Annotated in this window: 93 protein-coding genes, 3 pseudogenes and 2 riboswitches (1 of these 98 only partly in view); of the genes and pseudogenes, 79 read left to right on the forward strand and 17 right to left on the reverse strand. The window is 53.3% G+C overall.

All coding sequences use genetic code 11. The features are described from left to right. Positions 1-28, forward strand: a riboswitch (Fluoride riboswitch) (it extends 32 nt beyond the left edge of the window). 67 nt (positions 29-95) lie between these two features. Continuing rightward, positions 96-1,427 (forward strand): voltage-gated chloride channel family protein, encoded by a 1,332-nt coding sequence (locus O9H85_RS11495; protein ID WP_269881493.1) that lies wholly within the window; start codon positions 96-98, stop codon positions 1,425-1,427. A 49-nt stretch (positions 1,428-1,476) separates the two neighbouring features. On the opposite strand, the gene O9H85_RS11500 is transcribed toward O9H85_RS11495, so the two are convergent. Next, positions 1,477-2,097, reverse strand: coding sequence for a DJ-1/PfpI family protein (locus O9H85_RS11500; protein WP_269881494.1), 621 nt, complete (start codon positions 2,095-2,097; stop codon positions 1,477-1,479). Between the two features lie 78 nt (positions 2,098-2,175). Beyond that, positions 2,176-2,255: riboswitch (ZMP/ZTP riboswitch) on the reverse strand. 175 nt (positions 2,256-2,430) lie between these two features. Here O9H85_RS11500 and O9H85_RS11505 point away from each other — a divergent pair. From O9H85_RS11505 to O9H85_RS11530, 6 genes are all read left to right on the forward strand, one after another. After that, the gene (locus tag O9H85_RS11505; protein WP_269881495.1) at positions 2,431-4,143 is read left to right on the forward strand and encodes a methyl-accepting chemotaxis protein; all 1,713 of its coding nucleotides are present in this window, start codon (positions 2,431-2,433) and stop codon (positions 4,141-4,143) included. 42 nt (positions 4,144-4,185) lie between these two features. Further along, complete coding sequence (locus O9H85_RS11510) at positions 4,186-4,719, forward strand: DUF1697 domain-containing protein (protein ID WP_269881607.1); 534 nt, start codon at positions 4,186-4,188, stop codon at positions 4,717-4,719. Positions 4,720-5,083: 364 nt separating this feature from the next. Continuing rightward, entirely contained in the window at positions 5,084-5,563 is a 480-nt protein-coding gene (locus O9H85_RS11515; protein ID WP_269881496.1) for a DUF6530 family protein, read from the forward strand. A gap of 61 nt (positions 5,564-5,624) precedes the next feature. Beyond that, positions 5,625-6,014 (forward strand): GIY-YIG nuclease family protein, encoded by a 390-nt coding sequence (locus O9H85_RS11520; RefSeq protein ID WP_269881497.1) that lies wholly within the window; start codon positions 5,625-5,627, stop codon positions 6,012-6,014. A gap of 160 nt (positions 6,015-6,174) precedes the next feature. Beyond that, positions 6,175-6,693: a ferritin gene (locus O9H85_RS11525; RefSeq protein WP_269881498.1), complete on the forward strand. Its 519-nt coding sequence runs from the start codon at positions 6,175-6,177 to the stop codon at positions 6,691-6,693. Between the two features lie 324 nt (positions 6,694-7,017). Continuing rightward, positions 7,018-7,170 carry a DUF1540 domain-containing protein gene (locus tag O9H85_RS11530; RefSeq protein ID WP_269881499.1) on the forward strand — a complete coding sequence of 51 codons (153 nt, stop codon included), beginning with the start codon at positions 7,018-7,020 and terminating at the stop codon, positions 7,168-7,170. Between the two features lie 35 nt (positions 7,171-7,205). On the opposite strand, the gene O9H85_RS11535 is transcribed toward O9H85_RS11530, so the two are convergent. Continuing rightward, positions 7,206-7,847 (reverse strand): L,D-transpeptidase family protein, encoded by a 642-nt coding sequence (locus tag O9H85_RS11535; protein ID WP_269881608.1) that lies wholly within the window; start codon positions 7,845-7,847, stop codon positions 7,206-7,208. Positions 7,848-8,224: 377 nt separating this feature from the next. Between O9H85_RS11535 and O9H85_RS11540 the strand changes: the two genes are divergently transcribed. From O9H85_RS11540 to O9H85_RS11550, 3 genes are read left to right on the forward strand one after another with little or no spacing between them, the layout of a single operon-like run. Beyond that, complete coding sequence (locus O9H85_RS11540) at positions 8,225-8,620, forward strand: hypothetical protein (RefSeq protein ID WP_269881500.1); 396 nt, start codon at positions 8,225-8,227, stop codon at positions 8,618-8,620. Positions 8,621-8,627: 7 nt separating this feature from the next. Beyond that, entirely contained in the window at positions 8,628-9,224 is a 597-nt protein-coding gene (locus O9H85_RS11545; RefSeq protein WP_269881501.1) for a gluconate 2-dehydrogenase subunit 3 family protein, read from the forward strand. Beyond that, complete coding sequence (locus O9H85_RS11550; protein ID WP_269881502.1) at positions 9,221-10,807, forward strand: GMC family oxidoreductase; 1,587 nt, start codon at positions 9,221-9,223, stop codon at positions 10,805-10,807. Before O9H85_RS11545 ends, O9H85_RS11550 begins: the two co-directional genes overlap by 4 nt. Here O9H85_RS11550 and O9H85_RS11555 read toward each other — a convergent pair. Beyond that, positions 10,804-11,292 carry a hypothetical protein gene (locus O9H85_RS11555; RefSeq protein ID WP_269881503.1) on the reverse strand — a complete coding sequence of 163 codons (489 nt, stop codon included), beginning with the start codon at positions 11,290-11,292 and terminating at the stop codon, positions 10,804-10,806. The genes O9H85_RS11550 and O9H85_RS11555 overlap by 4 nt on opposite strands. Before the next feature lie 163 nt (positions 11,293-11,455). Between O9H85_RS11555 and O9H85_RS11560 the strand changes: the two genes are divergently transcribed. The 16 genes and pseudogenes from O9H85_RS11560 (at position 11,456) to cyoD (ending at position 25,920) form a co-directional block, all read left to right on the forward strand. Continuing rightward, entirely contained in the window at positions 11,456-12,154 is a 699-nt protein-coding gene (locus O9H85_RS11560; protein ID WP_269881504.1) for a LysM peptidoglycan-binding domain-containing protein, read from the forward strand. A 92-nt stretch (positions 12,155-12,246) separates the two neighbouring features. Further along, the gene (locus tag O9H85_RS11565) at positions 12,247-13,053 is read left to right on the forward strand and encodes a DUF2935 domain-containing protein (RefSeq protein ID WP_269881609.1); all 807 of its coding nucleotides are present in this window, start codon (positions 12,247-12,249) and stop codon (positions 13,051-13,053) included. A 201-nt stretch (positions 13,054-13,254) separates the two neighbouring features. Beyond that, on the forward strand, positions 13,255-13,416 hold the full coding sequence (locus tag O9H85_RS11570; protein WP_269881505.1) for a teichoic acid D-Ala incorporation-associated protein DltX: 162 nt from the start codon (positions 13,255-13,257) through the stop codon (positions 13,414-13,416). Between the two features lie 8 nt (positions 13,417-13,424). Continuing rightward, a complete protein-coding gene (gene dltA / locus O9H85_RS11575) occupies positions 13,425-14,978 on the forward strand; it encodes a D-alanine--poly(phosphoribitol) ligase subunit DltA (protein ID WP_409348132.1) in 1,554 nt (517 codons plus the stop codon). Next, positions 14,975-16,117: a D-alanyl-lipoteichoic acid biosynthesis protein DltB gene (gene dltB / locus O9H85_RS11580; RefSeq protein ID WP_269881507.1), complete on the forward strand. Its 1,143-nt coding sequence runs from the start codon at positions 14,975-14,977 to the stop codon at positions 16,115-16,117. Before dltA ends, dltB begins: the two co-directional genes overlap by 4 nt. Positions 16,118-16,133: 16 nt before the next feature. After that, positions 16,134-16,373 (forward strand): D-alanine--poly(phosphoribitol) ligase subunit 2, encoded by a 240-nt coding sequence (dltC, locus tag O9H85_RS11585; RefSeq protein ID WP_269881508.1) that lies wholly within the window; start codon positions 16,134-16,136, stop codon positions 16,371-16,373. Then, positions 16,370-17,563, forward strand: coding sequence for a D-alanyl-lipoteichoic acid biosynthesis protein DltD (gene dltD / locus O9H85_RS11590; protein ID WP_269881509.1), 1,194 nt, complete (start codon positions 16,370-16,372; stop codon positions 17,561-17,563). The genes dltC and dltD overlap by 4 nt, the downstream gene beginning before the upstream one ends. Before the next feature lie 381 nt (positions 17,564-17,944). Continuing rightward, positions 17,945-18,475, forward strand: coding sequence for a DUF1003 domain-containing protein (locus O9H85_RS11595; RefSeq protein ID WP_269881510.1), 531 nt, complete (start codon positions 17,945-17,947; stop codon positions 18,473-18,475). 209 nt (positions 18,476-18,684) lie between these two features. Beyond that, complete coding sequence (locus tag O9H85_RS11600; RefSeq protein WP_269881511.1) at positions 18,685-19,239, forward strand: hypothetical protein; 555 nt, start codon at positions 18,685-18,687, stop codon at positions 19,237-19,239. 240 nt (positions 19,240-19,479) lie between these two features. Next, positions 19,480-19,923 (forward strand): GlcG/HbpS family heme-binding protein, encoded by a 444-nt coding sequence (locus O9H85_RS11605; protein ID WP_269881512.1) that lies wholly within the window; start codon positions 19,480-19,482, stop codon positions 19,921-19,923. Between the two features lie 226 nt (positions 19,924-20,149). Continuing rightward, on the forward strand, positions 20,150-20,506 hold the full coding sequence (locus O9H85_RS11610; protein ID WP_269881513.1) for a beta/alpha barrel domain-containing protein: 357 nt from the start codon (positions 20,150-20,152) through the stop codon (positions 20,504-20,506). Positions 20,507-20,522: 16 nt separating this feature from the next. Then, on the forward strand, positions 20,523-22,037 hold the full coding sequence (locus tag O9H85_RS11615) for an aminotransferase class I/II-fold pyridoxal phosphate-dependent enzyme (protein WP_269881611.1): 1,515 nt from the start codon (positions 20,523-20,525) through the stop codon (positions 22,035-22,037). Between the two features lie 32 nt (positions 22,038-22,069). Continuing rightward, positions 22,070-22,974 (forward strand): annotated as a pseudogene (locus O9H85_RS11620) (COX aromatic rich motif-containing protein). A 26-nt stretch (positions 22,975-23,000) separates the two neighbouring features. After that, a pseudogene (locus tag O9H85_RS11625) lies at positions 23,001-24,984 on the forward strand (cbb3-type cytochrome c oxidase subunit I). Beyond that, a complete protein-coding gene (gene cyoC / locus O9H85_RS11630; protein ID WP_269881515.1) occupies positions 24,981-25,592 on the forward strand; it encodes a cytochrome o ubiquinol oxidase subunit III in 612 nt (203 codons plus the stop codon). Before O9H85_RS11625 ends, cyoC begins: the two are co-directional and overlap by 4 nt. Before the next feature lies 1 nt (position 25,593). Further along, positions 25,594-25,920 (forward strand): cytochrome o ubiquinol oxidase subunit IV, encoded by a 327-nt coding sequence (gene cyoD / locus O9H85_RS11635; protein WP_269881516.1) that lies wholly within the window; start codon positions 25,594-25,596, stop codon positions 25,918-25,920. Positions 25,921-25,987: 67 nt separating this feature from the next. Here cyoD and pdxR read toward each other — a convergent pair whose 3' ends face one another. Beyond that, on the reverse strand, positions 25,988-27,427 hold the full coding sequence (gene pdxR, locus O9H85_RS11640; protein ID WP_269881517.1) for a MocR-like pyridoxine biosynthesis transcription factor PdxR: 1,440 nt from the start codon (positions 27,425-27,427) through the stop codon (positions 25,988-25,990). 336 nt (positions 27,428-27,763) lie between these two features. Between pdxR and O9H85_RS11645 the strand changes: the two genes are divergently transcribed. From O9H85_RS11645 to O9H85_RS11655, 3 genes are all read left to right on the forward strand, one after another. Then, positions 27,764-29,482 carry an NADPH-dependent assimilatory sulfite reductase hemoprotein subunit gene (locus tag O9H85_RS11645; protein ID WP_269881518.1) on the forward strand — a complete coding sequence of 573 codons (1,719 nt, stop codon included), beginning with the start codon at positions 27,764-27,766 and terminating at the stop codon, positions 29,480-29,482. Positions 29,483-29,545: 63 nt separating this feature from the next. Beyond that, the gene (locus tag O9H85_RS11650; RefSeq protein WP_269881519.1) at positions 29,546-30,379 is read left to right on the forward strand and encodes a uroporphyrinogen-III synthase; all 834 of its coding nucleotides are present in this window, start codon (positions 29,546-29,548) and stop codon (positions 30,377-30,379) included. Further along, positions 30,376-31,353, forward strand: a complete 978-nt coding sequence (locus O9H85_RS11655; RefSeq protein WP_269881520.1) for a carbon-nitrogen hydrolase family protein — start codon at positions 30,376-30,378, stop codon at positions 31,351-31,353. Before O9H85_RS11650 ends, O9H85_RS11655 begins: the two co-directional genes overlap by 4 nt. Positions 31,354-31,487: 134 nt before the next feature. On the opposite strand, the gene O9H85_RS11660 is transcribed toward O9H85_RS11655, so the two are convergent. Continuing rightward, positions 31,488-32,243: a VCBS repeat-containing protein gene (locus tag O9H85_RS11660; RefSeq protein ID WP_269881521.1), complete on the reverse strand. Its 756-nt coding sequence runs from the start codon at positions 32,241-32,243 to the stop codon at positions 31,488-31,490. Between the two features lie 922 nt (positions 32,244-33,165). Here O9H85_RS11660 and O9H85_RS11665 point away from each other — a divergent pair. The 5 genes from O9H85_RS11665 to O9H85_RS11685 all read left to right on the forward strand — a co-directional run bounded on the left by O9H85_RS11665 (position 33,166) and on the right by O9H85_RS11685 (position 38,526). After that, a complete protein-coding gene (locus tag O9H85_RS11665) occupies positions 33,166-34,467 on the forward strand; it encodes a VTT domain-containing protein (RefSeq protein WP_269881523.1) in 1,302 nt (433 codons plus the stop codon). Positions 34,468-34,788: 321 nt separating this feature from the next. Continuing rightward, positions 34,789-35,136 (forward strand): YciI family protein, encoded by a 348-nt coding sequence (locus O9H85_RS11670; RefSeq protein ID WP_269881524.1) that lies wholly within the window; start codon positions 34,789-34,791, stop codon positions 35,134-35,136. Then, on the forward strand, positions 35,073-36,125 hold the full coding sequence (locus tag O9H85_RS11675; protein ID WP_269881525.1) for an RNA polymerase sigma factor: 1,053 nt from the start codon (positions 35,073-35,075) through the stop codon (positions 36,123-36,125). The genes O9H85_RS11670 and O9H85_RS11675 overlap by 64 nt, the downstream gene beginning before the upstream one ends. Further along, on the forward strand, positions 36,028-36,318 hold the full coding sequence (locus O9H85_RS11680; RefSeq protein ID WP_269881527.1) for a DUF488 domain-containing protein: 291 nt from the start codon (positions 36,028-36,030) through the stop codon (positions 36,316-36,318). Before O9H85_RS11675 ends, O9H85_RS11680 begins: the two co-directional genes overlap by 98 nt. Before the next feature lie 135 nt (positions 36,319-36,453). Beyond that, positions 36,454-38,526 carry a thioredoxin domain-containing protein gene (locus tag O9H85_RS11685; protein ID WP_269881528.1) on the forward strand — a complete coding sequence of 691 codons (2,073 nt, stop codon included), beginning with the start codon at positions 36,454-36,456 and terminating at the stop codon, positions 38,524-38,526. 63 nt (positions 38,527-38,589) lie between these two features. Here O9H85_RS11685 and O9H85_RS11690 read toward each other — a convergent pair whose 3' ends face one another. The 3 genes from O9H85_RS11690 to O9H85_RS11700 all read right to left on the reverse strand — a co-directional run bounded on the left by O9H85_RS11690 (position 38,590) and on the right by O9H85_RS11700 (position 41,416). After that, positions 38,590-40,527 carry a glycosyl hydrolase family 18 protein gene (locus O9H85_RS11690; protein ID WP_269881529.1) on the reverse strand — a complete coding sequence of 646 codons (1,938 nt, stop codon included), beginning with the start codon at positions 40,525-40,527 and terminating at the stop codon, positions 38,590-38,592. 146 nt (positions 40,528-40,673) lie between these two features. Further along, positions 40,674-40,949 (reverse strand): YxcD family protein, encoded by a 276-nt coding sequence (locus O9H85_RS11695; RefSeq protein ID WP_269881612.1) that lies wholly within the window; start codon positions 40,947-40,949, stop codon positions 40,674-40,676. Between the two features lie 23 nt (positions 40,950-40,972). After that, positions 40,973-41,416: a hypothetical protein gene (locus O9H85_RS11700; RefSeq protein WP_269881531.1), complete on the reverse strand. Its 444-nt coding sequence runs from the start codon at positions 41,414-41,416 to the stop codon at positions 40,973-40,975. A 155-nt stretch (positions 41,417-41,571) separates the two neighbouring features. On the opposite strand from O9H85_RS11700, the gene O9H85_RS11705 reads away from it, so the two are divergent. The 4 genes from O9H85_RS11705 (at position 41,572) to O9H85_RS11720 (ending at position 45,046) form a co-directional block, all read left to right on the forward strand. Next, positions 41,572-42,120: a DUF309 domain-containing protein gene (locus tag O9H85_RS11705; protein WP_269881532.1), complete on the forward strand. Its 549-nt coding sequence runs from the start codon at positions 41,572-41,574 to the stop codon at positions 42,118-42,120. Beyond that, positions 42,117-42,857, forward strand: a complete 741-nt coding sequence (locus tag O9H85_RS11710; RefSeq protein ID WP_269881533.1) for a response regulator transcription factor — start codon at positions 42,117-42,119, stop codon at positions 42,855-42,857. Before O9H85_RS11705 ends, O9H85_RS11710 begins: the two co-directional genes overlap by 4 nt. Further along, positions 42,850-44,322 (forward strand): sensor histidine kinase, encoded by a 1,473-nt coding sequence (locus tag O9H85_RS11715; protein WP_269881534.1) that lies wholly within the window; start codon positions 42,850-42,852, stop codon positions 44,320-44,322. The genes O9H85_RS11710 and O9H85_RS11715 overlap by 8 nt, the downstream gene beginning before the upstream one ends. Positions 44,323-44,434: 112 nt before the next feature. After that, positions 44,435-45,046: a hypothetical protein gene (locus O9H85_RS11720; RefSeq protein ID WP_269881535.1), complete on the forward strand. Its 612-nt coding sequence runs from the start codon at positions 44,435-44,437 to the stop codon at positions 45,044-45,046. A 25-nt stretch (positions 45,047-45,071) separates the two neighbouring features. On the opposite strand, the gene O9H85_RS11725 is transcribed toward O9H85_RS11720, so the two are convergent. Continuing rightward, positions 45,072-45,638, reverse strand: coding sequence for a beta-class carbonic anhydrase (locus O9H85_RS11725; RefSeq protein WP_269881536.1), 567 nt, complete (start codon positions 45,636-45,638; stop codon positions 45,072-45,074). 46 nt (positions 45,639-45,684) lie between these two features. Then, complete coding sequence (locus tag O9H85_RS11730) at positions 45,685-46,035, reverse strand: iron-sulfur cluster biosynthesis family protein (RefSeq protein ID WP_269881537.1); 351 nt, start codon at positions 46,033-46,035, stop codon at positions 45,685-45,687. A gap of 120 nt (positions 46,036-46,155) precedes the next feature. Here O9H85_RS11730 and O9H85_RS11735 point away from each other — a divergent pair, with 120 nt between their 5' ends. After that, a complete protein-coding gene (locus O9H85_RS11735; protein WP_269881538.1) occupies positions 46,156-47,676 on the forward strand; it encodes a carboxypeptidase M32 in 1,521 nt (506 codons plus the stop codon). Positions 47,677-48,010: 334 nt separating this feature from the next. On the opposite strand, the gene O9H85_RS11740 is transcribed toward O9H85_RS11735, so the two are convergent. Next, complete coding sequence (locus O9H85_RS11740) at positions 48,011-49,066, reverse strand: hypothetical protein (protein WP_269881539.1); 1,056 nt, start codon at positions 49,064-49,066, stop codon at positions 48,011-48,013. Positions 49,067-49,221: 155 nt separating this feature from the next. On the opposite strand from O9H85_RS11740, the gene O9H85_RS11745 reads away from it, so the two are divergent. The 17 genes from O9H85_RS11745 to O9H85_RS11825 all read left to right on the forward strand — a co-directional run bounded on the left by O9H85_RS11745 (position 49,222) and on the right by O9H85_RS11825 (position 70,669). Then, the gene (locus O9H85_RS11745; RefSeq protein ID WP_269881540.1) at positions 49,222-50,238 is read left to right on the forward strand and encodes an ABC transporter substrate-binding protein; all 1,017 of its coding nucleotides are present in this window, start codon (positions 49,222-49,224) and stop codon (positions 50,236-50,238) included. A gap of 66 nt (positions 50,239-50,304) precedes the next feature. After that, positions 50,305-51,090 (forward strand): ABC transporter ATP-binding protein, encoded by a 786-nt coding sequence (locus O9H85_RS11750; RefSeq protein ID WP_269881541.1) that lies wholly within the window; start codon positions 50,305-50,307, stop codon positions 51,088-51,090. Next, the gene (locus tag O9H85_RS11755) at positions 51,087-51,935 is read left to right on the forward strand and encodes an ABC transporter permease (RefSeq protein WP_269881542.1); all 849 of its coding nucleotides are present in this window, start codon (positions 51,087-51,089) and stop codon (positions 51,933-51,935) included. The genes O9H85_RS11750 and O9H85_RS11755 overlap by 4 nt, the downstream gene beginning before the upstream one ends. Before the next feature lie 358 nt (positions 51,936-52,293). Then, a complete protein-coding gene (locus O9H85_RS11760) occupies positions 52,294-53,253 on the forward strand; it encodes an aromatic acid exporter family protein (RefSeq protein WP_269881543.1) in 960 nt (319 codons plus the stop codon). Positions 53,254-53,357: 104 nt separating this feature from the next. Next, positions 53,358-53,921, forward strand: a complete 564-nt coding sequence (locus tag O9H85_RS11765) for an outer spore coat protein CotE (RefSeq protein WP_269881544.1) — start codon at positions 53,358-53,360, stop codon at positions 53,919-53,921. Positions 53,922-54,088: 167 nt separating this feature from the next. Then, a complete protein-coding gene (locus O9H85_RS11770; protein ID WP_269881545.1) occupies positions 54,089-55,807 on the forward strand; it encodes a putative amidoligase domain-containing protein in 1,719 nt (572 codons plus the stop codon). 108 nt (positions 55,808-55,915) lie between these two features. Beyond that, positions 55,916-58,600, forward strand: a complete 2,685-nt coding sequence (gene mutS / locus O9H85_RS11775) for a DNA mismatch repair protein MutS (protein WP_269881546.1) — start codon at positions 55,916-55,918, stop codon at positions 58,598-58,600. Between the two features lie 44 nt (positions 58,601-58,644). Then, positions 58,645-60,111 (forward strand): S41 family peptidase, encoded by a 1,467-nt coding sequence (locus O9H85_RS11780; RefSeq protein ID WP_269881547.1) that lies wholly within the window; start codon positions 58,645-58,647, stop codon positions 60,109-60,111. 15 nt (positions 60,112-60,126) lie between these two features. Next, positions 60,127-62,076 carry a DNA mismatch repair endonuclease MutL gene (gene mutL, locus O9H85_RS11785; RefSeq protein WP_269881549.1) on the forward strand — a complete coding sequence of 650 codons (1,950 nt, stop codon included), beginning with the start codon at positions 60,127-60,129 and terminating at the stop codon, positions 62,074-62,076. Between the two features lie 317 nt (positions 62,077-62,393). Continuing rightward, positions 62,394-63,176 carry a class I SAM-dependent methyltransferase gene (locus O9H85_RS11790; RefSeq protein ID WP_269881550.1) on the forward strand — a complete coding sequence of 261 codons (783 nt, stop codon included), beginning with the start codon at positions 62,394-62,396 and terminating at the stop codon, positions 63,174-63,176. Further along, positions 63,170-64,147 carry a tRNA (adenosine(37)-N6)-dimethylallyltransferase MiaA gene (gene miaA / locus O9H85_RS11795; protein WP_269881551.1) on the forward strand — a complete coding sequence of 326 codons (978 nt, stop codon included), beginning with the start codon at positions 63,170-63,172 and terminating at the stop codon, positions 64,145-64,147. The genes O9H85_RS11790 and miaA overlap by 7 nt, the downstream gene beginning before the upstream one ends. A 21-nt stretch (positions 64,148-64,168) precedes the next feature. Continuing rightward, positions 64,169-64,411 carry an RNA chaperone Hfq gene (hfq, locus tag O9H85_RS11800; protein WP_269881552.1) on the forward strand — a complete coding sequence of 81 codons (243 nt, stop codon included), beginning with the start codon at positions 64,169-64,171 and terminating at the stop codon, positions 64,409-64,411. Between the two features lie 273 nt (positions 64,412-64,684). Beyond that, complete coding sequence (locus tag O9H85_RS11805) at positions 64,685-67,486, forward strand: transglycosylase domain-containing protein (protein WP_269881553.1); 2,802 nt, start codon at positions 64,685-64,687, stop codon at positions 67,484-67,486. A 100-nt stretch (positions 67,487-67,586) separates the two neighbouring features. Further along, a complete protein-coding gene (locus O9H85_RS11810) occupies positions 67,587-68,273 on the forward strand; it encodes a peptidylprolyl isomerase (RefSeq protein WP_269881554.1) in 687 nt (228 codons plus the stop codon). 110 nt (positions 68,274-68,383) lie between these two features. Further along, positions 68,384-69,334, forward strand: coding sequence for an ADP-ribosylglycohydrolase family protein (locus O9H85_RS11815; protein WP_269881555.1), 951 nt, complete (start codon positions 68,384-68,386; stop codon positions 69,332-69,334). Further along, a complete protein-coding gene (locus tag O9H85_RS11820; RefSeq protein WP_269881556.1) occupies positions 69,331-69,996 on the forward strand; it encodes an alpha/beta hydrolase in 666 nt (221 codons plus the stop codon). The genes O9H85_RS11815 and O9H85_RS11820 overlap by 4 nt, the downstream gene beginning before the upstream one ends. Before the next feature lie 25 nt (positions 69,997-70,021). Further along, positions 70,022-70,669 carry a YdcF family protein gene (locus O9H85_RS11825; protein ID WP_269881557.1) on the forward strand — a complete coding sequence of 216 codons (648 nt, stop codon included), beginning with the start codon at positions 70,022-70,024 and terminating at the stop codon, positions 70,667-70,669. Between the two features lie 84 nt (positions 70,670-70,753). Here the strand turns inward: O9H85_RS11825 and O9H85_RS11830 are convergent, their stop codons facing one another. After that, positions 70,754-71,623: an SDR family oxidoreductase gene (locus tag O9H85_RS11830; RefSeq protein WP_269881558.1), complete on the reverse strand. Its 870-nt coding sequence runs from the start codon at positions 71,621-71,623 to the stop codon at positions 70,754-70,756. A 100-nt stretch (positions 71,624-71,723) separates the two neighbouring features. Next, the gene (locus O9H85_RS11835) at positions 71,724-72,521 is read right to left on the reverse strand and encodes a GNAT family N-acetyltransferase (RefSeq protein ID WP_269881559.1); all 798 of its coding nucleotides are present in this window, start codon (positions 72,519-72,521) and stop codon (positions 71,724-71,726) included. Positions 72,522-72,938: 417 nt separating this feature from the next. Here O9H85_RS11835 and O9H85_RS11840 point away from each other — a divergent pair, with 417 nt between their 5' ends. From O9H85_RS11840 to O9H85_RS11855, 4 genes and pseudogenes are all read left to right on the forward strand, one after another. Further along, complete coding sequence (locus tag O9H85_RS11840; protein ID WP_269881560.1) at positions 72,939-74,927, forward strand: elongation factor G; 1,989 nt, start codon at positions 72,939-72,941, stop codon at positions 74,925-74,927. 190 nt (positions 74,928-75,117) lie between these two features. After that, positions 75,118-75,798 (forward strand): annotated as a pseudogene (locus tag O9H85_RS37720) (HAD family hydrolase). After that, positions 75,795-76,346, forward strand: coding sequence for a P-loop NTPase family protein (locus O9H85_RS11850; protein ID WP_269881562.1), 552 nt, complete (start codon positions 75,795-75,797; stop codon positions 76,344-76,346). The pseudogene O9H85_RS37720 and the gene O9H85_RS11850 overlap by 4 nt, the downstream one beginning before the upstream one ends. After that, the gene (locus O9H85_RS11855; RefSeq protein ID WP_269881563.1) at positions 76,346-76,903 is read left to right on the forward strand and encodes a histidine phosphatase family protein; all 558 of its coding nucleotides are present in this window, start codon (positions 76,346-76,348) and stop codon (positions 76,901-76,903) included. Before O9H85_RS11850 ends, O9H85_RS11855 begins: the two co-directional genes overlap by 1 nt. On the opposite strand, the gene O9H85_RS11860 is transcribed toward O9H85_RS11855, so the two are convergent. After that, complete coding sequence (locus O9H85_RS11860; RefSeq protein ID WP_269881565.1) at positions 76,900-77,820, reverse strand: LysR family transcriptional regulator; 921 nt, start codon at positions 77,818-77,820, stop codon at positions 76,900-76,902. The genes O9H85_RS11855 and O9H85_RS11860 overlap by 4 nt on opposite strands. Before the next feature lie 92 nt (positions 77,821-77,912). Here O9H85_RS11860 and O9H85_RS11865 point away from each other — a divergent pair, with 92 nt between their 5' ends. The 6 genes from O9H85_RS11865 (at position 77,913) to glnA (ending at position 84,385) form a co-directional block, all read left to right on the forward strand. Then, a complete protein-coding gene (locus tag O9H85_RS11865; RefSeq protein WP_269881566.1) occupies positions 77,913-78,605 on the forward strand; it encodes an HAD family hydrolase in 693 nt (230 codons plus the stop codon). A 184-nt stretch (positions 78,606-78,789) separates the two neighbouring features. Beyond that, complete coding sequence (spoVK, locus tag O9H85_RS11870) at positions 78,790-79,782, forward strand: stage V sporulation protein K (protein ID WP_269881567.1); 993 nt, start codon at positions 78,790-78,792, stop codon at positions 79,780-79,782. Beyond that, positions 79,779-81,113 (forward strand): GTPase HflX, encoded by a 1,335-nt coding sequence (gene hflX / locus O9H85_RS11875; protein WP_269881568.1) that lies wholly within the window; start codon positions 79,779-79,781, stop codon positions 81,111-81,113. The genes spoVK and hflX overlap by 4 nt, the downstream gene beginning before the upstream one ends. Further along, positions 81,106-82,362, forward strand: coding sequence for a methionine gamma-lyase family protein (locus O9H85_RS11880; RefSeq protein ID WP_269881569.1), 1,257 nt, complete (start codon positions 81,106-81,108; stop codon positions 82,360-82,362). The genes hflX and O9H85_RS11880 overlap by 8 nt, the downstream gene beginning before the upstream one ends. 179 nt (positions 82,363-82,541) lie before the next feature. Next, positions 82,542-82,955, forward strand: coding sequence for a MerR family transcriptional regulator (locus O9H85_RS11885; RefSeq protein WP_269881570.1), 414 nt, complete (start codon positions 82,542-82,544; stop codon positions 82,953-82,955). 92 nt (positions 82,956-83,047) lie between these two features. Next, on the forward strand, positions 83,048-84,385 hold the full coding sequence (gene glnA, locus O9H85_RS11890; protein WP_269881571.1) for a type I glutamate--ammonia ligase: 1,338 nt from the start codon (positions 83,048-83,050) through the stop codon (positions 84,383-84,385). Between the two features lie 339 nt (positions 84,386-84,724). On the opposite strand, the gene lexA is transcribed toward glnA, so the two are convergent. Further along, on the reverse strand, positions 84,725-85,345 hold the full coding sequence (lexA, locus tag O9H85_RS11895; protein WP_269881572.1) for a transcriptional repressor LexA: 621 nt from the start codon (positions 85,343-85,345) through the stop codon (positions 84,725-84,727). Between the two features lie 145 nt (positions 85,346-85,490). Between lexA and O9H85_RS11900 the strand changes: the two genes are divergently transcribed. The 4 genes from O9H85_RS11900 to O9H85_RS11915 all read left to right on the forward strand — a co-directional run bounded on the left by O9H85_RS11900 (position 85,491) and on the right by O9H85_RS11915 (position 87,656). After that, positions 85,491-85,880: a LysM peptidoglycan-binding domain-containing protein gene (locus O9H85_RS11900; protein ID WP_269881573.1), complete on the forward strand. Its 390-nt coding sequence runs from the start codon at positions 85,491-85,493 to the stop codon at positions 85,878-85,880. A 179-nt stretch (positions 85,881-86,059) separates the two neighbouring features. Next, the gene (locus O9H85_RS11905) at positions 86,060-86,266 is read left to right on the forward strand and encodes a DUF896 domain-containing protein (protein WP_269881574.1); all 207 of its coding nucleotides are present in this window, start codon (positions 86,060-86,062) and stop codon (positions 86,264-86,266) included. 23 nt (positions 86,267-86,289) lie between these two features. Beyond that, positions 86,290-86,799 (forward strand): hypothetical protein, encoded by a 510-nt coding sequence (locus O9H85_RS11910; protein WP_269881575.1) that lies wholly within the window; start codon positions 86,290-86,292, stop codon positions 86,797-86,799. 59 nt (positions 86,800-86,858) lie between these two features. Continuing rightward, positions 86,859-87,656, forward strand: coding sequence for an HAD family hydrolase (locus O9H85_RS11915; RefSeq protein WP_269881576.1), 798 nt, complete (start codon positions 86,859-86,861; stop codon positions 87,654-87,656). Between the two features lie 83 nt (positions 87,657-87,739). On the opposite strand, the gene O9H85_RS11920 is transcribed toward O9H85_RS11915, so the two are convergent. Further along, positions 87,740-88,282, reverse strand: coding sequence for a 1,2-dihydroxy-3-keto-5-methylthiopentene dioxygenase (locus O9H85_RS11920; RefSeq protein WP_269881578.1), 543 nt, complete (start codon positions 88,280-88,282; stop codon positions 87,740-87,742). A 287-nt stretch (positions 88,283-88,569) separates the two neighbouring features. On the opposite strand from O9H85_RS11920, the gene metH reads away from it, so the two are divergent. Continuing rightward, positions 88,570-92,013: a methionine synthase gene (gene metH, locus O9H85_RS11925; protein ID WP_269881579.1), complete on the forward strand. Its 3,444-nt coding sequence runs from the start codon at positions 88,570-88,572 to the stop codon at positions 92,011-92,013. 82 nt (positions 92,014-92,095) lie between these two features. Beyond that, on the forward strand, positions 92,096-93,037 hold the full coding sequence (rnz, locus tag O9H85_RS11930) for a ribonuclease Z (protein WP_269881580.1): 942 nt from the start codon (positions 92,096-92,098) through the stop codon (positions 93,035-93,037). 88 nt (positions 93,038-93,125) lie between these two features. Here rnz and tlp read toward each other — a convergent pair whose 3' ends face one another. Continuing rightward, on the reverse strand, positions 93,126-93,350 hold the full coding sequence (tlp, locus tag O9H85_RS11935) for a small acid-soluble spore protein Tlp (RefSeq protein WP_269881581.1): 225 nt from the start codon (positions 93,348-93,350) through the stop codon (positions 93,126-93,128). Positions 93,351-93,470: 120 nt separating this feature from the next. Between tlp and O9H85_RS11940 the strand changes: the two genes are divergently transcribed. The 7 genes from O9H85_RS11940 to O9H85_RS11970 all read left to right on the forward strand — a co-directional run bounded on the left by O9H85_RS11940 (position 93,471) and on the right by O9H85_RS11970 (position 98,735). Next, positions 93,471-94,397 (forward strand): DNA-3-methyladenine glycosylase family protein, encoded by a 927-nt coding sequence (locus O9H85_RS11940; protein ID WP_269881582.1) that lies wholly within the window; start codon positions 93,471-93,473, stop codon positions 94,395-94,397. Beyond that, entirely contained in the window at positions 94,398-94,766 is a 369-nt protein-coding gene (locus tag O9H85_RS11945; RefSeq protein WP_269881583.1) for a CidA/LrgA family protein, read from the forward strand. Next, complete coding sequence (locus tag O9H85_RS11950; RefSeq protein ID WP_269881584.1) at positions 94,753-95,448, forward strand: LrgB family protein; 696 nt, start codon at positions 94,753-94,755, stop codon at positions 95,446-95,448. The genes O9H85_RS11945 and O9H85_RS11950 overlap by 14 nt, the downstream gene beginning before the upstream one ends. A gap of 203 nt (positions 95,449-95,651) precedes the next feature. Beyond that, positions 95,652-96,422 carry a GNAT family N-acetyltransferase gene (locus O9H85_RS11955; protein ID WP_269881613.1) on the forward strand — a complete coding sequence of 257 codons (771 nt, stop codon included), beginning with the start codon at positions 95,652-95,654 and terminating at the stop codon, positions 96,420-96,422. A 14-nt stretch (positions 96,423-96,436) separates the two neighbouring features. After that, positions 96,437-97,381, forward strand: coding sequence for a lysophospholipid acyltransferase family protein (locus O9H85_RS11960; RefSeq protein WP_269881585.1), 945 nt, complete (start codon positions 96,437-96,439; stop codon positions 97,379-97,381). 19 nt (positions 97,382-97,400) lie between these two features. Then, complete coding sequence (locus O9H85_RS11965; protein ID WP_269881586.1) at positions 97,401-98,363, forward strand: metal-dependent hydrolase; 963 nt, start codon at positions 97,401-97,403, stop codon at positions 98,361-98,363. Positions 98,364-98,519: 156 nt separating this feature from the next. After that, the gene (locus tag O9H85_RS11970; protein WP_269881587.1) at positions 98,520-98,735 is read left to right on the forward strand and encodes a hypothetical protein; all 216 of its coding nucleotides are present in this window, start codon (positions 98,520-98,522) and stop codon (positions 98,733-98,735) included. Positions 98,736-99,478: the final 743 nt, after the last annotated feature.

Here is a 99,478-nt window from a genome sequence, read left to right on the forward strand (position 1 = left end):
CCTTCGGGCTGATGACTCCTACCAGTGTTTTCTTGACTGGTAGGGGTCTGTTTTTTTGCAATCGCAAACGGGACGATGGGGGCTGGCAACGAAGCATGTGGAAACATCGATCAAATTGGAAAACGGACGACCTCGGCGCACGCCTAGCTTCTTTAACGGGCGGTTTCGCCCGGTGGACCGTTCTCGGCGGAATGGTAGGGCTTCTGGCGGGTACCGCATCCGCCGCATTCCTCCGCTTGCTTGAGGCTGCGACCGAGCTCCGGCTGGTTCATCCGTGGCTGCTGTTCCTACTGCCGCTAAGCGGGGCTGCCGTGAGCTTGATGTATATGAAATATGGAGGCAGCAGCGGGAAGGGAAATAATTTGATCCTGGAGCAAATTCACGGCGGGAACGATTCGATCCCGCTGCGCATGGCTCCCTTCGTCCTGGCCGGGACCGTGCTTACCCACCTGTTCGGCGGCTCCGCCGGCCGGGAAGGAACCGCCGTGCAAATGGGGGGCAGTCTGGCGGAAGCGCTGGGCAGAGCCTTGCGCATCGGCACAGGAGACCGCCGCATTTTGCTGATGTGCGGCATCAGCGGGGGGTTCGGTTCCGTGTTCGGCACGCCGCTCGCCGGCACGGTATTCGGCCTCGAGGTGCTGGCGATCGGCATGATCCGGCACGAAGCGCTCATTCCTTGCTTCGCAGCCAGCTTCGTCGGTCATCTCGTGACGACGGAGCTGTGGGGAGTACAGCATGCCCACTACGGCATGGGAATGATTCCGGCACTCAGCGGCTGGGGCATCGCGAAGGTCGTAGGCGCCTCGGTGCTGTTCGGGCTGATGAGCCGCGTCTTCAGCGAGCTGACCCATGGTCTGAAGAGCGGCTTCGCGCGCTGGATTAAGCACCCTGCGATGCGAAGCGCCGCAGGCGGCTTCGTTCTGATCGGACTGACATATGCTGTTGGGACAAGAGATTATTTGGGGCTGGGACTGCCGCTTCTGGCTCAATCGTTCTCGGAAACTGTGGCGCCCCTTGCCTTTCTGTGGAAAACGGTGTTCACCACGATTACGCTGGGAGCCGGCTTTCAGGGCGGTGAGGTTACGCCGCTGTTCGTCATCGGGGCGACGCTGGGAAACACGCTTTCCGGCTGGCTTATGCTTCCGTCCGCTTTTTTGGCGGGGCTCGGACTGATTGCCGTATTCAGCGGAGCGACGAATACCCCTGTGGCCTGCTTCATGCTCGGGCTTGAGCTATTCGGCTCGGAGGGGGCCGTGTACATGTTTATTGCTTGTATCGTCAGCTATGTGTTCTCCGGGCATAGCGGCATTTATACGGCTCAGCGGATAGGCGTGCCGAAGAGCCGTCTGCTTCAGGGACGGGAAGGAACTGCGCTGGCCGCGTTGAAAGAGCGGAGGGCCGAGGCTGACAAACAGACGAGCAGATGAGGGGCTGGCGAGCTTTATTTTGGGCTCCAAATCCTTCTCCGTGACATTTCTAATCGCCAATCGCATATTGTTCGTTCTCGGTCCACTCGTATTCCATGATGCTCGCCGTGTCATCGGCCCGTTCTTCCCCGAGCAGCTTCCCGACAACGTACAGCGACGCATCGATCCCTGCGGAAACCCCGGCCGACATGATGATTTTGCCATTGTCCGTATAACGTACATCATCCCTGATAACGGACGATTTGGGAGCGACGGCTCTTAATTCATCGATGGCCCGCCGGTTGGTCGTTAGCGTCATTCCTTCAAGCGGCATTGCCCGGACAAGCAGCAGGGCTCCGGTACATACCGTCAATACGAGCTCCGCCTGTTCCGCCGTCTCCCGAATCCATTCGGCCATTCTCTCATTATGCATTTCTTTCCTCGAGCCCCAGCCGCCCGGGAGCACGAGAACATCCGGTGGAGGACAGGTGTCGAACGTGTAGCTCGGGTTCAAGCTCAAATTCCCCAGGGCGGTCACGGGCCCTTCTTTCTCTGCAACAGTGAACACCCGGAAATCTTTGCCGCGATCGCTTCCGACGGTAAATACCTCGAACGGTCCTGCGAAATCAAGTACCTCCACTTGGTCATAAACCACAATCGCTACATTCCTCATCTTCCGTACCGTATCCATGAACATCCTCTCCCTTTTCTACATGAGATCACTTCTTCATTTACGAAAAAAAAGTATCGGATCTTGACTTAGATCCCATACTTTCGCCCAGGCGTACGGCTTTATGACTTATGTGCTCCCTCGTGGTACTCCACGTTACGCCAGTCGCACATACCTGAAATTTACGTACTCCATTTATATCAAAAGATTCAGAAAAATACAATAATTATTTTCGATATTTGCTTCCCCTTTTTTCGTTGCGAAGGATGTCGAATCCGATCGAAAAACGATAGATATATTCAACGCAATAAGGTATAATTTACCTATTAATATAGGAAAAAAGGGGACTTTTCAATGCTATTACGTAATTTAAAAGTCGGTCAAAAATTGCTTTTGCTCGTCGGAATTTCCATACTATTCATTGGTATTGTCGGTTTAACGAGCTTTAACTACATGAATCAAATGAATAAGGATTCGGATTCCATGTATTTCGACAAACTTCAACCCATCAAGACGCTAGGCTCGATTCGATATAATATTAGAGCAATCGATGCCTACATGCTTGAAATATTGGTAACTAAAGAAACGGCAGCGATTTCCGATTTAGAGAAGAAGACGATGGACCGGTTGGAACAAACCAATAAACTTCTTGAGGATTACGGCAAGACGAAGTTGGATTCCACGGAAGTTGAAAAGCTAAACCAATTTAAACAAAGTTATCAAAGTTATCAGAAGGAGCTCGCCAAAGTCATCAGCTTGGCAAAGGGGCAGAAAAAAGACGACGCTTACAACGCGTTTTCCAAGCAGTTGAAGGATGTACGCAGCTCCGTTACCAAGTCGATCCAGGAGCTTAGCGATCAGAATGATGAAAAGGCGGATCAGTTAAACCAAGCGATCGCGTCCAATTTCCATCACGCGATGACCATTATTACTTTGGTTACGCTTATAGCGATTGCCATAAGCGCCTTACTGGGATGGTTTATTAACCGCATCATCATTCGTCCGATACAAGAGTTGCAGCACTCCATGTCCGAGGTGGAGCAGGGGGATTTTACCGTTCAAGGAACATACAAATCGAAGGATGAGCTTGGCCAATTAACCCGTTCATTTAATCGGATGATCGAGAATGTGCGGGGACTAATCAAGCAGGTGGCGGAAACTTCAGAACAAGTAGCCGCTTCTTCCGAAGAACTGACGGCAAGTGCCGAAGAAACTAGTAAAGCGACCGAATTTATCGCTTCGACGGTTCAAGAAGTGGCGGCGGGGACGGATAAACAAGTAAAGAGCATCGAAAGCGCTTCACAAACGATTCATGAAATGTCAGCCGGCATACAACAAATTGCTGCAAACTCCCAGGACGTCAGCATAACAGCTATACAAGCGTCCAATATGGCTGCCGAGGGTACTGAGTCGATCCAGACCGCCGTACAGCAGATGAATTCGATCCATCAAACGGTTATTGAATTGGCGCAAGTGGTTGAAGAATTGGGGAATCGTTCGAATGCCATCGGAGAAATAAATAATGCCATGACCGATATCGCTTCCCGAACGAATCTGCTGGCTCTCAACGCGGCCATTGAAGCGGCAAGAGCAGGAGAAGACGGCCGCGGCTTTGCGGTTGTCGCTAACGAGGTCCGTAAGCTGGCGGAGCAATCGGCGCAATCCGCACAACAGATATCCGAACTCATCGGCGCAATTCAGAGCGAGACCTTAAGCGCAGTCGAGTCCATGCACCATACAAAAAATGAAGTCGAAGAGGGAATCGTCCTCGTTTCGAATGCCGGAAATTCATTTGCAAATATTAAACATACCATCGACGGGGTCTCAGCCCAAGTCCAAGAATTTTCAAGCGCCATCCGGCAAATGTCTCAAGGTACGGAATACATTCTCGAATCGATCAGCCAAATTGTCGAGGTAGCCGAAGTCACCGCTTCCGGAACGCAAGGGGTATCCGCTTCGACCGAAGAACAATTGGCGGCCATGCAGGAGATTTCGGCTTCCGGCTCGTATTTATCGAAGATGGCGGAAAATTTACAAACCCAGTTCGGACAATTTAAAATAGGATAACGACATAGGGGACAAGAGGAGTGGGAGCCGGGATGACGACTTATAGCACTTCTGCGCGGCATTAACGTAGGCGGTAATCAAAAGATAAAAATGGCCGAATTGAAAAAGCTGCTGGAAGCGGCCGGACTTAGCCGTGTTCAAACCTATATCCAGAGCGGCAATGTTTTGTTCCAATCGGAGAAGCCTGCCGAGGCGCTGAAGATATTGATCGCAGAGGAAATTAAACGAAGCTTCGGCTTCTCCATCGCCGTGATGCTTAGAACCTCCTCCGAATGGAGGTCCATCCTGGCGAATTGTCCTTACCCTGCCGATGCGTTAACGGAAGGTCAAAGCATTCAAGTCACTTTCTTTAACGACGCGCCTTCCGTGCAAGAGCTGGATCGGCTGTCTGAGGTGAGGAGCGACATGGACGAGTTCCAGCTCCTTGGCAAGGAATTATATATGTTTTTCAGGCAAAGCATCCTGGATTCTAAGCTTCCCGACCAGCTGCAGAAGCTGAAAATTCCTGTAACGACACGCAACTGGAATACCGTGCTTAAGCTTGCTGCCATGGCGGAAGCCATGGAAGCCGGATGAGCATGAAGCCCATACCCATACGGTATGGGTTTTTCTTTGGTTGATAAGAATTTATAAGTTTTCGTAACTTATAGCTTCGCATCAACCTTGGTAAACGCGCTGGTCCTTGTAAGACAAGGACGGCGTAGCCGTTTATCCTGGCGGTTCATTTTAGTTGAACCAGCTGCCAAGATATAGCTACGGTTCCCAAAGGATTTAAATTCAAGCTTGACTAAGTACTCGATCAGGTTGGAGTGGTTCAGAATAAATATTAAGGGGTTGACTTCCGATTTGCGGTGGGATAATATTGTTGATGCGGTTATTAATTTAGTAAATTAGTAAATGAGTAAATAAAAATCCAGTAAACATGGAGAGGACAAAAACAATGAAAATACCGACTACATTAAAACATAAACCGGTGATCGTTTCTGAAAATTATGAGAATGTTGACGGCAGGTATGCCCATCACTCCGATGCGAAGGGGCTTTCGTTAGGATTGGCCCAATGGAATGACAGGGGGAAGGTCGACATTTCGGCCAAAGTATGGAGATACACGGGAGAAAAATGGTCCAGGCAGTCGGAGGAATTGCCGCTCCATCGCGTGCTTGACCTTGCCATTCTAGTCTGCCGAACGATGGGGCATTTTCGGGAAGCGTATCAATATGAGCAATTGTATGATCCCAATAATCCGGTACTCGACCGGGTCGGATTGCAAGGGGATGCCATGACCGTAGCCGTATGTACGGACAACGATAAGATTAATGAAGATATTAAGCTGTTCAGCCAAGCGCTCAGCGATGACGATGAGCTGATCGGAGAACGCTTGCGCACGCTTTCCAGACTTTTAAAAGATATGGGATATTAATTTGTTTACTAATACGTCTCGCTCATTTCGGTTGTCAAAAAGATAAGATTGGAGAAACAACATGACACTGGATAAACAACGGAAGAAGGAGCTTGCCTCTGCTTACAAACAGTCGTTTCGGCCTATGGGCGTTTATCAAATCCGGAACGTAGAGAACGGTAAAGTATACGTAGACGGCAGTATGGACCTTGACGGCGCCCGAAACCGTCTTGCCTTCATGAAACAGACGAACCTGAATACGATCATGGAATTACAGCAGGATTGGAATAAGTACGGGGGCGACTGCTTCGTATTCGAGGAGCTGGACCAAATCAAGCCGCGTGAAGAAGTTTTGAACGACACGTCCGAATTAAAAAAATATAAGGACGAGGTAGACGCCCTCTTGGAGCTGTGGCTTGAAAAGCTCCAGCCTTACGGGGATAAGGGGTACAACAAAACGAAGCGGAAATAATCAAGGAACCCGGCCGGGAGGCCGGGTTTGTTGCATGGACGGGAGACGCGAAGTAGGTCGTCGAGACCTAACTAGTTATTTATCGCAGCAAAGAATGCCGGAAGGCTGGAATAGTTAAACTAATCGGAGACTATAAGTAAAAGTAAAGGTGAGGGATCCGATGTTATCGAATGAATTGCTTCAAAAGCTGAATGACCAAATGAACTACGAATTTTATTCCTCCCATGTTTACTTAGCGATGGCGGCGTATTGTTCAGCGGTAAGCTTCGATGGGTTCGCCAATTTTTTCATCGTCCAGGCGGAAGAGGAAAAGTTTCATGCGATGAAAATTTACCATTTCATTAACCGTCTCGGCAAGCGAGCGCTTATTGACGGTTTAAAAAGCCCGATCAATGAATATGACTCGCTACTTGATGCATTCGAGCAATCGTACGAGCACGAGAAAACGGTAACGAAGCGCATCTATGATCTTTCGGATGAAGCATTGAATGAAAGGGAGCATGCCACGATCAATTTCCTTAAGTGGTTCATTGATGAACAGGTCGAGGAAGAAGCGACGTTCGACAGCATTATCCAGAAGCTTAGGCGCATCGATAATGACAGCAATGCATTTTATATGCTGGATGCTGAGCTCGCCAAACGGACGTTCACTCCTCCGGCGAATGAAGGTACCCTGTAGAAAAGAAAGGAGCCGGGTATAGCGATGAGTTTGCTTCTGATGATTGGTGGACCGTTAGTTATTGTCAATGCAGCTCTCGTGCTGATGTTCGTAGCCTTCTCAAACCCGAATAAGCAATATTAAGATGATCTGAACCGGCCAAACATCCCTATTCGCGAGCTCTTCTGGCCGCAGTCCCAACGATGGATGCAGAATAAAATAAAAGCAGGTGCGCCCATACGCAAGATGGGAAGGGCATCTGCTTTTTCATTTTAATTTATAGTTTATAGGTATAAAGAAACGTCTATTTCGACCATCCTTAAACAGAAGGGAGGTGAAATAGCCATGGCAAAAGATGTATTGTGCGAAGTGAATTCCTGTAAGTATTGGGGGGCGGGTAATAAGTGCAACGCTTCCTCCATTTATGTTGTAAGCCACAATAAGCACGCGTCAAATTCGGAGGAAACGGATTGTAAGACCTTCGAACCAAAGATTTAAGGTTGAGAGGGGCGGGTTAGCATGACTGCCCCTCTTCACTCCAGCAATCCCAACGCTTCATACACCTTGATTGAAACGACACCGTTTGAAGTCAAACGACTGTCGCGTTGAAATTGTTTTACGGCCGCGGTTGTATCCGAGCGGAATTTGCCGTTACATATCCCTTTGAAGTATCCGGCACTTTTCAAACGAGACTGGATCAATTGTACGTCACCTCCGACGTCGCCTTCCGCCAAGTCCCTCGGTTTATGATTCGGGTCACCTAATATATGCCCATAAATGGTTACTTTTGTGCCGAGTGGAATCATCTCATATAATTCAATGACATCGCGATTGCGCATCCGTATGCATCCATGACTCAGATGCTGTCCAATGGAGTATGGCCTGTTTGTACCGTGAATCCCGTAGCTTCCCCAAGGAACGTTTAAGCCAAGCCAGCGCGGGCCAAAGGAAGGCCCCCAATTTTTCCCTTTATATACAACCTGGTACTCTCCAACTGGAGTAGGGGTGGACGGATTTCCCACGGCAACGGGATATGTTTTGAATTTCTGTCCCTGTACCCGTACAACCAGTTGGTGAGATAGAGGGTAAACTTCGATAGAATAAATTCCTTGGTCGGCCACAATTGGCAGGGAGGGGTCGGCATATGCAGGGTTGTAAGCCATTCCTATAATCATGGTTAAAATCAGTAAAGATATTGCAATGGACCTCACTAAAATCGACAAGGCTGCCCGACGCGGGAAGCGTTCGAAATTCGGCTTCCAGATAAAATCCATCATGTTATTTGTCATCTTGTTAAACTCCATCCTCATCTTATCCGTTCATAACCACTTGGGATGAGCGGTGTCCAGCTTTTCCATTTGTTCAAGCAGATAGAAAGGCCCCATTCCTAGTAGTATGTCAACTACGATTTTCATTTATAACTAAGGCGGGTATGAAATGCATCAGCCCCTGTTTCATCCATAAGAATGAAGACGAATCTAAATTTGGAATAGTTCCTCAGCACAAAGGAAATAATGGAATCAACTATAATGATGTGGAAAGAGGGCGCTGCATGAATTGGTCTATGTGGTCGATTGAACGAGTTCTCATTTTGTTCGTCAGCCTGGCGTTTTTAATGATGAGTATACAAGTGACTATGTTTCATTATCGGCAAAATTTCAACCATAAAGCGATGTGGTCGCCGGTCATCTCCGCACCGATTTTCTTCATAACGGGTATGATTCTGACCTGGTATAACGCCGGTTGGCTGCATACTTTATTTATGGTACTGATGTGGATTGGCGTCGTGTCGGGATTGATCGGCTTTTACTTCCATTTCCGGGGTGTAGGCGTTCGAGTTGGGGGATGGGCATTGCGCAATTTTCTCATCGGACCGCCGATCACGCTTCCATTAATGTATTCCGCCTTAAGCGTGCTTGGATTAATCGCAATCTACTGGAGGGCGTAGTAAGCCGATGACAAACCAAAGTCGTTATCCGTCTTTCAATGTCATGAACGAGAAGGATGAATGGGATGACCACACTCAAACCATCGTAACCTCCCGGTTGAAGCCGAGCAAAAGCTTGCATTTTCTTACCCCGAACGAGGCGGATATGGTAAAACAAATCAGTTCGCTCTTCGTGAACGATCGATCGCCGGAAGTGCTCGATTTCGTACTCGGTCATATCGATCAAACGATGCATCAATCACCCGGGGAAAGTCAAAGAAAAGAAGGCGTTCCCCAGGCTCAGGAGCTCATTAGGGCAGGACTCCAAGCCATCGAGCAAGGGGTGCAATCGCAATACTCTTCTTCTTTTGCGGATCTGGATCGGGCCAAGCAAAAGCAATATCTGCAGCATATTAGCGAATCCGTTGCCAAACCGCAAGAGATATGGAACGGAATTCCGCAAGAAGCGCTGTTTAGGAAGCTATTGAATTTAACGGTTGAATCATACTGCTCTCATCCGAAGGTATGGTCCGAAATCGGTTATGCCGGTCCGGCCTATCCGCGAGGATATGTACGCACGCAGTTGGGACAATTGGATCCATGGGAGGCGCAGCCGGAACAATGATGAATCGAAAACATGCGAACGAAGAAGTAGATGTCGTAATCGTTGGAGCGGGTGCCGCAGGCGGCGTACTGGCTAAAGAATTAAGCGAAGCGGGCATGAGCGTTGTCATTCTGGATGCGGGGCCGTTCCGGGATCCGCAGAAGGATTTTGCGAGCGATGAACTTTCGATGAGAAATCTGGGGTGGCAGGACACCCGGATTGTGGACGGCAGCGACCCGTTAACGATGGGGCATAACAATTCCGGCCGAGGTATCGGCGGAGGGACCGTTCACTTTACGGGAGTATTTTTGCGGTTTCACGATGCAGATTTCAAAGCAAGGACGATGGATGGCGTCGCGGACGATTGGCCGATCAGCTATGAGGATTTGGAGCCTTATTATGCAAGAAATGAAAAGGAAATTGCCGTTTCCGGGCCAAAGTATTTTCCATGGGGAAATTACAATGGTCCTTATCCGTATCCGGAAAGGGAACCTCTCAGCCCGAACGCGTACATGTTCATGAACGGGTGCGAGAAGCTCGGCATCTGCTCGTCCGTTGCTCCACTTGCCATTCTTTCCGCACCGTTCGAAGGCCGTCCTCCTTGCATCAATCGAGGCTTCTGCAATCAAGGGTGCATGCCCGACGCCAAATTCAGCACACTCATCGCACATATTCCGAAAGCGATCAAAGCCGGAGCCGAAGTGCTGGCAGATTGCATGGTAACCGAGGTATTAATGGGAAAGGACGGAAAGGCGAAAGGGGTTACCTTCATTCACGATGGAAAAACGTATGAACAAAAAGCAAAAATCGTGATCGTATCCGCCTACGTGGTGGAGACGCCGAGGCTCCTTCTCAACTCCTCCAATGCCCAGTTTCCTAATGGGCTTGCCAATTCCAGCGGTTGGGTCGGAAAATCCATCATGGTTCACAGCAGTCAAGATGTGTATGCCAAATTCGAAGATGAAATCAGACTGTATAAAGGTACTCCCGTGTTAGCGGCTACCCAAGATTTTTATCGTACCGATCCGAAAAATAACTTTGTTCGTGGGTATACCCTACTTTCACACGGAGCTAGGCCGCTCGAGTTTGCGGGCGGAATTTCGAAAGCAACGGGTGGGCCGGTATGGGGGGAACGATTTAGAGAGGCTTTACTCGACTACAACTATTACGGAAGAATCACTCTGGTCGGCGAGGTTCTGCCGAGTGAGACGAATCGGGTTACATTGGTGGACGAAAAGGATGAGTACGGCTTGCCGCGCGCAAAAGTCACATTCAGTTACGGCGATAACGATCGGAAGCTCATCGACCATGCGGTAGGCAAAATGAGCGCAATACTGGGTGCAGCCGGCGGAAAAGCCGAATTCATCATTCCGGATACCGCCCATATGATGGGGGGCTGCCGCATGGGGAATGATCCGAATTCCTCGGTTGTCAATTCCTATGGACAAACCCATGACATCCCGAACCTGTTTATTTGTGACGCGAGTATATTTGTCACTTCGGGTGCTGGGAACCCCACGAATACGGTCATGTCGTTAGCCCTGAGAACAGCGGACTATATAAAGGAAAAAGCGAAAAAGCTGGAATTGACGAGGTCGGTTTAACCGGCCTTTTCGCATAAGTCCATATATTGTCGATAAGCAAAATCATCCGCACCTTGTTCAACATGAAGAGACCTATAATGCGTCGACGTTTGAGCTGCGTTCTTCAAAGCGGCTTGGTACGCAACAAGGTCTTTTGCTTTCTTATGCCGCAATTGGGTTAAAGCATCCATGAGATGAAAGTATTCATGAAAGAAAATAAAATACGGGAGTGCATTTGTACGGATTCGATAATGGGACATGACGAATTGTTCGTCTGCGGTGGTAAAACGGTCATATGGAATTTGAATACATATTTTGGCTTTTTTGCATTTTCGGTCCATAATAACCGAGCCGCCATAAAAGGGTCCCCAAGAAAGATGAAGCGAGCATGGGATGGCAAGTGGAAAACGGTTTGAAATCATCTCCAATTGATGAAATAGTCTTTTCTCCCAAACACGAATCCGCAGCTTTTTCCAATGATGGGTGAGTAACATTTTACGGAACATCGAACCGCCTCCTTTATTTCACCATACATCAGAGACCGATTCTTATACAATGTTAAAATGAAGGAAGTCCTTCATCGGCAAAGTAGTCAATAGCCCAAACGAATCTCAGTTCCTTCATGTATGCTTTATTAGGTGAATAACTATGTTTGGGGAGGAAGCATACATGTTCTATTTAACGCCATGGACATCAGACCCATGGTTTCAACCTTCTTTACGTCCTATAAATGCTGTCTATCCAGGAACGTATCCATCTCCTTATGCGCGACCGGCTGTGCCATTCTTAAGAAATGAATCTATTCCAATACAACATTCTGTATGTATCAGTAAAGCAGAAGTAGAATTAAACCAAGTTTTTCGATTGCTTTGGGAACAGCACGTAGCTTGGACGAGGATGCTTATCATAAGCATTGCAGCGAATTTGCCGGATGAAGCGTTGGTTACCGAACATCTCCTCCGGAATCCTCCTGATATGGCCGCCGTGTTTAAACGTTATTACGGTGAAGAGATCGCTGCACGCTTCAACAGTTTAATGCGAGATCATCTTGTATTGGCAGCTCAACTTGTTAAAGCGGCCAAGGCCGGCAATAAACAAGCCGCCGCCGAATTTGAGAAAAAATGGTACGCCAATGCGGATGAAATCGCCGCTTTCCTAAACCGTATCAACCCAAACTGGCCCACGTCAGTCTTGATGAACATGCTGCATGAGCATTTGCGAATGACCAAAGATGAAGCAGTATTCAGGCTATCCAAAAAATATAAATCCGACATCGAGGCCTTTGATCAGATTGAGAAGCAGGCTCTGGAAATGGCGGATGCCTTTACAAAAGGGATTGTACAGCAATTTCCGCATGCTTTTAAGTAATCTTCATCATAAAAATAACAATGGACATTTAATAAATAGGGGCATTCGCACATATGGTATGGAATAAAGGTACCATAGAAAGGAGCCTCGGCATGTCCAATGAATTTGTGGCACGTTCTTTGGATGAAGTGAGATTTTGGTCACGTATAATGAAGGAGCACTCACTATTTCTTAGACTCGGATTCCGATGTGAGGATACTCAATTAATTAATGAAGCCAATCAATTCTATTCCATATTTGAAGCGATCGAAAATAGGGCGAATGCCTTTACAATTGGAGAGGATCCGCAGACGATCACAAGGTTTAACGAAGAAGTCCATAATGCCGCTTCTCACATTTGGGTGTTTAAAAGAAAAGTGCTCGGATTAATACTGCGCTGTCAACTTCCGGGAGCAAACAATTTTCCATTATTGGTCGATCATGTAAGCAGGGAAGCGAATTACTTTAGAAACCGGTTGGAGGAACTCAATGCAGGCAGGCTGGAGCCGCTTCCTGACGCTATTATCGACGAAAACGTGTTCTTCCTGAGAATTATGGCTGATCATGCCAAGTTCATCAGTCATTTGCTTGATCCTTCTGAACGGAAGCTGGTAGAACAAGCCAACAATTTTAGTCATGAATTCGACCAATTGTTATTTCAAGCCAGAGATTTGGATTCGATGCGTCCGCAATCGCAAACTGCCCCGCTTCTCGATCAGTTCCTTGACCAGAATAGGGTTTCCGTTAAATCTCTCCGTGACTTTAAGAAAACAGCGAGTGATTTAATCAATGCGTGCCGAATCAAAAGCATCATTCATCCTTTATTGGCGGATCATGTGTTTCGTGAAGCTGAAAGATTTTTGCACATGATTGACATGTTCGAAAGCAGCTTGACTGGAAAACCTATGCCTGCCGAATAAGGTATTGCCTAGGCCGTACAACATTAGAACCTGTAGGGGGAGAAACCCTCTACAGGTTTTATATTTGAAACCAAGAATGACCATTACAGGAACAAATTGATACAACCTTATAACCCCGCGTGTAAAAAAACTGTAATAAGTTTCGATTAGAGTGATTTTGCAAGGAGAATAAAATGAAGGGGTTGCTGGAGGATGGAAACGATGTATTCCAGATTAACTCGATTTTTCCAATACGCGATTACTTTATGGATATGGAAGACCATCTATTACATAGCCATCCTAGTCGGGCTATTATGGATTTACGGTATACACTCGGAGCAGCCCGAACCTTCCGGCGGGACTTTCATTTATAACGGTTTTTAGGTGATATGATGACACGGATTATAGCTGCTTTAGAAGACGTTTACAGAACCTTCTCTGATCGCATAGCCTTTACTAACCAGCAAATGAATCTTACTTATCGGGAGCTGTGGGAGCAATCCGATGCGTTGGCCGCTTGGATGCTTGAACAATCGCCTGCTGAAAATGAACGGCCTGTTGTGCTTTACGGTCATATGGAACCTCTCCTGCCGGTTTGTTTCTTGGCATGTATGAAAGCTGGAAAAGCTTATATTCCTTTGGATTCTTCTTTGCCGGATAAAAGGGTGGAGCGGATCGTGCTCAGCTCCGGTGCCGGCATAGTGCTCTCACCGGCTAGATTTCCTTTCGCTTCTTTACCTTCCGGTGTCCGTTTAGTTGATTCCTCAAGCGGAGGCAGCATGTCATTGGATGATATTATTCACAGCCACGCCGCCAGGAAACCTGATCCGGCTGCAAGGATGAGAGAAGATGGAACTGTTTATATCATTTATACGTCGGGCAGTACGGGGGATCCCAAAGGGGTTCCCATTTCACAAAAGAACCTGCTGAGCTTCGAAGGTTGGATGCGCGATGCATTTCCTTTTTCTCCGGAAGATGTGGTTCTGAATCAGGCACCGTTTTCTTTTGACTTATCGGTGATGGGGGTTTATCCCGCTTTTCTAGCAGGGGCTTCCTTGTGGACCGCGGATCAGGCACTTATCGGAAAGCCGAAGCTTATGTTTGAAGCCATGAGCCGTTCCGGACTTAGCGTATGGATTTCTACCCCGTCGTTCGCAGAAATCTGCTTAATGGAACCGTCTTTTTCCGAGAAGCTGCTGCCTCGGCTTAGGATGTTTCTGTTCTGCGGGGAAATGCTGCCGTCCCGAACGGTTCGCAAGCTGATGGAGCGGTTCCCAGGGACTTCCATAGTCAATACGTACGGTCCGACGGAAGCAACGGTTGCGGTGACTTCTATTATTGTCGACTCTAACCTGCTTGCGGTCAATCCTCAATTGCCGGTAGGGACTTGCAAGCCCGATTGCCGCATTCGTATTTGGGACGAAGAGGAAAGAGAAGTCCGTGAGGGTGAAAAGGGGGAAATCGTAATATGCGGTCCTAGCGTAAGCTATGGTTACTTCGCCAACGACGAGAAGACGTCCGGATCCTTCCGCAGCATCAATGACCGTGATTTGGGTATCACCCGTGCTTATAAAACAGGCGATCTCGGCTATATTCAGGATGGCATGCTGATCTGCTGCGGCCGCATCGATTTTCAAGTGAAGCTGCATGGTTACCGGATCGAATTGGAGGAAATCGAACACCGTCTGCGGGAATTGCCGGGAGTGAAATCGGGGGCTGTAGTTCCGCATTGGAAGGCCGAGGCTTGCGATTATTTAACGGCCTATGTCGTACCCGATGAACCGCCGGTTAGCGAAGTTGATACGGTTTCGGGGTGGAAAACTTTGTTAGCCGAACGCCTGCCGGCCTACATGATTCCCAGAAAATTCGTATTGCGGCCCGCACTTCCGATAAACGGCAACGGCAAGCTGGACCGTAAACGGCTCCAGCAGGAAGAGGCATTATGATTCCATATGCATCCCTTGATTATTTCCTATGGGCGGCTTACATTTTATTGCCCGGGATGCTGCTGCGCTGGCTGTTCCGCAAATATACGTGGCCGCTGCTAATCATCACAGCTGCATTTCTGGCGATGCTGTTCTGGAATCGGCGGGAGGAGCTCTATTTCCTTGCAGGATACACGATATGGCAGGGTCTTCTGATCTGGGGATACACCAAGGTGACGAAGAAGAGGGCTGATTGGTATTACGGATCGGTAGTCCTTTCTTTGCTGCCGCTGGTTTGGGTAAAGCTTGTTCCGGTGCTGCATTTCCATTCGTTTGCGGGTTTTCTCGGCATTTCTTACCTTTCCTTCAAGTGCATTCAAATGATCGTGGAGATTCGCGACGGGCAGCTCAAAACATTTCGACTCGCAGATTATTTGAACTTTCTCTTGTTCTTTCCAACCATTAGCGCCGGACCGATAGATCGCCGCCGCCGATTCGTCAAGGATGCCGTGCAGACACTTAGCGCAAAAGAATACGGCGATTTGATTTACCAGGGAATCGATCGTTTGTTCCGAGGCTTCCTTTACAAATTTATCGCAGCCTATTTGATCCAGACTTATTGGTTAGGCCGGCCTCTGCTGGAATCACATACATTTTCCGGTACGATGAGCTACATGTATGCCTACAGCTTCTATTTATTTTTCGATTTTGCGGGATACAGCGCTTTTGCCGTAGGGTTTAGCTATTTGCTCGGAATTCGGACGCCGGAAAACTTCAATAAGCCTTTCCTGAGCCGAAATATTAAAGATTTCTGGAACCGCTGGCATATGACGCTGTCGTTCTGGTTCCGTGACTATGTCTATATGCGCCTTGTGCTGCTGCTTACCCGAAAGCACGTGTTTCCAAGCAAGCTGCTGACATCCTATATCGGTTACGCCGCGCTGTTCGGCTTGATGGGCCTATGGCATGGTTTGGAGCTTCATTATATCGTCTATGGGATATATCACGCGGTTCTGATGATCGCTTTCGATGTTTTCGATCGCTTTAACAAGCGCCGCGGGGTCTGGAAAGATGGCTATTTGACGCGCTTTATGTCTACACTTGTGACGTTTCATGCGGTATGCTTCGGATTTTTAATTTTTTCGGGAAAACTTTTCTGAGAAAGGGAGAGCAGTTATGGATAAGCTTCAAGAACAGCTCTGTGGATTATTGGCCGATATATGTCATTCGGAGGAAGTAAGACGAAATTCGGATATCCATTTGTTTGATACGGGCCTTCTCGACTCGTTCGGAGTTGTGGAGCTCCTTTTAGCCCTGGAAGATAAGCTTGGCCTGCAGGTTCCTATCAGCGAATTCGACAGGGAAGAGTGGGCAACCCCGCGACAAATCGCGGCAAAGCTGGAGGCATTCCAATGAAAGCTCCGCGGTTCGGACCGATGCTGCTCGCGGCGGCGCTCTTCTGCTGCCTGCTGTTTCTACCCGAACGTTATTGGGCCCGCTTACTTCCTGCGGATCTTCTCGCGAAGGCGGCGCCTTCCGGCGATCTGGGCCGCTTTAAGAATGTACTGCTTCAGGACGGAGCCTATACCCAAGGCAATTACCTGCCTATGTACGGCTCCTCCACGATCGGTATCTTCGGAAACTACCATCCCGTAAACGTGTTTCCCGAGCAGCAAGGGGATCCTGTTCCTTTTCTAGTGGGACAATCGGCCTGCAGCAGTATCATTCATCTGTTGAATTTTTCAGCTGTACAAGGGGCGCTGGATCACAAAAAGCTCGTTTTCATGCTGGATCCTTCCGATTTTATGAACCCGAAAGGGATGTCCGATCAACGTTTCGGCCAGCTGTATAATCCGCTTCAAGGGTATAGCTTTCTGTTCAATTCGGATTTGTCCCCGGAGGATCGGCAAAGAGAAGCGGGGCGGCTGCTGCAGTATTCCGTTATCAAGAAAGATCCGCTGCTCCTAACGGAGCTGAAGGGAATGGCCGATTCGGACTTCGAACACCGTCTCATGGGAATCCTTATGCGACCCGAGGCTTATCTTCGTATGAAGATATTGGAGAAACAGGATTTGCTTCAGGCCTGGCGCTTCGATAAGACGCTGAAGCCCTATCAACGGCCGACTTTGCCCGCCAACCATTCATGGAATGAGCTGTTGACGCAAGCCGAAAAAACGGGAAAGCAGCAGTCGGGCAGCAACACCTACGGATTTCTCGATTCCGTTTATAAGAATAACATCGCGCCTTCGCTTAATAAGGAAAAAAACTCCTGGAAGCCGGGTTCCTACCTCCAATCCGTTGAATACGGAGACATGCAAGCGATTCTGGACATTTTGAAAAAGGAGCAGGCTGAGCCCATCTTCATTTTGCTTCCACGAAAAGGAGCTTGGAGCGACTATATCGGTTTTAACGAGGAATACCGGGAGCAGCTTTATTCTAAAATCAAGGGTTTGGTGACAGCGGAGGGCTTTCCTGTCCTCGATTATTCCGATTATGCCTACGACCCGTATTTTATGAGGGATCCGAATCACTTGGGGTGGACCGGATGGGTGCACGTAGATAAGGATTTACAAAACTATTACGAAAAAGCGGGTCGGGCAGGATGATTATGTGGTTTAACGACGCTCCAATAATTCATGCACTAAGTAATTGCTATAGGTCTGCCGCACGGATTGAAGCCCGCGTTTCTCTATTCAAGGGAAACCGGGCCTTCTTTTTACGGGTACTTTAACCGTTTATTAACCCAAATTTCGTTTTAGTTTTATATAATTTATTAATGTCCCAAAAGCGGTGTTTATGTTCAATACAATTTTATAAGTGAATAAAGGATTGATATCATGGCTACAGTATATTGGAATATTGCAGGTATAGTTCTTGTGATCTTTATATCTAATTTGGTAAGGAACAAAAGAAAAGATAGGTAGCAATCCATCTTGGTTGATGGTATTATATCTCCCAAAAATTCGTAATAACGAACGAGGTGCAAAATGAGTGAACCAGTAACAAAAGAAAAGTTAAGTAAGGATTATGAAAGCAGAATTAATCATTTAGTTGAAAATTTTGAGAATCAAGTACGCAAACATATAAATGAAGAGTATGTGCGATCAACGAAATGGTCAGATAAATTTGCGGATAAAATTGCGCAATTCGGCGGCAGCTGGAAATTTATTAATATCTTTTTTGCTTTCCTAATATTGTGGATCGTGTTGAACAGTTTATCTTTTACCAAAGTAATTCATTTTGATGAACCTCCTTTTATTCTATTAAATTTGGTGCTTTCTTTCATTGCAGGGTTCCAAGCTCCGATTATTATGATGAGTCAAAACCGCCAGGCAGCACGCGATAAACAAGAGGCCATTATTGACTTTGCCATCAACTATAAGGCAGAACAAGAAATCGATGATATGCAGGGCCATTTGCATCGGATTGAAGCTGATTTCGCAAAATTTAGGAGTGAGGTAAGAGGAGAATTATCGGAGATTAAAAAGTTGATATTGGAACAAGGGAATATGAGTTGATTGGATAAATTGGCTCTAAAGGGGATGTACTCATCTTTTTAATAAAAAACTGATATTCATTTAAGGTTAAATTAATATCCTGAATTCATAATAAAGTTAACCCCTTTTAACATATATCAGGCGTAACCCCGAAGTTGTCAAACATCGGGGTTATTCGTCAATATATGCCGGTTTCTAATCTTAATTGTTATTAAGTGAGGTGTATTTATATGAAGAAGAAAATAATAACAGCTGCACTGGCACTGATGCTTTCGTTACATGCATCGATAGGGTTAGCCGCTACTCATTCAAGCAGGAGCAGCAGTATACCCACTACATCGCCAAGAGCTGGAACGTTTTCGACGAATAGTTCTAACTCCAGTTCACATGTAACTACCCATAGCCAATCTTCGTCAGGAGGATTTAGCGGCGGAGCTTCGAATAAATCAACAGTTCCTGGCAATCCAAGTTCAAGCAGCACTGGAACAAAAGGTGGAACGGCTTATAGTTCGGGAAGAAGCTATTATGGCGGCAGCACTTACTCTAATACAGTTCCAAGCGGAACAAAGCCAAGTTCATTTTGGCCTATGGCAGGTGCATTTGCCGCGGGGACATTTTTAGGATCCATGTTACATCCAATGGGCGGTTATTATCCTGCTGGCGGCGGTGGATATGTTCATCAACCCTTCTCTTTTATGCCCCTATTACTTGATATAATCGCAATCCTATTTATAATTTGGTTTGTTTCCTTGCTATTTAGATCACTGAGAGGACGACGAGGATAAACTTCAATTAGGCGAAGAAGACCCAAGGGAGACAAAGAGAGGATTTAACCCCACTATTCCATAACCGGAAGGTGGGTTCTTTTTTTCACAATTTTGCCCTATCTTTAAGCACTATTGTTATAAAATCGCGAATGAATCCTTCCAGGTAAGCCGGTTCATGAGAACAAAGTACAATTTTATTGGTAAAACGGATTCCATTAACGTCAACCTTAGCTATCTCTCCGCGTTTGATGAATTGACTTGCTACTGATCGAAGCCACCGAACAAAAATCCCGTCAAATGGGACTCTCAAGCAATATTGCAATAGTAGACGATGGAGGAAACCTGATCGCATTTCATAGGATAGATAAAGCCCGGATTGCTGGTATTGAGATTTCAAAGAATAAGGCTTGGACGAGTGTCAGTATGCAAATGCCAACAGCAAATTTAGCCCAGACAGCGCTCCCTGGCGGCCCCACTTTTGGAATAAATACAACAAATAACGGCAGAATCGTCATCCTGGGAGGGGGCATACCTTTAGTTAGCGGTGAACATATTGTTGGCGGTGTTGGTGTAAGTGGAGGGAGCAGTACCCAAGACATCGAAATTGCAAATGCGGCCGTTCAAGCATTCGCAGCAATGAGTGGAAAGCCAGGGACTACTAGTGTTCATGCTCGAATTGGTTCTGTCCAGATTCACAGCTAATACGAACAAGCTTGTTCGAAAAAGACCTTCCGGATATTGGAAGGTCTTATTTATTGTCATTCCCTTTGAAAAAGGAGAAAAGTAACCACCCATTTGTCCATGCTTTTGAGCAAACCGCTTTGACCACAAAACGGTTGGTACGGAAAAAATACGAATGGATGGTTACGGGTTAAAGCAAAACCGTTATATTCGGATTGATTTACACCGAGGAAGGGGAGAGCCGTGTATGCATCTACTGGATCATTTAAACAAGGAAAAAATCATGGCTATGATTCGAGGAGTTCAGCCGGATGCTGTGGATCGGACGGTTGAAGCGCTGACGATGGGTGGCGTTCGATTTCTTGAAGTCACAACCAACACCGAGGGAGTCTATTCATTGGTAGAGCGCCTGAGAAAGGCATATGGGCACGATTTATTTATTGGTGTTGGCACGGTGCTGAATGTCGAGATGGCGAGAAATGCGAGGCGGAAATCTCGTCAATCGGCAGTGGATCAATTCGGGTCAGTTTGCCGCATTACAGAAACTAGCCCAGGAGTTTGTTCGTGTCATTGCCGAGCTGCGGGAGGTGATCTGAATGAATGATAGGAAAGATGTTAGCATGGATCATCATAGAACACCGTTGTTCACAGCTCTGCAGCAGCACGCCGCCGGCGATCCGCTGCAATTTCATATACCGGGTCACAAAAAGGGGAGGGGAGCGGATCCGGAATTCCGATCCTTTGTCGGGGATAATGCCTTGTCAATCGACTTGATCAATATCGTTCCGCTTGATGATCTTCACCAACCTGCAGGTGTCATTCGCGAGGCCGAGCAGTTGGCGGCGGATGCCTTTGGAGCGGACTATACGCTGTTTTCCGTACAAGGAACCACTGGAGCCATTATGACGATGTTAATGTCCGTCTGTTCACCAAGAGACAAAATCATTATTCCCCGCAACGCGCATAAATCCATCCTTTCCGCTGTGATCTTTGCGGGAGCGCTCCCCGTATGGGTCGAACCGGAAAAGGATGCGCGGCTTGGCATCGAGCATGGCGTGACTCTAGAGTCGATTCGGCAAGCCATCAGCCGGAATCCGGATACCAAGGCCGTACTACTCATCAACCCGACTTATTATGGTACCTGCATTAATTTGCGTCAGATGGTGGAGTTTATTCACAGCTGCAACATCCCGGTTCTGGTCGATGAAGCGCACGGGACGCTGCTCCATTTTCATGAACGGCTGCCCATGTCCGCGATGCAGGCGGGGGCGGATATGGCGGCAACCAGTGTGCATAAATTGGGAGGGTCCATGACGCAAAGTTCCGTCCTGAATGTTAAGGGCGATCGCGTAAGTATCAAGCGAATTCGTACGTTTATGAGTATGCTGACGACAACTTCAACCTCTTATCTGCTGCTCTCTTCGCTGGATGCCGCTCGAAGACAGCTTGCGCTGCACGGACAAGCCTTGGCAGAGCAAACGATTCGGTTGGCCCGGGATGCCCGCCGCCAAATCAACGAAATTTCCGGGCTCTATTGTTATGGCGATGAAATATGCGAAAAAGAGGGAGTATTTCATTACGACCCGACCAAGCTTTGTATTCACCTGGATCAGCTGGACATTACAGGGTTTGGCGCCGAGGAGTGGCTGCGGAAAACGTACAAGATTGAGGTTGAGCTTAGTGACTTGAAGAATCTTTTGTGTCTGATCACGCTGGGCGATACCGAGCGGGAAGTCAGCCGATTGCTTCAGGCTTTGCGGCATATGTCAGAGTTGTTCAGATGCCGGGAAATACCTTACACTCGCGCTTGTGCCGCTATCGTTCCGGCCGCTTCACGATTCTCATTGCCGCCAAGAGATGCCTTTTATGCGCGTTCGGAGAGTATACGGCTTCAGCAATCCATCGGGCGAGTGATTACTGAATTTGTGTATGTCTATCCTCCGGGAATCCCCATTCTGATGCCCGGGCAGATCATCACACCGGAAGCAGTGGATTATATAAGGCGGCATTTGAAGGCCGGGCTGCCGGTGAAGGGGACGGAGGACCCGGATATTCAAAAGCTCAGAGTCGTCGCTGCCCCCCGGCAAGAAAGCGAAGCACTCGGCAGCCGTTCCGGATATATTATTCCGGATTGACATAAGCAAGCTGATACGAGGAGTTGAGAAATATGAACTTACCCAAAACACTGCGATGGTTCGCATCCCTATTCATGTTGATGGCTTTGCTAGTAGTCTCCACCGGATGTTCCGACGTCATTGTACTCCAACCGAAAGGACCGATTGCGGCACAGCAGCGGGATTTGATGCTAATTTCAACGGCTCTTTGCTCCATTGTCATTGTACCTGTTCTCATTCTTACGGCTGTCATCATTTGGCGTTATCGGGACAGAACAGGCAGAAAAGCGGCGTATTCGCCGAATTGGGCACACAGCACCAAGCTGGAGGTCATCTGGTGGGGCATTCCGATTGTCATTATTATGGCGATCGCGGTCATTACCGTCCGATTCACTTACGCGTTGGAGCCGTCCAAGCTGCTAAAGTCCGACGTCAAACCATTGACTGTACAAGTGACCTCCCTGAACTGGAAGTGGCTGTTTCAGTACCCTGAACAGGGAATTGCCACCGTGAATGAGCTGAAGATTCCTCAAGGTGTGCCGGTTCGTTCGAGATAACGGCCGACTCCCCGATGAACTCCTTCTGGATTCCCCAACTTGGAGGTCAAATCTATGCCATGTCCGGGATGGCAATGACGCTTTATTTGCAAGCCGACGAACAGGGGAAATACTGGGGATCCGGAGCCAATTTTACCGGCACCGACTTTGCGAAGATGTATTTTGACGTGGAATCTGTGACGCCGGAGCAATTTTATCAATGGGTGAATGGGGTCAAAGCGGACTCGCCGGCGCTTACGCTGGATGGCTACAGTCAATTGGCTAAGCCTTCCGCATCGAAGGTACAAACTTATTCCTCTTTTCCCATAGGGGAGTTTGAAATGATCGTCACCAAGTATGCGACGTCCCATCATCATGACATGTCTGTGCATGAGATGAAGGGCATGCAAATGAACAAGTAGTAACAGAGGAAAGGAGACATGGAATCTTGCTGGAGAATGTAAAAAGCTTCGCCTCCCATTTTTTCGTAACCGGCGACCCTTTGATTTATGGGGCGGATGTCAGCATCGGACTGACTCTGCTGGCCATATTATTTGTACTGACTTATTTCAAAAAATGGGGGTTGCTGTGGCGCGAATGGCTAACCACGGTCGATCATAAGAAGATCGGCATTCTGTATATTTTTTCGGCTTTTCTGATGCTGTTTCGCGGCGGAGTAGACGCCCTCCTGATGCGAACGCAGTTGGCTGTGCCGGAGTTCCAATTTATGCAGCCCGATCATTACAACGAGATTTTTACAACGCATGGCGTCATTATGATTTTGTTTATGGCCATGCCGTTTATGTTCGGTCTGTTTAACGTGGTGGTACCGCTCAGATCGGGGCCCGGGACGTAGCTTATCCGTTCCTGAATGCGCTCAGCTTCTGGCTGTTCTTCGCCGGCGCCATGTTATTCTACCTGAGCTTTGTTATCGGCGGTTCGCCGGACGCTGGGTGGCTCGCTTATCCGCCTTATTCCGAACTGATGTACAATCCGGGCGTCGGGCAAGACTTCTATATTTGGGGCATTCAGATTTCCGGGATCGGCAGCTTGATGACCGGCATCAACTTTATCGTTACCATTCTGAAAATGCGCGCGCCGGGGATGAAGCTGATGACCATGCCGATGTTCCCATGGTCGGTGCTCTCAAGCTGCATCGCGATCATATTCTCGTTCCCCATCCTGACGGCGACACTGGCGCTGTTGTTTCTGGATCGATACGCCGGCACACATTTTTTTACGCTGGATGGCTGAGGGAACCCTATGATGTACATCAATCTGATCTGATGTGGGGACATCCCGAGGTCTATATTATCGTACTGCCGGCCTTCGGCATATTTTCCGAAGTGGTGGCGACCTTTTCCAAGAAAAAGCTGTTCGGCTATAAATCGATGGTGTACGCCATGATGATCATCAGTATTTTATCGTTTCTTGTGTGGGCACATCATTTCTTTACGATGGGCTCCGGGGCGGACGTCAATGCCTTCTTCGCTTTGACCACGATGCTGATTGCCATCCCGACCGGAGTAAAGATCTTCAACTGGCTGTTCACCATGTTTCGGGGCAAGATTACGTTCGAGACACCGATGCTGTGGACAGTCGGGTTTATTCCGTGTTTTGTGGTAGGAGGCATGACCGGGGTGCTGCTATCGGTTGCACCGGCAGATTTTCAATACCACAACAGCTACTTTCTGATTGCACATTTCCATCAGGTGATCATTGGCGGTGTCGTGTTCGGCTACTTCGCCGGATTGTATTACTGGTGGCCCAAGTTGTTCGGCTTCAAGCTGAACGAGCGCATCGGCAAGTGGGCGTTCTGGTTCTGGAATATCGGTTTTTACGTATGCTTTATGCCGCAATATGTGCTCGGGTTAATGGGCATGACGCGGCGTGTCGTAACGTACGGCTGGGACAAAGGCTGGTGGGAGTTGAATTTGGTGTCTACCATAGGCGCTGGGCTAATGGGAATCGCTTTTCTGTTCCAGGTCTGGCAATTTGCGAATGGCGTCAAGCATTCTCGGAACCATCTCGATATGACGGGAGATCCGTGGAATGGACGCACTTTGGAATGGTCGATTCCTTCTCCGGCGCCGCATTACAACTTTGCGGTAATTCCGCAAGTGTCGGAGCTGGATGAATGGTGGGAGGAAAAGCAGCGCAGGGAACAGGGAGCATCCGTTCCGGCCGCCGCAAAAAAACTGGAGCCCATTCATATGCCCAAAAATTCCGGCATTCCGATTGTGATGGCAGGTTTCTGGTTTGTGGCCGGTTTTGGATTCGTGTTCCATTGGCTATGGCTCACGATACCGGGTTTGGCGGGCGTTGCAGCATGCATGCTCGCCCATTCCTTCAACTATGACACCGATTATTATATTCCGGTCGAAGAAATCACTCGCACGGAAGCCGCCATAAGGGAGGTGACCAACTCATGAATTCAACCAGCCTGACCGAACAACCTATGACAGGGCATCATGATCATCCGGATGTGGAAGAGATGCGCACGTTCGGCTTCTGGATTTACCTCATGACGGATATCATGATCTTCGGCACGTTTTTTGCCGCTTATATCGTTCTGAAAAACAATACCAATGGAGGTCCGGGGCCCGCCGATTTGTTCGAATTGGGCGGAGTGATTGCAAGCACATTTATTCTGCTCGCGAGCAGCTATACATGCGGATTGGCGGTGCTTGTGATGCACAAAGGAAAGCAACGGGCTCTGATCGGGTGGCTTGGCATAACGGCCTTGCTGGGGGCGGTGTTTATCGGATTGGAGGTCAGAGAGTCTGCGCATTTTGTGAATGAAGGCGTAACGATGAGCGCCAGCGCATTTTTATCGGCTTTTTACACACTGGTGGGTACCCATGGTGTGCATGTGACGATTGGATTGGTATGGATGATTGCGTTGATGATGCAGCTGACCAGAAAGGGAATTACCCCTATAACGAAACGTAAGGTCTATGTGATCAGCCTGTTTTGGCACTTTTTGGACGTGGTCTGGATTTTCGTATTCACAGTTGTCTATTTAATGGGGGTGAACTAAGATGGCTCGTGTGGAATCGGTTCATTCACAAGGAGAAGCGCATGGATCCTTTCAATCGTATACGCTTGGTTTCTTATGCTCCATCGTTCTGACAGTCATTCCGGTGGCCATTGTATTAGGGGGCTGGCTGGAGGGCAAAACGAAAGCTGTCGTGCTGATGACTGCCGGCGTATTGCAATTGATCGTACAGCTTTTTTTCTTCATGCATTTGCGAGAAGAGAAGAAGCCTCGCTACAATTTGATTTCCCTGATGCTCGGATTAGTGATCCTGGTGATCATCGTTGCCGGGTCGATGTGGATCATGTTGTACAACATGGTGGCTTCATGAGCTAAGCGGGAGCAAAGGAAAAAGGTTGGCATGGAGGATGCCAACCTTTTCGTTATAACCATTGCGTCTAAGAGACTATCAAAGCCCGCAGCGCTTCCGCAAATCTTGAGATTCCAACAGCTATTTCCTCCGTTTTTGGTCTTGCAAACGTGAACCGTACGAAGCCTGAATCCGAACCATAAACGCTGCCTGGTACAAAAACGACTCCTCTTTTAATGGCTTCTTCCAGCAGTTTTCCATCATGAACCTCATGAAGCAGCTTGCACCATAAATGCAATCCGCCTTGGGGTGTTATGAACTTTACCAGATCCGGAAGCTCCTTCTGCAAGGATTCGATCAGTAAGTCCCGCTTAAATTGCAACTGTATTTGCAAGCGTTCCAAATGAGGATGGAAATATGACGATTTTATAAACTGGGCGGCTACACTTTGAGGAATAACGCTCAGTCCGAAATCCATCTGCTGTCTGGCATCCGCCAGCCTCTCCACAATGGAATGCGGGGCGACCATCCATCCGATGCGCAGACCGGAAGCGGCGATTTTGGAAAAAGAACCGATATAAAGGATGGAGCCGTTCGAATCCATCGATTTCAGCGGCTTGGGAGCAGCCCCCTCGAACGCCGTCAAGCTAAAAGGATCGTCTTCCACAATAGGCAGCCCTAATTTGCTGGCGACATCAAACAGCTGTTTACGCCGTTCTATGCTAAAAACAGTGCCTGTCGGATTTTGAAAATTCGGGTTCATAAACACCATCTTGATGCGATGTTTTTTATATAAGGAGCGAATATCCTCGGGACAAATTCCATGTTGGTCGACGGGAAGCCGGAACAACCGGAGCCCGGCTGATTGAAACATGGGCAAGGAATAGCAGTAGGAAGGATCTTCAATCGCAACAGCGTCTCCCGGAGACAATAAACACTGCGTAATCAAATATAACGATTGCTGAGAACCGGATGTGATCATAACCGATGATTCGGTTGTTTGGATGCCTCGGTATTTGTCGAGATATGAAACTAGCGCTTGCCTGAGCGGAATATATCCTTGCGGGTTGTCGTAACCCAAATGAGAGGTGTAACGATGTTCATTCATCAGTGTTGTGATTTCATCGCTTGGAGCTAAATCCGCCGACAGTTCGCCGCTCGCAAAATCGATCAGGGAAGGATGCTGATTCAGCGCTTCCCGTATCCTTCGCATAAATGGCAAGTTGGGCAAAAAGCTGCCTCCTTCGGCATACCGACTCCAGTTTGGCGTATGTTTGGGCATAGCCCCCCATTTGGTTCTGCTTACACGCGTTCCACTTCCTGTCCGGCTTTCAATGATTCCCATCGACCGAAGCTCTGCAAAAGCCATAATGACGGTGCTTCGATTTACACCCAGCTGCTCCGCCAACTTTCTTTCGGATGGAAGCAAGCTGCCCGGCGGAAATTCACCATATGAAATTCTCCGTTCCAGATGGTCGGAAATTTGTTCGTAAAGAGGTTTTTTGCTTTGTCGATCGGGTTTCCACATGATTTCACCACCCTCGGTTTGTAAATAAAGCATCGCTATGATGTTTATCATATCACTGAATTTCAAACATCAAGGTGCTTGTTTACATCCTAACCATGACAATTGTTTTTCTATTCCTTGAACATGGAGGTTGTGGATAACAATCAAGTGGTTGGTTATACATCGCCCGCCATCTCAATCGTGAGAAATCATCAAGAAATTAAACAACGTTTACACCGGGAGTCATTTCATCCGTTCAAATGGATGGTTTTATTTTATCCTCTTTTGGATGGTTTATTTTGAACTGTTTTCATTTATCATAGTGATTAAGTTGGAATTGGATAAGGAGTGAGTCGATTGGCAGCATCAAATGAGGAAAATATCTCGAAAATCGAAATCATCAAGCGGCAGAGCCGGCAACTAAGGGGCACGATTAAAGAAGCCCTTTCGGATGAACAGAACAAATTTTCGGAAGATAATGTTCAGGTGCTCAAATTCCATGGCGTCTACCAACAGGACGACCGGGATCTGCGGGCACAGCTCACGAAAGAAGGGAAAGATCGGCATTACAGCATGATGATCCGCGCCCGCATTCCTGGAGGGGTGTTATCCCCGGATCAATATTTGACGTTCGACCGCCTGGCGGACGAGTACTCGGATTATAAAAACATACGTATTACCACCCGGCAAACGCTGCAGCTTCACGGGATTCTCAAAGGCGACCTGAAAACAACGATCAAAACACTGAATGAGGCGCTGGTTACGACGCTCGGGGCTTGTGGAGATTCCGGCCGCAATACCATCTGCTGCGCAGAACCAGGTGACGAACCGTTCCGTGCCGAGATGCAGCATGATGTGCTTGCTTTGGCGGATCGGCTTAGCGCAAAGACGAATGCGTACCATGAAATTTGGATTGATGGTGAGGCTGTTCAATTGGCTGATGACAAATCGGAGGAACCGCTGTATGGCGAGGTTTATCTTCCGCGAAAGTTTAAAGTCGCTATCGTGCCGGAGGGTGATAATTGCCTCGATGTGTACGATAACGATCTCGGGCTCGTAGCGCATATTGAAAGCGGTCATATCCGTGGGTATACCGTGCTGGTAGGCGGAGGAATGGGGAGGATGGCGCTTGACCAAGACACATATCCTAGGCTAGCAAGCCCATTATGCTATGTTGCCAGAGATGAAGCGATCGAACTGATCCTGGATACATGCGTAGCTATCGTTACCATCGAACGGGACTATGGCGATCGCTCGAACCGGCGGTTTGCCCGCATGAAATATCTGATTGACAGACGGGGGCTGGAATGGTTTCGGGAAGAAGTCGAGACGAGGCTCGGTCGAAAGCTGGAACCGCCGCGGCCGTTGAAGTGGCATAACGGACATGACCATCTTGGTTGGCATCGGGAACGTGATGGAATCAGTTATTTGGGCATATTTATACCATACGGGCGCATTAAAGATACGGAGACGATGCAGTTGAAATCGGTGCTCCGCGATATCGTACATGATTTCCGGCCCATTGTTCGCTTTACATCACAGCAAAATGTGATCCTTAGCGGAATTGCTAACGAGCTTCGACCGGCGATTGAAGAACGGCTGCGCGCTGCGGGCGTACCGCTGCCAGAGGAGCTGTCGAATGTTCGGCAGAATACTATGGCATGCGTGTCGTTGCCGACTTGCGGCCTTGCTTTAGCCGAGTCGGAGAGGGCATTACCGGAACTTATGCCACAGTTTGAGCAATTGTTCGACGAGTTGGGACTTTCCAATGAAGAGATTACCATTCGGATGACCGGATGCTCGAACGGCTGCGCGCGTCCCTATAACGCCAATATCGCTTTTATCGGGCGGTCGCCCGGGAAGTATGACATGTTTTTGGGAGGCAGTTCGCTGGGGACGGCATTGAACACTCGGTTTCGGGAGACGGTGCCGTTCGATCAACTGGTTCCAACGGTTCGCTCTGTATTGGAATCCTTCGTACAAGAGCGGGAGACGGGTGAGGAATTTGGGATGTATTGGCGTCGCACCGGTTTGGAGAAACATCGTGACTACGGGACCGACCCTAATCCGGCTTAAATCCGAAGTTAGAGCCCCGATTTATTTATTGCCGAACTATGGTTCATAGGAAGGAGTGGCTAAATGGGCAAAGGATTGGAGGGGAAAAGGGTTGTCCTTGCTGGATCTCGCAAGCTGCGGGAACTGAGCGAGATTATTGAGAGACAAGGCGGGACACCTATTGTTCGTTCACAGCAGGGAATGCTGCTGCTGCAAGAGCATGAGATGGAACGTGATCTGCTGCATTTAATCGAGAACGGAACAGACTGGTCTATATTCACAACGGGAACCGGCCTGGAAGCCTTGCTTCAGCAAGCAAAGCGAATAGGCGTTCACGATCGATTGTTGGAGATGGTAAGGAACTCCAATGTTGGAGCGAGAGGATACAAAACGTTAGCTCTGTTGAAACAGCTGGGCATTCAACCGATCGTCATGGATGAAGATGGGACGACGGAGGGACTTATTCGATCGCTTCAAGCTTACGATTTTACAGGGCAAGGCGTTACAATCCAACTTCATGGCGAACCGATGCCATCGTTCGTATCCTTTCTGGAAAGGAAGGGCGCTACAGTTCGGACTATCTTGCCGTATATGCATGTGGCTCCTGATTTTGACGTTTCGTATACGCTGTGCAAGGAAATCACGGAAGCATCCGTCGATGCGGTCTGTTTTACAACAGCGGTACAGGTTCAATATTTTTTCCAATATGCTAAAAGCCATGGCCGTTATCTGGAGATCAACGAAAGTTTCCGTAAACGGGTACTGGCGGTGGCGATCGGCAGGGTAACAGCCGAAGCTTTAAAGGAAGAGGGAGTGAGACGGGTATTGGTGCCTGAACATGAACGAATGGGTGCCATGATCGTCGAACTGGCTCATTATTATAAGAATGCATCGACACAGCGAGGGGTGGCGGAATGAGAAATCATCATGTGAAGGTAGCCGTTGTTCAATCCGCGCCTATCTTGTTCGATAAACAATCCGCCATGGACGAGATTGCAAGCATGACGAAGGATGCGGCTGAACAAGGGGCCAACTTGATCGTTTTTCCTGAAGTGTTTTTGCCGGGTTATCCGCGAGGCTTAAGCTTCGGAACACGCGTCGGAAGCCGCACTGACGACGGGAGAAGAGATTGGGAACGCTATTGGTCAAGCGCCATCGACATACCGGGAGCCGAAACTCAGATTCTATGCGAACTGGCGAAGGAGTTGGGGGTTTATCTGGTTATTGGCGTTGTAGAGCGGGACCAGGAATTTAGTACGGGAACCTTATTTAATTCCATAGTATACATCGGGCCGGAAGGTCTTCTGGGCAAGCATCGTAAGCTGGTTCCTACGGGTTCCGAACGTCTCTTATGGGGACAAGGGGACGGCAGTACGCTGACCGTCATTGATACCCCCTTCGGCAGAATTGGCGGTTTGATTTGTTGGGAAAATTATATGCCGCTCGCCCGAACGGCCATGTATGCGCAAGGCATTGACATTTACCTTGCTCCTACAGCAGATGCTCGCGATACGTGGCAGGCCACGATACGGCATATTGCTTGTGAAGGCCGCTGTTATGTCATTTCTTGCAATCAGTTTGCAACCAAAGCGTCATATCCCGCTGATTTGGCTTATTATGAGGACATCAAGGAGGACGCCGACATTCTAAGCCGGGGAGGAAGCGCCATAGTAGGGCCGCTTGGCGAGTATGTCGTTGAGCCGCTCTATAATCAAGAAGGGATTTTGTTCGCAACGTTGGATCTTACCCAGGTCACACAAAGCCGATTTGATTTTGATGTTGTAGGGCATTACAGCCGTCCGGATATCTTTCAATTGGTCGTTAACGATAAAAAACAAGAGGTTGTACGGTTTACCAAGACACGAGCAAAATCCGGATGGAACGAAGAGTAGGCTGACCGAAATGAGAGAACACAAAGCCGCAGGACCATAGATATTGCGAAATATTCAGACACGGCCTTGAGGTCGTGTTTTTTTATTAACCAGTGCAGGGACTTTAAGTTTATTCACCAAAAAATTGGTTGCTCTTAAAAATGCGTAATTAACTTTGTACCTTTTATGGAAACTGATAGATGTGATGAAATAAACTTGGTACCGTGCCAAGTCAACAGATTCACCACATATCCTAATGTATCCGAATTAGATGTTCCGATGATCCGTTGTAAAGCAAGTAAATCATAATTCATGCCGCGTTCATTTATAACGATTGGAAATAATGATCCTAAAGCAAGAACCTCGCCCTTTATTGGATTTTTAAGTTTTCCATTTTCGTTGTAGTATTGGGATAAATAATCATAACCTTTGTAGCTAATGTCCAGGGTGAAAAGCATGTCAAGTGTTGGACTTCCCACGTCCACCTTATACATGTCTTTATAATCTACATGAAACTTATAGTCTTGATTATATTTTTCGAAATTAAACAATTCGCGGAGATTATTATTCTTAAATGAGTAAATATAGAAGATACCATATCCTCCACTTCCTCCTGTATTGATACTAACTAAAATGTCAAGTGTGTTATCCTTGTCAAAATCTCCAAGGAACAGCCTAGCGTTATATCCAGCATTGTTCTGAAGTTGAACAGTTGTATTTCGGTTAGATTTACCGTCTTGGATGACAATTGTAATATGATCTGCAAATATTCCTGGAGAACCTTCTGTATTTCCAATTAGATACACGTTATCCAGCATTCCGTCACCATTTACATCGCCTTGCTTCTTGTCCAACAAAACCAGTTTTCTCGACAAAGCGCCCCATTGGAACGGGTGATATAAATATCCCATAGCGATATTCTCCCTTGGTTTCTTTTCAAAATCGCTTTCGATCCTTTTCATCCTATGCAAATGCCCAGCCGATGGTTCGTTTGCATAAGCGATGAGTCATGTTGTTCACGGTACCTCAATTACCGCCATTGTAGTTCTTAATAAGAGAAACAAGAGCCTAGGCAGCCTAGGCTCTTGTTTTTAGAGGCATACACGACATTTACAATTCGAACATAAATATTTTTGGGTCGAATAAGTTCGGTTGAGTTGCTCTTATGCCAACAATACGATGACAAGCAATTCGAATAGGACTAAAGTAAGGATGTCACTAGGTCCAAAAAAAGCACGATGTCCTGGAGGATGTGAAACTCTTAAATACACATGACCGCTGTCGCAATTTACAATTACACCTTGGTAAACATGGCCATCCATGGTTTGAACACGAACTAATCGATTTACGTGAGTGTTGCAAATGTGATGAATACGATCTCGAATTGATCTTAAAGTGCGTACTGCGTTTGGGTCAGCATGATACAGAACTTGTTGATGGGTTGTTGGATATTGAATACTCATTATATGCCCTCCGCATAGCTTCATAATAAATTCTTTTCATCCTATGCGCATACCTAGTCTGAGGTTCGTGTATACCATTTCTGGAAGAAGGCGCGCTTTGTTGTATCGACTGCTGTCGCTTTCCATGCAATGAAGGCAAGTGATTTGAAGGTAGGTCAATCTGTGATTGTCTTCGGTGCAGATTTTTTGACTAATCTATGAAAACAGACAATAATAAGAAATAGGTAATTTGCAGGAATAACCATTTAACGCTACTGTCGCTTGCGTACCCTTTGAGCAAACTTGCTCAGAGTCTTTATTATGGTTATAAATGGCAGAATAGGGGCAATATACATATCGACGCTAAAAATGGGATTCGGAGGCCGGGGTTATGCTTGATTGGCTCATGCACTGGATAGATCAGCACGGATATATCGTATTATTTCTTGCACCCATGCTGGAATTGCTTTTTCTGCCCGTTTCTGCAGAAGTTGTTATGGGTTATGGCGGTGTTCTTGTTTTTCAAGGGAAATTAAATTGGCTGATAAGTATTTTGGCGGCGGGAACCGGCAGTTCGATCGGTATGACCCTTGCTTATTGGATCGGTTATAAATTGGGGAGACCCTTTTTTGAAAGGTACGGCTCCCGCATCCATATGGGACCTGAACGAATAGATAAGGCTGCTCAGTGGTTTCAGAGATACGGAAACAAGGTCATTACCATTAACTATTTTATTACGGGAGTCCGGCATATCACAGGATATTTTTCAGGCATTACTCGGATTCCCTTTCGAACGTTTATGCTCTATGCATACATCGGGGCTTATCTGTGGGCCGCTATGTTTGTTTCTTTAGGCAAGCTCTTCGGGCCGAAATGGGACCAATATCAAGTCTTAATAAAAAAATACGTGTTGATTATAACCATTATTATCGCAGTAATATTTGTTTTGTCTTTCCTTTATAAAAAGTATAAGCTTCAAATCATTGAATTCTTCACAAGTACATTCAAAAAAGGAGAAGAGATCTTTCATTCCCTGCGCCGTGTGAAAATATTGGTTGTCGTCACATTCGCGGTTTTTTTATCGCTATTCGTTTTGATGATCGGTTTAATTCAAGACTTTTTAGCCAAAGAATTTGACGATTTCGATATGGTGACTTCATTTATTATCCACGCGATGTTTGATGAGAGCTGGTCATCTTTGATGAATGGCTTCGCATTCTTAGCTTCTTTTGAGGTTTTGGTGCCCATCGTCATATTGACCCTGTTGTGGATTATATTTAAAGGAAAAGATCGAATGCTGGAAACCATTTTTCTGCTGATTGTCGTCATCGGGGGAGAAATGTGGGATGAAGGTTTACGGCGTTTGTTTCACCGAGTAGGACATGTAGCTTCAAGCGGTCATGTGCCCTATACGTTTCCAAGCGAACAAACTTTTATAACACTCATTGTGCTCGGTTTTAGCGCTTTTTTATGGGTACGGCACGTTAGAAGCATTTGGGTTCGATATGCGGTTTCTTTGATGGTGATTGTTGTGTGTATACTTGTAGGTTTAAGTCGTATATTTTTTGAGGTGCAGTATCCAAGTGAAGTTGCTGCAGGATACGTATTCGGCGGCGTTTGGCTCAGCTTAAATGTGATTTTGTTAGAGATTTTCCGATTATTTAAAAACAACAAGACGAACTTTTCAACTTAATCGAAAGTCTTTTTTTATCGAAGCACTGCGGGGGAAAGATTATGCGTGGATCAAAACATTTCTCAAGAAGCTAAGAGGCTTGGGGCTCAAGCAGTTAGTGAGCTCTGTCTTTTCTTAATTAAAAAAGTCGTTCGGCGGAAGGAGGTTTTCGAGTGTTCATCGAAACCTTTGTTATTGCCGTACTCTTTAAATAAATTTGCTTTAAGAAGTATGTTCATATCGGCAAAAATTATTTTAGGTATTTGTAGAAATCAGATCATCTCATCCCGTCACTTTATTGTGAGTGATATCACGATATCATAATGTGAGAGGAGTACTAACATGCATTACACACTTCTGTTTTATGAAAACCCCGAGGATTTTGCTGCCCGTAAAGATCCGTCCCGGCAACAGGATTACTTGTCTAGCTGGTCTCACTATGTTCATGCTCTGCGAAAATCGGGCATCGTGGTAAGCGGCTCCGGTTTATATCCGCCGGAGACGGCAACCACGCTGCGCCGCCATGATGGCGAGATGCTGGTGCAGGATGGACCTATTTCCGAGACAAAAGAGCAGGTTGGCGGTTTCTTCATCATCGATGTACCCGATCAGGACAAAGCTCTGGAATGGGCAGCACGCGCGCCCGTCGACGCGGTAGAAGTGAGGCAAAATATCCCTTCGATCAAGTAAATGCCATGAATGCTTATGACGTTGTCGAACAAACTGCACGCGATGCCTATGGCCGGCTGGTCTCGTTCTTAGCCATAAACTGGCGGGACATAGACGCTGCGCAAGATGCGATCTCGGACGCCTTTCTTGTCGCATTGGAAACGTGGCCGCGCGTTGGCGTTCCGGATAAACCGGAAGCTTGGTTGCTTACTGCGGCGCGGCGGAAGTTAATTGATCAAGCTCGCCGTAACCGCATCTACAATCGAATTGCACCGACTTTGCTCCTGATGTCGGAAGAAGCCGAACAATCGACTTCTTCCGACACAGTTTTTCCAGACGAACGACTCAAGATGCTGTTTCTTTGCGCTCATCCCGGCATCGACCCAAAGGTACGCACACCCCTCATGCTCCAGACTGTGCTTGGCATCGATGCCGCCCGCATCGCGTCCGTTTTCACGGTAAAGCCCTCCACGATGGGGCAGCGTCTTACCCGTGCAAAAACAAAAATTCGCTCTGAAAGCATGCTGTTCAACATGCCTGATGCGGAAGAACTTCCACAGCGATTGGATTCCGTACTCGAAGCTATCTTTGCCGCATATGGTACCGGTTGGGACGAAGTGACCGAGACGAATACGCACCGAAAAGGGTTGACCGAAGAAGCGATCTATTTAGGCAGGTTACTTTCACAATTTATGCCTCATGAGCCTGAAGTGCAGGGATTGCTGGCACTGATGCTGCATTTAGAGGCACGCCGCGATGCCCGCTTGGATGAATCGGGAAACTATGTCCCCCTGTCTGAGCACAATCCTGCAAGTTGGTCGAAGACGTTGATTCAAGAGGCTGAGAGTTGTCTGAACAAAGCCTCGCAAGCACGGAATGCGGATCCTTATGGACCGTATTTGGCCCAGAGGGGTGACGAAGGAAGAGGCTCAATTAAACGAATGGATGAAGGAAATTGCACCAAGCCATCAATTGCGCAAATTCTTTGGACATATTCCAGAAAAATTTGAAACTTTTAAAGCTTTGTATACCGCTGAGTTAGATGCGGATTCAGTTCAGCCCTATCTGGAGAAACTCAGAATTTGGGCAGAGCGGGGTACAATCACACTATTATATGCTGCCAAAGATACACAGTATAATCATGCCATTATACTAAAGCAATATCTGGATCAACGAAATGCCAAGAAATCTCCGAACAAATAGACTTCACCTTTTCTTGGCATCCATTCTGAGACCTCGACCCACATGTTCAGACAGGTTTTTTTCTTTTTGCTGTAGGTTATGCTAAGCTTTGACTGTCACCCAAAAAAATCCAGCAACATAAGGAGGTGATGCCCCATGACAACGAACAGCAAACCCAATAGATTAGCCAAGGAAAAATCGCCGTATTTACTGCAGCATGCTTACAATCCGGTTGACTGGTTCCCTTGGTCGGAAGAGGCTTTTGAGATTGCCAGGCGCGAAAACAAGCCTATCTTCCTATCTATTGGCTATTCCACTTGCCATTGGTGTCACGTGATGGAACGCGAATCGTTCGAGGACGAGGAAGTCGCGGCGCTGCTTAACGCCGACTTTATCTCGATCAAAGTAGATAGGGAAGAGCGGCCGGACATCGATAATCTGTACATGTCGGTCTGCCAAGCCCTTACAGGGCAGGGCGGCTGGCCATTGACGATCGTAATGACGCCGGAGAAGAAGCCTTTCTTCGCGGGGGCCTATTTCCCGAAGGAGCGGAAATACGGTCGTTATGGCCTGATGCAGCTTCTGCCGCAGCTTGCTAACAAATGGAAGGAAGATCCTGCGAAGGTCGCTCAGATCGGCGAGCAGATTGTGGATGAGACGCAAAAGCGGATGATCGCGAACCTGGAAGGGGAGCTGTCGGAAGCGATGCTGGATCGAGCCTATGACTTGTACGAGCAGACGTTCGACCCGCAGTATGGGGGCTTCGGAGATGCGCCGAAATTCCCGACGTCGCACAACCTCTCGCTGCTGCTGCGTTATTGGAAGCGGACCGGCAATCCGAAGGCGCTGAGCATGGTGGAGAAGACGCTCGATGCGATGTGGCGCGGCGGGATGTACGATCATATCGGCTTCGGCTTCGCGAGGTATTCGACGGATGCAGAGTGGCTGGTGCCGCATTTTGAGAAAATGCTATACGACAATGCGCTCCTGACGATGACCTATGTCGAGGCCTTCCAGGCTACCGGGAACCGGCACTATGCGAATATTGCCGAGCAGATCATCGCTTATGTACTGCGCGATATGACGGATCCGGAGGGCGGGTTCTATTCCGCCGAGGATGCGGATTCCGAAGGCGTGGAAGGCAAGTTCTACGTATGGACGCCGGAGGAAATCCAAGCGGTGCTGGGCAAGGAAGAGGCGGAACTGTTCTGCGAGGTGTACGATATTACGCCGGACGGAAACTTTGAAGGGCACAGCATTCCCAACCGGATCGAGCGGCATCCAGTTACGCCTGAGGAGGAATCCAGACTCGAAGCTTCGAGGATCAAGCTGTTCGAGCACCGCGAGAAGCGTATTCATCCGCACAAGGACGATAAGATTCTCACGTCCTGGAACGGGCTGATGATTATGGCTCTGGCCAAGGCCGCCGCGGCGCTGCAAAAACCGGCATATGCCGAAGCGGCGGCACGGGCCGCCGACTTCGTGCTGACGAAGCTGCGCCGGGAGGATGGAAGGCTGCTGGCCCGCTACCGGGACGGGGAGGCCGCCTACCTCGGCTATGCCGACGACTATGCCTTCATGGCCTGGGGGCTGATCGAGCTGTTCGAGGCGACCTTCGAGCTCAAGTGGCTTCGCCATGCCTTAGAGCTTAACGAAGAGATGCTGCGCTTGTTCTGGGATGAAGAAAACGGTGGGCTGTTCTTCTACGGCCAGGACGGGGAGCAGCTGTTCACGCGCCCCAAGGAAATTTATGACGGCGCGATGCCGTCCGGCAATTCCGCCGCGGCGCTTACGCTGCAGAAGCTGGCGCGCTATACGTTCAATGCGGCGCTCTCGCAGAAAGCCGACGAGCAGCTGAGGGCGTTCGCCGGCTCGGTAGAGCGGTATCCGTCCGGTCACGCGCTGTTCCTCATCGCGCTCGACCTGGCGGTGACGGCCCCGGCGGAGATCGTCATTGCAGGCGATCCGAAGCGTGAGGATACGCTGGCTATGGTGCGCGAGGTGCAGACGACCTTCCTCCCGCATGCGCTCACGATCGTGTACCCGGCGGGAACAGAAGCCGCAGACGAGCTCACCAAGCTCGTACCATGGGTCGGCGATAAGCTGCCACTCGGCGGCAGGGCGACGGCTTATGTCTGCGAAAACTATGCCTGCCAGTCACCGGTTGGCTACCTCGAGGAGCTGCGGGAGCTGCTCGGGGCGGAAGCGGCCGAGGAACCGGCAGATTGAACAGGCAGTAAAACGATAAAGGCTGAGCGGAACGTGGCTAACGTTCCCTCAGCCTTTATCGTTTTATTTGTCTTGTATCATCATGCTCCACAGATCGGATGAATCGTAGCCTAACCGCCATGCCGCTACGCCGGCTAGCTCATACTTCTTGGCAATTTCGAGCCGGGCTTTGATCGTTTCCTCATTCTCCAGCCAGAAGACGTTCGTAAAGCCGCCATCGGAATATTCCACCTTGTACTGGTTAAAGCGGGAGTCGTACGTCAGCTTCGGATTCTTGGAAGCGATCAGTGCAGGCAAATCCTTCAGCAGCAGCGCCCGGTTACTGTTCAGCGTGCCGTCTGGGGCGATTTTCCACTCCCGGACGTAGAACGGCATGCCCATGATCAGCTTGTCTCTCGGAATGCCGTAGGAGAGGAACTCCTGCACGCCTTGCTCGACCCATTGCAGGCCGGCGACCGAGCCGGGCTCCGTGCTGCCGGTCCAGTACTGGTCGTAAGCCATCGTAATGATGTAGTCGACCATTTGCCCCAGCTTCTCGTGATCGAACGCGCCGGCGGCATTCCATTTGACGCTTCCCCGCGGGAGGTCGACGGAGACGGTAAGTCCCTTCTGATGTGCGGCCGTTGTCAACTGCTGCATAAAATTCGTGAAGTTCGCCCGGTCCTTGCCCGCTACGCTTTCAAAATCAACGTTGATGCCGTCAACGCCGAGGCTTGCGGCTTTGTCCGTGAGCGCCCCGACGAATTTGGTCACCGCATCGCTGGCGGAGAGAAATTGCGTGGTCAGCGCCTGATCGAATTGATTGCTGACGAGCGGGTAGACGGTGAGTCCCTGTTTCTTCAGCCAAGCGACCGTATCCTTGTTCGAGCTGTCGGTCAATCCGCCGGCTGCGTCCGCCAGTTGGAAGTAGGTAGGCGAGACGACGTCCAGGCCTTTGGTGTTATTCACATGGGCGCGGATCGTGCTGTCGGCGGAGCTTCCGTTCCAGCCCCAGAACTTCAGGTTGCGCAGATTGTCCCAAATTTTCTCGTCGCCGTCGTAGAGCCGGACAGAAGCGTTGGTATAGCCCATCGCGTAATTCAGCGCCCCTCCGATGGTGGAAAAATCGCTTATCCAGCTGTCTTTTTGAAATACGCGGTAATAAGGATAATTATTCCAGATGGCCGGACTGCTTCCACCGCTTGTCCGCGGGGCGCTATCATCCGTAATTCGGGTATGATCGAATTGCTGCGCGTATTGAATCGCGGCATCCACTCCAATGAAGGAGCTTAACAGATTATCGTACTGATATACATGATACGTTCGTTCATTGGAGAAGACCGTGCCACCCGTAGCCGTATTGACGATCTTGGATCCTCCCCAGCGGAGCGATTCCTTCACGGCGTCCTCCAGATAGGCGAATCGCCACTCGGGAGGGGCGTACGAGTCTTGCGTTACCTGATAAATCGGTGTCCCTACCGTGCGCAGCGTGTTTTTCTGCGACTCCGTAATGTTGTCCCACGTCCAACTGTTGTCGCTCAAATCGATGATATGCGAATTGGACCATTTCTTGCCCTCGGCTATGGCTTGATTCAGTGTAGGGAAATCCCAGGAATCGAGTGTAATCTCTCCTTGATACAGCCGGTATTTCGGGTAGTTGTTCCACACCCAGCCGCCGGATTGCAGATCGCGGACACTGGCGTGTCCCCAGTGCGAGGCTTCCTGCACAGCCTGATCGAGCGTCGCAAATTCCCAGCCGGAGGAGGTATAGCTGTTCTGATAGACTTTATATCTCGGATAATTGTTCCACAGCCATTTGCGCGTGCCGATTTCCTCTACGTGACTGTCGGCGAAGCCCCGGGCATAGGCCTCGGCGGTTTTGTAATCTGAGGTTTCCGTCAGAAGCTTATCGTTCTGGTAAACCCGGTACTTTGACGTTTTATCCGCAGCTAAGGCGGAACCTGCAGAGGAAAGGAAGAGGGTTAACACGGACAAAAGGAGTGCGGTCTTGCGTTTCAACATATATCAGCCTCTCTCTGGTTGATCTACTCTATTAAACGCAGACTTATGCCCGGAAGTTGCGTAGGAAAATAGTAGAACGGCCGAAACATGCCGCAACGCAAATAAAATCCCTCCGGGAGGGAGGGATTTCGGCAATCGATGTCGTATTACGCGATATCGGCAACAATTTCGTCTTCGAGGATCAGACGGATCTGATCACGGAAGACGCGCAGGTTATGCTCTTTCAGCAGGTAACGCTCGATGGCTTCGAGGATGTTCGCGGCGACGATCACCTGGTTGCGGCCTTCGGCGAACACCTCCGCCGAGAAGCCGTAATCCTCGTCCCACATCAGCTCGACCTCGACCTGGGAAGGGTGAAGCTGCTTGCGTTCCGCCATATGCAGGCAGATCGCGTTGATGATATCCTGCTCGTTTAATCTCATCATCATGGCAAGGTTCCTCCGGATTAGTACTGTCTAGGGGTAGAATCCGGTTTGAACTTCTTCCGGTCGCGGAAGTAGACGAAGATTTTGCGGATGACGGCGAACAAGATCACTAGGGCGAAGACGTTGACGAGCATGCCGAGCAGGTGGCCCATGAAGCCCATGCCGCCGAACAAGCCGCCGAAGAGCAGACCTGCCAGGCCGCCGATCATCAGCCCCTTCATCAAGCCGCCGCCGCTGAAAAATCCGCGCTGCTGCGTAGGTGCCGGGTTCGTGGACGAAGCCGGCGATTTGGCCGCCGCAGGTTCCGTTTTATTCATACCGCCGTTCGGCGTTTGCGTGGTCGTGCTGGGGCTGTAGCTCTTTTTCGACGATTTGTAGGATCCCTTCGCATCGGCGACACCGCCGGCCGTGAAGGAGAGGGCGATTGTGCAGGCCATCAGAATGAGCGAAAGTTTTTTCCACATAATTGGTTCATCCTCCAGATTTTTGTTTTGTTGTACACTGCTTACATACGTATAATGTAAACAACGGTTTCAGTTTTCATACGAACTTGTTACAATAGGCTTAAGAGCTTTGTAGAAACGCCTGTTGCTGCGTGGATTTACGGAGGGAAATCGAGATGAAGCCATCCTATGCGGATGCGTATATCGAATTTTTAATTTATTTTCATACGGTTAGAGATTACTTTGAATGCCATGAAGTTATGGAGGAATTCTGGAAGTCCCGGCCTCAGGATCCGATGCGTGATACATATGAAGGCTTAATTCAGCTGGCGGTCTCGCTGTATCACCACCGCCGGGGGAACCGGGCCGGTGCGGTGAAGATGCTGAGCAGCTCGATGGAGATGATGCAGGACGAGCATTTGGAGGCGCTTGGCATTGACGCCACGGCGCTGCGGGAGCAGCTTGTGGGAAGGCTGCAGCTGCTGCGCTTGGCCGGGCTGCCTTATACGGATCTGGAGCTTCCGTTCAGAGACGCGGAGCTGCTCGCGATGTGCCGCAAGGCGGCCGAGGCGGCCGGAAGGGGCGGCTGGGGCGAGCCCAGCGATATGAGCGACCGCTTTTTGCTCAATAAGCACACGCTCCGCGACCGGACCGCCGTAAGGCAGGAACGAGAGCTGCAGCGCGAACGAAAACGCGACCTGCGGGCGAAGAGGGAGGAAGCATGAGCACAGCAGCAATTCCCCGGGTATTAATCGTTGACGACGAACCGCACATTGCGGAAGTCATCCGCCTTTATCTCGAGCACGCCGGTTTCCAGCCGCTGCATGTGGATCGGGGCGATGAAGTGCTCGATGCCGTGAAGCGGCTTGAGCCGAACCTGATTTTGCTGGACGTGATGCTGCCCGACATGTCGGGCTTCGAGTTGTGCGGTGAAATCAAGAAGCAGCCGGATCCGTACGGTTCGGTGCCGATCATCTTCTTGACGGCGAAGGGAGAGTCCATCGACAAGCTGCGGGGCTTCAATCTGGGGGTGGACGATTACGTGGTCAAGCCGTTCGATCCGAACGAGCTTGTCGCGCGCGTGAAGGCGGTATTGCGGCGCACGATGCAGGCGGTCGCGGCTCAACCCGCCGCAAAGCCTGCGGAGGAGAAGCAGAAGCATGTGCGCATTCACAACTTGACCATCGATCTGGAGCAGTACAAAGTCACGGTAAACGGGTTTCGAATCGACTTGACTCCGAAGGAGATCGAGCTGCTTCATTTCCTTGCGGCCAGCCCCGGCCGGGTATTCACCCGCGAGGATCTGCTCGGGTACGTCTGGCATTTCGATTTCAGCGGAGGTACGCGCACGGTGGATGCGCATGTCAAAAATTTGCGCAAAAAGCTCGGAATTCATGACGACTGGACGATTCAAACGTTGTGGGGGATCGGGTATTCTTTTGAGGTGCGGCAGCATGATTAAGCGGTGGCTGCGCAGCTTATATATTCAAATTTTTCTTTCCTTCTTGGCAACCTGCGTCTTGTTCTTCGTCGGCCTTGCCGTATTCTGGAATTACTATTTTACGGATTATTTCTACAAAGGAAAGAAGGAGCTGCTGAGCTCGCGTTCGCAGGAGGTCGTCAAGCTGTTGCCTTCATACCAGGATGGAACGATCTCCACGCGGGAGCTGCGTTTCGGCATTCGGATTATAGCCCGAAGCATTAACGGCATGGTATGGCTCGCTGACGCCAAAGGCACGATTATGAACGGCTCCTCCGCCGGTGAAGGCCAGAAAATTCCGAAATCGATGGACCCGATGTTCATTGAAGGCTTAAAAGGCGTCAGCGGCTTTTCCGCAACCCAAAATCCGTTCGAAGCGCTCGGCAGGGAGGGGTTTCTAACGTATTACACCCCGGGCCAAATGAATGGCCAGCCGATCGTTATTTTGCTCAGCGTCCCCGCGATCGAGATCAGCGAGACGATTACCGCCGTCCGGTGGAACATTATCGTGCCGCTGCTGTTTTGCATGATCGCCGTCGGCATCATTCTGTACATTCTATCAAGGAAGCTGGCGGGGCCGCTGCAGCAGATGAACCGGGCGGCGCTCGAGGTGGCCGGCGGAGATTTCACTACCCGGGTGCCGGTTGATAGCAACGATGAAGTGGGGGAGCTGGCGCGAAGCTTCAACTTCATGGTCGATCAGCTGGAGGAGTGGGAAGGGACGAGGCAGGAGTTCCTCGCCAATGTATCCCACGAGCTCCGCTCCCCGTTAACGACGCTGCGCGGCTTGATCACCGGGATGCTGGACGGCGTCATTCCTTCGGCCAAATATGCGCACTACCTCCGGATCTGCAACGAGGAGGTACAACGTCTGCAGCGGCTGGTGAACGATCTGCTCGATCTGGCTCGGATTCAGAACGGCGTCGACGTATTCCGGCTTCGGCCAATGCCGCTGAACGATAAGCTCATCGAGGTGCTCGAAATTATACGCAAACCGGCGGCAGACAAGCGGGTCAAGCTGATCGCCGTTCTTGCCGACCGGGAAGGGGAGCCGATCGCCGCCGAGCTCGATCCGGATCGATTCGCCCAGATCGTGCAGAACCTGCTGTACAACGCGATCCGGTTTACGCCCGCCGGGGGGCAGGTGACGGTGGAGATACGAGCCGAAGGCGACGAAGCGGTGCTCTATGTCCGCGATACCGGAATCGGAATGAACGAGACGGAGCTGAGCCGTATCTGGGACCGGTTCTACAAGGCGCAAGCGTCCCGAACGACTTCGGCCGAGTCCGATGGAACGGGACTTGGTCTTACGATTGTCAAGCATCTGGTCGGGGCGATGAAAGGAACGATCAGCGTTTCGAGCGAGGTGAATAAGGGGACGGTATTCCGGGTCGCCTTCCCGCTGCTTCCGCATGCGAAGCCGGAGCAGGAATGGAGCGAGGAGTAACGCAGCCTTTTCACACTTTTTTTACAAAGCGCTCACATTTTAATCAAACCTGTACGTTACCCTGATTTTGCATGTGAAGAACGGCGAAAGTTTCGGGCGGGAGGTGGGCGGTATGTTCGGCATAAGCAAGCGGACGATAACAGGAGCAGCGCTTCTGCTGGCCATATTCGGCCTGAGTGCGTGCAATTCCATCGAGGGACGTCAAATGGAAGCGCCCCCGAAAAGCACTCCTTCGGCGCCCCCCGCTCCAAGCGACGATGAGCTCCTTAGCCGGAACGAGCGTCAGCTCGTCCTGTTGTTCAAGGCGCTGCTGCAGATGGAGAAGAAGGAGGAGCTGAAACTGACCCGAAGCCAAGCGGAGAGCTTGCTGCCGCTGATCCGCAAGAACAGCACCGAAGGCGAGCTTACCGCAACGGACATGAACCTGATTCTTGTAAAATTGAGCGGCCCCCAAATCCAATATTTTGCGGAATTTCAGAAGATCAAGCCGAAACGCGTGCCTGACGGCTTGGATGGCAAAGGGATGGCGGGGCTTACGAAGGAAGAAAGGGAGAAGCGGATAGAGGAGTTCGAGAGTCAGCGGCGGCATGAGCCGGACAAAGACCCTCAAAACACCGATTTCCCCCCGTTCGAACCGGCCCGAGGAGGGCCCATTCCTCCGGGGGTGGGGATGAATGTGGAGAAGCAGCTGATCGAGCTCTTGGAATCGAAGCTAAACCCTTAAGCTCAGCTTTGCCGCCAACAAACCCCTATACGGTTTCATATCCGTCAATTATGACGTCCAAGCGGCCCGTCTCCGGATGAATGACCAATCCGTGTACGGGTAAATTGCTTGGAAGCAGCGGATGCTTTTTAATGACATGCACGCTGTTCTTCACGCTGTCCCGGACATCATCGAAGCCGGTTAGGAAACGTCCGAGATCAATGCCGGCATGCTCCAGCGTATCGATCATATCGTTCGTTACGCCTCGGCTGCGGGCCTTGTCGAGCACGTTGCCCGCATTGAGGCCGGTCATCCCGCATTCATAGTGGCCGACGACGAACACTTCTTCAGCACCCAGCTCGTATACCGCCACGATAATACTCCGCATGATACTTCCGAAGGGGTGGGAGACGAGCGCTCCCGCGTTTTTGATCACCTTGGCGTCGCCGTTGCGAAGGTTCATCGCTCGGGGCAGCAGCTCGGTTAACCGCGCGTCCATGCAGGTGATGACGACCATCCGCTTGTCCGGAAATTTGGTCGTAATAAATTCTTCATATGACTTCGAGTCGACGAATTCCTGGTTGTGCTGGATCAGATCATATAATAGGGACATAAGTAGGTTCTCTCCTTTTCTCTGGGTCGGATAGGTTTATCTTTCTTTAAAGGGCATGGGAGTTGACCGATTCCCGCTTGTCGATCAGACTCATATGAGCGTTGTAGATTTGTCCGCTGCTCTTCAGCACGAAGCGGAGTCCTTCCGGGATGTAATCCACCGTCATGCGTTCCTCGAAATACACTTCGTGTTTCTTATCCATCAACACCTCGTAAGGGCTGCCTTCCATCCGAAGATCCTGTTTCTCAGCCTGGTCCACAAGCCATAAGGTCGGAACACCGTTGACCGCACACCCGCAGCCCTCCGTATCGAAAGCCAGCTTCAGCATTCCCTGATGTTCCGCTCCCCAAACCTTTGCGATTTCTTTCTCAGCCGTTTCCGTAAATGAGATTTGCACCGCGATCCAACTCCTTCCTGCAGAAACTTTTCGTATCCTTCTTATTATGTGGTTATTTGCTTCTGTTTTCAAGACGAAGTATGATCGAAGTAATCCGATTCAGGAAAGGGGCATGCCAAAGTGACAACGGCGAACTGGGAAAGCAAACTGAAGGAGTTCAAGCAGTATCTGAAAAAAATGAAGAGCTACGAGGAAGCGATTAGCCTCATCTATTGGGATATGCGCACCGGGGCGCCGCGCAAAGGGCTCGCTTCGCGCTCCGAAGTCGTCGGCGAGCTGTCCGCCGAGCAGTTCCGGATGTCCGTCTCCGATGAAATGGGCGATTATTTGCATTATTTTTCTCAGCCGGAAATTTACGGGAAGTTGGGCCGGATCGAACGCCGCATCGTTAACGAAGGCTTGAGGGACTACGAACGGAGCAAAAAAATTCCCCCCGCCCTTTATCAGGAATATGTCGTCCTTACGTCGAAATCGGAAGCGGCGTGGGAGGATGCGAAGCATTCGGGCGATTTTCCGGGCTTCCAGCCGTACTTGGAGAAAATCGTCGAGTTCAACAAGCAGTTCATCGAGCTGTGGGGATATGAAGGACACAAGTACAACACGCTGCTGGATTTATACGAGCCGGGCATGACGGTTGCTAAGCTGGATGAGGTGTTCGGGGCGCTGCGGGAAAAGGTCGTACCGCTGCTCGGTGCGATCGAGGCTTCAAGCCATAAGCCGGACACATCGTTCCTGAAGCAGACATTTGATGTCGAGAAACAGAAGGCGTTCAGCTTATACATACTGAAGCAAATGGGTTACGATTTCGAAGCGGGGCGGCTGGATGAAACCGTTCACCCGTTCGCTACCGGGCTGAACCCCGGCGACGTGCGGATTACGACACGCTACCTGAAGGATGACGTGAACAGTGCCCTGTTCGGGACCATTCATGAGGGCGGCCATGCGCTTTACGAACAGAACTTGTCGGAGGAGTTGATCGGTACGCCGCTCTGCACCGGGACTTCCATGGGCATTCACGAATCGCAGTCCCGCTTCTGGGAAAATATGGTCGGTCGCAGCCGTCCGTTCTGGAGCCGCTATTTCGGGGACTTGCAGCGTAATTACCCCGGGCAGTTCGACTCCGTGACGGCGGAGCAATTTTACCGGGCTACGAATGAGGTGAAGCCTTCGCTCATTCGGATCGAAGCCGACGAGCTGACCTATAACCTGCATATCATGGTCCGTTACGAAATCGAGAAGGGACTCTTCAGCGGAGACATCCGGGTGGCCGATCTTCCCGAGGTATGGAATGCCAAATACCGGGACTACCTGGGCATCGAGCCGTCGAACAACGGGGATGGGGTACTGCAGGACGTGCATTGGTCGGGCGGCTCGTTCGGGTATTTCCCGTCCTATGCGCTCGGGAACATGTACGCGGCGCAAATCGCAAACACGATGCGCAAAGAGCTTGGCGACGTGGACGGATTGATTGCGAATGGCGAGCTGCTGCCGATCAAGGCGTGGCTGACGGAGAAGATTTATCAATACGGCAAGTCGCTTAACCCTACGGAGATTATTACGAGCGTCACAGGCGAAGAACTGAACCCGGAATATCTGGTGAAGTATTTGACGGAGAAATACGCCGATATTTACAAGCTTTAATCGTTGGGATAGGAAGACCGAGCCCGGTGGCGGGCTTGGTCAGGCTGCCCTAGAAACCCATGAAATAGAGAAATCTGCATTGGTACTCCGGTGGGGTATCCCCTTCCGGCCGCTGTTGTTACCCGTAAAATTTTCAATTTATTCGCTTGTGCAACGGTCATTTTCCGATAACAAAGGCGGACGCTATCGCTCCTACAGGGGATACCCCACCTACCACCTTTGCATTTTTCTACTTATCCGGGTTTCTCGTCAATCTGACCAAGCCTTGAACCGGGTTGGTCTTTTTGAACTGGAAAGTACCGATTCAAAACCGAACGACAAAAATCGGCACTCCTTACTGCACGGCTTTAGCTTCCAGCACGTCTAGAACCTTTCTCAAAGCATCCAGCGCCTGGAGCTCCGCTGCTTTGGCTTCATGCAGCAGGCTCAAAGCGGCATCGCGGAGCGCCGGATCGGCCAGGTCGCCTCCCTTTGGGAAAGGAAGCCGCTGCCGCAGCAAGAGCCACGCCCGGAAGCTGTCCAAGAAGAGCTTCGACGCATCCAGCATCGTAAGCTGAAGAGCATGATCCTGCAGGGACATGCAGTGCGTCAGACCTGATTTCACGAAAAAATCTACCAGACGCTTCCAGGAAGAAGTTATCCATAAGAGATTGTAGGTGATGAAGAAGGGATGAGCACGGCCCGAGGCGACGGCGTTGATCCAGACATCGATGGCAGGAGTCCCGGTCCGCTTGTCCGGTGCCGGCCGGACAGACCCTTCCATCAGCCGGATTCCGGTCTGCAAGGCGTTTCGCTGTGCGGTACGGTACGATAAATCCTGTTCGTTCGTATACCGGGTAACGTTTAAGTGAGGCTGAGGGCCGCGGGGCTTCAAGGTCATGACGAACAGCTCCGGACCGATAGGCCTTCCGTTGCACGGCCCGCGGCCGAACTGCCCATAGGCGAGCTCTCCCCCTTGACGCGCGTTAATATCGTGGATGGATAGCGTTTGACGCTCGTCATCGTAACCATAGATCAAGCCGTGCTCGTAGTTGTCCAAATTCCAGCCTATCGCAGGCAGGCCCCTGTCGATACTGTCGCGGACCCGCGATAACGCGTCCGCCGTCGTTTCTTCCCTCCAAGGCTCGCCGTGCATGTTCCCTCCGAGCCATTCCGCGTCGAAGCCGAGCAGCGCCAATCCGCCGCGCAGCAGCTCCCCGTCGCCGAAGCCATTCATCGGCCCGAGCGTATCGTCGGCATCCACCAAAAATCCTTGTCCCGTGTAGAACAGCACATCCTCCAGCGAATAGCGGTCGCCCGCATACCGGGACACGCCGTAAATAGCCATGGCCAGTGAATTGTAGCAATCGTTCCAATTCATCCGGGGGACGGAAAGCACATTAGCCTTCATGAAGGTTCCACCTTTACCAATTGTTGATTTCCAAATATTGTAACTAATGCAAATTATATACGAATAAACGTTCGTGCGCCATCCTTTTTTTCACCAAACCGTGGGCGGGCGCATACCCTATCCTAAGTGAAGAATGGATGAGGGGGGACTGGCCCATGGGAATAAAACATAGAGCGGCTTTGCTGCTCGCCGGCGTGTTGGCTGTAACTTCCGTCTTGGCCGGATGCGGCTCCAAAGGGACGGGCGAGACAACCAAGGTAAGAATCGGTGAAGTGACCCGATCGATATTCTATGCACCGGAATATGTTGCAATCAACAAAGGCTTTTTCAAGACTGAAGGGCTCGATGTGGAGCTTACGACGACACCGGGCGGTGACAAGACGATGGCTACGCTATTGTCCGGCGGGATTGATGTAGCGCTGGTGGGGGCGGAGACTTCGATTTACGTATCCCAGCAAGGAAGCGACGATCCCGTCATCGACTTCATGCAGTTGACGCAAACGGACGGTACGTTCCTTGTCGCCAGGAAGCCATTGCAAGGAACGTTCGACTGGTCCGTACTGAAAGGCACCACATTCCTGGGCCAGCGGAAGGGCGGCATGCCGCAGATGGCCGGTGAATTTACGCTAAAGAAGCACGGCATAAACCCGCAGAAGGACTTGAACCTCATACAAAATGTCGAGTTCGCCAATATACCCACCGCTTTCGCATCGGGCACCGGGGAGTACGTGCAACTGTTCGAGCCTCAGGCGACGATGTTCGAGAAGCAGGGCAAAGGCTATGTGATCGCCTCCTTCGGGGTGGAGAGCGGCAAGCTTCCGTATACCGTGTTTATGGCAAAGAAAAGCTTCATCGATAAAAACGCGTCCTCAACGCAAAAATTCGCCAACGCCGTGCAAAAAGCTCAAAACTGGGTGCAAGCGAGCAGCGTAGAGGAGATCACCGACGCGATTGCTTCCTTCTTTCCGGACACGGATAAAGACATTATCAAAGGGGTCGTCAAGCGATACAAAGAGCAGGGCTCCTTCGCCACCGACGGCATCATCGACGATGCGGAATGGAACAATCTGCAGGATGTGATGCAGGCCGCAGGGGAGCTTCAGAAGCGGGTGGAGCCGAAACAGCTGGTGGATAACCGGTTTGCGGAGAAGGCCAAACAATCGGTCAAGTAATTCTGCAGCAGGGAGAGAGCGCGGAAAGAAACGCTTTCTCTTTCTTGCACCTTAGGAGGGACGGGTATGAGCATGGTGGAGCTGGAGGACGTCTCCCAAGTCTATGTGAACGCCAAGCGGGCTTATGTGGCGCTGGAGCAAATCCGTCTGACCGTAAACCCGGGCGAATTCGTAAGCTTGATCGGTCCGAGCGGCTGCGGAAAAACGACGCTGCTGTCGGTTGTCAGCGGCTTGCTGCCGCCGACCTCGGGAACCGTCAGGATCGCGGGCGAGACGATTTGGAAGCCTACTCCAAAGGTTGGATATATGCTGCAGCAGGACTATTTGTTCCCGTGGAGGACGATCCGGGAGAACGCGTTGATCGGGCTGGAGCTGCTCGGAAGGCTCGATGCCAAGTCGCAGGAGTATGCCGATGAGCTGCTAAGCGAGATGGGGCTGGCCGGTCATCGGGACCGGTACCCGCATCAGCTGTCGGGCGGCATGAGGCAGCGCGTCGCGTTGGTACGCACACTGGCGACCGAGCCGGAGCTCCTGCTGCTCGACGAGCCGTTCTCCGCGCTCGATTACCAGACGAAGCTGCAGCTGGAGGATCTGGTGGCTTCCATGCTGAAGGCCCGGGGTAAAACGGCGATTCTGGTTACGCACGATATTAGCGAGGCGATCGCCATGAGCGATCGGATTATCGTGCTCCGGCCGAATCCCGGACGTATCCGCCAGGAACTGGAAGTGCCGGAAAGCATCCGTCAGGCGCTTCCGCTCGAAGCGCGGGAGAAGGAAGGCTTCCACGAGCTGTTCAGGCAGCTGTGGGGAGCGTTCGAGACGGAGGAAGGGAAAGGAGGGACGGACGAATGAGCATTCAATCCATTTTTGACGAGACAAGGGAAAGTCCGGCGGGCACGAAGGCGCTGGCGGAACAGGTGCTCTCCGATTACCGGGCACGGGAGCGGAGGACGGCCATGGCCGTGAGGGGTGTTCAGCTGATCTTGCTTGTCGCGTTCATGGGCCTCTGGGAGCTGGCCTCGAGGCTGAAATGGATCGACAACCTGCTGTTCAGCTCGCCGAGCCGGATATTCAAGCTGCTGTATGCGAAATGGATGGACGGCTCCTTGGTCGTTCACATCGGAGTAACGCTATGGGAAACCGTGATAGGGTTTGTGCTCGGAACGGTATTCGGAACGCTGGTTGCCGCAATCATTTGGTTCTCTCCGTTCCTGTCCCGCGTGCTCGATCCTTATATCGTCGTACTGAACAGCCTTCCCAAGGTGGCGCTCGGCCCGCTATTTATCGTAGCCCTCGGGCCGGGGATGCTTTCGATTATCGCAACGACGCTCTCAATCACGGTCATCATTACGATTCTGGTCGTATATAACAGCTTTCGGGAGGTCGACGCCAATTTGCTGAAGATCGTCCGCATTTTCGGCGGAGGCCGGACCGTCGTGTTCCGCAAGGTTGTGCTGCCGGCGTCGTATCCGACGATCGTATCGACGCTCAAAGTCAATGTCGGGCTCGCTTGGGTAGGCGTGATCGTCGGGGAATTTCTCGTCTCCAAGCAGGGGCTGGGCTATTTGATTATATACGGCTTTCAAGTATTCAACTTCTCTCTTGTCATCGGAAGCGTGCTGATTATCGCGGTGGCGGCCGCCGTCATGTATCAGCTGGTTGCCTTTCTGGAAGGGAAGCTGATCGAGAAAAAATAAAGCACGCCCTAGCGGAGGTCGTGCTTTATTTTTTTGCGGCGCTTCGCACGTCATGAGGCAAAGCGGCCTGCGTAAGCTTAGTTACCTATTCCGGTGGGGTAGGGTCGGACAAGCTCTTCGCAGCAAGAAAAAATCCGCAAAGGGAGGTGTTACGGATGCAGAGCTCTCAGCGGATAGCCTTTGATCGGCAGGGGGAAGCTCCCGAAGGTATCGACCTAGCAGGTGCGGTGAGAAGGTGCAGTGCGGACATGACCTGCCCGATCCGGCTCATGCGCCGGTTGTCGAACGGTGTAAAAAACGCTAAGATGAGGTTACATCCTAACCCAACTTCATTTTTATTCAAGTAGAGAGGTCGAATATGGGAATTCGCATTATTAAAACCGCGCTGGCCGTCCTGGCCGCCATCTATCTCTCGACCGCGCTGCAGCTGCATTCGCCCAACTCTGCGGGGCTGCTCGCCATTCTTGGCGTCGATGTCACCAAGAAGAAGAGTCTCCGCACGTCCTTTCAGCGGATTGCCGCTTCGCTTGTCGGGCTCCTGTTCGCCGCAGGGCTGTTCTGGGCGCTCGGCTTTCATGTTTGGGTCATTGGCCTGTTTATTCTGTGCTTATATCCGGTGCTCAGCCGGTTGAATCTAAAGGAAGGCGTCGTCACGAGCTCCGTCGTCATGTTCCATGTTTACGCGGCGGGACAGCTGTCCGCCGACATGATGCTCAACGAAGTCGCGCTGCTGCTGTTGGGGCTTGGAACGGCCACGCTGATTAACCTGCTGTATATGCCCAGCGAGGACAAGCAGCTTACCGAGCTGCGCGGACAGGTGGAGGAGCTGTTCTCCCGCATTTTCAAAGAAATCGGCATGAGCTTGAGGGACACCGCTTACGTCTGGAGCGGCATCGAATTGATCGAGGCGGAGGACGTGCTGGCCGCCGCACAGAAGGCCGCTCACCGCTTCAGCGAGAACAGCCTGCGTTCCGGAGGCACCATGTGGTCCGTTTACTTTTATATGAGGAAACAGCAGCTGGAATCGATCGAGCATATGATGCAGCTGGTCTCTCAGGTCTACGAGACGCTGCCTCACGGCGCCAGCCTGGCGTCCGTGTTTGAAGAGCTCAGCAGGGACGTCAAGGTCCCTTATTATACCGGGCGCTCGGAAAAAAGATTAAGTGAGCTGGAGCAAGAGTTCAAGTGCATGCCGCTCCCCGCTTCACGAGAGGAGTTCGAGGTCCGTTCGGCCTTGCTGCAGCTGATGGTGGAGCTGCAATCTTACCTCGCCGTAGCCAAAAAAGAGAAGCGCCCCTTGCCGGAACGTTCCTCTTAATCCATCCTAGGCTATAAATTCCGCGCGCCCAAAAAAAGTTATCACACTAGACGAATGTCCTGCATACAAATGTAATGAATGATTGTATGGAGGAGGTTAGAAGGATGTCATTAGATAAAGATTTGCAGTGCAGAGAGATCTATACGAAGGCTGTCTGTGGCAAAGGACGCAAATTTTCGCAGGTAACAAACACGGTCACTCCGCCTCATGCTCCGACCAGTATTTTGGGTGCTTGGATTATCAACAACCAATATGATGCGGTGAAGTCGGGGGAGAACGTGGAAGTAGTAGGTACTTACGACATCAATATTTGGTATTCTTACGACAAAAATACCAAAACGGATGTGGCGAAAGAAACGATTTCATACGTCGAGGTTGTGCCGCTTCACTATTTGGATAAAAGGCATAAGTCGTCGACTGCCGAAGTGTCGGCCGTCGCTACCCAGGAACCGAACTGCGTGGAGGCCAGCATCTCTTCCCACGGAGATGAAGTCCGGATCCGCGTAGAGCGGGAGTTCAAGGTAGAAATGCTCGCAGAAACTAAGGTGTGCGTGGTGGTATGCCCGAACGGCTGCGAAGATTCAGACGACAAGCATGTCGATTTCGACGGCGTGGACGGAGACTTCGAAGACCTCGACCCGGATCTTCTGGACGAAGAGCTGAACTGATTTCTACTTTCAGTATATGCCAGGTTTCCCGGTTCGGCAGAGGGCGTCAGCCCTCTTTTTTGTTTACGCCGGTTGTCCGGGGCAAAATGGGCGAATAACGTACAGCTGTGCTTTAAAGTGGCCCTGGCTGCAAAACGAATATTAGCGTGAAGGAGGGCATCAGCGATATGAGAGCCTTTCTGCTGCATTCCAACGAGGAAACGGTCCAGCTGCTGCTGGACCGGCTGCGGATGGCCAGCGGCTTGAGCCTGCCGCACAAAGGCGAGCGCAGATTTGTCATTCATTGGGGCGTTTATCAGCCGGATACAGACGAGGGGGAGAGACTTCAGCCCGTCAAGCATGCGGTCCTGGCCATGAACAGGGCACGAGCCTCGCAGCTGCTGCGTCTGCACGGCATCGAATGCTCGTTCGACGAGCCGGAAGCGGAATCGGTGCGCAGCTCTGCTATAGCACGGATTCTGCGGGCGAAGGTTCCGGGGACAGACCAGGGAACGGAGCCCGTACGCCAAGTCGCGGCGTGGATTCCGTCGAAGGCGGGACGGGAGACCGGGCAAAGGAAGCCGGGAGGGCGGGAAAACGGTACGGCCGGCCATCCTTTCGGGAACGAAACGCAGGCCGGGATGTCCCCGTCCTTGACTCAGATGCAGCAGCCGCCGATGCCCCGGGAGACGGCGGCAATACATACGGCCATACCGACCGCGGAAGGGACCCATCCACAGGAAGAACGGTGGTCGCACGAGTATCTCATCCCGGTCTTTCATTTGGAGGCGCTCTCGCTGTTTCATAGAGACTTCCCCGTCTACTATACGGGCAGCGCGCCGGCCGGCGTTCGGGTGCCGCCGCCGGAAAAGCGGGAGTTCGCCGAGATCGGCAAGGAGCAGCCGAATTATTATGCATCGAAGGCGATGAGAGAAGCGCTGAAAGCGGTATACGCGCTCGGTCTCGATTATGCGGTTGTCAGGCTGGGTGTACGTCCGGACGGAACGATGGCGGTCCGGGAGCTGCAGCCGGTACCGGTGCTGACGCCGCGGTTGGCCGAGCTGTTCGCGGAGGCGATGGACCGGTTCGATGACGAGCTCGCAGAGGAGGAAGCTGCCGGGAAGCGCGAGGTCATGCTCGGGGCGGATCCGGAATTTTTGCTGCTGAACGAACGGGGCAAGGTGATCTTCGCCTCGAAGTATGCCGAGAAGGAAGGCCCCTTCGGCTGCGATGCGATCGTGCTGCCCGGCCACCGCAAAATATTCCCGCTCGCCGAGCTTCGGCCGCGTCCGAGCACGGATGTAAAGCAGCTCATCATCAATCTGCACCGTACGATGCAGCTGGCCGCAAGGCAAATCGGCGATTCCGGGCTCAGCTGGGTTGCCGGAGGCATGCCTGTCCGCGGCTTTCCGCTCGGGGGCCACATCCACTTCAGCGGCATTCGTCTCAGCAGCGGACTTCTCCGGGCGCTGGACAACTATTTGGCCCTGCCGCTGACATTAATCGAGGATGCCTCAACAGGAACCCGCAAGCCGCGGTATGGGTTCCTCGGCGACTTCAGGAGACAGCGGCACGGCGGCTTCGAGTACCGGGTGCTTCCGAGCTGGATGGTTTCGCCGTTGGTAACGAAGGGCGTGCTGGCGCTGGCCAAGCTGATCGCCGGGAACTACCGGGAGCTGCCGCGCCGTCCGCTGGAGGAGCCGGAGGTGCAGCGGGCGTACTATCAAGGGGTCAAAGCGCGGATCCGCCCGCTGCTCGGCGCGCTCTGGCGCGATTTGGAGAAGCTGCCGGATTATGCGCAGCATGAAACTTATCTGAGGCCGCTGCGGCGCATGATGCTGCAGATGCGTTCCTGGAAAGAGACGGAGGACTTCCGGCCGAAGTGGAAAATATCTCCCTTCCAATAGAAGGGAGGTGTTCCGCTGCGTTTCATGCTATAATATTTTCATAGTTTCGGAGATGGGAATGAACATACATAAAACTCCGGGGAACATGTTGCTGCTGGGGGATGAAGCATGGCCAAATATACGCCGATGATCGAGCAGTACCTGGCCGTCAAGGCGCAGGTACAGGACGCTTTTTTGTTTTTTCGCTTAGGCGATTTCTATGAAATGTTTTTTGAAGACGCGGTGAATGCGTCCCGTGAGCTGGAAATTACGCTGACCGGACGGGAGGGCGGCGCCGAAGAGCGCATTCCGATGTGCGGCGTACCCTACCATTCGGCGGAAAACTATATTGCCAGGTTGATAGAGAAGGGCTATAAAGTCGCCATTTGCGAGCAGGTCGAGGATCCCGCGGAAGCGAAGGGTCCCGTCCGGCGCGAGGTCGTTAGGATCGTGACGCCCGGAACGGTGATGGACGCGAGATCGCTTAGCGAGAGCCGGAACAATTACATCGTTTCGGTCAGCTATTCGGGCGGCGGCTACGGGCTAGCCGCCTGCGACATTTCTACCGGAGAGCTGTACGTCACCCGGCTGGACGGGTCGTTCGAGCTCCTGCTGGACGAGCTCAACGTATACGGCCCTTCGGAGCTGCTCGGCTCGGAAGCGCTGCTGGAGCAGCTCCGCAGCGGTTCGGCGGCATGGCTGAAGTCGGCGGTCATGACCCCGAGAGACGCCGCCGCCGGAGCGGGAGGGCTTGCGCCGGAAGGCCATTTCGCGGACAGCGAGCTGGCCCGTCTGCCCGAGGGCGGCCGCGAGACGGTCGCGCTTCTGATGGGCTACCTGCTGGAAACGCAGAAGCGCTCCCTGTCGCATATCAAGCATATCCGTGTGTACGAGCCGAGCCAGTACATGATCATGGACCCGTTCACTCGCCGCAATCTCGAGCTGACGGAGACGGTCCGGGACCGCTCGAAGAAGGGAACGCTGCTCTGGCTGCTGGACAAGACCGTGACCGCCATGGGCGGGCGGCTCCTCCGCCGCTGGATCGAGAAGCCGCTGATGAATGCGGAGCATATTCAGGACCGCCTGGAGGCGGTGGAAAGGCTCTATCATCAGCTTATTCTGCGCGACGAGCTGAAGCAGGCGCTGCGCGAGGTGTACGATCTCGAGCGCCTCACGGCGCGCATCGCTTACGGCAGCGCGAACGCGCGCGATCTCGTCGCGCTGAAGAGCTCGCTGCAGCAGGTGCCCCAGCTGCAGGAGCTGTGCGCGTCGAGCGGCTCCGCGACGCTCGCGAGGCTGGCGGCACGGATCGATCCGTGCCGGGACCTGTACCAGGCGATCGCGGAGCGCCTGGTGGACGAGCCCCCTGTCTCCGTGCGGGACGGGGGCATGATCCGGGCGGGCTGGAACGCCCGCCTCGATACGCTCCGCGAAGCCGGCGCAAACGGCAAGCAGTGGCTGGCGGAGCTGGAGAAGCAGGAGCGCGAGCGGACGGGCATTAAGTCGCTGAAGATCGGCTTCAACAAAGTATTCGGCTATTATATCGAAATCAGCAAGGCGAACGCCGGCTCGCTCGAGGAAGGACGCTACGAGCGCAAGCAGACGCTGGCGAACGCGGAGCGCTTCGTCACGCCGGAGCTGAAGGAGAAGGAAGCGCTCATCCTCGAAGCGCAGGAGTCGATGATCGATCTTGAATACGATTTGTTCGTGGAGCTGCGGGACGAGCTGTCCGCGCATATTTCGAGGCTTCAGCAGCTGGCTGAATTGATCGCAACCGCCGACGTCTACCAATCGCTGGCACAGGTCAGCGCATCGAACCGGTACGTCCGGCCGGAGGTCGGCGAATTCTATGACCTTCGGGTCGAGGAAGGCCGGCATCCGGTTGTAGAGGCCGTGCTGGAAGACGGTGTATTTATTGCCAACGATTCGGTGCTGGCACAGGACGAAGGGAGCATGCTGCTGATCACGGGCCCGAACATGGCGGGCAAAAGCACCTACATGCGGCAGGTGGCCATTGTGTGCCTGATGGCGCAGCTCGGCTGCTTCGTTCCGGCGAAGAGCGCCAAGGTGCCGATCGTCGACCGGATCTTCACGCGCATCGGCGCTGCCGACGATCTGATCGGCGGGCAGAGCACGTTCATGGTCGAGATGATGGACATCCAGGTGATGACGGAGAAAGCGACGCCGAAGAGCCTGGTTATCATCGACGAGCTCGGCCGGGGCACCTCCACGGGCGAAGGCATGGCCATCGCCCAAGCGGTCATCGAATTCCTGCACGATCGGAAAGGCTGCAAGACGCTGGTTTCGACGCATTTTCACGAGCTGGCGCATCTGGAGGACAGCTTGTGCCAGCTGCGCAACTACCGCATGGCGGTGAAGGAAAGCGGCCAGCAGGTTACGTTCCTCCGGAAGCTGGTGCGCGGCGCGGCGGATACGAGCTATGGCATTTACTGCGCCCAGATCGCCGGACTCCCGTCCAGCATCATCGACCGCTCATATGAGCTGCTGCTGGCGTTCGAAGCCCGAGGCGAGGTGCAGCAGGCGGAGCGGGAGACTGCGGCGGCGCAGCAGGCTGAAACCGTTCCTGTAGAAACGGCTTCAGCAGCGGCTGTCCCGCCAGCGACCGCCTCGGCCCCGGCTCCGGTAGAGCAATTAAGCTTGTTCGCCGCCATGGAAGAACCGGCGGTGAGGCCCGCGAAGCGCGACGCCAAGGGCGAGAAGGTACTGGAGCAGCTGCGGGCAGCCGATTTGATGAACATGACGCCGATGGCGGCGATGAATCTCATTTTTGAATTGAAGAAGCACTTGTCCTGAACAAGGACGATCCGAATAGAGCAATCAAGGGAGAGAAACCGTTTATGAAGAGAAAAAAGCTGCGCCCCATCTGGCGTAAAACCGTCTCCGCGGCGCTTGCGCTGACGCTGCTGCTGCCCGTATCGGCACCGGCATGGGCGGCCGACACGGCTGCGGCCCCGGCCGGAAGCATGGCTTCCGACCGCGTGAAGGAAGTGCTGGACCTGCTTGAAAAGAATCACGTAAGCGCCCCGTCGGCGGACAAGCTGTCCGATACGGCGATTAAAGCGATGCTGGGGACGCTGAAGGATCCGTACACGGACTATTTTACCGATGAAGAGCTGAAGCAGTTCACGAGCTCGATCGAAAATCAATACGTCGGAATCGGCGTCCGCATCATGTACCAGGAGGACGGTGTTTACATAGCGGAGGTGTTCGACGGTTCGGGCGCCAAGGAAGCCGGCATTCAGCCGGGCGATCTGATCGTCGCGGTCGGCGGCGAGAGCGTGGCTGGCCAGAAGCTGGACGCCGTCACCCCCAAAATTCTCGGCAAGCCGGATACGACGGTCGATCTGACGATCCGGCGCGACGGCGTGGACAAGCCGCTGACGGTCAAACGGACGAAGGTGCAAATTCCGACGGTTGTGCGCAAGCTGTTCCAGCCGGGGATCGGCTATCTCAAAGTGACCTCGTTCTCGAGCGATGCGGGCGCGCTGACCTCGCTGGAGCTGTCGGCGCTCAAAGCGCAGGGCATCAAGAGCCTGATCGTCGATCTGCGCGACAACCCGGGCGGCCTGCTCGATTCGGCTCTGAGTATCGCCAAGCTGTTCGTCAAGGAGGGCGTGCTCATTCATACGAACAACCGCAACAACGTGGACGAGCCGGTTAGCTTCAGCGGCGGAACCACCCAGAACATCCCGGTCTATTTCCTGGTGAACGAGAACAGCGCCAGCGCGTCCGAGGTGCTCACCGGGGCGCTGCAGGATTACGGCGCGATCAAGGTGATCGGCACGAAGACGTTCGGCAAAGGCAGCGTGCAAAACTTATTCCCGCTGAAATCCGGCGGCGCGATCAAAATCACGATTGAAGAATATTTGACGCCTAAGCTTCGCAAGGTGAACAAGGTCGGCCTCGAGCCCGATGTGAAGGTGGATGGGGCGGTGCCGCAGCTGATCGAGGCGCTGCGCCTGGCCGGCGCGGATCATTTTGACGTGACGCTCGATCGCAGGAACGTGAGCGTGAACGGGCAGAGCGTGCAGGATTTGTTCGAGCTGGTGCGCCAGAACGGGCATACGCTTGCCCCGGCCCGCCTGCTTGGGGAACTGGTCGGAGGACAAGTCGTGTGGAACGAGAGCTCGCGTACGGTTCAAATCGTATCCAAGGACGGAGCCGTGACGTATACGCCTTCCGGCGACGCATTCCTTCTGAAAGACGGAACGAGCTATGTGGATTTGGCTTCCTTCCAGCAAACGTTCGCTCAATTGAGTTGGACCGACGACGGCACGAAGGCTACGCTGAGCGTGGGGTCCTGACCGGGAGGCAGCGCGATGGGAATCATTAACGTTCTGGACGAGCATATCGCAAACCAAATCGCGGCAGGGGAAGTGGTCGAGCGGCCGTCCTCCGTCGTGAAGGAACTTGTGGAGAACGCAGTGGACGCAGGCGGGACACGAATCGACGTGGCGATTGAGGAAGGCGGCCTGTCGCTCATTCGCGTAACGGACAACGGCGCGGGAATGGATGCGGATGATTGCGAGACGGCCTTCTTCCGCCATGCGACGAGTAAGCTGGCAAGCGCGCAGGACTTGTTCGCCATTCGGACGCTCGGCTTCCGCGGAGAAGCTTTGCCGAGTATCGCGGCCGTCGCCAAGGTCGAACTGACGACCTCGCCCGATTCGAGCGGGCTCGGCAGCCGCATCGTGATCGAAGGCGGGAGCATCCGCACGAAGCAGGAGACGAATGCGCCGAAGGGTACCGACATCGCCGTACGGGAGCTTTTCTTCAACACGCCGGCGCGGTTGAAATATATGAAGACGATTCAAACGGAGCTCGGGCACGTGACGGATTATATGTACCGGCTTGCTCTGGCGCATCCGGGGATCGCTTTTACTTTGAAACATAACGGCAATGTGCTGCTGCAGACGCTCGGCAACGGCGACCTGCTGCAGGTCATAGCGGCGATTTACGGCACCGCCACGGCGAAGAGCATGCTGAAGATTGAAGGCGAGTCGCTGGATTATCAGCTCTCCGGCTATATCTCGAAGCCGGAGCTGACCCGGGCGAACCGGAATGCGGTGTCGACGGTGATCAACGGCCGGTATATCCGCAATTTCGGGCTCGTGCACGCCCTGCTTCAGGGCTACCATACGCTGCTGCCGGTGCACCGCTTCCCGGTAGCCGTGCTGCATCTGCGGATGGACCCGACGCTGATCGACGTGAACGTGCATCCGGCGAAGCTGGAGGTGCGGTTCAGCAAGGAGCAGGAGCTGCTGCAGCTGGTTGAGCGCGAGGCGCGCGAGGTGCTGGGACGCCAGCGGCTTATTCCGGCGGCGGGGCAGCCTGCCGCTGCGAGGCCGCCGCGCGAGGCGGTCGTACAGGAGCAGCTCGCGCTGTACCGGCCGCAGGCGGCCCAGCCGGCGGAGCCAACGGGCGCCGGCGTCCCCGCGGAGCGGGAGGCGCGGACCGCTCCGTGGCCGCCAGCGACAGGCAGCGCGGCCAAGCCTGCTGCCGAAGCGCCGTGGCCGCGCACCGACGCTACGGCACGGCCCGGTCCCGCCACGGACCGCGTGCGCGAGACGGCACCCGCGGCAGCGACCCGGCCGGCGGCGAGTCCGCGCGAGACGGCCGCCGCCGCCGGAGCGCTGCTGCGCTCGCTCGCGCCTGCGGCCGAGGAAGCGCCCCCTGCGCTGCCGGCGTTCCCGAAGCTGCACCCGATCGGGCAGCTGCACGGGACCTACATCGTGGCGCAGAACGAAGAGGGCTTGTTCCTCGTCGATCAGCATGCCGCGCATGAACGGATCAATTACGAGCATTACTACGAGCTGTTCGGCAAGCCGGCCGAAGCGAGCCAAGTGCTGCTCGTGCCGATCACGCTGGAGTTTACGGCTTCCGAGGCTTCTCGCCTAACCGACAAGCTGCCCCAATTGGAGCAGGCAGGCGTGGAGCTGGAGCCGTTCGGCGGTTCCTCGTTCCTCGTCCGTACATACCCGCATTGGTTTCCGGCCGGTGAGGAGCAGGCGCTCATCGAGGAAATGATCGAATGGCTGCTTGGCGAGCGCAAGCAGGTAGACATCGGGAAGCTCCGCGAGAAAGCGGCGATCATGTGCTCCTGCAAAGCGTCGATCAAGGCGAATCAGAACATGGGGACCCTGGAGATCGAGACGCTGCTGGACAGGCTTGCCGCCTGCCGTAATCCTTATACTTGTCCGCACGGCAGGCCGATCGTCGTCAGCTTCTCCACTTACGAGCTCGAGAAAATGTTCAAGCGCGTAATGTAATAAAAGAATGTTTCGCCGTTTCCTGGCAGGCTGCCGGGTCCAACCGCCCTCGGAATGTTTCCGACGGGCGGTTTTGTATTTGTATAGTTGCTTATAAAAACGGAAGTGCACAAGTAAGGCGTACAACCGATGCGGAGTGCTGCCGCGACCGCATTAGGAGCTGAATCGCAACAGGCAAACACAGCCGGCTTCCGTCATGGCTCGCTTCATAAAATTTGCAGTAGGGGGCGTAGAACTGATAAAATGCAAAAAGGCCGTATAGTGTGAACCTGTTTGCCGCAGCCTATCCGGCCTTCTTAGAAGCATAATTAAAAAGGGTGATCCTGTTGTTTGTTACCACCTCCTACGATCCCTCCGACAGCCAGCTGTCCGAAGCGGCCGCACTCGCCCGCAAGCTGGGCGGACGCTTTATCCAGCGCCGGCGCATGACGCTGGCTCAGCTGAGGCAGCGGTTCGGGGACGAGGATATTTTGCTGCTCACCAAGGATCGCATGGAGTATCACCATGAACTGAGACTGCCGCTGTTTTTTCACCCGAGCACGGCGGCGGTCCGAATCAAGCGGCTCCGAAACGGAGAGAAGGATCCGCTGCTGCAGCTGGCGGGCATCGGCCCCGGCGACCGCATCGTGGACTGTACCGCAGGGCTTGGCTCGGATGCGATCGTCTTCTCGTTCGCTGCCGGGCCGGAAGGGGCCGTAACCGCGATCGAGAGCGCCTCTATTCCAGCATTCTTGCTGCAGCAGGGACTTCGGACTTATCATTCGGAGGTTCCGGGACTGGATGAAGCGATGCGGCGCATCGAAGTGCTTCAGAAGGATCATGCGGAGGTGCTTAAGGCGATGGAGCCGGGCAGCTGCGACGTCGTTTATTTCGATCCGATGTTCCGGCAGCCGATTACGGAATCGAGCTCGATCAAGGCGATTCGCGGGTTGGCCGACGATCGGGCGCTGAGCCCCGAATCCGTTGCGCTTGCGCGCAGAGCCGCCCGGCGCGCCGTGATCCTCAAGGAGCACCGCGATTCAGCCGAGTTTGGCCGACTGGGCTTCGCCGAGGTGCACCGCTCCTCGACCAAAATCGCATACGGGGTGATTCGATGCTGACTACCGACACCGGCTCCGGCCTAAAGCCGAAGCCGAAGCTCCTTGTGCTCGTCGGTCCGACGGCCGTCGGCAAGACCAAGCTCAGCCTGAAGCTTGCGCAGGACCTTCAGGCCGAGATCATCTCCGGCGATTCGATGCAGGTTTACCGCGGAATGGATATCGGCACGGCGAAGGCTTCGCCCGAGGAGCTGGCAGCCGTACCGCATCATATGATCGATATCCATGAGCCGGATCACCCGTTCTCGGTCGCGGAATTCCAGGAGCGCTGCATCCGCTTGATCGCGGAGATCGGCGCGCGGGGGAAGCTTCCTTTTATCGTGGGCGGAACGGGGCTGTACATCGAATCGGTTTGCTATGATTTCCAGTTCAGCGAGGGAGGGATGGACGAAGCGTTCCGGGAGGAGCAGCGGCTGTATGCGGAGACGCACGGAGCGGAGGCGTTGCATGGGCGGCTGCGGGAGGTTGATCCGGAGACGGCGGAACGGCTGCATCCGAACGACCAGAGGCGGATTATTCGCGCACTCGAAATCGCTCACTTGACCGGCGAACGGCTGTCCGACCAGCTGAAGGTACAGAAAAAAACGACCCCTTACGAATTGTGTATCGTCGGGTTGACAATGGACCGAGATTTACTATATAAACGTATTGAAGACCGAATTGATCTGATGATCGAGCAAGGTCTGGTCGATGAAGTCCGCGGGCTGCTGGATCGCGGCTACAGCACTGATTTGGTTTCCATGCAGGGTCTGGGCTATAAGGAGATTGCCGCCTATTTGACGGGGCAGGGCACGCTGGAGGAAGCCATCCTGCTTCTAAAGCGGGACACGCGCCGATTCGCCAAGAGACAGCTCTCCTGGTTCCGGCGAATGAAGGATATCGAGTGGGTGGACGTCAGCGATTTGGCAAATTTTTCTACCCACTACGAAGAAGTTCGTGCTATAATAGCAGGAAAGCTATCACCTGACCGTTAACCATTTTTGAGGGGGCCCATAATGAACAAGACGATCAACATTCAGGACACATTTTTGAACCAGCTGCGCAAAGAAAACATTCCAGTGACCGTATATCTTACGAATGGGTTTCAAATCCGCGGCGTCATTCGCGCTTTTGACAACTTCACGATCATTATAGACAGTGAAGGCCGTCAGCAAATGGTGTACAAGCATGCGATTTCCACCTTCACACCGCAGCGTCCGGTATCTCTGATGCAGCAGCAGCAGGAGAGCGGCGAGTAGTCGGCGGCGAAGCGTTAACGGTACACGCTCAGGCAAGGAGGCTTGGAGCAACCTTTTCGCATTCCGGCACGTCTAAATGAATACAACTCCAAAAGAGCAACCCGCACTCGGGTTGTTCTTTGTTTAAGAAGTGAGGAAACGCTAAGTTTTATTCAATTTGTCGTTTCCTATGATCCGTGCCATCATTTTACTGTTTAGGGAATCGCAAGTTCAGGTTAATATTCGCAAGGAGAATGTTCGTTTGAGGACAGAGAAGGGAGAGGGAGTCGGAGAATGGCAGGAAACGGCGGAAGGACACCCGGAACACCCGTGAAACCCCCGGGATCGCAAACGAAGGAGAAGAAACCGACTGCAGGGAAGAAGAAAAAGAAATCGAAGGTTACGGCAGGCAAAGTACTTGCCTGGACTTTTGTGGCGGCCGCGCTGGCGGCGATCTGCGCCATGGGCGTTTATATTTTCATCATCATCAACGGTGACCGTATTCTAAAGCAGAATATCGATAAGCTCAACCTCGATGAAGGTTCCATTGTTTATGATGCGAACGGCGCCGAGGTCGCTACACTGGCCGCCGAGAACCGGGAAGTGGTCGATGCTTCGCAAATTCCGGAACGTTTGAAGCAGGCTTTCATTGCTACGGAGGATCGCCGCTTTGAGGAGCATACCGGGATCGATTTCCTTGGTATCGGCCGGGCGCTGGTGAAGGACGTGGTGGCTCGCAGCATGGTGGAGGGCGGAAGCACAATTACTCAGCAGCTGGCGAAGAACGTGTTTCTGAGCGCGGATAAGACCTTTTTCCGGAAAGGAACGGAAATGTCCATTGCCGTAGCGCTGGAGCACCAGTATAAAAAGGATGATATTCTTGCCTTGTACTTGAACCGGATTTTCTTCGGGAACCGGGCTTACGGTATCAAGGCCGCATCCAAGAAATATTTTGGCATATCGGATTTGAACCAGCTGAAGCTGTGGCAGATGGCGACGCTTGCGGCCATGCCGAAGGCGCCGAACACGTACAACCCGATCTCGAATCCTGAGAAGGCGAAGGAACGCCGGGGTGTCGTACTGAAGCTGATGCAGGAGCAGGGATATATTACGGAGGCCGAACGCGCCGAAGCGGCGGCCGTGGACTATTCTCCGCCTCCGAATGCGACGAATAACAGCTCTTATCAAACCTATGTCGACTACGTCCTGCGCGAGGCCCAGGACACATATAAGTTCGAAGAGGATGATATTTTGCGGAACGGGTACAAGATTTACACCAACCTTGACCCGAACGCTCAGAAAATTATGGAACAAACGTATGCGAACGATAAGTTTTTCCAGAAGGACGGCCCGCAGCAGAAGATGCAGAGCAGCATGGTCATTCTGAACAACAAGGACGCCGGGATCGTAGCGATGATCGGAGGACGGGATTACGTGGCCCGCGGATTAAACCGCGCGACGCAGCAGCCGCGTCAGCCGGGCTCCTCCTTCAAGACGCTGATCGCCTACGCGCCGGCACTGGAATCGGGCAAATTCACTCCTTACAGCCAGCTTCCGGACGAGGAACGGACGTACCCGGGAGGATATGCTCCGCGCAACTATGACGGCGTATACCGCGGCTCGGTCGATATGTTCGAGGCCATCAAGCGGTCCATCAACGCACCGGCGGTATGGCTGCTGAATGAAATCGGGGTGAAGACCGGTACTCAATTCGTGAGCAAGCTGGGCATTCAGCTGGATCCGCAGGATAATAACCTCGCGATCGCACTCGGCGGTCTGACCAAGGGCGTGACGACGATGCAGATGGCGCAGGCTTACAGCACTTTTGCGAACAACGGTTACATGAACACGGCTCATGCGATCGTCAAGATCGTGGACAGCAGCGGCAAAGAGGTGGCGGCCTATAAAACCGAGCGCAAAGCGCCGGTGATGAGCGCGAAGACCGCATGGTACATGACGCAGCTGATGCAGGGTGTCGTTGAACCGGGCGGCACGGGAACCGCAGCCAAGTTCGATCGTCCCGTCGCTGGCAAGACAGGCTCGACGCAGCTTGATTTGAAGGGTCTTGAGAAGTACAACCGCGATCTCTGGTTCGTCGGCTATACGCCGGAATGGACGGCTGCGGTATGGATGGGCTTCGACAAGACCGATTCGAAGCATTACGTCTCGATGAGCAGCGGCGCACCGGCGGCGATCTTCCGCGAGGTCATGTCTAAGTCGCTGGCGAAGCGTCCGATGACGTCGTTCCAAAAGCCGGACAGCGTTCCGGATGTTACGGAGAGCAAGCCGCAGCCTCCGAAGTCGATCGGCGATCTGAAGGCCGAATATTTGAAGGAAAAACGCACCGTGCATCTGTCCTGGAGCCCGGTAGGGGACAACGTCACCTATCAATTGTTCCGTAAAGGAAGCAAAGATAAGGACTTCCCGGCAGCACCGATGCTTACAACGGCGTCAACGGACGTCAATGACATCACCGCGTTCAATCCGGATATGTACCAATATGTCGTCGTTCCGCTGAACGGGGATGGAACCGCGGGTGCACGCTCGAACGTGGTCGAGGTGACGGTCGGGCCGGATAACGGATCGGTCGATCCGTTGCATCCCGGGCAGCCGGGCAACGGCCAAGGTCAAGGCCAAGGTCAAGGCCAAGGCAAGCCTGACCCGAATAACCCGCAGCCCGGGCTGCCGGGGCAAGGCGGGAAGCCGGGCGCCGGAGGAAACGGTACCGGCGGTCCTGGCTCAGGTGCCGGCAACGGCGGTACGGGTAACGGAAACGGCGGAATCGGCACGGGTACCGGCGGGAACGGCAGCACCGGCAAGCCGGGGACGGGAAGCGGCGGCGCCGGAGGCAGCGGCAACGGCGGAAACGGCACAGGCACCGGAGGAGCAGGCAGCGGGTCGGTCGGCACGGGAACAACGCCGGGTCAAGGCGGCTCAACGCTGCCGGGAACGACCGTACCCGGAGGCGGCGGTCTCGGAAGCCCTGCCGGCGGGACTATCGGTGCCGGAGACGCAGGCGGCAATCCGGCGGGCTCTTCTGCAGGCAATGGGGCCGGTACGGCACCGGGAGCGGGTACGCCTGCAGGAACGCGTTGACAAACGGGAGAACAATTTACATTTTTTCCGGATTGCGTAGTATAATAGAGCTTAGGACCTTCCCAGAATTTATTGCATAAACGGAGATGAGATCGAAGCCATGAAATCGCATTGGAAGAAAACAGCCGGCTTGCTCTGCGCAGCCGCATTGCTCGCTGGCGTACTCGCGGGCTGCGGCACCAAGCCGGCCCCGGCAGGTCAAGGAACGACGACAGGCAGCCAGCCTACCGGTCAGACGGGAGCCGCTCAGCCGGCGAAGAAATCGTGGTCGAAGCCGCCGGAGATGAAGATCGACCAGAACAAAACGTATCAGGCGACGGTAACGACGTCGAAAGGGACCTTTACCATCGATCTGTTCCCGAAAGACGCGCCGATGACGGTCAACAATTTCGTCTTTTTGTCCAAGGAAGGCTTCTATAATAACTTGACGTTCCACCGGATCATCAAAACGTTCATGGTTCAAGCCGGAGACCCGAACGGGAACGGCACGGGCGGACCGGGGTATCAATTCGCGGATGAGCTGAAGACGACGCATCCGTATGAGCCCGGTATCGTGGCCATGGCGAATGCCGGACCGAATACGAACGGTAGCCAGTTCTTCATCTGTACCGGTGAAGATAGCAAGGCGTTGAACCGGACGCCGAACTACACCGTATTCGGCAAGGTGTCCCAAGGCATGGATGTCGTGCAGAAAATCGCCGATACGCCTGTGAAATCCAACGGCGGCGAAGCGAGCACGCCGACGGAGAAAGTGACGATTCAATCGATCTCCATCACGGAGAAATAGAACGGCGAATGAAGACAGCGTGGAGAACCCACGCTGTCTTTTTACGAAACGGGCACGGAGATGGAACGAGACCGCTATAACGAACGTCCAATGAACAGGAGAGATGAAGCATGGGTGTACCGATACCCGAAATTGACCGCTACCGCGGCTGCTTGTTGGGATTAGCCGCAGGAGATGCGCTCGGTACGACACTGGAGTTCCGTCAGCCCGGCTCGTTCGGGCCGATTCTCGATATGGCCGGAGGCGGGCCGTTCGATCTCGAGCCGGGACAGTGGACCGACGATACGTCCATGGCTTTGTGTCTGGCGGAAAGTTTGCTCCACTGCGAAGGCTTTCACCCGCGGGATCAGATGCAGCGTTATGTCCGTTGGTACCGGGAAGGTTACCTCAGCAGCACCGGCGTCTGCTTCGATATAGGCAATACCGTCCGAACGGCGCTTGAACGTTTCGAGAAGACAAGCGAGCCGTTCAGCGGTCCGATCCAGCGGATGACCGCCGGCAACGGTTCGCTCATGCGGCTGGCCCCTGTGCCTATGGCCTATGCCGGCAAGCCGCAGGAAGCGATCGTGCGGTCGGGCGACAGCTCGCTGACGACGCATGGGGCCATCGTCGCCGTGGATGCCTGCAAGTATCTGGGCGGCCTGATCGTGGGCGCACTGAAAGGAACGGAAAAGTCCGAGCTGCTGGCCCCGTATTATGCCCCCGTGTCGGGTTACTGGGAGCGGGTTCGGCTTGTGCCTGAGATTGCCGAGGTGGCCGCCGGATCGTTCCGCGAGAAGCAGCCTCCTGCCATTGAGGGTACCGGCTATGCGGCCGGAAGCCTGGAAGCGGCGCTATGGGCATTCGACCGGAGCTCCAGCTTCGAGGAAGGCGCTTTGCTGGCGGTTAATCTGGGAGACGATGCCGATACGACCGGAGCGGTCTACGGCCAGCTCGCCGGAGCCTACTACGGGGTGGAGGCGATCCCGGCGCATTGGCGGGCGCAGCTCAGTATGCTGGAGCTATTGGAGTTTACGGCCCGGGGGCTGCACCGGTTTGCCCAAGGCGGGACGCCGCAATGATGGAGCGCCATTGTTTGCTGCTGCACGGCTTTACCGGAGGACCGTTCGAAGTGGAGCCGCTCGCCGAACATCTGAGGCAGGAAGGCTACACTTGCACGGTTCCTACGCTTCCCGGGCATGAGGACGAGCTTCAAGCTTTAGGCCGCGCCACATGGCACGACTGGCTGGATGCCGCGGCCGCGGAGACGCACCGGTTATGCCAAATCTACGGCTCCATCGATCTCGTGGGCTTCTCGATGGGCGGTTTAATCGCCGCCTATCTTGCGAACCGGTTTCCTATCAGACGCCTCGTGCTGCTCAGCGCGGCGGTCATTTATGTCAGCCCTAGACGCTTCGTCAATCATTTGGCCATGCGCATCCGTGCGCGAGATTGGTCTCACTTGGATCGGGCCAAGCGGACGTCGCTGCCCGCTGCGTTCCAATTCATGAAGCTGGCTCGCTATGCGCGTCAGAGTGAGCTGCCGCGGGTGTCCGTCCCTACGCTCGTGGTTCAGGGGGAGCAGGATCAGATCGTCCATCCCCGAAGCGCCTTTTACATCTATAACCGGCTGCAGGGCCGCCGGGAGTTGTTCCTGCTGCCGGAATCGCGGCATATGGTTTGCCTGGAGCATGAGGCGCCTCAATTATTCAAGGAAGTCACCCGTTTTCTTAATCAGGAATAATGGATAGGAGGAGACCGTCATTTCCGTGTTGGTCCTTAGAAGGTGGGCCGTTGCCATAAAGCCGTCGCTGTGGAAGGGGGCCAAGCGATTGCTCATGGCGGTCCTCCTCATCATCGGTATCGCCGCCTTTTGGACCGGTTATGTGCTGTGGAGCATGGCCTCTATGCCCGATACTTCGCTTCCGAAGCAGGATGCGGGGATTGTGCTCGGGGCTGCGCTTTGGCAGACCACGCCGAGTCCCGCGCTCAAGGAGCGGTTGAATCGCGCCGCGGAGCTGTATGAGGAAGGGAAAATTCGGAGCATCATCGTCTCCGGCGGCTATGACCGGCCCGACTCGCAGCTGACGGAGGCGGAGGGGATGCGCGATTATTTACTGGGGAGAGGAATTCCGGGCCGCGTTATTTTGCTTGAAAACCATGCGACAAACACCTACGAGAACCTTCTCTTCAGCAAACAGATTATGGATGAGCACGGGTATCGCAGTGCAGTCATCGTTACCCACAGGTACCATGCCGTCCGGTCGCTCGATATCGCCCGATTCCTGGGGTACGATCATCCGGCGGCCGCGCCGATGGATTCCAGCGTTCTGATGATGTCTTGGCATAAGAGCCGGGAGACGCTGGCTTACACCAAATGGCAATGGGACAAAATCAGGCTTCGCCTGGGTGTCTGACCGATGCCGTCATGGACCCGGTAAAACGAATCAAGCTCCTGTCCGCGTTGCCGCGAAGCAGGAGCTTTTTTGGATGAAATCGGATTAACTGCCCACAATGACGCCGCCGTTGACATGCAGCATTTGCCCTGTCATGTACGACGAGTCGTCGCATGCGAGGAAGACGTAGCTGGGCGCCAGCTCCTCGGGCTGTCCTGCCCGTTTCATCGGCACGTCCGTCCCGAATTTGCTTACCTTCTTCTCGTCGAACGTCGAAGGGATCAGCGGCGTCCAGATCGGCCCGGGCGCAACGCCGTTGACACGGATGCCGCGGCCGACCAGCTGCTGCGACAGCGAACGAGTAAACGTAACGATGGCGCCTTTGGTCGCGGAGTAATCGAGCAAATCCTCGCTGCCCTCATAGGCGGTGATGGATGCTGTATTAATGACGGCGCTCCCCTGCTTCAGATGAGGGAGTGCGGCTTTCGTCAAATAGAAGAAAGAGAACAGATTGGTACGGAACGTCCGCTCCAGCTGCTCGGCGCTAATGTCCTCTAGCTTCGTCTGCGGGTGCTGCTCGGCCGCGTTATTGACGACGATATCCAGCTTGCCGAACGCCTTGATGGTTTCCTCGATCACTTGCTTGCAGAACGCTTCCGTGCCTAGGTCTCCCGCCAGCTTCAAACAGCGCCGGCCTTCCTCCTCCACCTGCCGCTTCGTTTCCTCCGCGTCCTCATGCTCGTTCAAATACGCGATCACGATGTCCGCGCCTTCCTTGGCGTAGGTGACGGCGACGGCTCGGCCGATGCCGCTGTCTCCGCCCGTGACGACGGCGGTTTTCCCCGTCAATTTGCCTGCGGCTTTATAAGCGCGGTCTTCGAATACCGGCCGCGGGTTCATCTGTGATTCCACGCCGGGCTGCTGCGATTGATGCTGCAGAGGGAAGGCGGGAGGGGCTGGGGTTTGCGTAGTCATAGGTATATGGCTCCTTATCAGGGATGTCTATGGAAAAGCTTTCCGAGCCTTAGCTTATGCCGTCTTGGCCCGATTCATCCCTAACCCCGGAAAGTGCTCGTTATCTTGCTTCTCCTTGTACCCGGTAGTGGTACCCGAACAGCTTGCGAAAGCCCGCTTTCCCATACAGCTTCACAGCCGGCACATTATCCGAAATGACCTGCAGGAATAGATGTGAAGCTCCAGCCTCCAGGCTCCACTCGGCCAATGCGTGAAGCAAACCGCGTCCGAGCCCTTGACCGCGCAGCTCCGGGTGCACCACCACATTCGTAAAGCCGGCCCAGCCGTCTTCGGCGACCGCGGTGCCCAGTGCTGCGCAGCGGGCGCCGTCCATGAGCCGGATGAAGGTGCTGGACGGCTCCAATCGCTGAAACATGCCTTTATAAAAGGAACGACTTTTCTCGCTGAAGCCTTCCAACTGCAGAAAATGATCAAGCCATGGATCGCCGGGCCTGGATTCAATCACCCGGCTGAATCCGCTTCCGGGTACCGGCCGGGTCGCCGTTTGACGCAGGGTTTCTTCCGCATCGCTTATCATGAAATCACAAGGGATCTCCATCTCGAAGCCTTGGGCCGCCAGCCATTCGTCCAGTCCGTCCGGCGATGCGTCGCTGATATGAAACCGCAGCGGGAGGCAGTGTTCTTTGTAAAAGGTCTTCGCCCTCTCGAAGCGCGTCAAATTTGCGGCAGTCGGCTCCCAAGCGCCGCTGCCGTCCGCAGTCCATACGCTGTTAGCCCGTTTGGTCACGCCTCCCGAGACGCGCAGCACCCACGGGCCGTCCGTCTCCTGCAACGCCGCCGGCCATGTTCGCAGCGCCAGCTTGTCTAGCTTGGAATAAAATGGCTTATCGTGTGTCAATATAACCAGCTCCTTGTATAATGATGTATAAATATACAGTAATAATATTAAATATACAAAAGATCTTGATCAGGTGATGCGTAAACGGCATGCTTCTTAGAGCCGATTCACGGCAGGAGCACACTTTCGGTTAAGGAATGAAGACGGATCCGATCCGGCTGCCTGATTTGCATCTTCCGTTATAACGCTTACTTTAAAGTAACTAATGCACGTAAGGTTCAGTTCTTATCTACCGGCCTCTTTTGTACTATACTGATGATAAAAAAAGCCCATTATCGGCACCGCCAATTCGGATCGTTGGCTTCAGATCGCCAAGATGCTCGAACGGGGCATGCTTACTCCCATTGAGCTTCAGTCGATTCGCGAGAAATGGATGGAGACGGCAGCCGGACGGGAATAGAGAGGGCAAGGTTAGTTATGAATTCAGAAATCCATCCACCGGCCTTAAGGAACGTAGGGATCGTAGCCCACGTGGATGCAGGCAAAACAACGCTTACCGAGCACATGCTTTATGAGAGCGGACGGATCCGCAGCCTGGGACGGGTGGACAGCGGAACGGCACAGACGGACTGGCTTGAGGTGGAGAAACAGCGGGGGATCTCGGTGCGGGCTGCCACGACCGAGCTGGAATGGAAGCATTGCCGCATCAACCTGATCGATACGCCGGGACACGTCGATTTTTCCTCCGAGGTGGAACGGTCGCTAAGAGCGCTGGACGGCGCGATTCTGATGATTTCGGCGGCGGAAGGCGTACAGGCGCATACCGAAACGTTATGGCAAGCGCTCAGAGCGCTGAATTTGCCTACACTGATCTTTATAAACAAGATGGACCGGGTCGGCGCCGATGCCGAACGTGTGATTCAAGAAATTCGGGATGTCTTAACGGACTGCGCTGTTCCGGTGCAGCGTCCGTTAGGACAAGAGGATGGCTTCTGCGGCACATCCTCGATCTGGGGAAGCGGGAACGAGCACCGTTGTGCCGGGCTGGATGCGGTGGCGGAGAAGCTTGCGGAAACGGACGAAGCCCTTTTGGATGCGTACGTGAACGGCGAGCCGCTGCCCGGCGAATATCTCAAGGAACGGCTCATTTACTGGACGAGGGGGGGACGCGTCTTTCCGGTTCTGTTCGGGGCCGCCGGCAAAGGCATCGGTATCGGCGGGCTGCTGGATGCCGTCGTCGAATTTTTGCCTCCGCCGGAAGGGACCGAGGAAGACGAGCTGTCGGGGATCGTATTTAAGCTGGAGCGGGACAAGTCCATGGGACGCGTCGCTTACGTCCGGCTCTACGGAGGCTGCATTCGCAACCGGGACGCGGTCCGGAACGCGACGCTGGACACCTTGGAGAAGATCACGCAAATCCGCAAGATTCATGCCGGCCAGCATGAGGACCTTGGCGAGCTGAAGGCCGGGGACATCGCAGCCGTCTGCGGCATGAGCCGGGTACGGGTCGGGGACGTACTTGGAAGCGCCCATCGGGTTCCGCCGGAACATAAGCTTGCGGTTCCGCTGCTGACAGTACAAGCCCACCCGGCCCGGGATACGGACTATGCCCGGTTGACGGCCGCACTACAGGAGCTCGCCGACGAGGACCCTCTGCTCGATCTGCAATGGCTGCCGACCGAGCGGGAGCTGCATCTGAAGATCACAGGGCCCATCCAGCTGGAAATATTGACGCAGCTCCTGCAAGACAGATTCGGACTGCAGGCCGCTTTCGGCAGCCCCGGAGTGATTTATAAAGAGACGCCGTCCCGCAGCGGATACGGGTTCGTTGCTTACACGATGCCGAAGCCGTGCTGGGCGATCCTAAAATTTCTGATCGAGCCGGGGCTCCGGGGAAGCGGGCTCTCTTACGCTTCCGTGGTTAAGCCGGAGCGGCTGCTGTCCGGATACCAGAACGAAGTGGAGCGCCGGGTACCGGAAGCGCTGCAGCAGGGGCTGTCCGGATGGGAGGTAACGGATCTGAAGGTAACGCTCGTTGAAGGCGAGCATCATGTATGGCATACGCATCCGCTCGACTTCGCCGTGGCAACGCCTATGGGTATTATGCAAGGTCTGGCCGAAACCGGGACTAAGCTGCTGGAGCCCTATCTGCGGTTTCGGCTCAGCGCCCAGGAGGAGCTGGGAGGGAAGCTGCTGAATGAACTCGTGCTGATGCGGGGCGAATTCGACTCTCCCGTGATTCGCGGCGGGAGATTCCATGTGGACGGCTCTGTACCGGTGGCGACGTCCATGACGTTTCCCGTGAAGCTGAGCAGCTTGACAGGCGGAAGAGGTACTTTCACGACCAAGTTCGACGGCTACCGGGAATGCCCGGAAGGGATCGAAGCGGTTCGCACTCGGAGAGGCGTCAACCCGTTGGATACCTCAAAATATATACTAAGCGTGAGAAACGCGCTTAAAGCTTAAAGCGCTTCACGGACAATTCCCGATGATTATAGGAATTTTCTTTTTTTCGTTGAACCGGATCGGGCTTGTAGGACGATCCGCTCGAAAAATCGTCACAACTTCCGAAGCGGTTTTTGGTGTGTTCGAAATAATACTATTCAACAACAGCTTTGTTGTGTAAAATACCAATACATGGAAAAGGAGGTTAGGGATGATTAGAGCGGTTGTGTTCGATTTCGACGGACTCATATTGGATACGGAAACGCCGGAGTTTCAATCGTTTCAAACGATATTTCGCGAACACGGGGCGGAGCTCGCCCTTGACGTTTGGGGCGGCTGCATCGGAACGGGTCATCCGCATTCAATCCGTACGATCATTTGGAGCAATGCATCGGCCGACCGATCGAAAGAGAGACCGTCCGCGCCCGACGCCGAGCGATATACGAAGAAGCGATACGGGAGGCCGACATTCGGCCGGGGGTCCGGGAATATATTCAAGAAGCGAAGACGCTCGGCCTAGCCGTCGGATTGGCATCCAGCTCCAAGGAAGCTTGGGTCAGGCTATCTGGACCGTTTCGGGCTCACCGGGCAGTTCGATTGCATTCGTACCGGGGATTAAGTCAAGGAAGTGAAGCCGAATCCCGAACTGTATTTGCAGACCGTATCCCGGCTGGGGATCGGTCCGGAGGAAGCCGTCGCTTTCGAGGATTCCCCCAACGGGGCGTTAGCGGCCAAACGGGCCGGTCTGTATACCGTCATCGTGCCGAACGCCGTGACCAAGCAGCTGAGCTTCGGCCGGCATGATCTGAGCATCGATTCGATGAATGACATGCCGCTGTCCAAGCTGCTCAGGCGGTTAGCGGATACTTCGACGAAGAGGAATGGCGCATGACCATGTTCAGGATTATAATTATCGGTTCTCCCGGCTCGGGGAAGTCTACGTTCAGCAGGGCGCTGGCGTCATGCACAGGGCTCCCGCTGATCCATTTGGATGCGGTTTATTGGAAGCCGGGCTGGGTGCCGACGCCAAAGGAACAATTCAAAGAGTTTCTAGGGGCGCTGGTCGGCAGCTCCGAATGGATTATTGAAGGAAATTACGGAAGCACTTTGGAGATCAGGCTTCGGGAAGCGGACACGGTCATTTGGCTTCAACTGCCGAGGCTGCTGTGCGTATGGCGGGTTTGGAAACGAATGTGGAGTCACCGGAGCAGGTCGAGAAGCGATTTGGCCGAGGGCTGCGCGGAAGGCTTTACGAGGGGATTTTTGAAGCTTGTCCTCTTTGCGTGGCGGTTTCCGGATCAAGGCGCCAAGCGGATTCAAGAGGCGCTCGACGCAGGCTCTGCAGGCAAACAAGTGATTATTCTCCGTTCGGACCGGGAAACGGCCGATTTTTTAAGGCATGGCATCCAGGAAGATCAGGCATATAAAGGAGGGGCATGATGCAACATGTTTATTTGATCCGTCACTGTCAAGCGGAGGGCCAGCCGCCTGAAGCTCCGCTGACGGAGCTGGGAACGCTGCAGGCGGAGCGTTTGCCTTCATTCTTCGCAGACAGGCCGCTGAATGCGGTCGTCTCCAGCCCGTTCCTGCGTGCGCAGCTGACGGCGGAGCCGCTCGCCCGAGCGTTCGGTCTGCCCGTCAGGGTGGACGAGAGGCTGATGGAGCGCGTGCTCAGCAAGGAGCCGCTTGAGGATTGGAGGCTTGCCCTGCAGCAGACGTACGATGACGGCAAACTGCGATTCGAGGGTGGAGAATCGGCGGAGGAAGCCGCTGCCAGGGGCTTAGCATGCCTGCGTGAGCAAACGCTTTCCAAAGCGCAGCACGTCGCGGTCGTTACACACGGAAACCTGTTGTCGCTGCTTATTAGGCAATTTCAGCACGATTTCGGATATGATGCCTGGAGTGTGATGACGAACCCCGACGTTTATTATTTGACGCATGAGCATGAGGTTTGGACCTATCAGGGTCGAATTTGGCCCGGGTTCGGCTCTTGTTAGGCAGACATCAACTGAAGAAAGGCTCTTGCCGCCGCCGGGAGTGCGCGTGAGCTGCTTGAAACTAACGTGATGCGCCATGCCGGCAGCTCGGTGCCGACGGGGATCTCGATAAGCGAACCGGTTCTCAGTCCCCCTTCCGCATATTTGCGGTTGACGATGGCGCACCCGAATCCCATTCGGGTAAGCTCCAGCAGCAGATCGACGCTTCCGACTTCCATCTCCGACTGAAGCTTGACGCCATAGGCGGAAGCGAGATCTTCGGCGTAAGCCCGGGAACTGCTGCGGGCGGATAGTGTAATCATCGGAAGCTTCAGCAATTCCTTGGGGTGGCGCGGTTCCTCGGACAAAGGCAGGAAGGAGGGCGCAGAAATGAAAATCAGCTCTACCGGCCATTCGGCATGGATCTGAAGCTGCGCCGCATCTTCGTCTTGCCGCAGGTGAATCAGGCCGATGTCCGCTCCGCCCTCCAGCAGCATCTGGCGGATGTCTCTTGTCCGTCCGTGCCGGAATCCGAAACGGATGTTCGGATGCGCGGAATGGAACGATTCGATGGCATCCAGCAAATAATGCTTTATTACCGCTTCGCTTGCCCCGATCCGGATTTCCCCCCTTTCCAAATCGCCGTACTGCGCCACCGCCCGCCGCCCTTCCTCAAGCAAACGAATCGCCGGAGCCACGCACTGGAGCAGGGCGCTTCCTTCTTCCGTCAGCTCCACACCCTTGGATTTACGTACGAACAAAGAGGCCTGAAGCTCCTCCTCCAGCTGCTTGATGGCATAAGTTACGCTGGGCTGGGTCATGAACAGCCGCTCCGCTGCACGCGTGAAGCTTCCCGTTACCGCCGTTTGATAAAAAACAACATACCGGTCCATATGGTTTATGATATTAATCACCTCTATATCATATTGATTAAACATCGATTTCATTTATCGTTTCTTGATCATTATACTGGAAAAGACAGGGCAGCAACAGCAGTGATTCTAGAACACTCGGATGGAGGATGGATAACATGTCGCAGCTTAAGGCCGTCTTGTTCGATCTGGACGAGACGCTCATGGCGAGAGGTCAGGCGGTGCTTCGTCTCATCGAAAGGATGATTGACGACTTTGGTCCGGGCTTTGGGGTCCGGGATCATGACGAGATCAAGCGGATCGTTCAGCAGGCGGATGGCGGAGGCTATCGCCCGAAGCATGAAATGTATGCCGAGCTCGAGGATAGGCTGGCATGGACCGGCGCCCCTGGCTGGCCTGCGTTTCAAGCCTATTACCGGCGGGTTTACCCGACGTGCGCCGTGCTTGAGGAGGGCACCTTGGACGTGCTGACCTATTTTCGGGAAAAGGGACTGAAGCTCGGTTTGATTACGAACGGAGAAACCGCCGTGCAGCAAAAGAAGCTCGATCTGCTGGGCATCGGACAAAAATTCGATTCCGTCGTGATATCGGAAAGTGCCGGCTGCAAGAAGCCGGATCCGCATATCTTTCGCTTGTCGATGAGTGAGCTGGGCGTTTCGCCGAACGCTGCGTGGTATGTGGGCGACCATCCCCGCAACGATGTGTACGGGGCCTGGTGCGCCGGACTGCGCGCGGTATGGAAATCGGACGTCCATCCGTGGGACGTGACGCTGCCGGTCATCCCTTACGGCATCATTCGGCAGCTGACGGATGTGATTAGGCTGTACGAGAAGCGGAATACGGCGGGGTGACGTATGGTTCTTATTTTTTTACAACTAAACGCCCCCTAAAGAACCGATGCCTGTTTATGGTACAATAAAAACGGCCGGGGATTTTGAAAATGCGGCGAATGATAATACAATAGACAAAGAAAAAGGAGTTAATCCTTCGCGCATCCGCGTATACTGCTATCACTAAGTAAAGAGGTGATGGCACTTGAGCGGACGCGGACACCAGACGGATGGCATTCAAATCACGACGAACGCGAGACAAATCAATGTAGTCCTCCGCAATCCGGAACCCAGCGCGCCGATTTCCGAGACCGAGCCCCAGTTTCACGGCAAGCCTCTTTCGGCCCATGGGCAGTTCGGCGAAATCATGAAGGAGCTGGACCGGATGGTCGGACTCGATAACGTGAAGGAGCTTGTGTTCGAGATTTACGCGCTGCTGAGGATCGCCGGGATGCGTGCGGAGGTAGGACTGATGGCCAATTCCCAAGTCTATCACATGGTGTTCAAGGGCAATCCCGGCACGGGCAAAACGACGGTAGCCCGCATTATCGCCAAGCTGCTGCAGACGATGGGCGTACTGACGAAGGGACATTTGATCGAGGTGGAGCGGGCGGACCTCGTCGGCGAATATATCGGGCATACGGCGCTCAAGACGCGGGAGCTGATGAAGAAGGCGCTTGGCGGGGTCTTATTCATCGACGAAGCTTACAGCTTGGCACGCGGCGGAGAGAAGGACTTCGGCAAGGAAGCGATCGATACGCTCGTCAAGGCGATGGAGGACCATAAGAATCAATTCATCTTGATTCTGGCCGGTTATTCCGACGAGATGGAGCAGTTTCTTCAAACGAATCCCGGTCTGCCTTCGCGTTTCCCGATTCAGCTGGACTTTCCCGACTATACGGTGGATCAGCTGATGCAAATCGCGGAGCTGATGGTGAAGGAGCGGGAATACGCGCTAACGCCCGCCACGGAGATGAAGATCCGTCAGCAAATCATGAACGAGAAGCAGCAGTCCGAAATGTCGTTCAGCAATGCGCGGTATGTGCGGAATCTGATCGAGAAGGCCATGCGCAATCACGCGGTGCGCTTGTTGAACCAGCATTTTTCGCAGCCGTCCAAGCAGGAACTCATGACGATCCGTCCGGAGGATGTCCGGTGGGATCGCAAACCGATAAAGGAGGCGTTTAAATATTCATGAAAAGGGCGACGCATGAAGTGACCCCGGATGCGCAGGAACGGGCCGTGCTGGTCAGTCTCGTTACCCAGCAGCTGAAGCGGGAAGAATATTACGATCCGGAATATTCGCTGGCCGAGCTGATTCGGCTGGCAGAGACCGCCGGCGTGGAAGTGCTGGATACCCTCACGCAGAGCAAGGAATATGCGGACAGCAAATGGTTTATAGGGAAAGGGAAAGCGGAAGAACTGAAGCAAAGGCTGGAGGAGACCGGAGCGAATACGGCGATCTTCGATCAAGAGCTGTCGGGGGCGCAGGTGCGCAATCTGGAGATGTACCTCGATGTAAAAATCATCGACCGGACGCAGCTTATCCTGGATATCTTCGCCGGCCGCGCAAAGACGCGCGAAGGCATCATCCAGGTGGAGCTGGCCCAGCTTAGCTACCTGCTGCCGCGGTTGTCCGGTCACGGGAAGAACCTGTCGCGGCTCGGCGGCGGCATCGGGACGAGAGGACCCGGCGAATCGAAGCTGGAAACCGATCGCCGGCATATCCGAAACCGGATCGACGAGCTGAAGCGCCAGCTGAGCGAGGTGGTCCGCCACCGCAGCCTGCACCGCGAGCGGAGGAAGAAGACGGGCGTGTTCCAGGTCGCGCTGGTCGGCTACACGAACGCGGGCAAATCGACGCTGCTGAAGCAGCTGACGCAGGCCGACGTGTTCGTGGAGAACCAGCTGTTCGCGACTTTGGATCCGACCTCGCGGACGCTGAAGCTGCCGGCAGGCAAGGAGATCGTAGTGACCGATACGGTAGGTTTTATTCAGAACCTGCCCCACGATCTTGTCGCGGCCTTCCGCGCAACCTTGGAGGAAGCGAACGAGGCGGATTTGATTCTTCACGTGGTGGACAGCTCATCCGAGATGATGTCGATCCAGATGAAGGTTGTAGACCAGGTGCTTGAGGAGCTGGGAGCTCATGGGAAGGATCGTGTGACGATTTTTAACAAAATCGATCTTTGCCCGCCGGAGCAAACGGACATGCTGACCGCAGAAGGGGAGTATCTGCGCGTATCCGCTTATCGTGAAGAGGATCTCGTCCGGATCAAGGAGCTGCTGGAATCCAAGCTGATGGGAGACAACCGGACATTCCGGATTCCCGCGGAGAAAGGCGATGTCATCTCACTGGTGTACCGCGTAGGCGAAGTGCTGGAGAATGGAGTCGAGGGCGGCGATATGCTGTTCAAAGTAAGAGTCAACAACAAGGAATTTGACAAAATCGGTTACATGCTGGCGGCCTATGAATCGGCGCGGCAGGCATCGGGACACGCAGAGGGAGAGACGACGGACCATGTTTAAAGAGCAAGTGCTCGGCTGGATGGAGGCGGCTGAGCGCCAGATTGAAGGGAAAACGAAGGAAATCGACCGGTTGATCGACCGGAATCAATGGAAGGTGATTCGCGCCTTCCAGAAGCATAAGGTGAGCGATTATCATTTTGCCGGCTCCACCGGATACGGTTATAACGATCGCGGCCGCGAGCTGCTGGACTTGGTGTATGCCGACGTGTTCGGCGCCGAGTCGGCCCTCGTCCGGCCGCATTTTGTGTCCGGCACTCATACGATCGGAACCGCGTTGTTCGGCGTGCTGCGCCCCGGGGATGAGCTCCTGATGATCACGGGACGGCCTTACGACACGCTGCACAAGGTCATCGGGAAGCCGGGCGACGGCAGCGGCTCGCTGCAGGATTGGGGCATCGGCTACGGTGAAGTGGCTCTATTGGAAGATGGAACCCCCGATTACGGCGAAATCGCCCGCAGCATAACGCCGCGAACGCGCGTGATCGGCATTCAACGCTCGCGGGGGTATTCCTGGCGTCCTTCGTTTACCGTTGCGCAGATCGGCGAGATGGTAAAATTCGTTAAGGAAATCAAGCCCGACCTGATTGTATTTGTTGACAACTGCTACGGAGAGTTTACAGAGCTGACGGAGCCGACGGAGGTTGGCGTCGATTTGATGGCAGGCTCGCTCATCAAAAATCCGGGAGGCGGTCTTGCGCCAACGGGAGGATATATTACGGGTAAGCGCGAATATGTTGACAAGGCGGCTTACCGTCTGACCGCACCCGGCATCGGCGGAGAGGTCGGAGCGATGCTGGGCACGACAAGAGCAATCTACCAAGGCTTGTTTCTGGCGCCTCATCTGGTCGGACAAGCAGTGAAGGGCTCGGTGTTCGCCGCTTCCGTATTCGAGCGGCTCGGCTTTACGACGCATCCCCGTTGGAACGACCCGCGGACGGACCTGATTCAGGCGCTGAAATTCACGGGCCCCGAGCATCTCATCGCCTTTGTACAGGGGATTCAGCAGGCGGCGGCCGTAGATTCGCACGTGGTCCCGGAGCCTTGGGATATGCCGGGATACGAGCATCCGGTCATCATGGCCGCAGGGACTTTCATTCAAGGCGGAAGCTTGGAGCTGTCGGCGGATGCGCCCATCCGCGAGCCGTACATCGCCTATATGCAGGGCGGGTTGACATATTCCCACTGCAAGATGGGGGTTCTGACTGCGCTGCAGAACATGCTCGACCGCGGGCTTTTGCCGGCGGATTGATTTTTAACGGACGGAAAATGATAGAATACGTATTGGCGGCGGCCGAGCTCACGTTGTTACAAGGACCTGCCTGAGTTGTTACACATATTTACATATCGCATAAACCTAACACGACTTGACACGTTTATGGATGACGGTTACAATACAGGTAAGGTTCTCTGTGCACAGGAGTGATGGACATGGGCGATGATATTCGACGCAATATGGCATTGTTTCCGATCGGTATCGTCATGAAGCTGACGGATTTGACCGCTAGACAAATACGCTATTACGAGCAGCATGAGCTGGTGATTCCCGCCCGGACCGGCGGCAATCAGCGGCTGTACTCTTTTAACGACGTCGAAAGGCTGCTGGAGATTAAGGACTTGATTGAGAAAGGCGTCAACATTGCCGGAATCAAGCAGGTGCTTCTGCCTGTATCGAAGGATTCCGAGGATGCCACTATTCTGAACGAGCAAACCGAAGTGAAGCGCCGCGAGCTTACCGATTCCCAGCTTCACAAGATGCTGAAGCAGCAGCTGCTCGGCGGAGGGAAGCGGCCGGGCCAGGTTTCCTTGATCCAGGGGGAACTGTCCCGTTTCTTCAAAAAGTAAGGCACGGCAGTAGAATGCCCGGGAATGCAAACGCTGCGGTAACCGGGCAGCTTCGATAATGAACGCACTTAGCCGAAGGAGGAGATTTTACCGTGACCGACAAGACTTATACCAAAGAAGACATTATGCGCATTGCCAAAGAAGAGAACGTACGATTTATCCGTTTGCAATTTACCGACCTGCTGGGAACCATTAAGAACTTGGAAATTCCTGTGAGCCAATTGGAGAAAGCGCTTGACAACAAAATGATGTTCGACGGTTCGTCGATCGAGGGCTATGTCCGCATCGAGGAATCCGACATGTACTTATATCCCGATCTCAGTACTTGGGTAGTCTTCCCTTGGGTGACGGAAGACCGTGTCGCCCGTTTGATCTGCGACATTTATTTGCCGGACGGCCGTCCGTTCCCGGGCGATCCGCGCGGCATTCTGAAAGCGGCATTGAAGGAAGCCGAAGAGATGGGCTACACCGCGATGAACGTCGGACCGGAGCCGGAATTCTTCTTGTTCAAAACCGACGAGAAAGGAAATCCAACAACGGAGCTCAACGACCAAGGCGGTTACTTCGACTTGGCGCCTACGGACCTCGGAGAGAATTGCCGCCGGGAAATCGTGTTGACACTGGAGGAGATGGGCTTCGAGATCGAAGCGTCCCACCACGAGGTCGCACCGGGCCAGCATGAGATCGATTTCAAATACGAGAACGCGATCAAAGCGGCGGACCAGATTCAAACGTTCAAGCTGGTCGTCAAAACCGTTGCCAGGCAGCATGGTCTGCATGCGACTTTCATGCCGAAGCCGTTGTTCGGTGTTAACGGCTCCGGTATGCACTGCCACCAATCGCTATTCCGCGGCAAAGAAAACGCGTTTTACGACGAGAACGACAAGCTCGGTCTCAGCGCGACGGCGAGACATTACATGGCGGGCATTCTGCGTCATGCGCGCGCTTTTGCGGCGATCACGAACCCGACGGTCAATTCGTACAAACGTTTGGTTCCCGGATATGAAGCGCCTTGCTATGTGGCCTGGTCCGCGAGCAACCGCAGTCCGATGATCCGGATCCCGGCTTCCCGGGGCCTCAGCACCCGTGTGGAAGTGCGCAACCCGGACCCTGCGGCCAATCCATACCTGGCGCTTACCGTGATGCTCAAGGCTGGTCTAGACGGCATTAAGAACAAAATGCAGCTGCCGCCTCCTACGGACCGCAACATCTACGTGATGACGGAGGAAGAACGTGAAGAGCAGGGCATTCCAAGTCTTCCGCTGGACCTGAAGCAAGCGCTGGATGAGCTGCTGCGCGACGACGTTATCTGCGAAGCGCTGGGTGATCATGCACTCGCGCATTTCTATGAGCTTAAGGAAATCGAGTGGGACATTTACCGTACCCAGGTCCATGCTTGGGAACGCGAACAGTATATGACGCTTTACTAAGATGCAAAAAACCGTTTGCTGCGTTTAACTGCGGCAAGCGGTTTTTTTTGTGCTGCCAAGCAGGGAGGCGCTTTCTCTCGCGGAGGTTTGCCGGATGAGGCGGATGTCACAGAGTGCGGCAGGCGTCTTGCATTGGTATCTCGTTAATAACTAGCGGTCTGTTGTAGGGGGGGAGGTCAGCGGCACTTCGCTTATGGAGGGCGCACGTTTTGAACAATGGCATCCGGTAAGATCCATACAGCACTTGCATCCGGTAAAAGAGGAGGACGCATATGTCTTGCCCGGATTGCTCCATAAAAAACTCCCTATCGATGCATTACATTGATAGGGAGTTTTACGCTAATGAAAGTCGCGGAATACGCCGATAACTTTGCCGAGAATAGTGACGTGATTGAGCCGGATCGGCTCAAGCGCCGGATTCTCAGGCTGCAGACGAATATGATCCTTTTCCTTATAGAAGGTTTTCACGGTCGCTTCGTCCTCTTCGGTCATCGCGACGACGATTTCCCCGTTGTTCGCGGTTTGCTGTTGACGTACGATGACATAATCGCCGTTATGTATTCCGGCTTCGATCATACTGTCTCCAATGACGCTTAGCATGAATACGTTGTGATCGCCCACAAAATGGCTGGGAAGAGGGAAGTAGTCCTCGATGTTCTCGGTAGCCGTAATCGGCGTACCGGCTGTGACGCGTCCGATCAGAGGAACGCGGGATACCGAGACGGAATAGGCGCCGTCCCCCATGGTGCCGTCCAAAATTTCGATGGCGCGGGGCTTCGTCGGGTCGCGCCGGATGAGGCCCTTCTTCTCGAGACGCTCCAGATGGCCGTGAACCGTTGAGCTTGACGCCAGTCCGACAGCCTCGCCGATTTCTCTAACGGAGGGGGGATATCCTTTATCTTTCACTTCATTCTTGATGAAATCCAAGATCGCCTGCTGACGGTTGGAAATCTTGCTCATGCGAATCACTCCATTTATGGTAATCATTACTTGGAGTATAACACAGAACCGGAGTTCGTACAAACAATTGTTCGAAAAAAGCATTGACGCAAACGCTTGTTCGTGTTATATTCGTAACAGAACAAATGTTTGGGGGATGTTAACCATGTATCAAAATGATAATTTACTGAACTCTTACAACAACGCGAACAACCTGACGAATATTCGAATTCAACGTAGAACAGAACGTTCTGCCTTACATAATAATAAGCGAACGTACGTGCGCTTGTCATCTGCAGCCCTTTTTGCCTCTCTGTTTATTATCTTGTTCGGTTTGTTTGCGGGCGGCTTTGGCGACAAAGGTGCTTTTGCCGCAACGGAGCATGTTCAGGCTCAACCGTTCGTGATCGTGGGCCACGGCGAAACCCTTTGGAGCATCGCTTCCGAGCACGCAGGCAAAGGAAAGGACGTTCGCGATTATATTGATGAAATCAGGAAGGCGAACGGCTTGAAGCAGTCCAAGCTTCAGGAAGGGCAGAAGCTGCTCCTGCCTTAACGCCATAGGTGGTCCCTTTTTCACGCGAGTCTCTCTAGGCTCCAGTTGCTGCGCTTGATGGAGGTGGTTATATAGTGTCCGGTAACGATTGCCCCTGTTACTCTTGACAATGGCATCCTGTAATGTCAAAGTATTAATGTTATAGACAAGACATACTAGACTTACACAGGAGGCCGAACATGAGCGAAGCTGATCATGAAGCCACCGTCAAGCGAATTAACGAGCTCGCCCGTAAAGCCAAGTCGACCGGTTTGACGGATGATGAGCTGGATGAGCGCAATGTCCTAAGACGCAAGTATATCGATTCATTCAGATCATCCTTGCGCTCTCAGCTGGACAACATTAAGCTCGTTGATGCTGAGACGGATGAGAACAGCAAAGGATAATTGACCGGATAGGGGCCATTTACATGTCACGCAAGTGGGAACGCATGGTTAAGAAGAACACGAAAGTAACGAACGCCCGGCGCAAGAAATCGGGAAGCAATCCGATCTCGGGAGGGGTCGCGGACGACTCGAGCGTCTTCAAGGGACGAAGCTGGCTATGGCCTTTACTGCTCGTTGCGATAGGCTTTTTTTGCTTTGTGGCCTTCCGGAGCGCAGCAAGGCAAGACAATCTTTATTGGGTTACAGGGGCGAGCTATATTTTCCTTGCTGTATTGATTTATTGGGCGCGCCGGCCTTATCTAAAGGTGGGCAAGCAGTCTCTGACTTCTCGCCGGTTCAGCGGCGAGCGTACGGTAGAGGCGGCACAAATCAGCGAGATTGCCTTCAGCAAGGATGCCGTCGTCATTATAGTACAGCCGAAGAACAGCCGATGGGTGTTTACCCGGTTTTACCACCAGTTTCCTTTGGAGCCGGTGAAGGCGGCGCTTAAAGAATTTGCGAATAAAAACGCCATCGCTTTGAAGGAAGAATAGTTTAAGGTTCACCTGCTTGCTTATTCAGTTCATTTCAGGGGAGAAAGAGGACGTTATCGATGTCGATCAAAGCGGTTTTATTTGATTTGGATGATACGCTGCTGTGGGATGAGCGCAGTGTGAAGGAAGCTTTCCAGGCCACCTGCAGGGAAGCGGCTAAGCATTATGACGTGGATCCGGAGAAGCTGGAGGACGCCGTTAGAACGGAAGCGAGAGCTTTGTATGAGTCTTACGAGACATTCCCGTTCACAAAGATGATCGGTATTAATCCTTTTGAGGGACTATGGGCCAACTTTACCCAAGGAGATCAACCTGAGTTCCGCAAACTTCAAGCGCTTGCGCCAAGCTATCGCACAGCTTCGTGGACACGGGGATTGAAGGCGCTCGGCATTGAGGATGAAGAGCTGGGCTATAAACTGGGAGAGATGTTCCCGGCTGAACGCCGCAGCCGTCCGATCGTCTATGAAGAAACGTTCGAAGTGCTGAATCAATTGAAGGAAAAGTACAAGCTTCTGCTTTTGACCAATGGCTCGCCGGATCTGCAGAAGGAGAAGCTGGCGGGTGTTCCGGAGCTTGCTCCTTATTTTGATCATATCGTCATCTCCGGACAATTCGGGGAAGGCAAGCCTGCCGTTTCGATCTTCCATCACGCAATGAAGCTGCTCGGTATTACGGCTGAAGAGGGTGTGATGATCGGCGATAAGCTGACAACGGATATTTTGGGCTCGGGCCTCGTCGGGATGAGGAATATGTGGATCAACCGGCACGATCTGCCTCGTAAGGATGAAATTGCGGTACCTACCTACGAAATTACCAATTTGCGTGAAATCCAGCAAGTGATCGATTCGATCGGTTAACTAGAGACTGATACACCTTTAAATATAAAGCCCGCCGGTCAGGAAAAGGAAGCCAGCGGGCTTTGTTGTGGTTATCTATTGCTTTAAGCTTTACTGAAGGTAGGATCTTCAAACGGATGCGCAATCCAGCCCTCAGTTTCGATAAAGAGGCGGACGGCGACGATTTGCCGATTCTCCATCAAGGTAAAGAAGTGCGGCTTATGCTCCGGAACGGAGATGACGTCGCCGGCTTCCAGCTCGACATCGAAGTAGCCTACGTCGTCGGTTCCCTTGATCACGAAGATGCCTTTGCCTGCCGTGATCGCGCGCACTTCGTCTTCCGTGTGTGTGTGCACGCTCTCGAATTTCTTAAGCAGCTCTTCGAGGTTTGGCGTCGCTTCGGAGAGCGCAATGATATCCCAGGTCCGATAACCGCGGCGGCCGGCGAGATCCTTGATCTCTGTGTCGAACGTAGCCAGAATCTCGGCCTTGTTCTCATCGCTCAGAATGAAGTTTTCTTTGAGGTGAGCGGGCAGCTTATCGGCGTTCCAATGCTCGTATAACACCACTTGCTTATCCAAAAAAGCCTTTACGTTCTCTTCGCCGCTAATGCGTTCGTTCGTGTTCCGAATGCGAATCTCAGCCATCGTTCATCCCTCTTTCTATGCGCTCATCTAATAAATGCTCCTTGCTTATAGCCATCATTATAATGCAAAAAATGGCTTCTGTCGACGGAATATATAATACAAAACCGATATGATATATAGGATATTATGTGGGAGCATGTTTTCATTCTTTTCATCAAGTTATGTTTCTGGTACACTTAGGGATAAAACCGAGATGAATCCTGTGGATTATTTACGCACATCGTACAGTATAGCCGGAATACCGGCCTAAGGTTGTCGTTCGGCGGGCAGGCAGAAAGGGGATCTTTATGAGCAAGCCATCATTACAAGAACAACTTAATAAAAAAATTATGATCTTGGACGGCGCCATGGGCACCATGATTCAACAGGAAAATTTGACCGCAGACGATTTCGGCGGGGAAGAATTGGACGGTTGTAATGAAATTCTGGTAGTGACGCGTCCCGACGTTATACAAAAGATTCATGAAGCATATTTCGCCGCAGGTGCGGATATGGTGGAAACCAATACGTTCGGAGCGACCAGCGTCGTGCTGGCCGAGTATGACTTGCAGGACCGGGCCCGCGAGCTAAACCTGGCTGCGGCCAAGATGGCCATCGAGGCCGCGGCCAAGTATTCGACGCCGGAATGGCCGCGTTATGTCATCGGAGCGATGGGTCCTACGACCAAGACGCTCTCGGTTACAGGGGGCGTCACGTTTGACGAGCTGGTGGACAGTTATCATGAGCAGGCGCTTGCTCTGATGGAAGCGGGCGTTGACGCTCTCCTCCTCGAGACGTCCCAGGACACCCTAAACGTAAAGGCGGGAAGCATCGGGATCCGCAAGGCGTTCGACGTGCTCGGAAGAAAGCTACCGATAATGATCTCGGGCACGATCGAGCCGATGGGGACGACGCTGGCCGGTCAGAACATTGAGTCGTTCTACGTATCCCTGGAGCATCTGGAGCCGATCTCGATCGGGCTCAACTGTGCGACTGGACCGGAATTCATGCGCGACCACATCCGGTCGCTATCGGATCTCGCGGATACGGCCGTAAGCTGCTATCCGAACGCCGGCTTGCCGGACGAGAACGGTCAATACCATGAATCGCCGGCTTCGCTGGCGAAGAAGCTGGCCGGCTTTGCTGAGCAGGGCTGGATCAATATTGCAGGCGGCTGCTGCGGTACAACGCCGGATCATATCCGGGCGTTGGCGGAGGAGTTGCAGGCTTATTCCCCTCGCCAGCAGAACGGCTCTCACCCGCCGGCCGTTTCGGGGATCGAGACGGTTTATATCGAGAACGCCAACAGGCCGTACATGGTAGGCGAGAGAACGAACGTTCTGGGTTCACGGAAGTTCAAACGGCTGATCGCCGAAGGCAAGTATGAGGAAGCCTCCGAAATTGCCAGAGCCCAGGTGAAGGGTGGCGCAGCTGTCGTCGACGTATGTCTTCAGGATCCGGACCGCGACGAAATGAGCGACATGCAGAAGTTTCTTGAGCTGGTCGTCAAGAAGGTCAAGGTGCCTTTGATGCTCGATTCCACCGATTACAGGGTCATTGAGCTGAGCCTGAAGTATTCCCAAGGGAAGGCGATTATCAACTCGATCAACCTGGAGGACGGCGAAGAGAAGTTCGAGAAGGTCGTTCCGCTCATCCACCGTTACGGTGCGGCTGCGGTCGTCGGAACGATCGACGAGCGCGGACAGGCGATTACGGCCAAGGATAAGCTGGAGGTTGCCCGGCGTTCCTACGACCTGCTTGTAAACAAATACGGCATGCAGCCGAACGATATTATTTTTGACCCGTTGGTATTCCCTGTAGGTACTGGGGACCAGCAGTACATCGGTTCCGCGAAAGAAACGATCGAAGGCATTCGCCTTATTAAAGAAGCGATGCCGGATACCGAGACGATTCTCGGCCTCAGCAACGTGTCGTTCGGTCTGCCCGAAGCGGGCCGCGAGGTGCTGAATGCGGTGTTCTTGTATCACTGCACCAAGGCGGGACTGGATTACGCGATCGTGAATACGGAGAAGCTGGAGAGGTACGCATCCATACCGGAGGAAGAGCGCCGGCTTGCCGAGGAGCTGATCTACAACACGACCGACGAGACGCTTGCGGAGTTCGTGGCGCATTTTCGCACGAAGAAGGTCGAGAAGAAAGAGAAGATTTCCAACCTGTCGCTGGAAGAGCGGCTCGCTTCCTATGTCGTTGAAGGAACGAAGGAAGGGCTCATTCCCGACCTGGACGAAGCGCTCAAGAAATATTCGCCTCTCGAGGTCATCAACGGTCCGCTGATGCGGGGGATGGAGGAGGTCGGCCGTCTCTTCAACAACAACGAGCTGATCGTGGCCGAGGTGCTGCAGAGCGCTGAGGTCATGAAGGCATCCGTAGCCTTTCTGGAGCAGTTCATGGAGAAGACGGAATCCGCCGTTAAAGGGAAAATCATTCTTGCGACGGTCAAGGGCGATGTGCATGACATCGGCAAAAACCTGGTGGAGATCATTCTCTCCAACAACGGTTACAAAATCGTGAACCTCGGCATCAAGGTGCCGCCGGAGCAGCTAATCGAGGCGTACCGCAAGGAACGGCCGGATGCCATCGGTCTATCCGGTCTGCTCGTGAAGTCCGCGCAGCAAATGGTCATCACGGCGCAGGATTTGAAGAACGCGGGCATTGACGTGCCGATCATGGTAGGCGGCGCGGCGCTGACGCGGAAGTTCACCAAGACGCGGATCGCGCCCGAATACGACGGTATGGTGCTGTACGCGAAGGATGCGATGGACGGGCTTGACCTCGCGAACAAGCTGAGCGACCCGCAGCAGCGGCAGACGCTCATTCGCGAATTGAGAGAAAGCCTGGAATCCGATGTGATGGAGGCCGGGCGCAAGGAAGAGACGCTGCCTAAGCTGACCCGCGTGAAATCGTCCGAGATCGACCGGACCGTCCCGGTACAGACGCCTCCGGATTTGGAGCGCCATGTGCTGCGGGACTATCCGATCAGCCATCTGATTCCTTACGTAAATATGCAGATGCTGCTCGGTCATCATCTCGGTCTCAAAGGCAAGGTCGACAAGCTGCTGGCGGACAAGGATCCGAAAGCCGTGCAGCTGAAGGAAACGGTGGACGGCATTCTCGCCGAGGCTCAGCAGGAAGGCATTATCCGGGCCCACGGCATGTACCGGTTCTTCCCGGCGCAGGCAGACGGCAATGATGTGCTGGTGTACGATCCGGAGGATCATTCCCGCATACTGCAGAAATTTACTTTCCCAAGACAGGATACGGAGCCATATCTGTGCCTGGCCGACTACTTGAAGCCGGTGGAGAGCGGCGAGATGGATTATGTGGGCTTCCTGGTCGTTACTGCAGGCCATGACATAAGCGACCGCGCGGCAGCGTGGAGGGACAAGGGCGACTATCTGCGTTCGCATGCGCTCCAGGCGGCTGCGCTCGAGACGGCCGAAGCGTTCGCGGAACGCGTCCATCAAATGATGCGGGATGTCTGGGGCTTCCCGGATCCGGCCGGCATGACGATGCAGGAGAGGTTCGGAGCGAAGTACCGCGGACAGCGGTTCTCCTTCGGTTATCCGGCTTGCCCGAATTTGGACGATCAAATCCAGCTGTTCGATCTATTGAAGCCGGAAGACATCGGCGTCCATTTGACGGAAGGCAGCATGATGGAGCCGGAAGCCTCCGTATCCGCCATCGTATTCGCTCATCCGCAGGCAAGATATTTTAATGTAGACAAAAATTAGGGCATGCTACTAGGGTGGGGCGCTCAACGCGAGGCTCCACTCTTTTCCATACAATACCGCAAGCGGAACGGAGTCGATCGGATTGGAGTTATATTTTCTCGGCACAGGCGCGGGCATGCCGTCCAAGGAGCGGAATGTGACCTCGGTCATGCTGAATTTGCTGGCCGAGCGCAATGCGTACTGGATGTTTGACTGCGGCGAGGGGACGCAGCATCAAATCTTACGGGCGCCCGTCAAAATCAGCAAGCTGGAAAAGCTGTTCGTGACGCATCTGCACGGCGATCACCTGTACGGCCTGCCCGGACTGCTTTCCAGCCGCTCGTACCAAGGTGGAGATACGCCATTTAACATTTACGGTCCCGAGGGGATCCGGGAATTTATCGACATGTCTCTTCGCATCAGCGAATCGCATCTGACGTATGAAATCACTGTGCACGAGCTGAAGCGGGGGAGCTCAGGACTGCTGTTCGAGGACGAGCAGTTTGAAGTAACTTACGCGCCGCTGGTCCACCGGATTGAAAGCTACGGTTACCGGATCGTGGAAAAGCCGCAGCAAGGGCGGCTCGACGTCGAACGTCTCAAAGCGCTGGGCTTGACCTCCGGACCGCTGTTCGGACGAATCAAAAGAGGGGAGGACGTTACGTTCCCGGACGGTACCGTGCTCAATGCACAGCAATTCATCGGACCTTCCTATGCAAGCCGGGTGGTGACTGTGCTGGGCGATACGCAGCCGTGCCCGAACGCGATAGAGCTTGCCCGCGACGCCGAGGTGCTCGTGCATGAAGCCACCTTCGCGGAGAACCGCAAGGAGCTGGCGGTCCGATACGATCATTCGACGGCTAAGGACGCCGCAAGAACGGCCGCGGCAGCCGGGGCGAAGGCGCTCATTCTAACGCATATCTCCTCGCGTTATCAAGGGCCTGCGGCGGAGCAGCTTGTCAGCGAAGCACAGGAGTTTCACGAGCTGACCTATCTGGCGCACGATCATTTCCGGTATGAGGTTCCCGGCCGGAAGCGCGAATAGAATCGCAAAGCCGTTAGGGCACCAAAAAGCCTCCGTCCCTGAAGCATCGGGAATCGGAGGCTTGCTGTCGGTCACGGAAGGACGCGGACTATTCGTTTTGGTGGGCGGCTTCGTCCTTGATTTCAGAACGGAAAGCATCCAGGGACTCCCGGCGGCGTTCATTCTTGGATTGAATGGCTTCGCGCTCCTGAGGACTGATTTCGTCCGAATACTCGGACAAATAGTCCTCGGCTTCCTCCAGATTTTCAATGGTATTATTGATGTTGTTTTGCAAATGCTCCACATTGTCTTCACGGTTATCCGGTTTGGCCATGTAAGTCATCTCCTTCAAAGTGAAAAGTTCGGTGGCTCAGCACCAACATATACGATTCCACGGATGCCGCTCGAATATGCAGTATTCCGCCAGTGATCCTAAATTGCCGGGAGGTTTCCTATGGTTACATTCGTTATTCGACCGATTGCCCCTTACGATTTCTCTCTTATGGTTCGGCGTCTGAAAGGGGTTAAACACGAAGCTTTCCGGTTCGAGGAGAACACGAATACGCTCTCACGGACGATTCGAACGAAGAACTCGGTCTATCTCGCACAGATCCGAAGCGTCGGTTCCACCGAAGCGCCTGAGCTGGAGGTACGGCTGTCCGGGACCCCTCCGCCTGGGCCGGAAGAAAGCTCGGAGCTGAGGACGAAACTAACGAGAATGCTGTCGGCAACGGTGAATTTAAAGCCATTCTACGAGCATATGGCATCCATCGGGCCGGAAATGCAGGCGCTGACGGGACGGTTCCGCGGCCTTCACTTGTTGACGGAAGCCGACTTGTTCGAGTGCATGTGCAAGACAATCATCGGCCAGCAGCTGAATTTGTCCTTTGCTTCGGAGCTGACCCGGCGGCTTATGCGGACGGCGGCGGAACCTTTCCTGGCGGACGGTGTGGAATACCCCGTATTCCCATCGCCCGAGGACGTGGCTGCGTTGGAGTATGAGCAGCTGCAGGAGCTTCAGTTCAGCCGCCGGAAAGCAGAATACGTCATTGACTGGGCGCGTAAAATGAAGGACGGCACGGTGGACGGGGATAGCCTGTATGAAAAGTCCGACGATCAGATCATGACGGAGCTGCTGCCTCTAAGAGGGATCGGCCGCTGGACCGTGGAATGCTTCCTGCTCTTCGGCCTCGGGAGAACCAACCTGCTTCCGGCTGCGGATATCGGCGTACGGAATGCGCTCAAGAAGCTATACGGACTGGACGTGCAGCCAAGCGAACAGGATGTCCGTACATTAGGCGCTTCCTGGTCTCCTTGGTCAAGCTATGTAACGCTTTATTTGTGGGAGAGCCTGCATGAGTGGGAAGGGGAGAAGTTGTAAATGCTCGGATTTACCATTGTCCTTCTTTATTATTTTATCGGTTTGCTGCTGCAGACCGCTTTTCATTTGCCGCTGCCGGCGAATGTGATCGGACTTATTTTATTTACGCTTAGTCTGTTCTTAAGGATCGTAAAAGTAGAATGGGTGGAGGAGGCGAGCGCCTTCCTCATCCGTCATATGCTGCTCTTCTTCGCTCCGTTCGTGGTCGGAACGATAGCGTTCATCAAGCTCATCGGAGGGCAGGCGGCGGTGCTCCTGATCAGCGTGTTCGGAAGCACGTTCGGGGTGCTGCTTCTCGCCGGCTGGACGACCCGGCTGTTTAGTCCGCGCAAAGCCGAAAGGAGTGAACGCCTTCATGAGTCTGCATGAGCTGGCATCGCAGCCGGCCTTCGGCGTAACGCTGACCTTGACCGCTTATGCGATCGCATTGCTGGGGCAGAAGCGATTCCCTTGGCTGCATCCGCTTCTTGTTTGTTCGGTGCTGGTCATCGCCGTTCTCCTTCTCTGCGACATCCCCTATGAAGCTTATCAGAAGGGAGGGGACATGATCGTCTTCTTCCTGGGTCCGGCTACGGTCGCCTTGGGAGTTCCCCTCTACAAGAACGCCCGCCGCATCGGAGGAAGCTTCGTTCCCATCCTGTCGGGGATTACGGTTGGCTCCGTCAGCGCGCTGCTGCTCGCAGCCGGCTTGGTCTGGGCGCTGGGAGGCTCGAAGGAGCTGATGATCTCCATGATGCCCAAGTCCGTCACCTCTCCGGTGGCGCTGGAAATCTCGCGGCAAGCGGGAGGCATCCCCGAGCTTACCGCGGTGCTTACGGTGATTACCGGACTTATCGGGAGCATGCTGGGCCCGGGTCTGCTAAGGTTAGCGGGCGTCCGGGACGACATCTCGCTCGGTACGGCGATCGGGACGGCTTCGCACGGCATCGGCACGGCAAGGATCATCCGCGATTCGGAGCTGGCCGGAAGCGTAAGCGGCTTCGCCATGGGCGCTGCCGCCATTATTACCTCCTTCCTGTTTATCCCTATCTATCATTTGCTGCGGGGATGAAGGGAATGGTCGATCTCCATAAAATGTTCATCGTCCCAGAGACCGGTCTATGCGCCGGTCTCTTTATTTTTCCCCGCCTGACGGCTCCAGCTTTTCCTAATCCTTACAAAAGCTTAACAACAGGTAAACGCGGCCTTAATAAACGGATGCTACGCTAAGATTAGATTAGGGTTCAAACCTCTTTGGAGAAGGGTGTGTTGAAGATGATCCGTGCGGCAAGCCAAATCAGTTTGCAGCCGTCGCAGCTGGCCGTTATGCTGGCTAAGGATGAACGTGACCTGGAGCAGGCGCTCCGTCTTAGGTACGAAGTGTTCGTTGAAGAAGAACGCAACATGCAAATGTTGAACGACAGCGGTTTGGAGCAGGATGCTTTTGATGAATTTTGCGATCATCTGATCGTAAAGGACCTCGAGACGGAACGGGTGATCGGCACGTACCGTTTGCTTCCCGGCGATAGAGCAATGCGCGAAGGCGGCTTCTATTCGGAAACGGAGTTTGAATTGAACGGCTTTGCCCGGCATAAAGAGCAAACGCTCGAGCTCGGACGCAGCTGCATCGCGCCCGCATACCGCGGAGGCAAGGCGATTCAACTGCTGTGGGAAGGCATTGCCGCCTATATCACGGAGCGTCATTATCACTACCTGATTGGGTGCGCCAGCGTGCACATGCATTCGGTAGAAGAGCTGAACCTGATTTATACGATGCTGCAGGACAAAGGCGTCATTACGGAACGTTACGGCATACAGCCTCGGGAGACGCACCGCATCAAGGGCCTTCAGCGGGTGGAGAGCGAGCTGAGCGAGAAGGAGATCTTCCGCAAGCTGCCGCCGCTTATGAAAGGTTATCAATGGCTTGGCGCGGAGATCGGAGGAGATCCCGCTTATGACGCGCTGTTCGATACCGTCGATTTTTTTATCATTCTGGAAAAAGACCGGGTGTCGCGGCGTTATAAAAAGCATTTTTTGAACGAGTAGAGGGAGTGGACGGAGTGTACGATTGGATCGGCAGGATAACTAGCGATGAACGGAGCCTTGACCGGCTGGCGCGGGTCTGCGGATGGCTGCCCAGGTTCGTGATGCTGTGGAGCTGCTCGGCCGCCGCGCTGCTGCTTTATATGCTTTCGGGAAAAGGGCTGCGCAGCCGCGTTCAAGGAAACATGCGAGACCTGCTGGACGAACGTTCGGAACGCAAGCTGTCGCAGTGGTCGCACCGGTTCTATCGGAATGTGGTGCTTGCTCTGTACGAGATTTTGCTCGAATCCCGGCGGCTCGAAGGCAGCGCGGGGTGGCGCTTCAAGGTGGAGGGGGAGCATCGCTTGAAGGAAGCGCTCCAGCTCGGCCGGGGAGCGATTGTCTATACGCCGCATGTTGGAAATTTCTTCTACTATTATTGGTATTTGTGCCGCCATTATTCTTGCCTCACGGTGGCCACCGGCGGAAGTCCGGAGCTGAGGCCGTTATATTTAAAATTTCTGAATCTGGGCTGTCCCGGCTTGGATTACGATAGCACGCCTCCACTGGAGCTGTACCGGCGGTTGAAGAAGCATTTGGCCTCAGGGGGAGTCGTGTTTCTGCTGGGCGATTTCTGGCGGCCCGCATTCCCGGCTTCCCGTTTCTTCGGCAGGCGGACGCGCATGCCGGAAGGCGCCGCCATGCTGTCGATCGAGCAGGAGGTGCCGGTCATCCCGTTCTACGGCTATCGGGAGCGGGGTTTCAAGCACAGATTGCTTTTCGAAGAGCCGCTGCATTTGTATTCTTCGTTTACGAGAGCGACGCGAACGGATGCCACGAATGTATTAAACCGCTTCATGGAGCGAGTGATCCGGCAGCAGCCGGACGCCTGGTTTTACTGGTTCAACGCCGAAGAGCGCTGGGAGAAAGACCCGGAGGCTGCGGAACCGGACAGCGACAGCACGAAGATGCATACCGCCTGACAGGAGGAGAAAAGTCGACATGGATACAGGCAGTCATTTGTTGTTCGGGGCGACGTTGGCCGGGCTGGCTATGCTCAGCCCGACGGTCGCAAACGATCCGCAGCTGGCCCACGCGGTGCTCGCCGCGACGATGATCGGATCGCATGCGCCGGATTTTGACACCATAGCGCGGGTGAAAGGCTATGCGGCATATATCCGGGTTCACCGGGGATTGACGCATTCGGTTCCGGCCCTGTTCTTATGGCCGCTGGCGCTGTCGTTCACATTATCCTATGCGTTTGCGGTCAGCGATCATTGGGTGTTGCTGTACGGATGGTCGCTCGCCGCTGTCGTCTTTCACGTCTTTTTGGACGCATGCAACGCCTACGGGGTTCAGTGCTTGAGACCGTTCAATAAGCGATGGCATCATTGGGACATTTTGTCCCTCTTCGATCCGTTCTTGTTTGCGATCCATGCGGCCGGACTGGTCGTCTGGCTCAACTCGGGCTGGAACCCGGGCTGGATGTTCGCCGGCGTTTACGGGATCACCTTCGTCTATATCGCGATAAGGGCGCTCTATCAACGCAGGGTCGTCAGCAGGGTACGCCGGGAGCTCTCTATGGAAGGCATCTGTCACGTCGTACCGTCGCTTCACTGGTTCCGCTGGCAATTCGTGATGGAAACCGACGGCTACTTTTACACCGGGACGGTCCGCGGCAAGCTGGTGCAGGTGCAGGATGTATACGCGAAGGACGAAGGCAATTCGATTATTCAAGCGACGCTGGCGACGGACGGAGTAAGGGCTTTTTTGCAATTCGCCCAGCGAATTCATGTGATCTGCAAGGAGCAGGGAGACGGATTTGAGGTGCAATGGCGCGACGTGAGGTTCTGGTATAACCATCAGCTGCCCTTCGGCGTCGACGTGAAGCTGGATCGGGAGCTGAATGTCGTGAGCGCCTCATTAGGCTGGCGCAAGCGGGCATGGGATCCGCCTTTTGTATGACATGCAGCCTGCGCTGCCGGCCTGAAGCCGTTTTCGGGCCGGTTTTTGTATGTGTAGGGGAGGAAACCGGCCTCGCTCGCAGTGTATGAAAACTATGGAAAGCGGACAGAATAGTTGAGTAAGCCATCAAACCAAACCTTGGGAGGGATTGCGGACATGGATTTCACCAGTCATGATATTGCCGTAATCGAGCAAGCTTTGCAGATTGCCATCCGCGAGCAGGATAGCGAATCGAAGGCCGGGCCGTTTCAAGAGGTGCTCTCGAAGCTGAAGGTGAATGCAGCGGCGGCCATGCATCAGACGTCCTCGGAAGGCGGGGCGGGACTCGACGGCTTCCGATACGATTATGACGACTCTTCCGACTTGCACTAGGCCTGTTGATACGATCTGAATATTTCCCCGGAAAGCGCAGGAAACGACAGATTGCACGGCATTGTTCACGTGAAAAAAAGGCCCGTCGGAACCGGATTCCGACAGGAACAGATACGAGGAACCAAAAACGGACAAAAATCCGTTTTTGGTCTTTTTTCGTTGAGCGTGCCCAGAGGCACGCATCTTCTTGCCGGTGAAAGTCCGGTCGCGGGAGGGACCAAGCCCCCGCGTAGCTAGGATGCCTACGTATAGCGAAAGCAGTACGTAGAAGCGCATCGACGGAAGTACCTGTCAGAGACAGGGCAAGCAACATGCCAGGCCGTAACATAAAGTGAATCCTGCCGCGTCGTTAAAAAGGCCTCGCAAGAGGGAGAAGAGGGAGCCGAGTCCCGTCAATGTGGATGAAGGCCATGGAAGCTGCTAGGAACTTGGAGCGGCAGCGAAGAATCCTCCGGCGTAAGGGGATCGGCATGGCATGAAAGAGGATGCAGTGAACTGGGGAGACCCTCCCCTGCACGGAAGTTTTTTTTTTTTTTTAAAAGACCGTAAAAAGGCGCTCTATAAGCCCAAAAAGTGAAGTGAGCCGTCTGCAGGAAGGGAGTCCGAGGGGCGCATAGTACCAATGAATGCAGGACAACACAACCTGCGGGAGGGAAGGAGCCCTACTTTGTTCATGTTTCTTAAGGAGGTACGAGTCAGTGAATGCCAAGAGGCTAACGACACCAAAGGAAAACGTTCAACAA

It is taken from the genome of Paenibacillus gyeongsangnamensis (assembly GCF_027533625.1).
GTDB classification, from domain to species: Bacteria; Bacillota; Bacilli; order Paenibacillales; family NBRC-103111; genus Paenibacillus_G; species Paenibacillus_G gyeongsangnamensis.

Excerpts from the sequence above, each read along its gene's own strand:
- O9H85_RS11950 (WP_269881584.1), top strand. The coding sequence starts at position 94,753 with ATGAGTCTGCATGAGCTGGCATCGCAGCCGGCCTTCGGCGTAACGCTG.
- O9H85_RS11760 (WP_269881543.1), top strand. The coding sequence starts at position 52,294 with ATGGGAATTCGCATTATTAAAACCGCGCTGGCCGTCCTGGCCGCCATC.
- O9H85_RS11535 (WP_269881608.1), bottom strand. The coding sequence starts at position 7,847 with ATGATTATAGGAATGGCTTACAACCCTGCATATGCCGACCCCTCCCTG.
- O9H85_RS11885 (WP_269881570.1), top strand. The coding sequence starts at position 82,542 with ATGGGCGATGATATTCGACGCAATATGGCATTGTTTCCGATCGGTATC.
- O9H85_RS11810 (WP_269881554.1), top strand. The coding sequence starts at position 67,587 with ATGAAATCGCATTGGAAGAAAACAGCCGGCTTGCTCTGCGCAGCCGCA.
- O9H85_RS11970 (WP_269881587.1), top strand. The coding sequence starts at position 98,520 with ATGGATTTCACCAGTCATGATATTGCCGTAATCGAGCAAGCTTTGCAG.
- O9H85_RS11530 (WP_269881499.1), top strand. The coding sequence starts at position 7,018 with ATGGCAAAAGATGTATTGTGCGAAGTGAATTCCTGTAAGTATTGGGGG.
- O9H85_RS11610 (WP_269881513.1), top strand. The coding sequence starts at position 20,150 with ATGCATCTACTGGATCATTTAAACAAGGAAAAAATCATGGCTATGATT.
- O9H85_RS11860 (WP_269881565.1), bottom strand. The coding sequence starts at position 77,820 with ATGTTTAATCAATATGATATAGAGGTGATTAATATCATAAACCATATG.
- O9H85_RS11525 (WP_269881498.1), top strand. The coding sequence starts at position 6,175 with ATGTTATCGAATGAATTGCTTCAAAAGCTGAATGACCAAATGAACTAC.
- O9H85_RS11555 (WP_269881503.1), bottom strand. The coding sequence starts at position 11,292 with ATGTTCCGTAAAATGTTACTCACCCATCATTGGAAAAAGCTGCGGATT.
- O9H85_RS11710 (WP_269881533.1), top strand. The coding sequence starts at position 42,117 with ATGAGCACAGCAGCAATTCCCCGGGTATTAATCGTTGACGACGAACCG.
- hflX (WP_269881568.1), top strand. The coding sequence starts at position 79,779 with ATGAAAAGGGCGACGCATGAAGTGACCCCGGATGCGCAGGAACGGGCC.
- O9H85_RS11940 (WP_269881582.1), top strand. The coding sequence starts at position 93,471 with ATGGTTACATTCGTTATTCGACCGATTGCCCCTTACGATTTCTCTCTT.
- O9H85_RS11515 (WP_269881496.1), top strand. The coding sequence starts at position 5,084 with ATGAAAATACCGACTACATTAAAACATAAACCGGTGATCGTTTCTGAA.
- O9H85_RS11495 (WP_269881493.1), top strand. The coding sequence starts at position 96 with ATGTGGAAACATCGATCAAATTGGAAAACGGACGACCTCGGCGCACGC.
- mutS (WP_269881546.1), top strand. The coding sequence starts at position 55,916 with ATGGCCAAATATACGCCGATGATCGAGCAGTACCTGGCCGTCAAGGCG.
- O9H85_RS11750 (WP_269881541.1), top strand. The coding sequence starts at position 50,305 with ATGAGCATGGTGGAGCTGGAGGACGTCTCCCAAGTCTATGTGAACGCC.
- O9H85_RS11675 (WP_269881525.1), top strand. The coding sequence starts at position 35,073 with ATGGGCAGCACGCGCGCCCGTCGACGCGGTAGAAGTGAGGCAAAATAT.
- O9H85_RS11900 (WP_269881573.1), top strand. The coding sequence starts at position 85,491 with ATGTATCAAAATGATAATTTACTGAACTCTTACAACAACGCGAACAAC.
- mutL (WP_269881549.1), top strand. The coding sequence starts at position 60,127 with ATGGGAATCATTAACGTTCTGGACGAGCATATCGCAAACCAAATCGCG.
- O9H85_RS11540 (WP_269881500.1), top strand. The coding sequence starts at position 8,225 with ATGAATTGGTCTATGTGGTCGATTGAACGAGTTCTCATTTTGTTCGTC.
- O9H85_RS11695 (WP_269881612.1), bottom strand. The coding sequence starts at position 40,949 with ATGAGATTAAACGAGCAGGATATCATCAACGCGATCTGCCTGCATATG.
- O9H85_RS11920 (WP_269881578.1), bottom strand. The coding sequence starts at position 88,282 with ATGGCTGAGATTCGCATTCGGAACACGAACGAACGCATTAGCGGCGAA.
- O9H85_RS11505 (WP_269881495.1), top strand. The coding sequence starts at position 2,431 with ATGCTATTACGTAATTTAAAAGTCGGTCAAAAATTGCTTTTGCTCGTC.
- O9H85_RS11705 (WP_269881532.1), top strand. The coding sequence starts at position 41,572 with ATGAAGCCATCCTATGCGGATGCGTATATCGAATTTTTAATTTATTTT.
- cyoD (WP_269881516.1), top strand. The coding sequence starts at position 25,594 with ATGGCTCGTGTGGAATCGGTTCATTCACAAGGAGAAGCGCATGGATCC.
- O9H85_RS11720 (WP_269881535.1), top strand. The coding sequence starts at position 44,435 with ATGTTCGGCATAAGCAAGCGGACGATAACAGGAGCAGCGCTTCTGCTG.
- O9H85_RS11565 (WP_269881609.1), top strand. The coding sequence starts at position 12,247 with ATGTCCAATGAATTTGTGGCACGTTCTTTGGATGAAGTGAGATTTTGG.
- O9H85_RS11910 (WP_269881575.1), top strand. The coding sequence starts at position 86,290 with ATGTCACGCAAGTGGGAACGCATGGTTAAGAAGAACACGAAAGTAACG.
- metH (WP_269881579.1), top strand. The coding sequence starts at position 88,570 with ATGAGCAAGCCATCATTACAAGAACAACTTAATAAAAAAATTATGATC.
- dltA (WP_409348132.1), top strand. The coding sequence starts at position 13,425 with ATGACACGGATTATAGCTGCTTTAGAAGACGTTTACAGAACCTTCTCT.
- O9H85_RS11545 (WP_269881501.1), top strand. The coding sequence starts at position 8,628 with ATGACAAACCAAAGTCGTTATCCGTCTTTCAATGTCATGAACGAGAAG.
- O9H85_RS11915 (WP_269881576.1), top strand. The coding sequence starts at position 86,859 with ATGTCGATCAAAGCGGTTTTATTTGATTTGGATGATACGCTGCTGTGG.
- hfq (WP_269881552.1), top strand. The coding sequence starts at position 64,169 with ATGAACAAGACGATCAACATTCAGGACACATTTTTGAACCAGCTGCGC.
- O9H85_RS11600 (WP_269881511.1), top strand. The coding sequence starts at position 18,685 with ATGAAGAAGAAAATAATAACAGCTGCACTGGCACTGATGCTTTCGTTA.
- O9H85_RS11955 (WP_269881613.1), top strand. The coding sequence starts at position 95,652 with ATGATCCGTGCGGCAAGCCAAATCAGTTTGCAGCCGTCGCAGCTGGCC.
- cyoC (WP_269881515.1), top strand. The coding sequence starts at position 24,981 with ATGAATTCAACCAGCCTGACCGAACAACCTATGACAGGGCATCATGAT.
- O9H85_RS11500 (WP_269881494.1), bottom strand. The coding sequence starts at position 2,097 with ATGGATACGGTACGGAAGATGAGGAATGTAGCGATTGTGGTTTATGAC.
- O9H85_RS11945 (WP_269881583.1), top strand. The coding sequence starts at position 94,398 with ATGCTCGGATTTACCATTGTCCTTCTTTATTATTTTATCGGTTTGCTG.
- O9H85_RS11830 (WP_269881558.1), bottom strand. The coding sequence starts at position 71,623 with ATGACTACGCAAACCCCAGCCCCTCCCGCCTTCCCTCTGCAGCATCAA.
- dltB (WP_269881507.1), top strand. The coding sequence starts at position 14,975 with ATGATTCCATATGCATCCCTTGATTATTTCCTATGGGCGGCTTACATT.
- O9H85_RS11880 (WP_269881569.1), top strand. The coding sequence starts at position 81,106 with ATGTTTAAAGAGCAAGTGCTCGGCTGGATGGAGGCGGCTGAGCGCCAG.
- O9H85_RS11685 (WP_269881528.1), top strand. The coding sequence starts at position 36,454 with ATGACAACGAACAGCAAACCCAATAGATTAGCCAAGGAAAAATCGCCG.
- O9H85_RS11665 (WP_269881523.1), top strand. The coding sequence starts at position 33,166 with ATGCTTGATTGGCTCATGCACTGGATAGATCAGCACGGATATATCGTA.
- O9H85_RS11745 (WP_269881540.1), top strand. The coding sequence starts at position 49,222 with ATGGGAATAAAACATAGAGCGGCTTTGCTGCTCGCCGGCGTGTTGGCT.
- O9H85_RS11780 (WP_269881547.1), top strand. The coding sequence starts at position 58,645 with ATGAAGAGAAAAAAGCTGCGCCCCATCTGGCGTAAAACCGTCTCCGCG.
- O9H85_RS11965 (WP_269881586.1), top strand. The coding sequence starts at position 97,401 with ATGGATACAGGCAGTCATTTGTTGTTCGGGGCGACGTTGGCCGGGCTG.
- dltC (WP_269881508.1), top strand. The coding sequence starts at position 16,134 with ATGGATAAGCTTCAAGAACAGCTCTGTGGATTATTGGCCGATATATGT.
- O9H85_RS11820 (WP_269881556.1), top strand. The coding sequence starts at position 69,331 with ATGATGGAGCGCCATTGTTTGCTGCTGCACGGCTTTACCGGAGGACCG.
- O9H85_RS11700 (WP_269881531.1), bottom strand. The coding sequence starts at position 41,416 with ATGTGGAAAAAACTTTCGCTCATTCTGATGGCCTGCACAATCGCCCTC.
- O9H85_RS11855 (WP_269881563.1), top strand. The coding sequence starts at position 76,346 with ATGCAACATGTTTATTTGATCCGTCACTGTCAAGCGGAGGGCCAGCCG.
- O9H85_RS11770 (WP_269881545.1), top strand. The coding sequence starts at position 54,089 with ATGAGAGCCTTTCTGCTGCATTCCAACGAGGAAACGGTCCAGCTGCTG.
- O9H85_RS11520 (WP_269881497.1), top strand. The coding sequence starts at position 5,625 with ATGACACTGGATAAACAACGGAAGAAGGAGCTTGCCTCTGCTTACAAA.
- O9H85_RS11670 (WP_269881524.1), top strand. The coding sequence starts at position 34,789 with ATGCATTACACACTTCTGTTTTATGAAAACCCCGAGGATTTTGCTGCC.
- O9H85_RS11755 (WP_269881542.1), top strand. The coding sequence starts at position 51,087 with ATGAGCATTCAATCCATTTTTGACGAGACAAGGGAAAGTCCGGCGGGC.
- O9H85_RS11850 (WP_269881562.1), top strand. The coding sequence starts at position 75,795 with ATGACCATGTTCAGGATTATAATTATCGGTTCTCCCGGCTCGGGGAAG.
- O9H85_RS11905 (WP_269881574.1), top strand. The coding sequence starts at position 86,060 with ATGAGCGAAGCTGATCATGAAGCCACCGTCAAGCGAATTAACGAGCTC.
- pdxR (WP_269881517.1), bottom strand. The coding sequence starts at position 27,427 with ATGTGGAAACCCGATCGACAAAGCAAAAAACCTCTTTACGAACAAATT.
- dltD (WP_269881509.1), top strand. The coding sequence starts at position 16,370 with ATGAAAGCTCCGCGGTTCGGACCGATGCTGCTCGCGGCGGCGCTCTTC.
- O9H85_RS11840 (WP_269881560.1), top strand. The coding sequence starts at position 72,939 with ATGAATTCAGAAATCCATCCACCGGCCTTAAGGAACGTAGGGATCGTA.
- O9H85_RS11595 (WP_269881510.1), top strand. The coding sequence starts at position 17,945 with ATGAGTGAACCAGTAACAAAAGAAAAGTTAAGTAAGGATTATGAAAGC.
- O9H85_RS11615 (WP_269881611.1), top strand. The coding sequence starts at position 20,523 with ATGGATCATCATAGAACACCGTTGTTCACAGCTCTGCAGCAGCACGCC.
- O9H85_RS11655 (WP_269881520.1), top strand. The coding sequence starts at position 30,376 with ATGAGAAATCATCATGTGAAGGTAGCCGTTGTTCAATCCGCGCCTATC.
- O9H85_RS11570 (WP_269881505.1), top strand. The coding sequence starts at position 13,255 with ATGTATTCCAGATTAACTCGATTTTTCCAATACGCGATTACTTTATGG.
- O9H85_RS11560 (WP_269881504.1), top strand. The coding sequence starts at position 11,456 with ATGTTCTATTTAACGCCATGGACATCAGACCCATGGTTTCAACCTTCT.
- O9H85_RS11805 (WP_269881553.1), top strand. The coding sequence starts at position 64,685 with ATGGCAGGAAACGGCGGAAGGACACCCGGAACACCCGTGAAACCCCCG.
- miaA (WP_269881551.1), top strand. The coding sequence starts at position 63,170 with ATGCTGACTACCGACACCGGCTCCGGCCTAAAGCCGAAGCCGAAGCTC.
- O9H85_RS11725 (WP_269881536.1), bottom strand. The coding sequence starts at position 45,638 with ATGTCCCTATTATATGATCTGATCCAGCACAACCAGGAATTCGTCGAC.
- O9H85_RS11650 (WP_269881519.1), top strand. The coding sequence starts at position 29,546 with ATGGGCAAAGGATTGGAGGGGAAAAGGGTTGTCCTTGCTGGATCTCGC.
- O9H85_RS11690 (WP_269881529.1), bottom strand. The coding sequence starts at position 40,527 with ATGTTGAAACGCAAGACCGCACTCCTTTTGTCCGTGTTAACCCTCTTC.
- O9H85_RS11660 (WP_269881521.1), bottom strand. The coding sequence starts at position 32,243 with ATGGGATATTTATATCACCCGTTCCAATGGGGCGCTTTGTCGAGAAAA.
- O9H85_RS11715 (WP_269881534.1), top strand. The coding sequence starts at position 42,850 with ATGATTAAGCGGTGGCTGCGCAGCTTATATATTCAAATTTTTCTTTCC.
- O9H85_RS11865 (WP_269881566.1), top strand. The coding sequence starts at position 77,913 with ATGTCGCAGCTTAAGGCCGTCTTGTTCGATCTGGACGAGACGCTCATG.
- O9H85_RS11550 (WP_269881502.1), top strand. The coding sequence starts at position 9,221 with ATGATGAATCGAAAACATGCGAACGAAGAAGTAGATGTCGTAATCGTT.
- O9H85_RS11765 (WP_269881544.1), top strand. The coding sequence starts at position 53,358 with ATGTCATTAGATAAAGATTTGCAGTGCAGAGAGATCTATACGAAGGCT.
- tlp (WP_269881581.1), bottom strand. The coding sequence starts at position 93,350 with ATGGCCAAACCGGATAACCGTGAAGACAATGTGGAGCATTTGCAAAAC.
- lexA (WP_269881572.1), bottom strand. The coding sequence starts at position 85,345 with ATGAGCAAGATTTCCAACCGTCAGCAGGCGATCTTGGATTTCATCAAG.
- O9H85_RS11815 (WP_269881555.1), top strand. The coding sequence starts at position 68,384 with ATGGGTGTACCGATACCCGAAATTGACCGCTACCGCGGCTGCTTGTTG.
- O9H85_RS11740 (WP_269881539.1), bottom strand. The coding sequence starts at position 49,066 with ATGAAGGCTAATGTGCTTTCCGTCCCCCGGATGAATTGGAACGATTGC.